Origin of the sequence: Labilibaculum euxinicum (genome assembly GCF_009795715.1) — a bacterium.
Taxonomy (GTDB): domain Bacteria; phylum Bacteroidota; class Bacteroidia; order Bacteroidales; family Marinifilaceae; genus Labilibaculum; species Labilibaculum euxinus.
The window spans coordinates 1-105,877 of the sequence record NZ_WTCR01000016.1 but is presented as its reverse complement, the minus strand read 5'-3'; the positions used below and the strand labels follow the sequence as shown (position 1 = coordinate 105,877).

The window sequence follows — 105,877 nt, the reverse complement described above, 5'->3', positions numbered from 1 at the left end:
GTGATCCCTCTGGGGTTCGAACCCAGGACCCCATCATTAAAAGTGATGTGCTCTACCAGCTGAGCTAAGGAATCATCCTTATTTTTTGAAGACTTTGGTTGTCTTTGTGATCCCTCTGGGGTTCGAACCCAGGACCCCATCATTAAAAGTGATGTGCTCTACCAGCTGAGCTAAGGAATCAGATAAACTTCGTTTTTTAAAGCGATGCAAATATAGAGTGATTAAATGGAAATCGCAAACTGAAAATGGCAGAAATATCTATATTTCCCAAGAGGAGGTGAGGTCGGTTAGCTTTATTGTATTGGTTCGTAATTTGATAGTGAAATGAAAAAAAAACGAAAAAAAACTTCAAAATTTTAAATTTACTTGAAATTGCTTATGATAATGGTCTTTTTTGAGGTTTAAAGATGTAGGTTTTTGTTTGGTTCATTTGAAGTAAATTCCGAATTTCTCAGTAATAAACTTGATTTTAGATCGTAAAAATTTCAATACATTAAAATATTTTTAAATTTGTAGTCGTTGAAAAAATGACAGGAATTACTTCCTGCTTCTTATAATCTGTTAATATATCTTTTTCATGAAACAAAAAATTGTTGTGATTACAGGAGCTTCTTCTGGAATAGGAAAGGCATTGGCTTTAGAATTTGCTTCCCGTGGATCTAAAATTGTTTTGGCCGCAAGAAATCTCGAAAAACTAAAAGAAGTGGAAGAAAGTATTCTGGCTTTGGGAAATGAGGTTTTAGCCGTTAAAACGGATGTAAGTGTTGAAGAAGATTGTAAAAATCTGATAACAGAGACTGTAAATCGATTTGGTGGAGTAGATGTACTGATAAATAATGCAGGAATCTCGATGAGAGCTCTTTTTACTGATTTGGATTTGTCGGTCATCAAAAATTTAATGGATGTTAATTTTTGGGGAACAGTGTATTGTACCAAATTTGCAATGCCATACATTGCCAAATCCAAAGGATCGGTTGTTGGAGTAATTTCAATTGCGGGCTATATTGGTTTGCCTGCCCGATCGGGATATTCGGCATCAAAATATGCTATTCGAGGATTTCTGGATACCTTACGGGTCGAAAATCTAAAAACCGGCGTTCATGTGTTGGTAGCCGCGCCTGGTTTCACAGCCTCAAATGTTCGGAATGTTGCCTTAACGGCTGATGGATCGATGCAGGGTGAAACCCCCCGTGACGAAAGTAAAATGATGAGTGCCGAGGAATGTGCACGCTTAATTGCCATTGCAGTAGTGAAACGAAAGCGTGAACTGATCATGACATTTATGGAAGGGAAATTAACCGTATGGCTTAAAAAATGGTTTCCTTCATTATTGGAAAAGCTAACCTATAATCATATGGCTAAAGAGCCTGATTCTCCTTTAAAATAGTACAGCGTTACAAATGGGTGTTTTGATGAGCATCCATTTGTTTTTGACCAGCCCCGTAACCTTTATAAATGCGGGCAGTATACTTTCACGATTGTGATAATTTAATTGCAATTCACGATTCACTACTACACTAAATGGATAAATCGCATTTTAATACGTTTATCTTCTCCAGTGCGGATAAGATTTACTATTACGTATATTGCTTATTGAGAAATCAGGAGGAGACTCGTGAGGTGGTAAGCTTAACAATTGAGGAATGTTGGAAGGAGCGAAAGAAATTTAGCCATACCGATATGATTTATGTGTTTAAGATTGCAAGAAAGTTGGCAAGACTTAAAGCTTCTGGTTTTGAGAAAAGAATGTCTTTAGGCTACACGAATAATTTATTAGCGGATACCAATCCGGTTTTAACTCATTTCTGTTCTCTAACTCAGGATTTATCACCCTTACAAGCCGAAGTAATGTGTTTGCGCTCTATGGTTCGGTTACGCATGGATGATATCTCTGTTGTTGTAGGTTTAGGAATAAATAATGTACAATCTATTCTGTCGGTGGTAAGAAAAGTTCTTAGAGCGAGAATAGATCTAAATGGTACCATGGCAGATTTCAAAAACAATGAAGTTTTATTTAAATACTATTCCGGCAAGTCAACATTAAAAGAAGAAGAACAGCTGCGACTGTATTTTTCGAGGATGGATTTGTCTGATGTAACGGATGCTGACAGAGAGCTTTTTCAGTTGTTCTTAAAAATGGGCAATAAACCTATGCCATCCAATTGTTCCGAGCAATTGCTTTTGGAAATAAAAGAAATACAGAAGAGGAATTGGCGAAGTTCTTTCTTTGGAATTTTTAAGTGAGAAATAAAAAGGACTTGTAACAATTACAAAGTAGAGGTGATGTCTGTTTCATCGAAAAATTCTCTTCGGGGAGGAATTGAATTCAAATCAAATAATTCGGCCCATTCCATTTTCACTCTAAAAAAAGTTAAATTCGGATTGTCAACCGATAAGTAAATTTCTTGAAGGGTTTTACTCTCTTCGAATATTTTCCGTTGCATTTCATCAGATACATCGAAGAATGCTTTGCCTGCCACACGAATGGAAACTCTATCGTGCCAGCTCACCATTTCAACTTTTGGGTTTTCTTTCAATTGCAGGTATACCTCTTTGTTTTTTGCGGTGGAAAAGAACAATTCCTGTTCATTCAATTGCATAATTCGAAAGATTCTTACCTTAGGACTTCCTTGATCATTAACTGTTGCTAAAGCAAGATCTTTGTGCTGGTTGAGTAATTTTATTAAATCTTTCATAAGTACTTAAATTTTACCGGGTTATTTTATTCCAAACGATCAGTAAGCGATTTAAAGCCTTTGCCTAAAACTTCATTGGTTTCCATTACCGAAACAAACGCTATTGGGTCAATAGAGTGGATGTAATCCTGCAGCATCGACAATTCTCTTCTGTTTACAACAATAAAAATTATCGATTTTTCTTTTAAATCAAGTGTTCTATTGCCTTTTATAATAGTCCCGTTAAGATTGAAATCATTGGTGATTTTGGCTCTGATTTCTTCATGTTTATCAGAAATAATAAATAATGCTTTTTCGTAAGTAGAACCCTGTAAGGTGATATCAGTAACTTTTCCAATAATAAAAAGTACGATCCATGAATATAATGGAATCTGCCAATCCATTTTAATGTATAAACAACTTAAAATAATCAGGGAATCAACATAAATAACTAGTTGGCCAAGGGGAAGTCCGGTATATTTTGCACCAATCATGGCGATAATATCTGTTCCGACAGAACTTGCTCTTGCTTTAATTATCAGGCCTAAACCAAAACCAATAAAGATTCCTCCAAAAATACAGGATAACAGCACATCATCTACCAACGGAATAAATCCCCACCAAGTGCTTACAATATCAATAAATAATGCACATAAAATGAATGATATAAAGGTTTTAACACCAAAACGGGGACCCAATAGTTTTATGCCAATAAAGCACAAAGGAATGTTTATGGCCAAACTAGCTAATCCAACGGGAATACCTCCACCGTATTTTCGAAACAAGTCATTCGAATAATCCATGAATTGATAGAGTATACCTGAGAAAAAGCCATCGTAATCAGCAGGATTTAATGTGCCAAAAATGCCATGGGGGAATAATCCAATAGTAAGTTTATTAATGACAATACCTAAACCATAGACCGTACCCGGTACAATCCCATGAGGAATGATAAAAAAAACAAATCCGGCAGCAACAACAAATGCACCGAAAATTAGAATGGTATAATTATAAAACCATTTACTTGAAAAGAGAGTATCTTTTTGTATAAAAGTCAAAACGATTATGATTTATGGAGTTGGAATTAGTCTTAATGCTTATTTGGATTTTTTACAAAATAATAGTTTTTATTGAGATTCATGGAGCTTCACAAGATATTTTTCTGTTAAAATAAATTGAATTGGTATTGTTTTGTTTGTAAAGAATTGATTGTTTTGCATCACGATCAAATACGGGAGACTATGAAGGCTAAAATTAGTAAGTTACTAATGCAATTGTTTGGGTGGAAATATATTGGAGATATACCGCAGGTTAAGAAGGCTGTTGTGATTGCGGTTCCGCACACTTCCAACTGGGATTTTGTTTGGGGAAAGCTTGCTTTTTTATCTTATAATATTCCTACAAAAGTATTAATGAAAAAAGAGATGTTTGTGTTTCCTCTTAAGTACATCTGGAAATCGTGGGGAGTAATTCCTGTTAATCGTTCAACAAAAGGCAACATGACTGATGAATTGGTTAAAGAATTTGCAAGTCGTGAGTCTTTGTATTTGTCAATTGCACCGGAAGGAAGCCGCAGCCTTCGTGCTGAGTGGAAAAAAGGTTTTTATTATATCGCGCTAAAGGCAAATGTTCCTATTTATCTGGCTGAAATTAACTACGAGGAAAAAACCTTAACTTGTGGTGAGGCTTTTTATCCTACGGGCGATGTAGAGAAGGATATGATTAAGATTAAAAGCAAGTATATCAATTGTAAGCCTAAATATCCGGCGAATTTCACAACAGGATTGTAACCAAAAGAATAAGATGTCCGATACGCTAAAAGTTAGTTTAGTTCAATTAGAATTGGTTTGGGGAAATGTTGATGAGAATCTGAGTAAAATTTCGAATCTGCTTTTACCTTTAAAAAATCAGACTGATTTAATTGTTCTGCCTGAGATGTTCTCGTCAGGCTTTATGATGGAAGATAAAAGTAAGATTGCACCAAAAGCCAAAATGACTCTTGATTGGATGAAAAATCAAGCCGGAGAGTTAAATTCGGTTCTTCTTGGAAGTATAATTGTAGAGGAAAACGGCGAATATTTTAACCGTTTGTACTGTGTTGATGACGGAAAAATTATTTGTTCGTACGATAAGCGTCATCTGTTTAGAATGGGAGAGGAGCATCACCATTTTTCAAGTGGCAGTGAGCGGGCTGTCTTCAATTTGGGAAAATGGAGAATATGTCCTTTAGTTTGTTATGATTTACGTTTTCCGGTATGGAGCCGTAATCAGAATGATTATGACATTTTGCTGTATGTTGCCAACTGGCCCGAAGCTCGCAGAGAGGTTTGGAATACGCTTTTAAAAGCACGGGCAATTGAAAATCAGTCGTTTGTTGTTGGAGTGAATCGAATAGGATCTGATGGTTTGGGACTTTCTTATGCCGGAGATTCAGCTCTTTTTAATGCAAAAGGTCAACTTGTTGGAAAATGTGCCGATTACACCGAAGAAATTGTTAGTCTGCAATTAAATTTAGATGAATTAAATGAATTCAGAAGTAAATTTCCGGTTCTTTTGGATGCAGATTCATTTCAAATAAGCTAAAATACACAAAATATGTGTCTGATTAAAAGTGAATTGCTGTTTTGTGGCAATAATGTACTTTCGGGCACTTGTAAAACTAAACTTATAGTTATATATTTATGACTAGAAACTATTCTAAAATAAAATCAATGAAAGAATTAACTCGGGCAGAAGAACAAGTGATGCAAATCCTATGGGATCTGGAAAATGCATTTGTGAAGGAAATTATAGAGAAAATACCAGAACCCAAACCTGCTTACAATACCATATCCACCATTACACGAATCCTTGAGAAGAAAGGATTTGTGAGTCATATTGCTTACGGCAAAAGTCATCAGTACTTTCCATTAATGGGAAAAAAGGAATATACCCGAAAATTTATGAAGGGTTTCGTTCGTAATTATTTTTCGAACTCTTATCGAGATATGGTTTCATTTTTCGCTAAGGAAGAGCAAGTGAGTTTATCGGAATTGGAAGAGGTGAAAAGAATGGTTGAAGAGCAAATAAAAAAGCAAAGTAGATAAGCTAATAGTAAATGATTACAGGCATAATCTTATATTTTTTGCAATCGGCAATATGCATGGCTTTTTTTTATGCCCTGTATTGGTTGTTTCTAAAAAGGGATACCTTTTTTAGAGTTAACCGTGTGTTCCTTTTGCTTACATTGCTTGCCTCAATATTAATTCCAACTTTAGAAATACCTTTTCAGCCCGAACCAAAGAGTACGATAGAAAATTCATTTCATGTATTAGATGCCGTGGTTTTAGCTTCGCAGCAGTATTTAAACAGCAATATGCTCGAAGAGGTTGTTGTTACGGCAACAGTAAAAAAAGCTCTTACATGGTACCAATACTTAGGTGTAGTGTATATTTTGGGAGTATTTCTTTTTTCGATCCGATTTTTTAAAAATTTATTTCAGTTATTTTCCTGGACAAAAAGCAGTAAGATTCTGCGTGAAAAAGGACTTCGGCTGGTGATCATGAATGATGATTATCCTCCTTTTTCTTTTTTAAATTCTGTTTTTATCAGTAAGGCTGATTATCAAAAGACCAATTTTACATCCATATTAGCTCACGAAAGGGTGCATGTCGATCAGCTTCATACCTTCGATTTACTGATGATTGAAATTCTCACAGTAATTTTTTGGATGAATCCTGTTGTCTGGTTTTATAAATCATCAATTCAGGAAGTTCATGAATATTTAGCCGATGATAAGGTTGTAAATGGAGCCGTGAATGCGAATGAGTACAAAATGCATATTGTGAATCAATTTGCTGGTGGTGATTTGTTCCGTTTGGCCAATAATTTTGGGCAGTCAACACTGAAAAAAAGAATCTCGATGTTGGGCAGAATAAAAACACCAAGAATTGCATTGGTAAAACTCTTGCTTATTATACCAATTTTTGTGGTTTTGTTATCAGCTTTTGCTTTCACAATTAAGGAGGAAGAAAAGTTAGATACTGAATTCTCATTTAAAGAGTTACTGCCGATGGACTTGAATATATTTTCTTCCTTACGAAGCGAGCCGGCAAATTTTTATTCTGAAACAAAATATGAATTCTCACCGCAATTAGTCACTCACAAAATTAATAAGCTGGAATATAAAGAAACAATCAACCCTGAGGAAATAAAGACCATAACTGACGAAATGCCCGTTTTTCCGGGGGGCGTAATCGCCCTTCAAAAATATTTGGCAAAACATGTTAAATATCCTAAGTTGGCTCAAACTAAGCAAATTGAAGGTCGTGTGTTTGTTTCTTTTGTGATTAATAAAGAAGGCAGAGTTGTTAATGCTGCTTTGGCAAGAAAAGTTAATCCCTTATTAGATCGTGAAGCTTTACGGGTTGTATCGTCTCTTCCTAAATGGAATCCGGGAAAGAAAGATGGAGAATTTGTGAATATTGCATATACTGTTCCTATTAATTTTCAATTAAAGGATTTAATTGATAAGCCTGTTGAGTCGCCGGATCCTTTGTATTCAAGAATTAAGAATTCATCCGACTATCATTTGGAAAATGTTCTTAAAACTAATATGAATAAGAGCAAAGAATATGTTGTAGTAGAGAAAATGCCGCAGTTTACTGAGGCAAATGGCAATTTGAGAAAATATATTGCAAGAAAAATTCAATATCCTGTTTTGGCTGCCGAACAGGGCTACGAAGGTCAGGTTTTTGTCCAGTTTGTTGTGAGAACTGATGGTAGTGTTGCTAAGGCGAAAGTAATAAAAGGAGCAAATATTGAATTAAATAAGGAAGCCTTACGTGTAATTAACAGCATGCCTAATTGGGTGCCCGGCGAGCAACACGGAAAAAAAGTTGAGGTTAAATATACAATTCCTATTCGTTTTTCTTTGAACTAATAAATTTTTTTACGTATATTAACTAAGAAATTAGTTACAAAACTAACTTCTTAGGAATAAAACCAAACCAATTTATATTGTCTAACCAAAAACCCTTTATTATGGAAGTTAAGAAAAACCCCCGCTATGATTTGGAAAAAAAACGAGGTTTATTTTTGCAAATCGGATTCTTTTTAAGTCTTATAATTGTATTAATGGCTTTTGAGTATAAAACCCCGGTTGGAAAAACGGCAGATTTAGATTTTGATGTTCTTGAAGAAATGGACGAAATTATTCCTATAACTGTGCAGGACAAACCTCAGCCCAAAGAAGTTCCTAAAATTAAAGAGATGATTTTAACTGAACTGACTTTAGTAGAAGATGATGATGATGTACCTGATCTTGAGATTAAAGATTCTGATATTAGTGAAGATGATTCCTATGTTATTACAGATGTAAAAGAGGATATCGAGGAAGATGTTGAAGATGTGCCATTTGTAAGGGTTGAGCAAATGCCAATATTTAATCCTAAAAAGAATAATACCTATGATGAGGGATTAAAAGATTTGTTTGTAACCATGCAGAAAATGACCAAATATCCTATCGTGGCTCAGGAAAATGGAATTGAAGGAAAGGTGTATGTTCGATTTGTTGTTACAAAAACAGGGAATATCGAACAGATTCAAGTAATGAGACCTGTTGATCCTTCACTGGATAAAGAAGCGATTCGTGTTGTACAAAGCCTTCCTAAATTTAAACCGGGAATGCAAAGAAACAAACCTGTAAGTGTTTGGTTTAGCGGGTACATTTCGTTTGTATTGCAATAGTTCCTTTTTTTTGAATCGTATAACTAACAATTTAGTTTACGAATACATAAAAAATCATTAAATGTCTCACCAAAAAACTCATGATTATGCAAGTGAAAAAGAACCCCCGATATAATTTAGAGAAGAAAAGAGTTCTGTTCTTACAATTTGGTTTTTTAATTAGTTTCTTATTTGTGCTAATGGCCTTCGAATACAAAGTGCCAATGAATGAACCGGAAGATTTTGTATTTGATTCGATTGATGATATGGAAGAATTGACAGCAGTAACTTTTCGTGAACCGGAGAAAAAAATGGAGCCGCCAAAAGTCAGGAAAATAGAATTAATTGACCTGCTGGTGATTGAAGAAGAGCCTGAAGAGGAATATATTCCTGAGGATTCGTTTGGAGATCCTAACGAGGAAATATTGAAACAACCAGCCTATGAAGAGGAAATATCAGAAGAAATGAGTCCTTTTGTAAGCGTAGAGGAGATGCCAATCTTTAATCCACAAAAAAATAAAACCTATGAAGAAGGGTGCAAAGATTTGTTTATCACCATGCAAAGAATGGTTAGGTATCCGATAGCAGCGCAGGAGTCTAATATTCATGGAAAAGTATTTGTGAAATTTGTTGTTACAAGTGAAGGGAACATATCAAATATCCAGGTGACTCGTAAAGTGGATCCTTTATTGGATGAAGAAGTTGTTCGTGTGGTACAGAATTTACCAAAATTTAAACCTGGCAAACAATTTAATAAAAAAGTACCGGTTTGGTTCTCAGGCTATATTAATTTTGTTTTGCAATAGGTTTTAATTATACATAAGTATTCGAAAGTTTGCAACTATTACAGCTTAAATCCGTATATTTAATTATAAAGCGTTCTTTGAACTCATCCTCTTATGAGGACTTAAGCTAAGCATTATTAGATGTTTTGATGATGTTTAGTTTATTGTCACTGCTGATACTGTACTTTAATATTTAAAATGTTTAGCTATGATTCCCAAAAAGAATCCAAATGCTGATTTGGAAAAACGAAAATCATTGTTTTTTGAAATTGGGTTGGTTATGGCCTTAGCATTAACTTTAATATCTTTTGAATGGCCTACAAGAGTAAGAGAGGTTGTTGAAATTAGAAATTTGGTTGATTTAAAATTGGATGAAGAAATCATTCCAATTACCAGACAGGAAGAAATTAAAGAAAAACCCAAATTACCACCAAAAATTCAATTAACAGATGTAATTACGGTTGTTGAAAACAATACCGAGTTAGAAAATGAAATTGAAATCGTTGAGGAAAACTTGAATCAGGAAACTGAATTTGAAATCGCTCCACAAGAAGTATTTGTTGAGGAAGAAGTTGACGACGAAGCGAAAATTTTCGTGATTGTAGAGGAAATGCCAATATTTAGGCCAGATATCTGCAAAAACAATGTTGAAGGTAATTTGGAATTGTACAGACACATCAATTCGAGTATCAGATACCCTGTTATTGCACAGGAAAACAATATTACAGGAAGAGTTTATGTTAGTTTTGTAGTGGGAAAAGATGGTGGTATTTCAAAAGTAGAATTGCTTAGGGGAATTGACCCTTCATTGGATCAGGAAGCTCTGCGTGTAATTCGAAATTTACCCAAATTTCAACCAGGTAAGCAAAGAGGAAAGCCGGTGAAAGTTTCTTATTCCGTTGTGATAAACTTTGTACTTCAGTAATAGATAACAAACAGACAAATAAAAGTAAAGCCTGCTGAATAGTTTAGCAGGCTTTATTAATTTTATAGTATCGCAGAATGAATTTCTTCAGCCTCTGCATGTTTTTTTAGTAGATCAATTGCTAAATCCATAGCTTCCGGCAGAGCTTTATCAGCTTGAAAACTAACAATGATCATGAGAAAGGTTTGACAATTTTCATCAATTTGGGTTCGTAAAGAATCGCTTGTAGGACTTCCAAATGCTCCCAGATCATCTCTAAAAACGGGCAGTTTATCTATATTTAAAGATCCTCGTCCGATTCCTTCGTAGGCTTCGTCAGCTTTTCCAATGCCAAAGCGAACGACACCTTCTATTTTGTCAGCATTGTATCCGCCAATTGAAAACCCACTTGTAATAGACACCAAATTTAATAAATCTACCACATTATTTATTTTGTACAATCCTTTCCCATTTACAATTCTTCGTAACAAAGATTCTGCTGACAAGCGATACCTGCTGGGGTCTTTTCCAACTGCCCGATATCCTTTTTTTGAACTATTAATACTTGGGATATCTACAATTCCTGAAATGGCTAGATTTTGTTTAATGTTTACTGTTTTTTCATTAATTACCTGCCATAGATCCGGACATTCTTCTTTCGTATTTACCCTGCATTGAATAATGCCCAGACGAAGAGATGGACAAATTTGTTTAAGTTCTTCTTCTATTTCTATTTTAGTCATATCAATTTTCATTCGCTAATCAGGATTTTCACTAATTGGCAATTTGAATGCAAAATACAGATTCTACTTATTTTATTGCAATTAATAACAGGAATAAATTTAATTTCAGAATCAGAAAAAATTTTATCATAAACTTTTTATCAGGAAAGATATTCGTTAACTTTAGATAATAACGACTGAAAAAATGACCTGTAAAACTGCTTTAATAACTGGTGCTGCAAAGCGAATTGGAAAATCTATTGCCATCCACATGGCAAAGAATGGTTTTAGTATTGCCATTCACTACAATTCGTCGAAAAATGATGCAATTTCGTTGCAAACAGATTTGGTGAATAAGTATCCGGAACAAAAATTCAAGATTTTTAAAAGTGATTTGAATTCTGCTCAAGACACAGATCGGTTAATTGATAAGGTTTTATTACATTTTGAGAAGATTGACGTTTTAATAAATAATGCATCTGTTTTCGATTCAGGAGTAATTCAAGAGACTTCGGTAAAATTGTTTCAGGATCAGATGAATGTGAATTTGTTAGCTCCTTTTATCCTGTCAAGGGATTATGCTATGAATAGTGAAAATGGATTGATTATAAATCTGTTGGATACTCGAATTGCAAGCTATTCAAATTTGTATGCGGCTTACAGTTTGTCGAAAGTTGGACTGGCTCATTTAACAAAAATGGCTGCACTTGAATTCGCTCCAAAAATTAGGGTGAATGGTATAGCTCCCGGAGCTACACTTCCTCCGGTGGATCAGGGAGAAGAATATTTACAGAGGCTTGCAGAAAAAACGCCAATGAAAATTTCCGGTGGAATTGAACCGATTTTGCAATCATTGGATTATATATTGGCAAATCAGAACCTAACTGGACAGATTTTGTACTGCGACGGAGGTGAACAACTCTTATAAATTAGATATATGGCAATTATTCGTGTGAAAAATTTGTTGATTAGAACCTATATTGGTTTTAATGAAGACGAATTGCGTAACAAACAAGATGTTGTGATTAATATGACAATTAAAGCTGATGTAGACAATGCTATTGCTAATGATGATGTTGAGAATTCATACAATTACAAAACAATAACCAAAAAGGTGATTGTGCTTGTGCAGGAAGGTAAATTTAAAATGTTGGAGAATTTGACCCGGCAAATATTGGATTTAATTTTGAAGAACCCCCAAGTGGAGTGGGCAAAAGTTGAGGTGGATAAACCTCATGCTTTGCGTTTTGCAGAATCTGTATCAATTGAATTAGAGGCTTACAGAGAAGGCGTTTCTTAAACGGAAGTTTCACTAAAGTAATATATAATGAACGATTGTATCGTAGGTATAGGATCGAATATTAATCCAACAGAAAACATTCGGAAGATGCTATGTCTTCTGTCGAAAGATCATTTGCTGAAAAAGCATTCCAAATGGATTAGAACTGCACCGATTGGAATTACCAATCAGCAGGATTTTATTAACGGAGCCGTGAGGTTAAGAACTCATCACTGCCGTGAGGAATTCAATTTATATTTGAAACAATTGGAGGATAAAATGGGAAGAGACAGAAGTCTTCCAAAATTTGGTCCCCGTATAATCGATTTAGATATTGTTGTATGGAATGATGAAATTGTGGATGAGGATTATCATTCAAGAGATTTTTTAAAGAAGTCGGTAGATGAACTATTACTTGGTTAATCTTTGTTTTAATTGTTCTGCCAATTCAATATCAGCCGCCGCCCAGTCAATTTTATCTAATTCTCCAGATTCAATCCATTTGTAATTTTGATGAACTTGAAGGATTAATTCACCCGACAGATGTTCTGCAAAGTAGCTCAGCAAATGAATTGGCTTGTTGCCATAATCAAATATGCTCTCTCCAAAATAGTCAAGAATTTTTGTTTCTATTCCAAATTCTTCAAACAATTCTCTCTTAAGGCATTGCTGAGGTGTTTCACCAGATTCAATTTTCCCGCCCGGGAATTCCCATTTGCCGGATAATTCGTCATCCTTACTTCGTTGGGCAATAAATACCTTCCCGTTTTTAATGATTATTGCAGCGGTAACTTTGATCGGTTCCATTAGTTATTGGAAGATGAAAGCGTTAATTCTTCGAGTAGATCGGATGCCAGGCGTACTAAATTTTTGCAGGACATGCTGTAGTTGAATTTTATATCGAAACAAGTCAGATATTCTGATTTTTCTTGAAAACGTCTGGTGAATTCAGCTAATAATTCAGGTTTGTCTTTCAGTAATTCCAAAGCAGCATGGTAAGCTCCGCAATTGCCGCCCTTTGCTTTTCCATTGCCATCTTTTGAGCTCTCATTTATTTCATCATTAGTAATTCTAAACTCCTCTTGGAAAGCTTTATAGATTGCCTGAGCGCAGTTGTAATAACCAGGTGGTTTGTGAAAATATTTTAAGGCTATATCGGCCTTTGTATCTTTATTGGAAAAGCTCATTGATTAATATAGTGCTTTGGTAACTGACAAATGTAGTTTTTTACGAATACAATAACCAAAGATTAAGATACTTCTTCAGCATGTGTCAAAAACATTTTTATTTTATATGATAATTTATATTCAGTCTAACACATTTTATATGATTATTTGTTTGTGTTTTGTATAAATTCGAGGCTTAAAAAATGTAGAGGTCAGTTAATTTATCTGTCTTTCATGTTATTTAATATTTTAAGCAAAACCCAGTAAAGTAATTAAATTATTATGGATCAATTTATGAAAAGAACTAGTGCGTTGTTTTTTGCAATATTATTTGTCGTAACAGCTTATTCTCAAAATAAACTATGGGATGTTGATTTGAAGGAAGCTTTATACGAAGTTGGGTGGATTAAGCAATCCAATGAAGGCTTTATTATTGCTTCAGGTGCTAAAGGATTACTAGCAATGAATAATGAAAATGGTGAAACTGTATGGCACAATAAAGAGTTTAAGGCTGTAGATAAGAATAGTTTTATGACAATTGATGGGTTGCCAATTATTTATTTTGAATATGCTCCAGTTGTAGGTAAAGTAAGAGGGATTTTAATGAACTCAAGTAATGGTGAGGTTTTGTTTGACACCAAGGATGATGGATATAGAATAAAGGATTTTACTCTTATTCCAGATCAAGGGATTATATTATTTGAATTGCTAAAGGATAATGAGCGAAACCTAATGAGTTTTAGTCTTAAAACCTGGAAAAAGGAATGGATTGCAGTTGTTGGTGAATCAAAAGGATTACTTAATAAATATTCAAAGGTAAGCTATATTGATCATGGACCATTTTTCACCAATGAAAATAATTTAGTGATTGGAATAAAAGATGAAATTTATGCTATTAACTTAAATAATGGTGAAATTACTTGGAAGTTTAAAGCCGATAAAAAAATTAATGCTTTGGTTTTTTCTGAGGCCAATAATAGTTTGTATGTTGGGGTTAAAAAATCAAATAAGTTGAAAGTTTTGAATCCAAATAGTGGTGAGGATATTACTCCAGGTAAATTAAAGTTGAAGGGAACACTTGTTGATGTAAGAGCTGATAAGGATGAAAATTTGATTCTTGTAGAAACAGAAGGATTCAATATTATCGATCTTAAAACAAATAATTTTAAATGGAAGAAAAGTTTTAAAATTGACTTTTTAGAGGAAGTTATTCCAACCGAGAAAGGATATATTGCTGTTGGTAAAAATGAAAAAGAAGGTTCTGTTGCTTTAGTAGACATGGAAGGTGATAAATTATGGCAAAGTAAAATTAAAGGATATTCATATTATGTAACTCCTACTGCAAACGGGGTATTATATATTTCGACAGAAAGATCGAATATTTTAGATTTTGAAAAAGGAAAAGATGTTTGGGATAGAGATGTTAAATTTAAAGCAATACCGGCTGTTACTTACGATAAGAAAGAGGATAAGGTAATTCTTTTTGAGAATAAAAAAGCTTATAAATTTGATCTGACTACCGGACAAATTGACCTTTTTGCAGAAGATGTAGTACTGGATAATGTGAAGAAGAAGACACCTCTGTTAGCTGAATATATTGAAAATGCTGGCTATTTGTTGAATACAGATCAGCATGTATCATTATTATCACCTTCAGGAAAAATTATTTATACTAAATATTTTGAACCAGCATCAGATTTGGGAGGTTTTAAGAACGCGGCACAACTTGGTTTGATGATTGCTGGTGTAGATTTTGATATTGAAGGTAGTTTAGATAATATAAAGATGCTGTCTTCTCTATCTAATGGTGCTTATAGAACTTCTTCTGATCAAACAGATGGAACTTCTGAAACAAATGTAGTTGGAGGCTTATATTTAGAAACAACAGATGGAAATATGGCTCCGGTAATTGAAATTACTAAAACGAGGTATTCTAATTCAAAATCAATAAAATCCCATAAGTTTATTGTTACTAAAGTTAAGGATGAGACTGAAGGAATTAAACATTTTATTGATAAGGTGAATAAAGTAACAGGTGAAGTTGATGTTCAAATTGAATTGATGGATAAAACGCCGGATTATGTGATTGATGAAGTTGAAAATGTAGTTCTTGTAAATGAAAATAATCATTTGATTAGTGCCTACAAATTTTAATTATTTTAATTGTCGAATTAAATAAAAAAAGGTTGTCGTATGGCAACCTTTTTTCAATTAAATATAGTTGTTCTTCTAAAAATCATTTGGTTATTTCAATGTAGTTCTCCTCGGGATCCAAAATTATACTTTCTTTTCTTGTTGACTAAATTTCATGTTTTACTGCATGGATATTTTAATTTTCTCTTTTAGTGATCTGATTTTCGAGTCGTTGCTTAGCGAAAAAGTATTGGAATCTTTTTCTGTAAATTCCAACAGCAATAACGATTTTTCGTAATAATTTAAGCCATTCACTTTATCACCTTTAGCAATATTCAATTCTGCCTCAGCAAAAAAGAGCTCCGATAATATCTTTAAATGACTATTTGTGTAATTGTGCTTTGTAAGCAAATCTTCGGTAAGTTTTTCTTTTGGGAGATTTCTAAAGAATGAGGCATCTTCTTTCAGAAAATCACGATAAGCATTCTCTAGTAATTTATGAGCTTGCGACAAGTCTCCTTTTTTAATTAAACCTAAAAGGAGAGCGATTAAATCAGCAATCATTTCAAGCATTCGCATAATAAAGTCTTTCTGGTACATAATTTTGATTTGGAGTGGTTTTTTGTTTCGTAATTGTAAAAATAATCAGAAAAAATTAAGAAGTATATCTAATTACCGGATTGTTTTTTGTTAATCAGTGGTGTTTTTGTAAATTCGAATTTTGCAATAGAATATACATGATTGTATTCAGCAATCTATATCAATTCATTAAAGTTTATTATTATGTCATATGTTGATCGTTGTCATGAATTAAAATTGGCCTTTGATGGAGGAGAGTCAGAGTTTGACGGGATGGAATTTAGAGAGTATCAATTTCATTCTTTAGCACACGATATTTTACCAGGTAAAACCAACTATTATTGTGAAAGTCATAAGTTGGATCTTATCGAGAACATGTTTGCCCAGAACGAAATTGGTGAAATACAGGATGATGTGCATATGAATGATGTTGTTGTTGAGGAAAATAAAAACTTCAGCTATAATATATTAAAACCAAAAGGGGATTGTAAAATAGAAAAACTAACATTTATCTTTCATGGCTTTAATGAAAAAACGTGGGATAAATATTTGCCATGGGGACAAGCTATTTGTGAGAAAACACAGAGTGCAGTTGTCTTTTTTCCGATCGCATTTCATATGCAGCGTGCACCAAAGCACTGGAGCGATAAAAAGGCAATGTTTGAATTGAGCAAAAAACGAAAAGCACAATTTCCAAATATTATTGGTTCCTCATTATCGAATGTAGCCATCAGCATGCGGCTTCATTCCATGCCACAAAGATTTATCTGGTCGGGTTTGCAAACTTATTACGATATCATTCAATTTATTGAAGAGTGTAAAAGCGGCAAGCATGAATTAATCGATAAGGATTTTAGTTTTGATATTTTTGCATACTCTATCGGAGGTTTTTTGGCTGAAATTCTGAAGTTAACAAACCACAAAAATTATTTTAGTGAAACAAAATTGTGTTTGTTTTGCAGTGGTGCTGTATTTAATCGTTTGTCTCCTGTTTCTAAATTTATTCTGGATAGTGAAGTTAATGTTACCTTGTATTCTTATTTGGTTGAGCATTTCAGCAGTTTTTTAAAGAAAGATAATCTTCTGCATCATTACATTGAAGAAGATCACATGGAAGGGAAGGTATTTCATACCATGTTGGAGTACAAGAATATGAGATATTTTAGAGAAGCTTTGTTTAAAAAAGCCGAAAATCAGATTTATGCGATTGCCTTAAAAGGAGATTCTGTTTTTCCGACTTACGAGATTGAAAATACCTTGAAAGGAGCCTCCAGAGATATTAATATTACTGTAGAAGAGCTTGATTTTCCATATTCATATTCACATGAAAATCCATTTCCAATGAATAAGGCAGAGTCTGTAAATATTGAAGAAAGCTTAGATCTTGTTTTTAGTAAAGTTTGTGATTTTTTGAATCAGGAATAAATCTGATTATCAAATTAAATTAATCCTTTTTTAATACAGGTTGAAATGAAAGAAAATCAGACAAATTCCAGTGCTCTTCTAATCATCGACATGCAAAAAGGCTCGTTTACACCCGCAACTCCTCGTTATGACACAAAGGGAGTTGTGAAGCGAATCAATCAATTGTCCGCTGGATTTCGTGAATATGGGAATCCTGTAGTATACATACAGCACAATGGTTCGAAACAGAATTGTTTTGTGCCTGGTACAGAAGAGTGGGAAATTCTGGATGATCTAAACATTGCTGAATCTGATTTGGTTCTATATAAAACGGCGAATGATTCTTTTTATGAATCCGACCTTGAAGAGAAATTGAAAGAACTAAACGTGAGCGAATTGGTGATTACGGGATGTGCAACTGATTTTTGTGTAGAATCCACAATTCAATCTGCATTGATTAAGGATTTTAATATTACCGTAGTTAAAGATGCGCATACAACGGCGGATCGGCTCCATTTATCTGCAGAGAAAGTAATTGAACATTACAATTGGGTTTGGAATGATCTGATTCCAACTAAAGGAAGGGTTGAAATTGTGGCAACCGCAGAGATCTTATTTAATACTTAGGAAATATGCGTTCTCAAGAGAGGATGGGTGATTTGTTAAGTACTGCACACAGAAGTCAAAATCATTTGTTTCTAATACATTCTATTGTAAAATATTAATACCTTTGTCGTGTCGTTAGGGGTGCTTGAGTATTTATTTGGGCTGAGACTTTACCCTTTTACCTGATCTGCATAATAGTAGCGTAGGGAAATGATTCGTCTGATTTTAACTTGCCTAAGTAATTAGATAGAACCGTTTCGTTATGTACGAGGCGGTTTTCTGTTTTTACAGCCTTTTGTTTTGCAGATAATTATTACTAATTATTTGACTAATTAAAAATAACAAATGAGTTCTAAATTTAATAAGTACGCATCAGATTATGATGCGTGGTTTCTCGAAAATGAAAATGTATTGTATTCTGAAGTAAAACTTGTTGCCCATTTTCTTGAAAATGCAGGAGATATATTCTCTGTTGGTTGTGGAAGTGGCTTGTTCGAAACAATTCTTGAAAAAGAATTCAATATTTCGATAAAAAATGGAATTGAACCTTCGGAAGGAATGGCTGATATCGCTAGGAAACGTGGACTTAATGTGGACATAAGCACTGCGGAGGAGATGGAGTTAGGTAAGGAAAACTACGATACAATTTTGTTTAATGGTACGCCAAGTTATATTAGCGATTTGCAAAAAGCATTTAATAAATCTTACGATGCTCTACGTCCAGATGGTAAAATTGTAGTTATTGATGTTCCTAAAGAAAGTTCTTATGGAGTTTTGTATAATCTGGCAAAAGCGTTAGGCACTTGGGAACACCCATTATTGGAAGGAGTTCATCCAAGAAACCCTTATCCTATTGAGTTTGTGAAAGCAGCTAATTGGAGAACTACTGCAGAAAAGGTGGATATGTTGAAGAAATCCAATTTTAATAATCTTCAATTTGCTCAGACATTAACCAAACACCCCTTAAATTCCAATCTGGTGGCTGAAGAACCAATTAACGGATTTGATTGTGGTGATTATGTAGCTATTTGTGCAATTAAAAACTAATCGGTTATGAAAATGGGTAATAAATTAATTGAAAATTTATCTGCTATCAGAGAGCAAGCTCCTTTGGTTCATAATATTACTAATTTTGTAGTGATGAATACGACTGCAAATGCTCTGCTCGCTATTGGTGCTTCTCCAGTAATGGCACATGCCTTGCACGAAGTGAAAGATATGGTAAATATTGCTTCAGCATTGGTAATTAATATGGGTACTTTATCGGAAGAATGGGTCGAATCCATGATTATTGCAGGTGAAAAAGCCCGGGAAAGAAAAATACCAGTTGTATTCGATCCTGTAGGTGCAGGTGCAACGCCTTATCGAACATCGAGTGCTTTGCGAATAATTGAAACGTGCAAGCCTAATATAATAAGGGGAAATGCTTCCGAAATAATGGCTTTAGTTGATCAAACAATGCTTACGAAAGGAGTTGATAGTTCTGTGGCTGCGGATGTTGCTTTAGAATCAGCTAAAATTTTGGCATCGGGAAACAATTGTGTTGTTGTTATAAGCGGTGAGATTGATATTATTACTGATGGAATAAAAGTTGAATCGGTTGGTTTTGGGAATCAATTGATGGCCAAAGTTACTGGAATGGGATGCACAGCTACAGCAGTTTTGGGTGCATTTGCTGCAACAAATCCCAATACATTTCAGGCGGCAGTATTTGGGATGATGGTGATGGGAATTACTGGTGAATTTGCTGCATCTAAGTCTAATGGACCGGGAAGTATGCAAATGCATTTTATTGATTGTCTGTACAGTTTATCTGAAAAAGAAATTGAAAAAGCAACTTGTACTTTACAATGAGAAAGGAAGATCTAAAATTGTATTTAGTTACTGACAGTGACCTTGCAAATGGGAAACCTCTTGCAGAGATTATTGAAGCTGCCATTAAAGGAGGCGTGAGTATGGTACAAATTCGCGAAAAGAATTCGACGACTAGAGAATTCTATGAGTTGATAATGTCGGTAAAACACATTTTAAAAGTTTACAATGTACCGTTAATTGTTAATGATAGGTTGGATATTGCCTTGGCTGTTGATGCGGATGGTTTACATATAGGACAGAGTGATTTGCCCTATAAGGAAGCTAGAAAAATTCTAGGATTTGATAAGATCATTGGATTATCAGTGGAGAGTATCAAACAGGCAAGAGAGGCAAATGATTTGGATGTAGATTATATTGGTTTATCGCCTGTCTTTTCGACACAAACAAAGAGCGATATTGCTAAACCACTTGGGCTTGATGGGATAAAGGAGATTGCTTCTTTTTCAAAACATCCATGCGTGGCTATTGGCGGGATCAATAAGAATAATTTGGGGAGTATTATAGAGGCAGGGGCTGATGGCGTTGCTCTTGTTTCTGCAATAATTTCGCAGGAATATCCTGAAAAAGCAGCAAGAGAATTAAAAAAGATTATTGATAGTATAATGAATGAACACATTGAGTAAATGGACTGGAGTACAAAAGCCTGGGAATCAATTGAGGAAATCTACACACAAATATTGAACTTATCCTTTATAAAGGAATTGACTAGTGGTACGCTTGAACGGGAAAAATTCAATTTTTATTTGGAGCAGGATTCTATTTATTTGGCTGAATTTGGGAAAGTGCTGGCAGGTATTGCCTGTAAATTAGATAAGTCGGAGCATAGAAAGGTTTTTTTGAGTTTTGCTCTTGATACGGTGGCTGTTGAACAGGCATTGCATCAGTTTTATTTGCAAAGCAGGAAGAAAGTCGTAGAAGCTTCACCTTCTTGTTTGTTGTATACCTGCTATATTCATAAACAATTGGCAGCAACTTCGATCGAGGAGGCTGTTGCTGCCATTTTGCCATGTTTTTGGATCTACAAAAAAGTTGGAGATTATATTTTGGAAAATCAGATACCTGGTGAGAATCAGTATCAAAATTGGATTGACACTTATGGAGGAGATGAATTTTCGGAAGCGGTTGAGTTGGCTATTGAGATTTGCAACGAATTGGCTAAAGGAACTACGATATGTAATCAAAATAAAATGATTGATGCTTTTGTAATAGCTTCGAAATTGGAATGGATGTTTTGGAAAAGTGCCTATGAAATGGAGGAGTGGCCTGTAAAATCAAATATAATTATGTATGAAAACATACAATAGAGTTTTAAGTATAGCCGGAAGTGATTCCGGAGGAGGAGCTGGAATTCAGGCTGATATTAAATCAATTTCGGCTTGCGGTTGTTATGCCGCAACGGCAATAACAGCAATTACAGTTCAAAATACCTTGGGCGTGAGTAATGTTCATGCTGTTCCAGATCAGGTTTTGCAGGAGCAAATTGAATCAGTTCTTTCAGATATTGGTGCTGATTCCATAAAAATTGGCATGTTGCATTCTTCAAATACAATTCTTGCTGTTTGCTGCGTTTTGGATCAATACAAGGGCATAAAGAATATTGTTTTGGATCCAGTAATGGTCGCAACATCGGGTGATGTTTTATTGTTGGATGAGGCGGTTGATACACTAAAAAGATTTTTGATTCCCAGAGTGAGAGTGATAACACCAAATGTTCCGGAAGCTGAAATTTTATTGGGCCGAAAGATTGAATCTCAATCGGAATTTATTCCTTGCGCTAAGGAATTAGCAAATTTATTTCAGGTTTCAGTTTTGCTAAAAGCGGGGCACTTAGACGGTGATGATTTAATTGATGTTTTTTACGATTTTGAAAATCAGGAGAGTATTTCGATGAAATCCAAACGGTTAAATACAAGAAATACTCATGGAACTGGGTGTTCAATGTCATCAGCTTGTGCTGCTTTTCTGGCTCGTGGTTTCGATTTGCAAATGGCGGTACAGTTGGCTAAAAATTACATTAACAATGCAATTATGGCAGGGGCTGATTATCGGATTGGTGAAGGGCATGGGCCTGTGAATCATTTTTACGAATACTGGAAGTAATGAAAACAAGAGGTCTTTTTACCCAGCAAGTTTGGGAACTGGTTCATCCTACATTTCAAGAAATAACCTCATGTCGATTTGTTTGTGAACTAGCAGATGGTTCACTGCCCAAAAGTTGCTTTGCACATTATTTAACTCAGGATGTATTGTATCTTATAAAAGATGCAGAAGCTTTAGGGAATTTAAGTAAGCGGGCGACTATGGCAGAGGATCAATTGTTTTTTGAAGAATTACGAAATGATGGTCTTCAAGTAGAGCTTTTGATAAGAGAAGAATACCTCGGGTATTACGAACTTCAGGAAGCAACAAGTCAATCCAAAGCTTTCGCTGATTATTCTGATTTTTTACTAAAGCATTCATTGGAATCGTCTTATGAAGTTGCATGTGCAGCTTTACTACCCTGTTTTTGGATTTATGGAGCAGTTTGTGATTTTATAATTGCAAGAATGACTCAAAATAATCCATATCAAAAGTTTATTTCAACTTACTCAGGTGATGAATATTATTCATATCTAAACACATTTATTGAAATAGTGGAGCAAAATTTTATGAATTCATGTTTTCAAGAAGATATGATCAATGTTTTTATTGAAGCAAGTGAGCATGAATTGCGTATTTTTGAAGAATCAATGCTACCTGCAAAATAGTATTGATGAATGGTCAGTTTTAATTTAAAATCTATTGATTGAATCATGAAAATCACAAATAAAACAGCACTTTTGCTAATCGATCTTCAGAAAGGATTTGAGGATATTGAGCATTGGGGTGGAGGAAGAAATAATCCGGAAGCAGAAGAAAATGCGGCTGAAATTTTGAAAGTCTGGCGTGAAAAAGACTTGCCTTTATTTCACATTAAACATTGTTCTACTATACCAAGTTCGCCTTTTGTTGAAGGTAATCCTGGAAATGATTTCTTGGAATTGACCAGACCAATTGAGAGTGAACCTGTGATTAAAAAGAATGTGAATTCGGCCTTTATTGGTACTGATTTAAAAGAACTGCTTGATGAAAAAGGCATAACCAAATTAGTGATTGTTGGTTTGACAACTGATCATTGCATTTCTACAAGCACACGAATGGCTGGTAACTTTGGTTACGAAACTTATTTAATTAGTGATGCCACTGCTGCTTTTGATAAAATAGGAGTAAATGGTGAGAAATTCTCCGCTCAGCTTATTCACGATACAGCATTGGCAAGTTTACACGGAGAATTTGCAACTGTTGTTGATACAGATGAGTTTTTAAATTATTTGAAATAGAGATCGTTTTTTATTAAACTAAGGCATCAAACAATATTTCAACCGGATGCAGGGCTTCACGTTCTGTTTCATCTTTTATCTGATGACGGCAGGAGGTGCCTGAAGCTGCTATTAGTGTTGTTTTAGGTGCTTTTCGTACCTCGGGAAGGAGCACTAATTCACCAACTTTTTTACTTAAATCGTAATGCTCTTTTTCGTAACCAAACGATCCGGCCATGCCACAACAGCCTGATTGTATTTCTGTTGTGCTGTAATTTTCGGGAAAGCTTAATATTTCTTTTATAGGCAAGGATGAAGCGAGAGCTTTTTGATAACAGTGCGTGTGAAATTTGATCTCTTTTTTTGCTGTGGTAAATTGTTCTTTTTTAATTCTGCCGTTTTTCATTTCCTGAAACAAATACTCTTCAATTGTAAAGGTGTTTTTCGATAGTCTTTTAGCATCTTCTATCATATCCGGAGTTACCAACTCAGGATACTCATCACGAAAAGTAAGTATTGCTGATGGTTCAATACCAATGAGCGGACATTCTTCTGTGATTAGATTTTTAAGCAGGTTCACGTTTTTTATTGCCAGGTATTTGGCTTTTTTCACCAATCCTTTCGATAAATAAGTTCTGCCGCTTTCAAAGTGTTTTGGAATAATAACCTGATAGTTCAGACGTTCAAGTAGTTGAATTGTTTTGATACCTATTGGAGTATCGTTATAGTTTGTAAATTCATCAGCAAATAGATACACCTTCTTATTATTTGATTCTTTTTTGGATGATGAATGCCATTTCCGAAGCGTTGTTTTGTGCAGCTTAGGAATGCTTCTTTCTTCAGCAAAACCCAAATTCTTTTTTACAATTTTGCCTATAATAGGATGTTGATTCACATAGTTGAACAGGCCAGGAGCGTAACTACCCAATTGATTTACTTTCGTGATGTTGGCAATTAGCTTACTTCTAAGTGGAATCGGATTTGAATCGTAATATTGTTGTAAAAATTCAGCTTTTAGCTTGGCCATATCCACACTCGACGGACATTCCGATTTGCAAGCCTTGCACGACAAGCATAAATCCAATATGTCGTATAATTCCTTGTGGTTGAATGGATTTATTTTGTTTGAATTGGTAATAAATTCACGAAATAAATTAGCGCGTGCTCTGGTGGTAAGCTTTTCATCCAGTGTGGCCTGATAGCTTGGACACATTCCCTTGCCGGTGATATGAGTGTTTCTGCAATCACCGGATCCGTTGCAACGTTCTGCAGCACGAACAATCCCCATGTCGTTGGAGAAATCGAAATAAGTTTGAATATCGCGCGTTTTCTGATTGGGTTCATAACGCAAATGGGTATTCATTTTTGGTGTATCTACAATCTTGCCGGGATTAAAGATGTTGTTGGGATCCCAACATTGTTTGATATCCCGTAAGAGCTGATAGTTTTGTTCTCCAATCATAATGGAAATAAACTCACCGCGAAGTCTGCCATCTCCATGTTCTCCACTTAAAGAACCATTGTACTTTTTAACCAGTTTGGCAGAATCCAAACCTATGGCATGAAATTTCTCCTGATCTTTAGCATTCTTTAAGTTTAAAACAGGACGCATGTGAATTTCTCCGGTTCCAATATGTGCATGAAATACGCATTGAATCTCATACTTTTTCATCAAATCCTTAAATTCGGCAATATAATCGTATAATATTTCAGGAGTAACCGAGGTATCTTCAATTAAGGAAACTGGTTTGGCATCACCTTTCATATTCGATAAAATTCCCAGAGCTGATTTGCGTAAATCCCAAACTCGCGACATGTTGTCTGCTCCTGAAACGATAGGGAAATGATAGCCCAGTTTTTTTTCTCTAAATTCAGCTTCCATTTCTCGGGCGATTTTCTCAATTTCGCTTTTTGATTCTCTGGCAAATTCAATAATTAAAAGTGCACCCGGATTTCCTTCCAAAAAGAATCGGTTTTTTGCTTGTGTAATATTTCCTTCAGTTAATTTTAGAATCTGATCATCCATTAATTCTACTGCACCCGGATGATATTTTAAGGCAATAAGATTGCCTTGAATTGCTTCTTCCAGATTTTCGAAATGAGCACAAATTAAAGCTTTCTCTTTAGGAGGAACCGGTACCAGACTTAATTTTATTTCTGTTGTGAGAGCCAATGTTCCTTCTGATCCAGCTAAAAGCTGACTGAAATTAAACGCATTTCCCTTTGAATTGAAAGGAGACGAGGATGCTAATATATCTATAGCATAACCGGTATTTCTTCTTTTTATTTTTGGATCAGGATATTCTTGTGCAATTGCTTCCTGATTTTCATCAGATGATAGTATACTTTTTATTTGCTGATACAATTTAGATTCCAAACCTTTATTTTCTTTGCATTTAAGTTCAAACTCTTCATTGCTTAAAGGAGAAAAAACAGCTTTGCTTCCATCGCTTAGCAGACAGGTTACTTCGATAGTGTGATCGCGCGTACTTCCATAAATAATAGAATGCGATCCGCAGGAATTATTTCCCAGCATTCCACCCAGCATGCAACGACTGCTGGTTGAGGTTTCCGGACCAAAGAACAAACCGTAATCTTTCAAATACATGTTTAGTTCATCAAGTATTACGCCAGGCTGAACGCGAACCCATGCTTCCTCTTTGTTGACTTCAATAATTTTAGTGAAGTGTTTCGATATATCAACCACAATTCCATCACCAACTACCTGTCCTGCCAAAGATGTTCCTGCAGCTCTTGGGACGAGTGCTAAATTTTCATTAGATGCAAACCGAATTAAGTGTTGTAAGTCATTTTCGGTCTTAGGATAACAAACTGCCAGAGGAAGAACCTTATAAGCAGAAGCATCTGTTGCATAAATAAGACGAGTAGTCATGTCACGAAAAAGTTCGCCATCCATTTTTATCTTAAGTTCCTCAAATAGTGTAGCTTGTTTCTCGTATTCCATAGTGTTGGTGTAATTGTAGTGTTAGATTCTTCAAAACTGAAATTACATTTTTATTTTAAAATGCCAGCTTATTGAGAATGAATATTTATTAAAAAAATTAATTAAAAACTTTAAAATATTTTTGATTTAGGAATCTAAAGTTTGCATTTTATTCATACTTTTGTAAAGTCGAGATTACAAAACTGATTAAAATACTGAACATCAATGGACTTATTGCAGAGAATTAAGGAAAATGCAGGTTTAAGTGGTAAAACAATTGTTTTACCTGAAGGAACAGAGGAGAGAACTTTACAAGCTACTGACATCCTGTTAAGTGAAAAAATCGCTAAAATCATTCTGATTGGAAACCCTGATGAAATTGCTTCTGAGGCGACTCGCTTAAATTTGAAAAATATCGGTGAGGCGATAATTGTTGATCCAAAAAAACATGACAAAATGGAGGCTTATGCTGAAATTTTAGTTGAGTTGAGAAAGAGTAAAGGAATGACAATGGAAAAAGCCATGGTTTTGGTTCAGGATCCATTGTATTTAGCAACCTTAATGATTAAAGCCGGAGATGCAGACGGCGAAGTTGCAGGTGCTTTAAATGCTACCGGTGATGTATTACGTCCGGCATTTCAGATTGTAAAAACAATGCCGGGTATTTCTGTGGTATCAGGTGCTTTTATAATGATTTTAAAAGATAAAACATTTGGTGATAATGGAATGATGGTATTTGCAGATTGTGCAGTTCATCCTAATCCTACAGCAAGTGAATTGGCTGAAATTGCCGTAGCAACTGCAAAAACCACAAAAGCAATTGCTAAAATGGAACCTCGTGTAGCCATGTTAAGCTTCTCTACTATGGGATCTGGTAAACACGAAATGGTTGATAAAGTAGTTGAAGCAACTCGCTTGGCAAAAGAAATGGCACCGGAATTTCAAATTGATGGAGAATTGCAGGCTGATGCGGCTATTGTAGAAGCAATCGGCACTCAGAAAGCTCCTAACAGCGCAGTTGCCGGAAGAGCCAATGTTTTGGTTTTCCCTACTCTGGAAGTTGGAAATATTGCTTACAAATTGGTTCAGCGTTTGGCAGGAGCAGAGGCTGTAGGCCCTATTCTACAAGGAATGGCAGCTCCAATTAACGACTTGTCAAGAGGTTGTTCTGTCAGCGATATAGTAAATCTGGTTGCTATAACAGCGAATCAGGCTGCAGGATTATAATAAATCAAATATCAAACAAAATATAAAACAAAATTCTGATGAACGTTCTAGTTTTTAATTGTGGTAGTTCTTCCTTAAAATATCAGTTATTGAGTATGGGTGAAGAAGCCACTTTGTTGGCTAAAGGTCTTGTAGAGAGAATACATCTTAAAGAAGGCATTATTTCTCACAAACCAGAGGGGAAGAAGAAGTTCGAGTCTGTTCAGGATATTCCAAATCATGGAGTAGCAATCGACCTTGTACTAAAAGCATTGGTTCACCCTGAACATGGTGTTATCTCAAGTATTAAAGAAATAGATGCTGCTGGTCATCGTGTAGCTCATGGTGGTGAGTATTTTAAAGATAGTGCGCTTATTGATGCGAAGGCAAAAGAATTAATAGCGTCGTGTTGTGAATTGGCACCACTCCATAATCCAGCTAATTTAGAAGGAATTCTTTCTATGGAAAAATTACTTCCCGGTATTCCTCAGGTTGCTGTTTTTGATACATCCTTCCACCAAACACTTCCTCCAAAGGCATTCATGTATGGATTGCCATATGATTGTTACGAAACTCTTCGTGTACGTAAATATGGTTTTCACGGAACCAGTCATAAATTTGTAGCTAACAAAGCATGTGAAATCTTGGGATGGAACATTGAGGATAAGAAAATTGTTAGCTGTCATTTGGGTAACGGAGCATCTGTTTGTGCAATTGATGGTGGAAAATCTATTGAAACTTCGATGGGATTTACTCCAAATGAAGGTTTGTTAATGGGTACCCGTACAGGTAATCTTGATTTGGGTGCACTTCTTTATATTGCAGAAAAGAAAAATTTGTCGATTGATGAAACAAACAAATTGATAAATAAGCAAAGTGGATTGGCTGGAATTTCAGGTATTTCTTCGGATATGAGAGATTTGGAACTTGCTGCCGAAGGAGGAAATAAAAGAGCTCAGTTGGCTTTGGATATGTTTGCTTATCGGGTGAAGCGTTTTGTAGGTTCATATACTGCATCAATGGGAGGTGTTGATTTGGTAATCTTTACTGGAGGAATTGGAGAAAATGATTGTATTTCCCGTGCGAAAATTGCCGGAGATTTTGCTTATCTGGGTCTTGATTTTGATTTAGAAAAGAATGATGGTTTGCGTGGTAAAGATGCAATTATCTCTAAAGAAGGATCTAAGGTGAAAGCCATGGTTATTACAACAAACGAAGAATTGGTTATCGCTTCAGATACTCAGCGTATTGTAAGTGCATTGAATTAATTCGGTGAATAATAATATAGTAAAGCTCTGTCGAAAGACAGGGCTTTTTTTTATTTGCAAAACAGGCAGGCGTAAAATTATCATCCATATATCAGACAAAAACATAAATAGGTTATATTTTTTTTGAAACAAAAGATCATAATTATCGTTAAGATACTAGTATTCATTTGCTAAATATTATTTATACAGCTCAAACTGAATTCTATGATTAGAATATTTACTTTATCAGTTCAATTTTTTCTTATTTTATTGTTGATCTCAAATTCATTTTCTTCAGAAGGGCAGAGAACGAATTTTAGATTTTATCAATACAATAAGGAGAATAAACTCAATGAAGAATTGGTTAAATCCTCCCGGCAGGATTCTTTGGGTGTATACTATTTTGCCACCGATGATGGAGTATTATTCCTGCATAATGATAATTTTGTACCACTCATTTTACCGGAAGGGAAATCAAACTATTTTAAAGAATTGTTTAAACGGAAGAGTGGTGAACTTTTGGCTGTTTCCGATGATGCTGTTTATAAAATTAAAGGATCATTTGAAAAAGCAGAGCTGAAATTGTTTATTGAGTGCAATACCGATCCATCTAAACCCAAATACCCAAAGCATTTGTTTGAGGATCAAAAAAATGATTTATGGATTACGGATTATAATCATATTTACAGATATAAGGGAGATACTGTTGAAAAATTCAGGATGGATGAAAAAAACCTGACCTCTTCTTATATCAGATCTTTTCAGTTTCTGGAATGCGACAATGGAAATTTGATTGTAGTTTCTCAAAAGGGATGGTTTTATAATTTTGATTCTCAAAACAATACATTTACCGAATCAGATTTTAATCTGAATCTAATAATTCATTCTTCTTTTAAAATCGGAGCCAATGAATTTTTACTGGGCACCTCTGAAGGTATTATTAAGATTTTATTTGATTCACAGGCCAAAGTAATTAGGGAAGATGTGATTACAGAAAATATTATGGCATCTTGTTTCGCAAGGATTTCTGATAATAAAATATTAATTGGAACATGGTTTCAAGGTCTGGCAGAGCTTGATATCGCTGATAAGTATTCTGTATCCAATGTTGGTGGCTTCCCTTATTTTACGGTTAATGATATCTTTTTGGATGATTTTGGAAAGTATTGGGCATCCACAAATTCCGGAGCAGTACTTATGGAAAAGAAATTCTTTTCATATCAATTTCAATCGTCGAATTCGGAATATATTGCATCTATTGATCTATCTGATGATGGGAATGTAAATTTTGCCGGTACAATGAGCCTTTTCAAGGTGAATGATAAAAAAGACATTGAAAGGTTGCCAGTCAATTTTGAGGGATCGCTTCATGTTTTTAAGAGTTTGGGAGATTTAAAACTAATAGGCACTGAGCAAGGTCGGTTATATGTTTTTAAAGGCGAAGATTTACTTTTGGATATAGCCGTTTCAAATCAGGCAGTTACCAGTATTCAGATTCCTTCGGAACAAATTGCCTGGGTAGTTGCCAACAAAGAATTATTTGAGGTTAATTTATCGACAGGTAAGGTGAAGAGTTATCTTGATTCATTTCGGGGGAAGCGCATAGTACAGGATATCTGTTTAGATTCAAAGAAGAATCTTTATATAGGCGGGGAGTTTAAGCACTCTTATTTGTTTAAATATGATCTTGCCAAAGATGAGATTATTAATATCAGCAAACCAATTTCATTTGCAATAGGTGAAGATTTTTGGGTGATAGATCTTGAGATGAATAAGGATACGTTGTATATGGGCACTTCGGAGGGTTTGTTAAAATACACCGAAAATCTTGTTGAGAGAGTTGACTTAGGAGAAATGTCAAATAGTGAAGTTAATTCTGTTGCAATTGACAAACAAAATTCAATATGGCTGACAACAAGTAAAGGAGTAGTTCGTAAGCAAAAAGCAGATATTTCCTTGTTTACACAGGAGCAGGGCTTGCCTTCAAAAACATTTATAAACCGAAGTTTACTGGTTGATTCGAAAAATTATTTATGGGTAGGAACTTCTAATGGTATTGCTTTTGCATCCGTATCAGGTTCTATTCTGCCAACTCCTATGCCATTAGTATATTCAGCAGATAACGAAGGGAAGCTTATTCTTCAAAATAATTCTGTTTCGATGAGGGCTAACTCCATGTTGCTATTGGATGTTGCAGCCAGTATTTATCCACAAAAACAAAATAAATTTCAATATTGCACAATTAATGCCTCTCAAAAGAATCTTGATTGGAAAGAGTTATCGGCAAAAAATCAAATTTTACTATCAGACCTAAAATCAGGAGACTATAAAATTTGTATACGCGGAAAGCATGAAGGAAATTATACATGGAGCGAACATCGTATTATTCCGCTTGTAGTAAAACAGGTTTGGTATTTAAGCTGGTATACTATTCTCACAGAAATTTTAATCGTATCATTTCTGATATATTTAACGAATGAATACAGTAAAAGAAGAACAAAAATGAATTTGTTAGCACTTGAGAAGATTGTCTCTGACAGAACAATTCAGCTGCAAAATGCAAATGAGAGTTTATCGACTGCGAATATTGCAAAAGATAAATTTCTATCGATAATTGCTCACGATCTAAGGAATCCATTTAATGCCATTCGCGGGTTTTCAAGGATTCTGATTAAGGATTCTGATAGTTTGACGGAAGAAGAAAAAAATGAGCTGATCGAGACCATATACAGAAGTTCTGATGATACATTTAAGCTTTTGGAAAGTTTATTGGAATGGGCCAATGTTCAGAAGGGAAATTTTAAATTAAATGTGGAAGAGTTTGATTTGAAATCTCTTTTAGAGAAGAACCTGAGTATTCATAAGAGTTTGGGATTGTTAAAAGGGCTTGAGGTAAAAGGTGAATTTGATCCAGTAAATGTGAAAGCAGACAAAGCGATGATAGATACTGTGATTCGGAATCTAATGTCGAATGCAATTAAATTTTCATTTTCTGGTCAAACAATTACATTAAGTTTGAATCGGACAAATGGTTTTGTTGTGATTAAGGTTTCTGATCAGGGAATTGGAATGACGGAAAAGCAATTGGAACAACTCTTTAAAATTGATACAGTGTTTACCAGCGAAGGTACTGCAAATGAATCGGGTACTGGATTTGGACTAATGCTTTGCAAAGAATTTGTAGAATTGAATGGAGGTGAAATTTGGGCGGAAAGTGTAAAAGATAAAGGGACAAGTTTCTTTTTCTCAATTCCCAAAATAAAATAACTGAAATCCAAGAAATTCTTTCATGTGTTCCAATAAAATTTCAATCTGCAATAATAATACCTCTAAAAGATAATATTTGTAGGTTTTAGCGTCTGTTTTTAATGCAATTCGTAATTATTTCCTATTTTTGCCTTACAACTTAAACAATAAGGATTTAATTTCCTGAAACACATTCACTAAAAAGATATTAAAAATGATTACACGTTTAGATCAAATCATTGATGTTCTTAAAAACCGCGAAAAGAAGCGTTTGGTAGCTGCTTATGCAAACGATTCTCATACTATTGGAGCTGTAAATGATGCAGTACAGCATGGTATTATCGATGCGACATTGGTTGGCGACAGGGAAACTATTGAGAAAACTTGTGCGGAACACAATTTTGACATCGCTAGGTTTACTGTTATTCACGAACCGGATGAATTGAAAGCAGCTCAAAAAGCAGTGGAGTTGATCAATAACGGAGAAGGTGATATGATTATGAAAGGCCTTGTTAGTACAGATAAGTACATGAAGGCAATTTTAAATAAAGAAACCGGACTAATGCCTCCGAAAGCAGTTTTAAGTCATGTTACTGTTATGGAGAATCCGAATTACTACAAATTAATGGTAGTAAGTGATGTGGCTGTTATTCCTCAGCCCGATTTAGATCAGAAGATTGCCATCACCAACTATGTTATAACCGTTGCACGTGCTTTGGGTATCGAGAAACCTAAGGTTGCCTTAATAGCAGCTTCGGAACAGGTTTTGCCAAAAATGCAGGCATGTGTCGATGCAGCCATCATTTCGAAAATGGCCGATCGCGGTCAAATTAAAAATGCTTATGTTGACGGCCCTTTGGCAATTGATGTTGCTATTGATAAAGAATCTGCAGAGATTAAGAAATTGGATTCGATGGTTGCCGGTGATGCCGATTGTATGGTGTTTCCAAACATTGAAGCGGGTAATGTATTTTACAAGGTGAACACCAAATTGGCAAATGCTGAGCTGGGAGCAATGGTTGTTGGTGCTAAATGCCCGGCAATTCTTTCTTCCCGCGGCGATAGCGTCAAAACCAAATTGTATTCTATCGCTTTGGCGGCTTTGGTGGCTTCAAAATAAGTTACAGGTGTCAGGTAGCAAGAGCTGTGTCTTGTCTTGATTCCTGATGTTTTTCTCACATTTTAATCTCAGATCTTAAAAATATGTCCCCAATACGTTCTCTCGATCAAATGGTCGAATACCTTCGCGAAAGCGGAAAGAAAAAGAAAATTGCTGTTGCATATGCACAGGATCCAAATACCATTGGCGCAATTGCCAAGGCCATAGCAGAAGGGTTTGTAGAGGCTGTTATGATTGGCGATGAAGCTGAAATAAGAAATAAAGCTAAAGAGGAAGGAATTAATCCCGATGTATTCACGATTGTTCATATTCCCAACGATGTTGCCGCAACAGCTGAGGCCGTTCGCATGGCACGTGTCGATGAGGTAGATGTTGTGATGAAAGGTTTGGTAGGTACTGATAAATTTTTGAAGGCAGTCTTAAACAAAGAGCATGGTTTGTTGCCGCCAAAAGCAGTAATGAGCTACGTTTGTGCATTGGAATTACCTAAGTACGACAAACTTTTGTTTGTTTCGGATACAGCAGTATTGCCTTTTCCTGATCTGAACCAGAAAATTGCTATGGTGAACTATTCGGTAAAAATGGCCCGGAAGTTTGGGATTGAAAAACCAAAAGTGGCCTTGATATCGGCAACAGAGAAACCAAATACAGCATTTCCGTCAAGTATTGATGATACCATTATTTGCAAAATGGCTGATCGGGGTCAGATAAAAGATTGCATAGTTGATGGACCATTGGATGTGTTTTTGGCTTGCGATCCTGCTTCTGTAGAGATCAAAGGAATTCCAACACCAATTAAGGGCGAGGCTGATTGTCTGGTGTTTCCATCATTGGAAGCCTGCAACTCTTTTTACAAAGGATTAATGCTGTTTGCCGGTGGTGAGTTGGCTGGTTTAATTCAGGGAACAACAAAACCGGTTGTGGTGATGTCGCGAAGTGAGAGCGAAAAATCAAAATTCTATTGTATTGCACTGTCTGTTTTAATGGCGGATTAATACAATTGGTAATGATCAATAAATAATTGAAGAGGCGCGATGTATCGTGTCTCTTTTTTTGCGTAAAGAATTTTAACCACAAAGAAAACCGAAGGCATTCACAAAGTGGCACAAAGGCTAAAATAATTATACCACAGAGGTACAGAGAAAAAGGGTTGTATTGCTTGTGTTATTTAATAATTATTAATTTGCAACATCAAATTCACAAAAGAGATCCTATCCTAAGACTGTGTTGGACTCCGTGTCTCTGTGGTGTAAAATAATCGGTGAAGCGTAAGAATTTTAACCACAAAGAAAACCGAAGGCATTCACCAAGTGGCACAACGGAAAAAATAATTATACCGCAGAGGCGCAGAGAAAAAGGGTTGTATTGCTTGTGTTATTTGATAATTATTAATTCATAATTCAATTCCTATCTTTGTTAAATGACAAAAGAAAAACCATACTGTCTGATGCCCTGGATACATTATCATGTAGGAAATGCCGGGCGTGTAAAAGCCTGTTGTGTTGCCAATATTCCTTACGGAGATTGCAATACCCAGTCTTTTTCAGAAATATGGAATGGCGATGCCATAAACGAATTGAGAGCCAGATTTGAAAAAGGAGAAAAAGATTCCCGCTGTGCTGTTTGTTACCGTTTAGAGGAAGCTGGAGGGAAGAGCATCCGTCAGGAAACGCACGAAAAGTTTGGTGCCGATTTTCATGAGAAGGAAATAAATTTGCCATTTACTTTTGACATCCGTTTTTCGAATGCCTGTAATTTTGCCTGCCGCACCTGCTGGCATGGCGCCAGCTCAGGATGGTTTCCCGAAGCCAAACAAATGAAACGTAATTTAGGTGAGAAAGCTTTACTGCAGAATATTCAGGACTTTGATGCGTTTATTGCAGAAACAGGTGAAGCTTTGCTGCAGGCCAAAGAAATTTACTTTGCAGGTGGCGAGCCTTTGGTTACCAAAGAACATTACCTTTTGCTCGATTGGCTAGTGAAAAATAAAGCCACACAAATCCATTTGCGCTACAACACCAACTTTTCCGTTTTACAAATGGGAGAGTACAGTGTATTGGATTACTGGAAACAATTTTCGAAAGTAGAAATATTGGCCAGCATTGATGCACATGGCAAATTGGGGGAATACATCCGAAAAGGATTCAATTGGGAGCGGTTTTTGGCGAACAGAGAGCAAATTCGTACTTACAAAAACATTCGTTTCTTAATTGCCCCGACCATTTCGGTTTTTTCCATTTTGAATTTGCCTGCTTTGTACCAAATTTGCCTGCTCGAGCAGATTATAGAACCCGATGGCCTCTACATTAACATGCTCGACCGCCCCTTGCATTACAACACTAAAGCACTGCCTGAAAGCAGCAAACAAAAGGTGGTTGCAGCCTTTCATCAATTTTACCAATGGGCAGCCAAAAAGCAGATTCCCCAATCGGTTACCAATCAATTTAAAGAATGCGAAGCCTATATGCTAAGCGATGATTTCTCGAAACAATGGAAAAACTTCCAAAAAGAAACTAAAATTTTTGATGAGATGAGAAATGAAAGTGTAGATAAGGTTTTGACATTTTAATTACTTCACTGGAGGTAATTCACCCCTCTGTCTTCGGCATCTCCCCTTAAAAAGGGAGAATCGGTTCGCTTAGTCATTTTGTCAATAGTAGTATCTTCCCATTGTAAGGGGAAGGGGTGTTTTCATGTGAAATCTGATGTTTCAATTTAATTTTTACTATGCACACGATTTTTATACATCCATAATTTATTCTTCCTCATGCTTACCAATAGTGATTGGTGTGCCTTTAATTCCCGCGTAAAAAACAATGATCTCGGCTGGTACAGTGCCCTCGTTTTTCCCGTAATGCCATTGGTTTACTAATTCAACAATGGATTCACCAGCTTTAAGGTGAAGCGTGTCCTTGGTTTCACTAATTACAGTTAATTCACCTTTTAATAAAACGCCTGCATTAATTTCAGGATGTTTATGCAGCTCCAGTTTTGTTTTGGGAGGGATAGTTATTTTCAAAATAGTTACTTCTGCATTGCCATCAGGATATTTTGGAAGGGGAGTGCCATTCCAGCTCTCAGATGTTTTGCTTAAAGTAATAACTTCGGTCTTGCTTGTTTCACTGGTATTGCAAGCAAACAGCAGTAGACTTGAGAAAGAAAACAGGATCAGTAATTTTTTCATTTTAAAATAGTTTATTGATTCAAAATTGTTTGTAAAGGCTTCGATTCATGATCCACAAGGGAGGTCTGACGACTTTGCTAAATTTGTTGTTCAATTTCAGTGAGTTGACTTCTCAAACTGCCTCCCGAACCGGGTATGATTTGAAGAATGTTCATTTTTCTTATTTTTATGGAACACACAAGATAGCAAAATCAGTTAAAAGTACTTCAAACAGAAAGTGCCTTAAGTCGAAATCAATGACAACTTAAGGCACTTTTTAATTTTAATTGTTAGAGGCTGTAAGGTCTTTTTGCTTTTTCCTTGAAACTTGTTTCTTGTAGCTTTAGTTCTACTTGTCAAACTGCTTGGCCTCTTCCCAAATTTCATCCATTTCTTCCAGATTCATGTCTTTTAGGTTTCGTCCTAATTTCATGGTTTTACTTTCCAGATAATTGAATCGTCTGGTGAATTTTTGGTTGGTGCGTTCCAGTGCATTTTCAGGATTTACACCATACAAACGTGCCGCATTAATCAAGGAGAAGAACATATCGCCAAATTCGGCTTCCATTTTGTTCTGATCGCCATTGATAATTTCTTCCTGCAATTCCATCATTTCTTCTTTCACCTTCTCCCAAACCTGCTCTTTTTCGTCCCAGTCGAAGCCTACACCTCGTACCTTATCCTGAATTCGGTTGGCTTTTACCAAAGCTGGCAGACTTTGCGGAACACCTTCCAAAACCGATTTGTTACCGTCTTTTTCCTTTAGTTTCAGTAGTTCCCAGTTTTCTTCTACCTCTCTGGCATTGGCAACTTTGGTATCGCTAAAAATGTGAGGATGACGATAGATGAGTTTTTCGCTGATGCCATCACAAACATCAGCAATGTCGAAATCGTTGGTTTCAGAACCTATTTTGGCATAGAACACAATGTGGAGCAGAATATCGCCCAATTCTTTCTTTATTTCCTGATTTTCACCCTTTAAAATGGCATCGGCCAGCTCGTAGGTTTCTTCAATGGTCAGCGTTCTCAGACTCTCAAAGGTCTGCTTTTTATCCCACGGACAGCTTTTGCGAAGCTGATCCATGATATTTAATAAGCGCTCAAAGGCTTTTAGTTTTCGATCCATTTGTTCTGCATTTTATATTCGAAGATCAAATCTACAAAAGTATTTGGGAGTTTTGGGATTTATTTGGATTGTAAATAAATGTTGGGGAGAGTAAAAATCAGCTAAACGAATCATTTGGTAGTTGGCGACTTAATAATCACGCGTTGTACCAATTTAAATTCAAAAGCAACTTTAAATAAAATGGAATTAGTTTTTGTTAGGTCAAGGCAAATTACTCACAGATGTTGTAGTTTAGCCCCGAAAAAGACTGGAGTAAAATTTCAGATTTAAAACAGTTAAATTTAGGGTATGAAAAGACGTTGGACATTAGAAGAAAAACTAGCCATTTTAAGCGAGGCAAAAACTGGTAATGTAGTAGAAGTTTGTAGAAGGCATAATGTTAGTACTGGAGCTTTCTATAATTGGAAAAAGAAGTTCGATACCAAAGGCGAAGCCGGCTTAAGAGTTAAATATGATAACAGCAGTCCAGAAATGAAGAAAGCTGAGGAAGAGATTCGGATTCTACGCAAGCTTTTAGCAGACCGGGAAATTGAATTGGAAATTCAGAAAGAACTTCTAAAAAAAAAGTTTGGAACAGACGATCCAAGAAAGATTTAGTAGATTATTTTCGCACAAAGTATTCTGTTAACATCAACGCTCTGCTAAGGTACGTAGGCCTCTCAGAGAGTAGCTGCTATTATAAAGAAAAGCCAAATGGTAGAAAAGGTCCTTTGCCTTCCAAGCAAACAAAACATAGTAGTGATGGCCTGGTTGCGGAAAAGATTGTCGTTGAATCGATAAAGGACATATTGAAGCATGAATTTATAGATTGCGGTTATCGAATAATGACTAAATATCTTCAACGCAAAGGTTATGATATCAATCACAAGAAAGTATACCGAATAATGAGTAATACTGGTCTTTTAAAGCCTAATTCAAGAATTAAAAGAAGTGGTGGCGGGCGTAAATTCGTTAAATTCCGAAAGGTATATACAAGCCATCCTATGGAGTGTCTTGAAATGGATATTAAAATGATTTGGATTCCCAATATGGGAAAGAACGCTTATCTTTTATCGGTAATTGATGTTCATACTAGAAAAATATTAGGTTATACTTTTGCATTCAATGTAAAGCAAAAAGAGGTGATTGAATTATTATCAACAATTATCGATGAATATCCAACTCCAGAATCTCTGATAATCAGATCTGATAATGGAAGTCAGTTTATTGCTCGTAATGTGAGAGATTACATTCATTTGGTCGGGTTTGAACAAGAATTTACTCACGTGGCAACACCTGAAGAAAATGCGCATATTGAAGCTTATCACGGTACTTTAAAGAGAGATATCTTTGACAGAGTCGATTATCGTACTTTCGGTGAAATACAGCAGATTATCAAAAGATATGTGCCATTCTATAATAGTGAAAGATTACATGGTTTACTTGGGAGAATTACTCCAATTGAAAAGTGGAAGCAGGATCAGCATTTAATTAAAAAGCTCGGGAAAATAGCTTAGTATTATTAAATTTTGACAGAGCCTGAATCGCTCTATAAAATGAAAATTAAAAAATAGAATAAAACTCTAGGATATCAGGGGTCAAAACATGTTGTAATTTTGAGACAACTGAAAACTTATCAATTCAACAATCTTAAAATTTTTGGAAGTTTAATGTTTGTTAGGGTGAAGTAGGTTTGTTCTTGTCTTAATTTTCTCCCTACGTTCATTGGTATGAGAGATTCTTTCCATCAGTGATTACCTGTGAATAAGTCTGTTTAATTATCAATGATTTATGTAATTGGATCCTGAATTTTAAACTAGTAAGTCACCATAAACAGGTAATGTAAATTTAAACTCACAACCTTCATCTGTTTTGTTTTCCAACCAAATCTGCCCACCCTGCATTTCTACAAACTCCTTGCAGATTAATAAACCCAAACCAACACCTTTTTCATCTGCTGTTCCTGGTTTGGAAATAACTTGTTCAATGTTGAAAATATTGCTTTTTTCAGATTCGCTTAATCCGATACCTGTATCTGAAATTGTTATTTCAATATAATTATTGTCTTGCAAATAGGAATAAATATTAATTTCACCTCCTTCATTTGAGTATTTAATTGCATTCGAGATAAGATTTCTAAAGATTGTTTCGACCATGTTTTTATCTGCGTAAGCAAAAATATTTTGAGAATGGAAACACCTTAGAGTAATATCTTTGATTTGGATAGAAATTTTTAATTGTTCGATAACTTCCTTAGTTATTAGATCTAAATTACAAAAACCAGGATTGCACGAAATATGATTTGTTTGTGAAAGTGCCCAGTTTAGTAGGTTATCAAGTAGTATGTAAGCCTTTTTTGATTGAGAAGATATTTGTTTAATTTGATGTTTAATTTTATCAATATTATAAGTGCTGATATTCTCGATTAAAAGATCTGCAAAACCAATAATGCTGTTAAATGGATTACGTAAATCATGAGCAATAATGGAATACATCAAATCTTTCATTCCTATTGCTTTCTCCAATTCAATTGTTCGTTCTTTTATTTTGTTTTCTAATTCTTCATTATAGTCAGTGAGATAATTAAAAAGATCATTTTTAAATACTAAGCCTATAAATGTGTCATTTTTACTAACAGGTAATACATCCGAGTTGTCAAACTTCATACTCGATAGAACTTTCTCAATAGATTGTTCGGAATCAATAAGTGTTTTAACGGTAAGGCAATCAATTGCCAGTGTTCTAGGTTTTTGTATAATGTCTATAGGTGTTAAAACACCATAAAATTTCTCCTCATCCTGAACAACTATTGCATTGTTTTTAAGCAATAGATTTTTAATTTCATTGATTCCAGAATAGGGATTAGTGGTAATAAATTTTTTTCGTATTAAATGTTCAACTTTCATATAAGTTCATCTTCGATAGTAGTATAAGTAATTGTTACTTTAAAATCAACTTTAATTATTTCAGAAGGAGACACAAATGGAAAAACGTTTTTAATCAATATTGCAAGAATCTTATCTTTAGACATTTTTGTTAAAATTCTATTGTTAACAAAAACGCAATCGATGTTTTCATGGTCTGTTTCAACAATCTCAAATCCATTTGGAATTAAAAGTTCAAATGACTTTGAGATTCCATTTTTACCATGAGGTGAATTTATTCCAAGAACCAAAATATCCTCAAAGGGTGGAAGTTTAATTTCTTCGAAACTTAATCGTACTGAATATTTTATCGGTGATTCCATTATTTATTAGTTTTTTTGTCCGTTATTAGTTACATGTACTAAGATAAATAATAATATTTAAAATTGAACCAAATTGTTTTCTAGTCTGATTGGCAAATAAGGTGAAAAATGTGATTCTTTTAATTTTTTGTAAAATTACGGCTAAAGTTGGGCTAATGCAACCCATCGCCCCATTTTTATCTTCATTAAAAAGTGCGAATCTCTTTTAAGTTAAAAGTGCTGAGTAAAGGTTCTGCCGCTATGTTATTGCACTTGGTGTTGGTTATTTGATTACAGCCATGTTTTCTTCAAAAATTGCACTAAGGGTTTTTCGTAATCCGATAAACTGAGGGGGTCTGAAAGTTTAATTTCTATTCATTTAAATTCGCAAAAACAGACAAATAACTTAATTTGGAATGTTGCAAAGAGGGAGTTGTCATTTTTAGTTTTAGGAACTTCAGATTAACGTGGGTAGGCTTGCGTTAACTATTTAATAAATTTCTTTCTTGTTTTTTCAATGACGATTGAGCTAATCCAATAAATATCACTTTTTTTATTTAAGTCATTATATCTGCTAAAAAATACGAATTTTTCATCTGGAGACAATGATGGGCAAGTTTCACTAAATTCAGTTGTATTAATTAATCCTTCTAATTTTCGTGGTTTTCCCCATACGTTTTCGTTATTCTTAAATGCAACATAGATATCTCCCCGAAAATTAAAAAGAATAAAACTTTCATCTTTAGAAACTGATGGATGCATACCAAATGGAATGCCGGCATTTTCTGTTACCTTATATTGATTGTTTTCAAGCTTAGATTTGTAAATTTTAAAATTGGATAGATTTGAGTAATACATTGTATTATTATTTGTAAACGTAGCCCAAAATACCCGTGTGTTATTAACAGGTGAATCTAATAATATTGGTAGAGACCACTTGGAATTTTCTTTTAAGGAAACCCAAAGCCGCGTTGTATCATTAACATCTGAAGCAAAATATAATTTTTGCCCGTCAGGGGTGTAGAATGCTTCTTGTTCATTACTGTTATTGCCTCTTAGGTTGGCTGTTTTTGGAGTTGACCAGCTGTCATCATCAAGTTTTCGGGTAAGCATTAATCCATCCCCTGGTTTTGTTGCAGTAAAAAATATTTCATTGTAATCCGGCGAAATAGCCAGACCATATTCATATCTGTCTGCAATGGAAATTAGTTCTTTGGCAAAAATTTTTGGAATAGTATCTGGAGGATTATCAAATATTTTCAAATTTACCTCATTATTTTGGGCGTAAGCAGCAAGAGTATTTATAATGACAAAAAGGATAAAAGTGACTTTGTTCTTCATGATTTCTTTAATTTATTGTATTCAATCTATTTTGTGAACGAAAGGTCTGGCTGCGAAAAGTAAGAAATTCCACTAGTCCCGATTCATTATCAGCGGTCGTTTCCGAAATGTGGAGATAAGGATAATTTTAATTTGTGTCTTTCACGTAAGGTCACTGGTAAGCAATGTTATTCTGAAATTTAACCTAAAATTACTTTTGCATAATTCCGCTTGCAGGTTCTAAAACTTCAGTATTCAATTGGCTTGAAATATCGCTTGCCGCTTCACCAATAAAGCGTCCTTCTCCTGATAAAAGTTCAATATTTTCGTTGGGCAAAACGGCCAACAGTTTGTAAACAATATTGGTTTCGTTTCGGGTGATGGAGAGAACAGCCATTCCTGTGGTTTGGCGTACCCGGATAATTTGAAGGTGGTGAATTTGGGCGATACTTTCCCATTTCCCTGTTTTGTATGCAAACAGACCGATGTATTTTTTGATCCGTTTCTTTTTATTATCAATTAAAATGCCTGTGCGGATAAATAGTAAGGGGATAGACAAAAGAATAGCCACAATACCTGCAAATTCAGACATAATTATAGCCAGTATGCCTATCAGCAATAAAATAACACCCAGCATAAAGAAATTGGGAGGCAGTTTTCCTGTTGTGTATTTTAAAATCATAGCCTAAGGGTTAATTGTACCGAAAAGGTAATTAATCTATTTTGATATAGACATAAGAAAATGCAAATTCTTCATATTTTTGATCATGTGAATTTGGTATTGTGCTCGGTTATAGGACAAGTAATATTTATTAGCGGATGTAATTTAGACAGAAAATGTAATTAACCGATCTTTAATACAAACATCAGAAAATCCAAATTCTTTTCGAATCCATTCAAATGTTTGTTTCTGATAGATAAACACATGAGTGGGATCGTTTTTGTAGTACCAATTCGCAAAATCGATGTTTTCGTTGTAAAGATGGGTCATGCAGTACAACTTTCCCTGGGGTTTCAGCATTTTTTTCAGAAAGCTAAATTCCTTGTGCGGATTATAGAAATGTTCAATCACCTCGCAGGAGGCGATGTAATCGTATTTTTCTTGCAGCAATTTTGGGTAGTTGTGAAAGTAAGGATCGTAGGGAGCAATGGAAAAACCATGATCAGTCAGTACTTTGGAAATTACAGGACCTGTGCCTGCACCAAAATCCAGACCTTTATGATTTGCAGTAAAATCCCGGCGAACGGAATTGGTAATGGGGGAGACGAACTTCTGATATCCTTTGTCATCAATGTCGTTATTGTGCTGCTGATAGTGCTTTTTTTCAACATCTTGACCAGGTCTTGAGTTTGCATCGGCAAATATCCCAAAGCAAGTGTTGCATTGATAATGAATGCGATTCTCTGTTTTATAAAAAAGTTTCGCATTGCTGTTACAAAGAGGACATTGATACTGCATGTTAATGAACTTAGGATTAGTTCTGTGTTTAGTGTTTCCGTACGCATTTCAGATAAAGACCTTCCACTTTTTCGCGGGCCCATGGTGTTTTTCTCAGAAATTTCAGACTCGATTTAATGGAAGGATCGCTGGTAAAGCAGTTTATTTTAATCATGCTTCCCAATTCTTCCCAGCCATAATAGGCCACCAAAAATTCCAATATATCAGATAGTTTAACGCCGTGCAAGGGATTATTTACCTGCTCTCTGTTGGTTGTACTATTTTCGTTTGATTCCATATTAACTATTAGCTAATTACTAATTGTGAATTAATAATTTATAATTATTCTTTACTTTTTCACCCCTAAATCCCCTGAAGGGGACTATTTCCCAAACTGTTGTTTTTAAGCCCCTTTAGGGGGTTGGGGTGGGGAATTACTTTTATAAAATCAGCAAAGAATGTTCCCGTAATTGATTCATCGGTTTCGAATACCAAAACAATTCAAAATCTTCAAAATGATTTTCAAAGTCGGCTTTTAAAGCCGCCAAACTAAGTGTGTTTTCTTCCTTTACGGATATTTTTTTCAGTACATCAAGCAACCAATCTCCTTTTTCTTTTTCGAGCGATATTTCAAAACTTTCTGTTTTTTCATGAAAACACATTTTGGATAGTTTCCAACTTCGGCCTTTTTTCGATTTCGTAATGGTCACTATTTCCGGTACGCCTCCCAGCCATATTGGTTTTGCTGAATCTTTTGGAGTGATGTATTCGACAGCTTCCAGACAATTTTGAATAAAATCCTGTCTGATACTGGTTTTCGGAATTCTAAAACCGGATGGTACATCGTCGAACCAATCCTGCAAAGGAATTTCAAAGCCCAGTCCGTGCATGTAATTGTAGAGCGATTTTTTTAATCCGTAGCTAAACAGATCGTGATCGATTCCCGTTTTGTCGGTAAATTGAATGTCGTTATTGGCGAACGAAATAGCTTTGTACTCGGGCGTAATGCCGTAAGCTGATGGATTTAGCCCAACAGGACTGTGAGCTGTAAGTGCAAACTGATGCCAAAAGGCCGATTGCACAATCCCCAATTCGAATATTTGCCGAACCACTTCCAGACTGTCGATGGTTTCCTGCACTGTTTGCGATGGAAATCCATACATCAAATAGGCATGAACCATAATTCCCGTTTCGGTGAAATTATTGGTAACCTGAGCTACCTGTTTTAGAGTGACTCCTTTATTGATCAATTTTAACAATCGATCGGAGGCAACTTCCAGTCCGCCCGAAACGGCAATGCAACCCGAAGCTTTCAGCAGCAAACAAAGATCTTTTGTAAAGCTTTTTTCAAACCGGACATTGGTCCACCAGGTAATGTTAAGTTTGCGTTTAATGATCTCGATGGCAAGAGCCTTCATCAATGCCGGAGGTGCTGCTTCATCAACAAAATGAAAGCCTTTTTCTCCGGTTTGTGCCACAATTTTCTCAATTCTGTCGGCCAGCACTTTGGCCGCAATGGGTTCGAAAGATTTGATGTAATTTAACGAACCATCGCAAAAGGTACATTTGCCCCAGTAACAACCGTGAGCCATGGTTAATTTGTTCCATCGTCCATCGCTCCACAAACTGTGCATAGGGTTGGCAATCTCAATTACCGAAATGTATTTATCGAGCAAAAGATCGGAGTAGTCGGGTGTGCCCAATTCATGCTGTTTGTAATCCTGAATGGGAGAAGAATTGTTGTATTTTACTTTGCCGTTTATCCGTTCAAAAGTTCGTTTTAATGCTGGTGTTTCGTTAACCGGATTCAGTACATGATTCGCCAGAAGTTCCAAAGGCAGTTCACCGTCGTCCAATGTAATATAGTCAACGAAATCGAAGACTCTGGGGTCGGTCAGACTTCTTAATTCGGTATTTGGAAATCCGCCGCCCATTACAATTTTAATGGCAGGATACTCTTTTTTAATGAACTGAGCACAACGAAAGGCACTGTATAAATTTCCGGGGAAAGGAACCGAAAAGCAAACCAATTTAGGATTTTGGATGTTTACTTGCTTAGCCAGTATTTTAATGCTTAACTCATCGATATAGCTTAACTCTTCCTGCAAATGCCCCTGCAATTGGTCGAAGGTAGATGCGCTTCGGCCCAATCGTTCGGCATATCGGCTAAAGCCAAAATTCTCATCGATGCATTCGGTAATAAAATCCGACAAATCTTCCAGAAAAAGAGTCGCCAAATGCTTGGCTTTGTCTTGCATTCCCATCAAACCAAAAGCCCATTCCAGATCTTCCACCTGATTGAAGCGCGAGGCTTGCGGTAGAAAATTCTCAGTGCAAATTTGTCGTGCCAGAGTCTGATTTTTCCCTTGCAGAAAAGAAACCACATCGTTTATTGCCAATAAATAATGTTCTCGAAGGGCGTAGATTCTTGATGCATTTTCCGAAATAATCTGTTCTTTCTGAAAAGCGATTTCGAAAATTTCCGATAAACCTTCTTTGGAAAAAATCTCCAGAATTACTTCAATACCCAAATCCATTTGAAAGGAAGATCGGTTTTTCTCATTTAAAAATCCCTTTAAATAGGCTGTTGCCGGATAAGGGGTGTTTAATTGAGTAAAAGGTGGAGTTACCAGAAAAAGGTCTTTCACGTGAATGCGTTTTATAAATTCGTTGTTGGTATACTTGTTTTCTATAACAAGCTTTTATTTATTATTCTTAAGATCAAGATCTTCACTCTTGATAAGGTTCAGTCTTATTTTCATTTTTTTCTGAATCACTTTAAAGTGGTGTTCATCCTCTTCAGAAACAAAAGAAATAGCTTCTCCCGGCGATTCTGCACGACCAGTTCTACCAATTCGGTGAATGTAATCTTTAGGAGATCGAGGCAAATCGTAATTTACCACGTAAGGCAAAAATTCAATATCAATACCTCGGGTCAATAAATCGGTAGCAACCAAAACCCGAAGCTTCCCGGTTTTAAACTTGCGCAGATTTTCAGTTCTTGCTCCCTGACTTTTCTTGCTGTGAGTGCTGGTAGCCTGAATGCCATTTTTGCTTAGTTTGTAGGCAACAGCATCAGCACGGTGTGCCGATGATACAAAAACAAGAACCTGTTCTAAATTGTTTTTCTTAATGATATACCGAAGCAACGGTCCTTTTTTTTCTTCGCTAACCGAGTAGGCTATCTGATCGATTAAATCAAGCGTATTTTCTTCAGCCTCTATTTTTATAATTACTGGTTCATTCAAAAGAACCTGATTTACGTTGTTTACATCATCGCTTAAAGTGGCCGAGAACAAAAGATTTTGACGTTTTTTAGGCAATAAAGCAAATATGCGGTTCATCTCATCTTTAAAACCCAGATTCAGCATTTTATCAGCTTCGTCCAGTACCAAGGCTTCAATTTCCGTTAAGTGTACTGCATTCGAATCTACCAATTCCAATAAACGACCGGGAGTAGCAACCAAAACGTCTACATTGTTCATCGCCTTCATCTGCGGATTGATAGAAACACCACCGTGAACGGCCAGGCATTTAATCGGATCGGCGAGGGCAGATGAAAACTGTTGAAAAACTTCCAAAACCTGCATGGACAATTCGCGGGTAGGCACCAATACCAATGTCTTGATGTATCTGTTCTTAGAAATACTTCCTCCCTGAAGGTTGGTTAATATGGGCAAGACATAGCTGGCTGTTTTTCCCGATCCTGTTTTGGCAATACCCAACACATCCTTTTTCTTAAGAATGGCAGGAATAACCTCTGTTTGAATTGGATAGGATTCGGTGTAGTTTTGATCGGCCAGAGCTTTTAGCAAAGATGAAGATAGTCCTAAAGATGCAAACGACATATATTTTTGTTCTGATTATTGGTACGGATTTATTTCCGTCGACAAAGATAAGGGAAATAAAGCTCAACTAGCTATAAATGGAGAAAGCAACAGTACAATTAAAGGAAGGAAGTTGCTTTGGAGTGAGGCGTGTTGGGAAAATTAACCACAAAGTACACAAAGGGATATCACGAAGCACACAATGTTAATTTACAAAAAGCGCAAAGAATTTATTTTTTTTTCTCTGTGCTCTCTGTGCTCTCTGTGCTCTCTGTGCTCTCTGTGGTTAACTCTTATCCTTATTTTTTCAGTGGAGCTTGTTTGTAAAGCCCATTCTACAGCTTTTTCAGCAAGAATTGTGGTTGTGTCAAATGGATGCGAAAAGCCTGACCCGACAGGGAGATGGAATGCGGGAAAGGATAAGGAGGGATACGTCACATTAATTTAATTGTATAAGCTCCATGCCTCGGGCTTGGCGGTAAACCATTTTTTTACCTTTTTCCAGTTGCCCTGAAAAAAAAATGAGTTTCGGTGATTGGTTTATTTAACACGGATAATTTTCTCTTGAGATTGTCAATTACAATCTCAAGAGAGAGAGCTAAAATAGCACTAGATATTTTAATCTAATTTATGGTTTCCAGCGAGGAGGGACGCAAACACCATCAGTACAATATTCATCACTTGCGCAGTCCCTATCAAAGCCACAAATTTCATGAAATGTGTGTAAATCTTGAACATTTTAAAACCGTCAAGATTTCGGTTTTATTCAAAATTTTCAATTTAAGAAGAGAAAGTTTTAATTAGATTGCCGGAATAAGTCTGCAAACTCCAAAAGGATCACATCCATATCCATCAGGGCAACTTAAATCATCAATGCATTTTGAGCGTCCACCTTTAACAGCTTGTTGTTCAATTTTGTTAAGAGTTTTAGCTCCCAGTAATTCTTTTAATCTGTTCATAATCTAAATACTAATGAATGATCATATTTCCCCAGAGATACAAATTCCTCCACTGCAGATGAAACCTTCCCAACAGTCTTTGTATGTTTTACATTCTTTGATGTATCCACCTTTAACAGTTTGTTGTTCTTTTTTGCTAAGAATTTTAGCGCCGTTTAATTTTTGTAAATCTTTCATGGTATAAAAAAATAAAATGTGTGTATATCTTGAACATTTTAAAACCGTCAAGACTTCAGTTTTATAATTATTTTTAGTCTGTTATGAGTTCTGTTTGCGTCGAAACTTCGAACTCGTTAAGATCTTCAAGAAAATATTGCAATTCTTCAAAATCATACTCTTTTGGATAGGATTTGCCATTAAGAAGAATTTCAGGTGTAAAGGGAATATTGTTGTTTGTACACCATTTCTTTTCTTCCATTAAAATTTGAGAATAGTATTCGTTTTCTGATTCTCCCCATTTATTTAGCCAAGTGGCAGAATCTCTGCTGGAATAGGCTTCATTCATTGCTGTTAGACATATCTTTTCCCCGTTTATATGGTAGATCTCAACTAGTTTTGATGCAATTTTATTATCAATGGCTTTGGTATTTTGAGATACATTGAAACGAACAATGATTTTTACTTCTGTTTCTTGATCTAGTACTATGTGAATTAGTTTGTGAGCATTTTTGCAAAAGCCACATAAGGGGTTTGTGATTATAACGATTTCCAATTCAGAATTTTTAGTGCCAAATACTATTTCATTGCTGTTTGTAATTGTGGTGTTTATTGCTTGCGATCTGGAAAGCAGATTGTTGAATATTTCGAAGTTTCTTTTGAATTTATTGAATTGTACTTTTAATTTAAAATATTCTGGTTTTAGTCTTATTTTGGGAGCAATGAATAGCCAAAGAGCTGTGGTAAGGTATGCCGCAAATGCAAAGAGTAAGTAAGAATTTGGTTCTGATATTATCTCAGAGATTGAATTGATATTTGCAGTTGCCAAAGCCGATTGTATCCATAAAACCAAAATAACACCAAGGCAAAGGAGACACCATTTTTTTACAATTTGGAACTGATAGTAGATGGAATAGATTGTAAATGGCAGCGCTGTAAGGCTTATTACAAATAGTGGAGTGAAATTGTTCTTACTCATCACAAAAAGCAAGGAAGATAATACTGAGGTTAGAAAATATATAATACCAAGATCACTTAATTTAACAAAGCCAAAAAGATTGGATCCTTTCGATTGCATAACATCATCGCAACTTACTTTATCACTAACACCAGTACAAATTTTATTTAAAACCTGAGAAGAAGTTCCTATTTCATGTTGAAGAATAAAGATACATATCATTAGTCCAATCATGGAAAAAGCAAAATGAAATGATTCATATGGGTTTTGACTTAAGAATAAAAAGCAAATAATTAGTACGACTGGAATACTTACAAGTAATACTTTTGAGAAAATAGAAGTGATATCTGTTTTTATATTTTCATCTGTTTCGATCACTAAGACAATTCCGGTCCATAAATCAATAAAGCTGTCAATGGGTACAAGCTCCGATTTTTTTCCCTCACGTGTAATTTGAATAGCATCCGCTTTCTTGCTGATTAATGCAAAATTATCACTTCCGTTGTTTTCGATATGAGCTATGAAGTAATCGGGCAAAAGAGCAATGTTTTCTTCTGTTTTAGGAATTTCTATTGCAAGATTTGGGATGTTAAAATGATCCAAAACTCCGGTCAAAGAATGTAAACTTGGATACGAAGGGTGACCAAATAATTGAAGCTTTAATTCTTCATTATTAACTTTTATGCTATTTTTTGTGAGTAGTTCTTTTAATAGGAAAAATAAGTTTTCGTCCATTTGAATTAAGAATAATGATTCAATTTAATTGGGTTACAGATTATATAATTTTGCTTTTGGAGAGTTGTGTATTCATCCTAAATTATTTCATGTTTTTATCATTTTCGAGTTGCAGATTTACACTACATTAAGCGTAAAAGAAACTGTATTTTTTTTACGCTTAATGAGAAGTAATATTAAAAAACATAATGCAATACTTTTGTTTGTTAGTATAATTTGAGATTTATCTTCTAATTTATTGAAATATTTTTTAAATAAATAATTATGGGATATTTAAATTTAATCATATTGTTTCTTTAATGTAAGTAAATGATCTATTAAAATATATTATTGGTGGTTTAAAATAATTTATTTGTTGGCAAATTATCTTTGTTATATGGGGTTAGTGAATGTTTAATTTTTGTATTATGTGAATATTTTAATTTGTTTAATCTATTATGTAGTTTTTAATTTGATTGGATTGTAGTTGAAGTTTAAAGGTGCATTCAAGCCCATTTAGGCTGAAGATAATCTATAAGGAAAGGTTCGCTTTTTGAAGGCCCAAAGAGATGATGACAGCTAATTTCAAGAATTGAAAACGTGTGTAAAGGATTGAAGAGGTTACCCGCAGCAAATTAAGGATAGTTAGGTAGTCGGGGAGTGGTTGTGGAAAGCCTGACCCGATGTATGTGTAAGAGTAAAGGGAGACGTCCCAATTATTTAGATAAGCTCCATGCCTCAGGTTTGGCAGCGAACCATTTTTTTACCTTTTTCCAGTTGCCCTGAAAAAAATCAGAGTTTCGGTAATGGTTTAAATCGTCCTCCGAACACCAGTGACTTACCGTGAAAAATACCGATGGATTTGATACATCCTGTAAAATTTCAAGATGAGAACAACCTGGAAAGGCTATAATTTCATCTTTTTCACCCGATGTAAGATTTTTAAAATCATCAATGTTTTGTGGAAGTATTTCCAGCTTTACAAATCTAATAATCATGAAGTTTGATTCTAATATCGGAGTTAATATCCAGTTGCAGCAACTCGGCTAAATTGCCTTTGTTTATCGCTATTTCCAGTAAGCCTGATGAGTTGAAGAGCGCCAGAAAATCACCTTCGGAAGTTTCGTGATAGTTCTGATTGATTTTGGAAATCCGGTAATGATTGCTTTGCACCAAAATTTCGAATTCTCTTTCCTGACGCACCGATTCAAACAATTCTTTTGAAATATTTGTGGTTACATTCCCATACGAATCAATATAAATAATCTGTCCGGTAATTGTTCCTTTCTGAATTAATGCGCGGATGGGAACCAATCGGTACAATTCTTTTTGGGTAGATCCCAGTTCTGTGAGATTGTTGTATTTAATAATGTGAGAAGCCGCTTTGGCGAATACATTCAGTTCCGGAAAAGTATGAAAGTGATCTTCCTTTTCAATATTTTCAATGCGTACAATTTCTTCAGGATCGCCTTTCATTATCAAACTGAAAATACCATTGTCGGCACCAATAAAATAATGATCCTGATACTTTACAACGATGTGCGGATGTTCCGGTGTTTCTTCTGATTTAACACCAATAATATGAATGCTTCCTTTTGGAAAATGGACAAAGGCATTTTTTATAATAAAAGATGTTTGAGATATATTGTAGTTGCCAACATTGTGACTTAAATCTACCAATTGTGCTCCAGGACAGATCGATAGGAGGCGCCCTTTAAGTGCCCCCAGATAGTAATCGCGGTGCTGCCAATCGGTAGTTAAACTTATTATTGCCATAAATGGATCTAAATTTAAAGAGAAAGAAGATTTATTTAAACGAAAATATATTCAGATTTCTCTTTGGTACAGCTAAACAAATCAGAATTAATAATTAATTTGTAGGCTCAAAAGTAATGAATATTGAACGGAATATATGATTGAAAAGAGCATATCTTTAGGGGTAATTGATCCTCTTGAATTTTATGGAATTAATAATTCAAAATTGGTAGTCTTAAAGGAGATGTTTCCAAAATTGAAGATTGTTGGAAGAGGGAATGAAATATTTGCCAGCGGCGAAGAAAAGATTCTTGATTTGTTTGAAATGAAAGTGAATCTTTTGATTCAGCACTACAATCAATACAATGTTCTTACATTGGCCAATATAAAACGGATTGTATTGGAAAACACACCGGATATACAGAATCCTGATGATCCTAAAAGCGTTATTCTCTTTGGTAATAATGGGAAAATTATTCGTGCCCGCACAGCTAACCAAAAAAAGTTGGTCGAAAAATCAGCAAAAAACGATATGATTTTTGCAGTTGGTCCTGCCGGATCGGGTAAAACCTATACGGCAATTGCCCTGGCTGTTAAAGCTCTGCGTAATTCTGAGGTGAGAAAGATTATTTTGAGTCGGCCAGCAGTTGAGGCAGGAGAGAATCTTGGTTTCCTTCCCGGAGATTTAAAAGAAAAAATTGATCCTTATTTGCAACCGCTTTATGATGCCCTGCTGGATATGATTCCGCCTCGTAAACTAGCCGATTATCTCGAAGCTGAAATCATTCAGATTGCACCTTTGGCCTACATGCGCGGAAGAACCTTAAACGAAGCATTTGTAATTTTAGATGAGGCGCAAAACACCACAACAAAGCAGTTGAAAATGTTTTTAACCCGCATGGGAACCAGTGGTAAGTTTATGATTACAGGTGATATCACGCAAATTGATTTGCCCAGAAAGCAACAATCAGGATTGATTCAGGCCTTTCGGATTTTAAAGGATATAAAAGGAATTGCAATGGTTGAATTCGATAAGTCAGATATAATTCGTCACCGGCTGGTGAAAGAAATTGTGACAGCCTACGAAATTGAAGAAGACAGGCAAGAAAAAAAGAGAGAAAGCAAAGATCAGTAAAAGAGTTACCGGTAAACAGTTTTGTAAAAAGTATGGTGAAGATGCATATAAATAGCTGTTACTGCTTTTCTACTTTTTTACTTTTATCTATCTTCGCACTAAATTAAAAGCTGAATTTTACATTATTGTTATTTTGGTAGCAGAATGCAGCGAATATCAGCTGATGCCTGGCAGTTTACGGCTAATGGCTTATAGTTTAAACCATTTTTATAAATTATTAGAATTTTTGGAGCAATGAAAGAAGCAATTGTTAAAACAGATTTTAATTTCCCGAATCAAAAGAATCTTTACGTAGGTAAGGTAAGAGACGTTTATAATATTAACGATGAGTATCTTGCTATGGTTGTTTCTGATCGTATTTCAGCTTTTGATGTTGTATTACCTGAAGGTATTCCTTTTAAGGGACAGGTATTGAATCAAATTGCTACCCGCTTTTTAGATGCAACATCCGATATCGTTCCAAACTGGAAAATTGCAACTCCTGATCCAATGGTAACAATTGGTCATTTGGCTGAACCGTTTATGGTTGAGATGGTAATTAGAGGATATTTAACCGGTCATGCATGGAGAGAGTACAAAGCTGGTAAACGTGTACTTTGTGGTGAGCCGATGCCTGAAGGAATGAAGGAAAATCAGAAATTCGAAAAACCGATCATTACGCCTACAACTAAGGCTATGGAAGGTCATGATGAAGATATTTCCAAAGAAGAAATTTTAAAACAAGGCATCGTATCTAAAGAAGATTACGAAATGCTTGAAAAATATACTCAGGCTTTATTTGCCCGAGGAACTGAGATTGCTGCCGAAAAAGGTTTGATTTTGGTTGATACAAAATATGAGTTTGGTAAAAAAGATGGTGTAATCTACCTGATTGATGAGATTCATACTCCCGATTCATCCCGTTACTTTTATTCGGAAGGATATGCTGAGCGTTTGGCTAAGAATGTGCAGCAGAAACAATTATCGAAAGAGTTTGTTCGCGAATGGTTAATGGAGAATGGTTTTCAAGGTAAAGACGGACAAAAGGTTCCTGAAATGACTGAAGAAAAAGTAAATCAGATTTCGGAGCGTTACATCGAGTTGTACGAGCAAATTATTGGAGAAAAATTTGTTAAAGCAGATGCCAAAGCTGTTAATGCCCGAATCGAAAAAAACATTTCAGATTGCCTGAAAACTTTGAAATAGGCTTGAGACATTTGAAAATACAGTACAAAACAAAACCGAAATCTGTAATGGATTTCGGTTTTGTTTTTAGATCATTTGTTTGGTGATCTTTAGAATCATCCTCCAACTCGTTTAACCTGATAACCTTCTGCTTTTAAAAGATCCATAATTTTATCGCGGTGATCGCCTTGAATTAAGATTTCTCCATCTTTAGCAGAACCTCCGCCACCACATTTACTCTTTAATAGTTTGCCTAATTCTTTTAGGTCATCAGAAGTACCCACGAAACCTTCAATTAAAGTAACAACTTTACCTTTTCTCTGTTTTTTGTCCAGCAAAACTCTAAGTTTTTGTTTGTTCGGAGCTAAGGTTTCTTCTACCGATTCATCGTCGTATTCGTAATTGTAATCGGGGTTCGTTGAGTAAACGATATTTTTTTTGCTTTTTGCCATTTTATTTAATTGTATGTTAGTAATTAGTACACAGTAACCAGTCAAAAATGGGTATTTCACCAGAAGATACCAGTTATTTATTACTATCAGTACAAAGATATTTAAATTTTAGCTTTGTAAGTAAATCGATCGTAGAAATAGATAATTGAACCCAGAAATGGAATGAAAACAACAAGCAGAACCCAGAATAGCTTGTTAATTCCTAATAAATCTCTCAGAAAAATATCTACTACAGCAACAACTGGGAGTAGTATTCCAATTAATTTAGTGAGTAGCCAGATGTCGAAAATGATTGATAGTATCATGTAATTTTATTTAATTTTTTGTTTGGTTCCAATTATAAAATATAGAATTGTACCGATAAATGGGAATAGCAGAACTACTAAGACCCAAATTAATTTATTGGAATTGGTGAATTCATTTTTTACGATGTCGATTAAAGCTATTAAGGGCAATAAAATAACAAATACTAAAATAATAAGCATGAAAATTGAAATGCCAAAATTAGGAGTAACTAGTTCCATATATTAATTATAATCAAGTGAATAATATTGTATGAAGATATTAATATTATGAATTTGAAGCACAATTTACACATTTCTTGCTTTCAGGCATAATCATGATTCTTCCGATGGGAATAGTTATTCCACATTTTATGCATTTCCCAAAATCATCCGAATCAATATTCTTGAGAGATTCTTTTAATGCTGAAAACTGAACTTCTTTTTTACGCAAAGCAGCCTCATTCACACTCTTGTTGTTTATTGCATCCATTCTACTAACTCTGCCAATGGCACAATCCGGCGAAACAGGTTGGGTTAAATCCTTTAGCATTACAATATCCTTTTCCAGCTGTTCTATTTTTTCTTTTATCTGATTTTCAATATCTATTTTCTCGTTCTGGATCATATTTGGTTAATTTTTCATGCTTATCAAAGATAACAGAAAATCTGAGGCTTACTTATTTGCAGTTACTATAGGAGGAAACGCCGACAGGTCTTCGACACTGTCGGGTTTTTCGGCTAAATATTTAGTCATTAAATAAGCTCCCCTTCGCCTTTAGGAGAAGGGGTTGGGGGATGAGGTGATCTCTCACCAGTAATTAAAAACAAGAAATAAATTATTGTGTCTTTTTGTGCCATCCTTCGTGTTTTTTTTAATGCCACCTCACCCTAACCCTCTCCTTGAGGAGAGGGAATTCCAAGCTTGATTATGGCTGGACTCCCCTTCACCTTTAGGAGAAGGGGCTGGGGGATGAGGTTAAAAAAAGAATGGTTAATTAGAATTTTTTGAATTTAAACAACCTGTTGGCGTGCCTTCACCCAACAGCGTTTACTTATTTCAGTTACTATAAATGTAAACGCCAACAGGTCTTCGACGCTGTCCGGTTTCTCGGATAAATACTAGTCATACCCTGACATTTACAACTTGCCTATAGTCAGAGCATGACGGAATTTTAATTTGAGGGTCTCACTTTTTTGTTCCCGAGCATCGGGATCAATCGCTGTCATTACGAAGGAGTCCAAGCGATTGAAGTAATCTCAAAATAATTGAGCTCCCACTAATTAACATTCTCCTATTTTGTTAAATTTACAATCCCAACTCTAATACAGATACAATGGAACTCCTATACGTTTGGATTGAAGATTACAAAAATATAAATAAACAAGGCTTTAACTTTTCGCCTAAGCATTGGTTCGAATATGATGAAAAGACTAACAGCTTAAAGCATGAAGATAAAAACCCAAACTATCCTAAAGATTTTTTCGGAGATAACATTAGTAATCTAACTGCTATTGTTGGGAAGAATGGTAGTGGAAAGAGTAATTTAATAGAAGCCATATTCAATGTGTTCGTCGAAGGAAAGCAGGGACATTTAATAGTTTTTCAACAAGGCAATCAATTAAAATCTAATAAGAACATTACTTGCAATACCCCAATTGCCCACTCTGAACTCTTTTTAAAACTAGCAACAACTCCATTGTACTATACTGGTATATTACAATACAATGAAATTTCAAACATTATAGAAAACATATCAACTTTACAGAAACTAAATGATGTAAACATCTGGACTGATAATAATGGTAAATCTAATTCTATAATTGAATTTAAACATTATTTTAACGAATATTTATTTAAAGAAGTCACAGATCAAATCGAATTTTTCACTAAGAATCCTAATATTATCAACTCCTATTTAGGTGATGATTTATTTATACCCAATAAACTCAGAATCAAACTTAAAAGATTACAACCAAATTATTCACCAAAGGAAAAAGACTCTCTCGAATTCTCTTCCTCCATTTATGAAAAGGTGAAATTTGGGTTTTATATCTCTATCCTAGAAAGTCTTTGTGAAAACAATACTCTAAACCAAAGCGCAAAAGCCTATAAAGAAATAGTAAACAGCTACAATAAAGATTTAGGTTTTTTTGAATCTTTTAATCAATTCATCGAAAAATTTGAAGATAAATCAACAGAAGAAAAGGAAGCTATAAAAATAAGAAAACAGTCTATTTCAGACTCAAGAAATGCTTTGGAAAAAATTGAAAATCTATTATCTCCTCATAATTTAAATATCTACGGAGCATCTGCTGACGAAATTGTTTACGAGAGATATTATCTAGATAATTTTATTGTGGAATTAGATCATCTCAACAAACAGTATGGGACAATTGAGTTTATAAGTAAATTAAAATCGTGTATGGGAACCTTAAGCCATTTGCTATCCTTCCAATGGGATGGATTAAGCTATGGTGAAAATGAAGTTTTGAAAATGGGAAGCAGAATATATACTGCTCTGCTAAAAGAACCAAAAAAGAATCATTGTTTATTAACTATAGATGAAGGAGAACTTGGTTTTCATGCAGAATGGCAAAGAAAATATTTACCACTCGTTCTAAATTTACTTACCAATCTATTTCCAGATATCTCATTTCAGGTAATCCTCACTTCCCATTCCCCCTTCCTTGTGTCAGATCTCCCCAAAGAAAATATCATCTTTTTGGATAAAGAAAAAGAAACGGGACTCTGTAGAGTTTGCAAGCCAGAAGATATGACACATACTTTCGGGGCTAACATCCACTCTTTATACCGCAACTCTTTCTTTTTAGAGAATGGTTTAATGGGTGAGTTTGCAAAGGGAAAAATTGACAAGGTGATTAGAAACCTAAGTAATGACATTATCAACGATAAGGACAAGATGAGTTCTGAAGATATTCAGTTTGTAATTCAACAAATTGGTGAACCACTTATCAAGAACAAGTTATTAGAAATGTATAATCAGCATTTCAATTTTAGTTTGGAAGATAGAATCGTAAAATTGGAAAAGGAATTGGAAGAACTAAAAGCACATAAGTCATGATTCCAATAAATATTCCTAATCCGGAGATTGTTGATTTGCATTACAAAGGCATTTGTAAATTATTTGATCCTGCTCAAATCAATACTATTAACGGATGGTTAGCTAATTACAATTTAAATTTTGAAAAGTTAATAAAAGCAGAACCTTATGAATTAAGGCAGATCAAAAAACGAATTAAATCAGGTCAGTCGGCCAGGTGGCCGCAACCACAAATGCCTGAACTGATAAAAGATACATATTCAAGATTCAGTAAATTTTCGATAAATCAATATTGTGGAGCACAATTAATAAGGAACTTAAAAATTACAGTTTGTCCATATTGTAACCGCACATTTATTAATAATTTTGAGAAGGATGGCAAAATAAAAAGAAGTAGTCAAATAGATCATTTCTTTCCAAAAGGAATGAGTAAATATCCTTATTTAGCTCTCTCATTTTATAATTTAATACCCTCATGTTATTCATGTAATCATGCAAAAGGAGTACGAATAATAAGCATATCACCTTACGAACTCAAATCATCTGATGATGCGCTTCGATTCAAAGTAAAATTCCCAAAAGAAAATGGTGGCTACAATCTAGATAATGTCAACTTACACTTGGAGGTTGTAGAAAGCTTCAAGAAAAATTCAGATGAATTTGGTCTAGAGGATCTTTATGACAACCACAATGATATTGCAAGAGAGATTTGGCTAAAAGGGAAAGCTTATTCTGATTCCAGAATCAAAGATCTTCTATCATCTTTTCCTGACCTATTTGATTCCGAAAAAGAGATTTCACAAATCATTATGGGGAATTATCTAGATGAAGAAGACCTCGGCAAACGCCCACTCTCCAAACTAACCCGGGATATTGCCCGTGATGTTGGCTTCATAAAATAGAAATAAACTGATTCATCTATTGTTGAGATTGCCACGAGCTCGTACCTCACTCTCGCAATGACAGGTGTATTGGTTTCCATTACAAGCAGCACCCCACCAGTTCGCCACTTGACCATCTCCGTTCGGCATGGATAGTTTATCGTTCGCCACTTGACCCTTTCAGTTCGCAAATTTAGTATCTCCGTTCGCATAGCGAGGTGCTCCGTTCGGTGTGGATACCCTTCCGTTCGGTAACGGAACAACTCAAGTTGCGAACGGAAAAAGTGAAACAACGCACGGATGAGGCCAGGTAGCGAACTGAAGGGGAGGGCTGTAAACGGAATCAATCAAACAGCGAACTAAACAGCTAAAGAGACAATCGGCACAAAGAATTTGAGATCAGGGCACAAAAAAAAGAGAAGTGATGAGCTTCTCTTTTCTTGATTGTACTATCAGGTTTTATTCCTGAGCTTGTTCAGCCAGCTTTTTTCTGTAAGCACTGCTCTTATCTCTGCTGTATTTGCTCGAATAAGATTTTGCGTGATCGGGATCTTTACGAAATACAAAACGACCGTACTTACGAATTTCATCCACCACTTGCTTGGTTAATGTAAAAGCTTGATCGCGAATCACTTTAATTTCATCATCCACATACATATGACCGTTAACGGCTCCAAGCAGACCACTCATTCTGTCAGCGTCTTCGGCGGCCTTATCAATTAAGGTTATATCATAATAAATAGCCTCAAGCGGCGCTAAATTTGCTTTTCCTAATACCGAAAGGTTCGCCATATCCTGAATAGCATCAGCATGAGAGTCACCTTGTTTAATTACCGCCAATTTTTTTAATAAAGCCTCGTTGTTACGGTAAGCAAAATCCATATTCTCGATTAAATCGGTACGGAATTCAAGAAAAGCTGGCCATTCAGCCTTCCAGGCTTCCTTGTTTTCTTCGCGTATGGTGTTTAGCTCTGCCCAGTTACTTTCAGCAGTTCGCAAAGCACCCGTGTAAGGCAATAATTTTGCCAGCAGTTCGGCAGTCATGCCTACAGCAGTTAGTTGCGGCAAATCGGCACTTGCACGTGTATGCAGTTTTTCACATTCATGCAAATAAATCCCCACCGGCATATCGCATTGTTTAATCTGTTCTTTAGGAACAGCTTTTATCTCTGGTAAGAGATCTAATAAGTCTTTTTGATCTGACATACGTCTAGATTTTAAAGTGTTTATAAATCCTACATCACAAATCTCTCTTCACGTTTATCTTTATTAATTTTCTACATCCTAATCAATGTAAAATGATCATTTATTAGCCATCAACTAATGAATAAGTGTTGAAGTTATGTAAAAAATATAATTATTTGTTAAATAAATAATATTTATTCATTTTCTGGTTTACTGCATCGGGCTTTGTCTCAGTATCCGAAAATATGTTCACCTAGGTGTCCCGGGTATTTTTTATTTTTTAAGGAAATACATTGAAAATGTCTATCTAACATGTGATTAGGTGAAAATTTGCAATATGGGTAGATTCTTAAATTAACGAATCGAAAAGGAAATTATTAGTAATGATATGAACATCGAACAAGTGAACATATTACCTATTTATATTGAATCTAAAGTGTTTTGCCAAGCTAATTTATATGTATTTGGCTAGGCTGGAATCCTAGTTCTTTATACTTTTGAATTATAAATATGTGCTGTAGTACCAGAATGGAATCGATTGCGAATCAGATTGTTTGAGTTGTGGTATTCCAGTTATTTAGCATTTTATTCAGTCATTTATTTAATGAAAAGTAATGAACAAGATAGTTGAAAAAGAGAATTTTTCAGAAAAAGTAGTGAAAATTGTGGTTGAGGCACCTTTAATTGCTAAGGCCCGCAAACCAGGTAATTTTGTAATTGTACGAGTAGGAGAAAAAGGGGAACGTATCCCTTTAACCATTGCTGGTGCTGATGTTTCCAGAGGAACCATTACCATTATCGTTCAAAAAATGGGTGTGTCGTCTACCAAGTTGTGTAATCTTGAAGTTGGTGATTATGTAACCGATTTGGTTGGCCCGCTGGGAAAACCAACTGAAATTCACAATGTTGGCACGGTGCTTTGCTGCGGTGGCGGTGTTGGCGTTGCACCACTGCTTCCAATTGTTGAAGGATATAAGAAAGCTGGTAATCGTGTTGTTACAGTTATTGCTGCAAGATCGAAAGATCTGTTGATTCTGGAGGAAGAAATGCGCAAACATTCTGATGAACTTATCGTTATGACTGATGATGGTTCATATGGAAGAAAAGGTTTGGTTACTGAAGGTATGGAAGAGGTTATTAAGCGTGAAAAAGTGGATGAGTGTATCACCATTGGTCCTGCTGTAATGATGAAATTCTGTTCCTTGCTGACCAAGAAATATGAAATTCCTACTATGGCGAGTTTGAATAGTATTATGGTTGACGGAACCGGTATGTGCGGAGCATGCAGAGTTACCGTTGATGGTAAAACTAAATTTACTTGCGTAGATGGACCTGAGTTTGATGCGCATAAAATTGATTTTGACGAAATGATGTCGAGATTAGGCGGTTACAAGGAAGAAGAAAATGACAAAATGGATCATTTTCAAAATTAATCAACTAAAGACAAAACAGGACAATGGAAAGGTCTGAAGAATATATAAAAAACGAACGTAAACAAGAGTGGAGAGTCGAACTCCAAAAACTGACAAAAGCCAAAGATCGTATGGCGATTGAAAGGGTGGAGATGACAGAAATGGCTCCTGAAGAGCGAATTAAATCTCAGCGCGTTGAGGTGAATGTAGGTCTGACTAAAGAGCAGGCAATGTTAGAGGCAACACGTTGTATGGATTGCGTAAATCCAACTTGTATGGAAGGATGCCCTGTTAGTATCAATATTCCCAAATTTATTAAAAATATTGAGCGCGGGAATATTTTGGAAGCCGCCTCGGTTTTAAAAGAAACCAGTGCGTTACCAGCAGTTTGTGGTCGCGTTTGCCCGCAGGAAGTTCAATGTGAACAGAGATGCTTTTATGTTGAAAAATTGAATCTTCCTTCTGTGGCAATTGGTCATTTGGAGCGTTTTGCGGCAGATTTTGAAAGAGAATCAGGCGTGATTTCGGTTCCGAAAATAGCTGAGGCAAATGGTATTAAAGTAGCTGTGATTGGTTCCGGACCATCAGGTTTGTCTTTTGCCGGCGATATGGCTAAATTGGGTTACGATGTAACTGTTTTCGAAGCACTTCACGAAATTGGTGGTGTTTTAAAATATGGTATTCCTGAATTCCGTTTGCCAAATGCTGTTGTTGATGTAGAAATTGAGAATTTACGCAAAATGGGTGTTAAATTCATCACCAACTATATTGTAGGCCAAACTGCAAGTTTAGATGATTTAAGAGAAGAAGGATATAAAGCATTTTATGTAGGTAGCGGTGCTGGCTTGCCTCGTTTCATGAATATTCCTGGTGAAAATTCGAACGGAATTATGTCATCAAATGAGTATTTAACCCGTGTAAATTTGATGGGAGCTGATTCGGAAGAATCGGATACGCCAATATTGCGTGGTAAAAATGTTGTGGTTGTTGGCGGTGGTAATACTGCTATGGATTCGGTTCGTACTGCAAAACGATTAGGTGCTGAAAGAGCAATTATTGTTTACCGTCGTTCTGAAGAAGAAATGCCTGCCCGTGTTGAGGAAGTTCATCATGCAAAACAGGAGGGAATCGAATTTCTTACCTTAACGAACCCAATTGAATACATTGCTGACGAAAATAGTCGTGTGAAGCAAATCAAGGTTCAGAAAATGGAATTAGGCGAACCTGATGCATCGGGTAGAAGAAGACCAATTCCAATGGAAGGTTCTGAATATACGATTGATGCAACAGTAGTTGTGGTTGCCGTAGGAGTTTCTCCAAATCCATTGATTCCAAATTCGGTGGAAGGCTTGGAGGTTTCGAAATGGGGAACGATTGAAGTTGTTAAAGATAAAATGCAATCATCAATTCCTGAAGTATTTGCAGGTGGAGATATTGTTCGCGGTGGTGCTACTGTTATTCTTGCAATGGGAGATGGCAGAAAAGCGGCTAAAAACATGAATATCTATTTGCAGGAAAAATATTTATCCAATAAAGTGGAACACTAAAAATTAGAAAACATGAAAGAGTTTAATTCACTTGAAGATATTTTAGATTTTGCCATTAATGAAGAACAAATGGCTGCTGATTTTTATACCGAACTTGCTGGTAAAATGAAACATCAGGAGATGAAGGATACTTTTGAGCAATATGCTTTGGAAGAACTTGGTCATCGAGCTAAATTGGAGGCAATTAAGAGTGGAAAAAAATATCAGGTTTCGGAGGCTAAAATTGCCGATTTAAAAATTGCGGATTATTTACTGGATGTAGATGTTGATAAATCGAATATTACTTATCAGGAAGCTTTGATTCTTGCCATGAAAAAGGAGAAAATCGCTTTTAGATTGTATAATGATCTTGCTTCAGCAGCCACAGATGAACCGTCGAAAAAATTATTCCTTATGCTTGCTCAGGAAGAAGCAAAACACAAACTTCGTTTTGAAGTGGAATACGATAATAATATTCTAACAGAAAATTAGAATTAGAAAACTTAATAAGGAAGAGCTGCAGCATTGAGTTGCAGCTTTTTTTATTTGAAGAGAATACTTCGAAGCTATGCCTTGGGGACAATAATTGCTTCCTATTTGGGGATGACCCAACAACATTTAATTACCATACGGGCGAATGGATGATTTTAAGATAGATGAAAAATTAATTGGCTGTTCTTCTCTATTTTTGAATTCCAAAAACAAATGAAATGAAAACTGAAATGCAAAAATGTTTGGATGGTGAAGTCTTTAACACATCCAACGAGGAAAATCAAAGTCTGATACACAAGGCGCGGAAATTAACCAAAAGCTATAATTCGACAGAAAGTACCGATGCCGATAACCGAAAGAATATTTTGTGCGAATTGTTTGGGGAGCTAGGTGATAATGTAAATATTGATACGCCATTTTACTGCGATTACGGCAAGCATATTTTTGTTGGCAGCAACGTAATTATCAATATCAACTGCACATTTGTTGATTGTAATAAAATTGAAATTGGAAACAATGTGTTGATTGCCTCCAATGTGCAGATATATACGGCAACTCATTCAACAGATGTAAACGAGCGTCTGGTAACCGATTGGAATCCCGGTTCAGAACTTCCATTCTTTAGAACCTATGCACTGCCCGTAAAAATTGAGGACAATGTATGGATCGGCGGAGGCGTGATTATCTTACCAGGAGTAACAATCGGAAAAAATTCGGTGATAGGAGCAGGAAGTGTTGTGACCAAATCGATTCCCGAAAATTGTGTGGCGGTTGGAAATCCATGTAAAGTAATCCGAAAAATAAATGAGCAAAACAGATCGCATGGAGAAGATTAAAGCTGTAATTTTTGACCTCGACGGAACCATTGGCGATACTTTGCCATTGTGTATTAAAGCTTTCAAAAAATCAATAGAACCGCTTATTGGCAGATCAATTTCTGATGAAGAAATAATTGCAACCTTCGGTCCTTCGGAGGAAGGAACGATAATGGCATTGGCTCCCAACAATTACGAGGAAGGCATTTCGCGTTACTTGAGTTATTATGAGCAACTGCACGAAATGTGTCCAACACCTTTTAATGGAATAGCAAACCTGTTGGCCAATTTAAAAGATAGAAAAATAAGGCTTGCCATGGTTACCGGCAAAGGAAAACACAGTACAATTATTTCATTACAGAAATTTGGTATTGCTCATTTATTTGAAACAATTGAAACCGGTCATTCATTTGGGCCGCGAAAGCCGCAAGGAATCACTGCTGTTTTAAATTACTTTAAGGATGTAAACAAGAATGAAGTAATTTATGTTGGCGATGCTCCAAGTGATATTGTTGTTTGTAAAAATGCCGGCATTCCAATTGCAGCTGCAGCATGGGCACTTTCAGCCGAACCGGAGAAACTTGCAGAGCTGAATCCGGAAGAATTATTTTATAGTACCGGTGATTTTACTGATTGGATAAATTCCAGGATTTAAATTTGATCATCGCTGGTAAATTCCTGTTTTTTTGTGTGAGTTGCAGGTAGTAAAGCATAGGGGTAATTGCTGTTTTTCCTAAATTAAAGGCTGTTGAGTGCTTCAAACCAGAGCTTAATATTTGTTGTGAATCGTAAATTAATTTGTTTTAAGGATGTTTCTACTTCACTATGGCAGACTCCAACGACTTTGAAAATGTAAAAAGCTGATCGATCTAAAATAGAAAGCCAAATAAGAAGCTTCCATCATCATTTACAGGAATATAGTTGTTGTATTGATCGGTTAATATTGTAACGATCTAAGTTTTTGCGTAACTTATAGTATATCGTCGGCCCTCCGGTAATTATTAGAAAAAACAAACACAAAACGAGTTGAAACAATGCATCCAAAAGAAGACATATTTTACGAAGCAAGAAAGTTTAATACCATTGAATTGTGGAAAAATGTGACGGGGGAACAGTGGTATGATGCCGACTGGCAGATAAAAAATACAATACGCAGTGTTGAGCAGCTGAAAAGGGTAATCAAATTAAACTCTCTTCAGGAAAGTGAAATTAGAAGAACCTTAACGGTATTAAATAAAGAAGGAAAAGAAGCTTTGCGGATTACACCTTACTATGCTTCACTGATGCAGGCCGATCCGTTTAACCCGAAGATGCTGCCGGGCGAAAAATCGAAAAAACGGCTCGATCCTGTTTTTTGGCAGTCCGTGCCTACTCCTGCCAATTTATTATTTCCCGATACCGGACTCGAAGGAGCTATGGATGAGAAATCGCGCAGTTACGGTGCCGCTTATCAACGGTATCCAAACAGATTAGCCCTTTTTGTTGCCGCAAATACAAGTTGTGCTTCGTATTGTGTGCATTGCCAAAGAGCAAAATCCTTAAATAGTTGTGCTAATGTGAGTCATACCGAAATAAATAAGGGTTTGTTTTATATAGGATATAATAAAAACATAGACGAGGTACTTGTAACCGGTGGCGATGCACTGATGATAAGCAGAGGCAGATTGCAGTATGTATTGGAAGAATTAAGCAGGATACCGCATATTCGTGCGATAAGAATAGCTACCAGAGTTCCTGTTGTGATGCCCATGGGAATAACCGATGAATTGTTGGAATTAATTAAGTTTTCAGCAAACAAATTTAATCATGGCCCCGATAAGTATGTATATTTCATGACTCATATCAATCATTATCATGAAATAACAAAGGATTTGGCAATTGCAGCAAAGAAAATCCGTAATCATGGATTTACAATCCGAAATCAAACTGTTTTATTGAACCATGTAAACGACTATTATAAAACACTGGCTCTAACTTTTACTCGAATGTTTTGGATTGGCATTCATCCCTATTATTTGTTGCAATGCCACAAAGAAAAAGGAATTGTTCATTTCATTACCCCAATTCAAATTGGTAAAATATACATGAAACATCTGCAAGGATGGATATCTGGTATTACTATGCCAAAATATGCAGGTAATATTGAAGGCGGGGGCGGAAAGGTGATATTAATGCCTTCCGGCCATGATACTTTTCATAAAGAGTTCGATATTGACGATAAAATCTCGGAAAGTTACGCCATGGTGCATACATGGGATGGGAAAGAACTCTCAAAATACGAAGCTCTTGGCAGAACAACATATGAGGAGTTTGAGAATGGGGTTCGAATTATGGACGATTTTATTGGAAAAAAGGGCGTGTTTGTTCCCAAACTAATAGTTGTAGATAACAATGGGAGGCATATTGAAACAACAAACAGAACGAAATTACCTAAATTTGAAAAAATAAAAAAATCGAAACTGTTGGAATATGATGTAAGAGACAAGAGTATGCCCCTAACTAATCCGGTAGTTATATCGGATGAAATTGATAAACAGTTTAAAAAATCGAACTATTGCAAAAAGCGTTTTGACTGAGAATATGAAAAGAACTGTAACTAATAAATAATTTGTAAATTATAAAATATGGATAAAGTATATAAAATGTGTCAGAGTTGTGGAATGCCCATGAAAAAAGACCCACAGGCTGGCGGCACCAATGCCGATGGAAGTAAAAATTTGAAATACTGCAGCTACTGTTACGCGAACGGAGAGTTTCTTTATATCGGAACGCTTCACGACTTTCAGAATTTCTGCAAACAAAAGATGATGGAAGGCGGACATTCGAAGTTTATTTCCTGGTTGTTTACCCGAGGTATGGGACGTTTGGAAAGATGGAAGAAGTAGTGAGATTTGTTAGAATATTGTTTTTTAGTAAAGTTTGGACGCAACTAAATTGCATATAATTCATCTTATTTTGAATAAAGAATACTTCTTAGCACGGTATTTGTTTACTAAAACCTTGTAAAAAATAACATTCATACAAAAAATTATAAGCGCATGAAACGTCCACGTATAAAGCTTTCTGCACACAGGGAGATGATTATGTGGTAAGTTCCATCTGACAAAAACTTAAAATTATAAACAGATGAAAAGAAATGTAATACTACTATTGGCTGTTTTCCTTAGCTGGAGTGCAATGGCACAAGCTCAGAAAAACTTTATCGATCAAAACTACATTGAAGTAAAAGGATTGGCAGAATTAGAGGTCGTTCCCGATGAAATTTATTTAAACATTCATTTGGATGAGGAGGACACCAAGAACAAGGAAAGCATTGAAGTATTGGAAAAGCAAATGTTTGTGGCTTTAAAAAAGGCCGGTATCAATTTGGAGGAGCAGCTTTCGGTATCTGATTTTGCCAGTAATTTGCAGAATCACTTTTTCCAACGTGCTGATATGAAGAAATCGAAAGATTTTGAGCTGTTGGTACACGATTCTAAAACACTCGGAAAGGTGTTTGTTGAGTTGGATAAAATCAAGATATCAAATATCAGTATTTTGAGAGTGGATCATTCCGAAATTGAGAAATATCGCAAGCAGGTTAAAATAAATGCTGTTATAGCAGGTAAAGAAAAAGCTGTAGCTCTGGCCGAGGCAATCGGACAAAAAGTGGGGAAAGCCATTTACATCAATGAAGTTTCTTCGCCCTATGGCCGACAAATGGTAAATACAATGATGCGGGTGAAAAGTGAAAACTTTGAATCGGCTATGGGTGTTCCTGATCTTGATTTTCAGAAAATTAAATTGGAATATTCCGTGATGATCAGCTTTGCTTTGGAATAGAATTAACCGGAAAGAAACAGTAAGATCCCTATGAATACAGGGATCTTTTTTTATGTTTCAGAAAAGGCATTTGCCGTGTAGGAAAAATGTGGCAATCACAAATACACACAAGGGAAAAGAAACAGACGCTTTGTGATACTTTGTGCAGTGTTTCGAGTTCTTTGTGGTTAATATTTTCATTTCAGTTATCGATTGGATTGTGAAATTTATAGTGGCAATTCATCAATTTTTCCCGCAACACTTTATCTATAAATGTTTTTTTTGTTCTTTTGTGGAGAAATACAAAATCGAAAAATAAATGATTAAGATCCTGTCTTATATTCTCAGCTTTATATTTTACATTCTTTTCTTGTTGTTGTTGGTAATTTTTCATCCAATACAGGTAATTTGTCACAAGTTGTTTGGCTATCAGGCTCACAAGAGTTCGGTTGATGTTTTAAACTTTTTTTTAATGCGCGTGGTTGTGTTTTTAGGCGTTCGTATTACATCATTGCCAAAAGTTAATTTACCAACCGACCGGCCGTTAATCATTGTTTCAAATCATCAGGGAGTATACGACATACCGCCAATTGTCTGGATTTTCAGAAAACACCATCCAAAGTTCATTTCAAAAAAGGAATTGGCTAAAAACATTCCGAGTGTGTCTTATAATCTTCGCCATTCGGGAGCCGCCTTAATCGATAGAAAGAACAGAGCTCAGGCAATACCTGAAATTTATAAGTTGGGTCAGTTAATCGCAGAAAACAATTATGCAGCCAGTATTTTTCCCGAGGGAACCAGAAGTAAAACAGGAGTGATGAAACCTTTTAAAGCTGGTGGAATAGAAGCTTTACTTCAGGCCGCACCAAATGCGTTAGTTGTTCCTTTTGTGGTTGATGGAAATTATAAAATTGAAGAAAAAGGAATGTTCCCCTTGTGTTTGGGAGCTAAGGTTAGATATAAGGTTTTAGACCCTATTGAGCCTGCAGCTTACACTGCAATTGAACTAACCAAAATGGTTGAAGCTTTAATTAAGAAAGAATTGAATCAATAAATACTAAGGAAAAGCTCAATGATGAACCAAAACAACAAAACAGCATTGGTAGTGGAAGGTGGTGCAATGCGCGGTATTTTTGCTGCGGGTGTTTTGGATCAGTTTATAGAGATGGAATTCTATCCTTTTCACTCTGTATTGGGTGTTTCCGCCGGAGCAGTTAATGCGGCCACATATCTTTCCAGGCAGAGAAAGAGAAATTTTAAGATGTTTACAGATTATTCTTTACGACCTGAATACATCAGTTGGAAGAAGTTTTTGGCAGGTGGACATTTAATGGATCTAGATTGGTCATGGGATATCACTACCCGCGAACTGCCTATTGATCTGGATGTGATGTTTGCCAACAATCCTGATTTTGAAATTGGAGTTACCATGAATTCAGATGGTCGTTCGGTTTTTATCAAGCCTGATGCAGAAAACCTTAGTCATGTGATGAAGGCCAGCTGTACAGTTCCTCTTTTTTACCGCAATTTTTTGAAAATAGACGGCCAAATAGTTTCAGATGGAGGCGTTTCTGCACCCATTCCAATTCAAAGAGCAGTGGAAAAGGGAGCTGTTAAAATTATGGTAATTCGTTCCCGTCCAAATTCTTTTCGGATGAAAAAAGGAATGGAATCGAAATTGGGACGTTTGCTCTTTCGAAAACATCCGGGTTTGGTGAAAGCATTGTTGAATCGTCCGGACAATTACAATTCATCAATCGATTTTATTCAAAATCCACCGCAAAACCTTCAGATTTTAGATATTTGTCCCCCCGAAAGTTTCAAAACAAAGCGATTCACTCAAGATTATGCCACACTGGTAACAGATTACGAACTGGGACGGGAAATGGGGCGAATTGCAATTGAAAAATGGAATCTTCTGTAATTTGATCCTCTGATCGGAAAAATAATTTTCTTTTTAAACCTTTTGCCTTTTTTATTGTCTATAGAGAGGAATGATAGTCCGGCGAATAGGCTTTTTGATCGCCCAAATGTTAACGAAAATCTAAAAATAAAATTTCGTGGATGTTTTTGGCTTTTGAATGGTAAGTTTGTCTGGACAATTTATAAAACTCATAATTCAATTTAAATGAATCGATTAATTCTTCTGATCTGCTTAAGCTTTATAGTAATATCAGCTAAGGCAGAGGAACCGGTTTTAAAACCGGAAATGAAAGGCGGAGTAATAAAAGGTATTGTGATGGACAATGCTATGGATATTCCTGTTGAATACGCAACGGTTTCTGTTTACAATATGGCCGACTCAAGCCTTATTGACGGAACCATTACAGATGAAAAAGGGGCTTTCGAGCTTGCAAAGATGAAGCCTGGAAAATACTTCGTTGAAATTACTTTTATTGGTTATAACAAAGCCATCGTTCGAAATATTCCTATCAATAGAAACAGAAACCTGGCTGATTTAAAGATTGTGAACTTACGACAGGCAAGCGAAGCATTAAACGAAGTTGTTGTAACTTCTGAACGCGCTCCCGTGCAGTATCAAATCGATAAAAAGGTAATTCCTGTTAGCCGGCAAATTACTGCTGCCAGCGGAACGGCTGTTGATGTTTTGGAGAATGTTCCATCTGTTAGTGTGGATATTGAAGGGAATGTAAGCCTTCGGGGCAATTCAAATTTTACTGTTTTGGTGGATGGAAAACCTTCTATTTTGGATGCATCGGATATTTTGCAGCAAATGCCCGCAAGTGTAATCGAGAATATCGAAATTATTACCAACCCTTCAGCGAAATACGATCCGGAAGGAACGGCTGGAATTATCAATATTATCACAAAAAAGAATACAGAGAAGGGATTGAATGGAGTGGCTAACTTATCAATGGGTAGTCAGGAAAACAGAAGCGGTGATATTTTAATTAATTACCGCAAGAAGAAATGGAATTGGAATTTAGGATTGGATTACAGCAACCGTCAGTTCGAAGGGACAACTAAAACCGAAAACAGAACCATTTATGAGGGTGTTACAAGTTCTGTGTTATCGGATGGTGAAGCTAAAATGAAGCGTTTGGGTTATGGCATTCGTACTGGTTTCGATTTTGATATAGATTCTAAAAATCAAATTTCGTTTGGCTTCCGGTACGGAAACAGAGACATGGAACGGGGGTCTGTTTTGGATTATCAGGAGTTTAACAGTACTGATCCGGAAAGAATTTTATACGATAGTGAAGATCTTTGGGAGAAAGAAATGACTTTCGTGAATTCAAACTTTTCGTACACCAGAAAATTTAGTGGTAAAGGTCATCAGTTGGCTTCTCAGGTGACTTATTCGCATCGCGGAAGTGGTGATGAGCAGTCAACCAACGAATTGTTTGATGCTAATGGCAATCAAACATCCGGGAAAATTGCAACTGAGGATGGGCCTGGAACCAGATGGGAAATCCGTTCCGATTATACTTTGCCACTGGGAAAGGATGCAAAGTTTGAACTCGGATACCAAGGTCAGATTCGCTCCAGTGAGGCAGATACGAAGCAAGAGGATTATAATGTTGTAAGCAAACAATATGAGCCTCAGCCATTATACAGTCATGATGTAACTTACGATCAGCAGGTGCATGGTTTGTATACAACTTATGCTTCAAAAATTGGAAAGTTTGGCTACCAACTGGGCTTCCGATCTGAATATACAAATCGGGAAATCGATTTTAAAGATGAATCTGAGATTTTCACCATTAAACGGTGGGATTTCTTTCCAACCATTCATACACAAATGGATTTGGGATCAGACAATCAGCTAATGGCAAGTTATACCAGACGAATTCAACGTCCGAGAGGCTATTGGTTGGAGCCTTTTGTTACCTGGACAGATGCCTACAATGTGCGACAAGGAAATCCTGATTTAAACCCGGAATATATTGACTCTTACGAGTTGGCTTATTCGAAACGTTTTGGAGATCAGTCGGTGACTTTTGAAACTTATTATAAAGTCACTCACAATAAAATAGAAAGTGTTAGATATCCTTGGGAAGAGCAGGGGAACGTAATGAAGAGTACTTCTGTTAATGTAGGTAATGATTATTCTTTAGGTATGGAAGCAACCATAAATTTATCTTTTGGCAAATGGTTTAAGAACGATTTAATAGGGAATTTCTATCACTACAAAGAAGAAGGTGATTTTACGCTAACCAATTCATCCGATGAGGATATTTATAAGGATTTCTCAACGAAAAGTTACAATTGGAGTCTTAGGAATAATTCAACCATTATTTTTGATCCGAAAACACGGGTTCAGTTTACTGCGAACTATCAATCAGAAACGAACTGGGCTCAAGGGAAACGCAAGGGGTTCTTTACAACATCAGCAGCTTTAAAACGCGATTTCATGAAACGCAGGCTGTCTGCTACTTTTCAGGTTCGCGATATTTTTGGAACAGCAAAACATGAAACCTTATACGAAGGGGATAATTTTTACAACTTTAGCCGGTTTAGTCATAAATCGCCGACTTTCAATTTGAAATTAAGTTTTAAAATTAACAACTATAAAATGAAGCGTGAAAGAGGATCAGAAGGCGGGGTTGATGTAGAAGAATTTGAAATGTAAACGAGCAATGAAATATAGAAGAAACTCACGGAATTATTTTCGTGAGTTTCTTTATGGGAAACATTTGATTGTTAATTAACTGACTGTTATTTGATAAGAGCTGAGATTACTATGAAGGATCCTGTAATGATGTTGATCCCAATCACTATTTTCCGGAATTTTTCAGGCTCAATTTTCCCGGAAAACTTAGCTCCAAAATGCGATCCGAAAAATAAAATGGGCAGGCAGAAAAGAGCAAGATTTACAGATTCCATTTCAATCATGCCTTTCATTAAAAAGGCTGCTGTTGTGAAAAAGGCTGAGAAAGTACTGAACCAGGCAAATACACCCCGGAACCTTTCTTTTGAATAGCCTTTACGATTCATTGCAATAACCAATGGAGGACCACCTACAGATATGGCGCTGCCCAAAAGACCGCTTATGAAACCAGCAAAAACAATTGGCAAATTTAAAAAGCGTTTGGCCAATTTCACCTTGCCTAACATTTGTATCGAAAATAGGATAATTAGAATTCCGGTTATGAGTCGTAAAGTATCGCTGCTAACATATTCAAGAGCATAAATACCTAAAGGAATTCCTCCTAAACTAGCAATAAACATGGGAATAAAATAGTATGCCCTTATTTTTTCCTGAAGTTTAAACAGGATCACCAGACTGGTAATTAAATTGAATAAACTCATGGCAGGAACCAATACCTGCATGGGGAAAATAAAAGAAAGAAATGGGATTGCCAGTAATGCAAATCCAAAACCAGTCATCCCTTTTATAAATGCTGCTGAAAGGATAACGATAGTGCAAAGAATGATCTGAATTATGGTAATGTCATGCATTAGAAAACCAATTAATAATTTGTAGTTGAATGATACAAAGTTAGTGGATTCAACAATATGTTGAGCGTTAAATATGCTTAAAATTCCTTTCTGAGAAATGTTATAAAGCTTCCTTGAGGAAAGGGAATAAAGAATGAATTTGTATGGCTACATTAGTCATAAACAGCTTTACCGAAATGGCCAGTAAAATAATTCCAAAAACTTTACGCAAAATATGAATTCCACCTTCGCCAATAATGCGCTCAACAAGATTGGTTGATCGCAGTACGATGTAAACAAATATCATATTTAATACAATGGCAGCAATTAGGTTTTCCATTGCATATTCGGCACGCAATGCAAGAACAGTTGTAAATGAACCTGCTCCGGCAACCAAAGGAAAGGCAATAGGAACAATTGAAACACCACTGGGACCATCATACTTAATAATCTCGATTCCCAAAGCCATTTCTACACCCATAATAAATAGAATAAATGAACCTGCAATTGCAAAGCTTGAAATATCAACACCAAAAAGGCCAAGAAGTTTTTCTCCTAAAAAAGAAAAGGCTATTAGAACACCAAGTGCAACAAGAGTTGCTTTTAGGGCTTCAATTTTACCTCCTTTTTTCTGTAAATCTACAATGATTGGAATGGATCCAATAATATCTATTACTGCGAAAAGAACCATTGAAGAGGTGATGATTTGAATAAAATTGAAATTCATGACAATAAAATTTTGGACTTGTAAGTGTAGCTATTGATTCTCGGATAAACTTACAAATTTTTTAATCGAATGAGTAAGTCCAGGCTTTCTAACTTCTTACTTTAGCAAGCTGTTGTTGTGAAAAATAATTGTAAAATTGACGTGCATGTTTAAAATAAAACAGAAAAACAATAATGATGTTAAAATTTTAAACTTTCGCGAAGATATATCTTTTTTTGAATTTGCCTCTAAACTTAGCTGAAATATTTTAAGGAGGAAGAGGAGGGGTATTAGTAGTTTATGCAAAAAAAGACTTACCTCAGGTAAGTCTTTTTTACAATTATATGTTCTGTTATTTCTTCTTGATCTCCTCCGATGGTATGAAATTTAGAGAGATGCTGTTGACGCAATGCCGGGTATTTTTTTTTGTGAATCCCTCTCCAGTGAATACATGACCAAGGTGTCCATTGCAATTAGCACAAACAATTTCTGTACGTCTTCCATCTGCATCAGGAATGTGTTTCACTGCACCATCAATCTCATCATCAAAGCTGGGCCATCCACAATTTGATTCGAACTTACTGTCCGATCGATAAAGTTCAGCATTGCATTGCTTGCAGGTATAAACACCTTTTGCTTTATTGTGTAAATACTTTCCGGTTCCCGGATATTCGGTTCCTTTATCAATAATTACTCTTTTTTCATCTGCGCTAAGCGCGTTGTATTTATCTTTTGTCATTGCTTTTTGTGCTAATAGATTGTTACTAACAAAAAGGATAAGTCCAAGTAAAATGATATATCTTTTCATAATTCGCCTCCTTATTTTTAATGATTCTAAAGTTAATTGAAAAATGATTCAGTTCAAAATTTACTGTACTTATTCAGCGAATTTGCTTCTTTAATTGCCTGAACAATAAGTTCCGGATTCGACCATGGAATAAAATGATTCAAATCTTCAAGCAATTTATGATCTGCATTTTTATGAAATTTAAGATAGTAGGCTTGTGTTTGGTAAGGCACTAAAACATCCTTTTTGCCTTGTATATAGCTTGTGGGGATATTAATTTCGTGTAATCTTCCTTCGTTTAGGCTTAAATCATTTTCCAAAGCCATCATTTCCAGATTGCTGTTTTTCAATTCGAGAGGTAACATTTTATTTGTTAAACCACCTGATATCATAATATTGTACCATTTCGCTTTCTGGAATTCCGGTGATAAACATGGTGCAACGTATATGGCGTGACTTATTTTGGTTTGAAAATCAAGAATTGTTTGTTCCAATACGGCTCCACCATAAGAATGTCCTACTATTATAAATTTTTCATTTGATTTTCCATAATGGTTAAGAACAGCAGCAGCAACTTTTGCCTGATTGCTAAGGTGTTTTTGTGCAGGAACAGTGGTTTTCCCATAACCAGGTCGATCATAGGAAATTATACAATATTCTTTTTGAAGTGTTTTATCTGCAAAAATATACTTGAAATCGAACCAATATCCGGGAGAACCGTGAATTAATAAAACTTTAGGTTTTGATAAATCACCAATATAGATAGTATGAATTTCATTTCCTTTATAAGGAATCATTTCACTATGAGGAAAAATATTTTGAGCATGAAATTCATTTATTATTTTCTGATCATCGAATTCAGCTTTGAATTTTTGAAAGATTACAAACCCGATAGTAACCAGTAATAAAATTGCAAATCCGGAAACATACAACAGCTTTTTAATCCTTCTCCTCATCTTCCTTATTCTTTAAATTCTACAGAAGTGTAATAAAATACTTTTTAGTCTGAATTGCAAGAGTAGAAATGTTATAAATTCTTAATTTATAAGGTGATATTTTAATAAGAGGTGGGCGAAATTTAGTATGGATTCAATATTAACTTCATGAAATATCATGAACAAGAAAATAAGAATAAAAAGGATTAGCTCCTTTAAGTCAGGTGCTTTCTTATTAATTGAATGAGAATATCCTTTTTTACAGGTTTTGCAATGTAATCGTCACAGCCGTTTTCCAATGATTTTTTTTTATCGCCAAGCAGAGCGAATGCGGTTTGCGCTATAATCGGAAGGTTGGGTCTGATTTTTTTAATCTTTTTAGTCGCCTCATATCCATCCATTAATGGCATTTTAATATCCATAAGCACTAAATCAATCTTATCGTTTTTTATGCAAATATCAACAGCCTCAAGGCCATTATTAGCAACCAACACGTTACAGTTGATCTGATTTAGTAATTCTTCAAAATATATTCTGTTGAATTCTTCATCTTCAACAACCAGGATGAGTTTATTTTGTTCCTTATTCATATAGATAATTATTTATTATATCAAATGTAAAGTATCTTTTCGAACTATCTAAATCAATTTTAATTTTAGGAAAAAAGAAAAGAATAAATTTTGTGTTCATATTTTAGTTCTGTTTCTAAATTTGTTGATAATTAATCTGTTGTGCCTTATAAGTATTGGTTTTAAATTAAAATTCTTTTAGTCGTTTATTTTTGTTACTAAAAATTGAATAGCATCAATTTACCTAATTAAAATCCAATTATGAATTATTTCATCATTAATAATTTTTCCAAATACTGTATTTAGAGGTGGAGTCAGAACCATTAAATACGCGAGGATGCTTTATACATGTAAAATTATGCCGTAGAATTACTGAAACAGATTAAATCCAGCATAGGTTCAGGAACTAATACTTCCTTCTTTTTACCAATTCGATGGAATTTTTTGTCTGAATATGGAAATCGTTAAAATCTTCAAAGTGATTAAAATAGCAAAAATTAAATGTTTTTTTGTTTCTTTTAATTCCTATCCTTCTGCGGTTACAATCATTTAGGATGAATTGTGACAAAATATTGTAGGATGTCCTTAGAAAAGCAGACCAATTGTTACAAAGAATGAATTTTATTTTGCCGGGTTATAAAATATACTGCAATAGGCTGCTTTTGTAAGATTCATAAAATCAATATTTTGGATGGTAAAGAATGGATGCGTCATCTATTTCTAATAAATAGAAATTAGGAATTTGGAAAGTTTTCTATATCTTCGGTTTAGGAAACATAAATCTTTAAAACATTACTTATCATGACAGACGGAAGCGAATTAACCTGCGTATTTATTGGATCGATTATTGACGTGCAGTATTATAAGGAAAGATTGGAGGAAGCTGGAATTGCTTCTTTATTGAAAGATGATTTTAGTTCAGGTACCATTGTTGGAATAGGCGGTGTGCCCGATTCTGTTGAATTATTGGTTGCAGATGAGGATGCTGAAAAGGCAAGGATGTGTATTGAAGAATTGCAAAAAGAATAATTATTACATGCAAAACGTGAAAACATGATGAAAAAAATATCATTATTAGCTGTTGCTGTGTTGTTATCTGGGTGGTTAACTGCTCAGGAGAAGGCAGCTATGGTAACAGATCGTCCCGACCAGACTGAATCCGCTTCTATTGTATCTTTGAAGGGATTTCAAATAGAATCCGGGTTTTCGTTTGAAAGATATAATTCAGAAATCAACAACACAACGTACAATTCAACATTGGTTCGATATGGTCTTTTAGAGAAAATAGAGCTTCGTTTAGGACTTGCTTATTTGGGAAAGAATGTTTCATTAGATGGTGGTAGTTTTGATGAAAGTGGTTTTGCTCCAATAGTTGTTGGTGCAAAATTTCAATTGCAGGAGGAAAGCGAAGGGTTGCCAAAACTAGCCATTATGACCACTTTTACGCTTCCAAAAACAGGAGCAAGCATTTATGAAAATAAATACTTAGGTGCTGATTTTCGTGTTAACGGAGAATATTCACTGAATGAAGCAATGTCGTTGGGTGGTAATTTAGGGGTAGCATGGAGTGGTGCTGAGGGAGGCAATACTGCCGTAGGAATTTATACTGCTGTAATTGGGATGAGTTTATCGGAAAAATTAGGAGCTTTCGCAGAATTATATGGTTTTCTTCCTAAAGAAGGAAAAAATGACCATCGTTGGGATGCCGGAATGACTTACTCTGTAAATGAGGATTTACAACTCGATTTTGCAACTGGGATTGGATTAAGTAAGGTTTCTCCGGATTTTTTTATTAGTTTAGGATTATCAATTAGAATGCCTTAATAAAGGCATTGCATACATCAATTCAGAAAAAAGCTTGTTCAGAATCACTGAGCAAGCTTTTTTTCTATTCAAGAGGGCTTGAAATTTATCGCTTGAATAAATTTGTTTCTGTTGTATTTTAGAAATGATAATTTTTGGGATATCTTTTATTTTTAGAACGTATTTAATAAATGGAAAATATGAAAAATTATAACAGTAGTATGCTCATTGTGATTGCTTTACTTTTTACTTTCAGCTCTTGTCATTTATCTGCAGAATATGAAGAAAACCAAAAATTACTAATGGAAACCGATGTGGCTTTTTCTGATTATTGTTTGGAGAATGGTATGAACAAAGCCTTTTTTAAATATGCGTCGGAGGAGGCAGTTATGCTTAAGGATAATAATTATCCGCTTGTAGGAAAAGAAAATATTAAGAAACAATTTTCAGGAGATGATACTCAAATTACATTTACCTGGAGCCCATTGGATGCTGATGTTTCAAAATCGGGAGAATTGGGTTACACCTACGGAACTTATTCTTATCAGACTGTTGATTCCCTGTATCAGGGAACCTATGTCTCAGTTTGGAAAAAAGATGAAAATGGTGATTGGAAATACGTACTTGATTCTGGAAATCAGGGCTTGGGAAAATAGGATCAGGGTTTTGCCGATTTAATTTTATTTCTTGTATTTCTGATTATAGATGTTGTGTAAAGAGCTAATGCAATCCAGATTAAACCAAAGGCAATAAGTTGTTCGTGTCTAAATGGTTCGTTATAGATTAGTACGCCAATTAACAACATTAGGGTAGGCGCGATGTATTGCATAAATCCTAAAGCTGATAGCGGAATTCGTTGTGCTCCTTTTGCAAACCAATATAAAGGCAGAGTGGTAACAATTCCCGTTAGCATTAAATAGCCTGAGGTTGATATACTGCCGGTAAATAAAGCTCCGTTTCCAATCCACATTTTATATAGGATATATCCCAATGCAAATGGTGCCAGAATTAGCGTTTCAACAGCCAGAGCAGATATCGCTTCAATTCCAGCAGTCTTTTTTGTAAGACCATATAAACCAAAAGAACAGGCTAAAACAATTGAGATCCAAGGGAATTTTCCGTAATCAATTGTTAGGTAAATAACTGCAGTCGATGCTATTAGTACCGCAATGTATTTTAGCTTATCCAATTTTTCGTTAAGAACAATCATTCCAAGTATTACGTTTACAATAGGATTGATGTAATAGCCCAGACTAGCCTCAACAATTTGTTTTGCATTTACGGCATAAATGAATAATCCCCAATTTAAGCCGATAAGCAGAGATGATATGATTAAACTCTTGCGCGTTTTCTTTTGCCGTAATAAATTCCATACATTTTTTTTCCGGGTCAGTAGCAAAAGGATTATTAGAAATACAAACGACCAAAAAATACGATGAGCTAAAATTTCTATCGCAGAAACATTGGAAAGTAATTTCCAGAATATAGGCAGTATTCCCCAGGTTAAAAAGGCTTGAAGGGCATATACATATCCCATTGTGGCATTCTTTGTATCTTCCATAGATATGTGTATGGTGGTTTTGGTTGGGCAAATGTAATTAAAATCGAAATTGTTTGCTTGCCAGATATCGAATTTAAAAGACGTAAAGAATGATGTAAGGAGAATTTATCTTTTGGAATAATAAATAATCTGAATAAATTGTAAGAGCAGGTAAAAGAGTATTTAAGAATGGTATTTTATAGAGATTCAACCATTTTTCCTGATGCTTTTCAGGCGTTCCATATTCAGAATTTGTATGTTTTTCCCATTTAATGATATTACACCATCACTATTTAAATTGGCAAGTATCCGGGAAACACTTTCTCTTGAATTACCGGTTAAGTCACCAAATTCCTGTCGGGAGAGAGGTAGTGAAAAATTTGGCTCGTCAAAAATATCTTCAGCAAAAAAGCAAAGAGCTTCGGCAATTCTTCCCTGGCTTTGCTTTTGCACTTGATTTACACAATGATCAAAATGCCCTAATTCATTCTTGCATAATTCGGTGATTATTTCGTAGGCAAAATCGCTGTTTGATGCAATAAAATCTTTAAAAGAGTCTAAACTAATAAAGCAAACTCTTGTTTCCATTAATGCTGTGGCAGAATAATGATTCACCTTATCTCCTAGGGTTGTAGGGATTCCAAGATAAATAGGTCCTTTAATAATCTTTAAAATTTGTTCTCTCTCAGGACCGGTAATATGTATTTTCACCAATCCACTTTTTACAAAGATAATATTTGAAGAAAGAGCATTTTGTCTGAAAATAACGTCACCTTTTTGGAATTGTACATCTACGCAGCTTTCCTCAAGCATTTTTAGTTCTTTATCGTTTAAAAAATTTGAAGCAGACGACCTGTTGCTGCAAAATTTACATGATTTTTCATTCATAAATTATTCTTATCAGGATTAAAGAAATAATTATTTATTAATTGTTCTGATTTTGAGTCAAATATGTGTATTAAATATGTTTTTACTATGTTATAGTAATAAAACCAGATGTAAATATATAAATATTTCTATAATGTGATATGAATCACACTAAAATATATTTCACATCACGCCTTAAAAACCAGAAGGCATTTTTCCTCTATATATATTTGCAATCAACACGTATTGAAAATCAAATGACAAATTAAAAATTGATTGTCAGAACTGTTCTTCTTGGTGGGGCAATTGTTTTGGATATGTGTGATTTGATAATTGGTGTGCAGAAAAAGTCAAGACCAAACATTTGCTCAAAACTCAGATATAAGTTTATTAATATAATTCAAAACTAAAATGCAACAAGTAACAGAAATTCAGGCTGTTGATTTTCAAAAACAAATTGACACCCTTACTGCAAAGGTTTCCATGCTGGAAGGTATGAATCAAGATCAATTATCAATCGCGGTTGTATCAGGTGATTTTGATAAAATTTTGGCTGCTATGGTTATTTCTCTCGGAGCTGCTGCAATGGATACAGAAGTGAAATTATTCTTTTCATTTTGGGCCCTTGCCGCTTTACGTGATCCTAAAAAAACAGTTTCGGGAAAGAATTTTATTTCTAAAATGTTTGGCGTTATGCTTCCTAAAGGAAAGGAGAAATTGAAATTATCGAATATGAATATGTGCGGAATGGGACCACGAATGATCAAATCGATTATGAAAAAGCATGGTGTTCTTTCTTTGGAAGAAATGTTTAAACAAGCTGGTGACTTTGGTATTGAAATTACTATTTGCGAGATGTCGATGGATTTGATGGGAATAAAAAAAGAAGAATTGATTGATTATCCAAATATGCGTTTTGCAGGTGCTGTAACATTTGCCGGAGATATGGGTGAGAGCACATCACAGTTATTTATATAAAGAGAATTTTTTTAATTATTAAAATTTAAGATCATGACACAAGAAGAATTATTGGAAATAAAAGCAGATACATCTGTAGATGCACGTGGAACTTCATGTCCCGGACCACTATTAGCAGCTAAAAAAGCAATTGGAACTATTGATAAAGGTCAAATTATGGAGATTCTTTCTGCCGATGAAGGTACAAGAAATGATATTCCAAAATGGTGTAACAAAAAAGGGTTCGAATGTTTAGGAACACTGGAAGAATCAGGATTTTATAAAATTTATCTAAAAAAATAAGGATGGGAGCGGAAAAAGTAAATAAAAGCCCGAAGATTTTGGTTTTTTCAACAGAAAAAATCTCTGATCCGGCCATTGATATGGCGGGCTTATTGAAATTACATTATCCGCCTACTGTCTATACCATCACAGTTCCTTGCTCAAGTGGAATCAAATCAAAGTGGATTTTACATGCCCTTGAGCAAGGGTTTGATGGTGTATTTATAGCTGCTGATGGAACCGACTGTCCATATGGTGAATCTTGTGTCGATAAAACCGGTCAGCTTGTAGGTGCAACTCAAGAACTTTTAAAGCAAAAAGGAATGGATCCAGCTCGTCTTAAAATGGCGGCCATATGTTCTGTGTGCAGTGAGCCATTCGTAAAACATGTAAAGAGTTTTACTAATTATTTAATGAATTCTTCAAATTAAGCAGAATGTCGGAAAAGAAAATATTAGAATATGATGTTCTTGTTGTAGGCGGTGGTATTTCTGGCGGAGAAGCGGCTCTGAATCTCGCAAATCTTAATTATAAGGTTTTGGTGGTTGAGAAAGACTTATCTCTGGGAGGAAAGATGATTGCACTTAGCAAGGTATTCCCAACTCTGGATTGTGCGGCTTGTATCACTACTCCTAAAGTATCTGAAATATCCAGACATCCCAATATTACGATCATGTTTAGTGCTGAGGCTAAGAAGATTGATAAGATTGGAGAACATAATTTTGAGGCTCATGTGCATCAAAAACCAAGATACGTAAATATCGAGGACTGTACAGCATGTCAATTGTGTGAGAAAGCATGTCCGGTTAGTGTAATAGACGAATATCAACAAGGTTTGGTGGGGCGTAAAGCTGCCTTTATTCCATTTAGTATTGCGAGTCCTCGTGCTGCAGCTATCGATATCATAAATTGCACTTTGTGCGGAGCATGTGAAAGAGTGTGCCCGACAGGATGTATTGATTTTACACAAACAGACAATGACTTTATTGTTAAAACCAAAGCTGTAGTTGTGGCTACCGGTTTTAACTTGTTTGATCCTCTTAAAATTCCACGTTACGGTTACGGAAAATATAAAAATGTAATTACTTCCATGCAAATGGAAAGACAACTCGCTCCAACCAGACCCTTTAATACCATTCTGAGACCTGGAGATGGAAAAATGCCGGATAATATCGCATATGTACTGTGTACAGGTTCACGCGATAAATCGGTAGGTAACCCAATTTGTTCCCAGGTATGTTGTATGTATTCCATAAAGCAAGGTCAATTGTTAATGGGATCGCTGCCAATGGCTGATGTGACCATTTATTACTTGCATATCAGAGCATTTGGAAAAGGTTTTAATGAGTTTTACGATCAGTCCAAAGACATGGGAGTAGAATTTATTAAAGGTAAAATTGGTAATATCACTGAGAAGGAAAACGGAAACTTAATTCTAAGATACGAAGATATTGAAGAAGGTAAGGTGAAGGAAGCAGAACACGATATGGTTGTACTTTCAGTAGGTGTGATGTCTAATTCTGAAATTTCTGATTCTTTCCAAGGTGAATCGTTACGATTAGATGATTATGGATTTATCAATCAAAATGATATTCTGGCCAGTCCAGCTGAAACCAGCATTGATGGCGTATTTGTTGCGGGTACAGCTACGGGTCCAATGGATATTCCTGATTCAATATTGTCAGCAGGTGCTGCTTCTGCAGAAACTACAAGCTATTTAAGGAGGGCATCGTTATGAAACGTCCATGCCAAGGATATTTTGACATACAGGAGGATGATTATTCCAGCATGGAAAGTTCCATATGGCAATTAACAAAGCAAATTATAATCATATGAAAAAGAAAATAGGTGTTTACGTATGTCATTGCGGAGGGAATATTTCAGATTACGTTGACGTGGAAAAGGTTCGGGCCGAGATTGAGAAGGATGAAAGCGTATTTTTATCGAAAACAACTATGTTTGCCTGTGCAGATTCCAACCAGAAGGATATGGTTACAGATATTGCAGAAAAGCAATTGGATGGTGCCGTTGTTGCTTCTTGTTCTCCCACATTACATTTACTTACATTTAGCGCTGTTGCTGAAAGAGCCGGGTTGAATAAATACAATTACATTCATGCAAATATCAGAGAACAAGCTTCCTGGGCTCATTCTGATGATAAAGTTGGGGCAACCGAAAAAGCAATTCAGATTGTAAAAGCGGCTGTTGCAAAAGTGAAGAGGTCGAATGCCCTTGAACCATTTAGGGTAGCTGCGACTAATGCTGTAGCTGTTGTTGGTGCCGGTATTGCAGGGCTTCGTTCAGCAATCCAATTAGCCGAATCAGGAGCTCAGGTATATTTAATAGAACGTGAATTTTTTGTAGGGGGTAGAGTTGCTCAATGGGATGATTTGTTTGTGTCAAAAGAAACCGGTAAGGAGTTAATTACCCGTCTTTATGACAAAGCAATGAATCACAAAAATATTACATTGTTTACAGGAGCTGAAATTATTGAGAATAGCGGGAGTGTTGGAAATATCTCATTGAAGGTGAAAATTGCTCCTCGTCATATGAAATTGGATTGCAACGAGGGTAATTTAGGGAAAGCCATTGAAGTTTGTCCTGTAGTTGTTCCCGATAAATTTAACTTTAATATTACTACACGTAAGGCTATCTATCACAATTTTCCCGGTGAATATCCTCAACTTCCGGTAATCGACATAGAGAATTGTACCCGCTGTGGAGAGTGTGAAAAAGTTTGCGAAAATGTTGATTTTAGTCAGAAGGATGAATTTCTAAATATTAAAGTTGGTTCTGTACTTCTTGCAACAGGTTTTGATCCATACGAGCCAAAAAATGACGAATTTGGTTATAAAACGATTGATAATGTTGTTACTCTTCCTCAATTTAAACGTTTGGTTCATTATTGCGATGATAAGCTTGTTTATAAAGGAAAAGAGGTTAAGAATGTCGCCTATATCTATTGTGTAGGCAGTCGTCAGGTTGACGGGGATAATAAATATTGCTCAAGGTATTGCTGCACAGCTACCATACATGCAGCAATCACTGCTAAAAAGAAATACAAAGATCTGTATAATTTCCATTTTAACAGAGGAATTAGAACCTATGGGAAACAGGAAGTTTTATACGATGAATCTTCTCGTTTGGGGGATATTTATTTGCAGTCATTTGAAGATCATCCACCGGTTGTGTCTAAGGAAGGTGACAAGACTATTGTTACTATTAACGATATTTTAACTGCCGATAAAACTTTGGAAGTGGAAGCTGATTTGGTGGTTTTGGTAACTGGTATGGTACCCCGCCAGGACAATTCAATTGGCAGTCTTCTGAAAATTCCCAGGGGAAGAGATAATTTCTTTAATGAAATTCACATGAAGCTGCGACCAGTTGAAACAGTAATTGATGGTGTAACCATTGCTGGTGCTTCTCAAGGGCCAAAGAATATTATGGAATCAATGAATTCATCTTTGGCTGCTGCAACCAAGTCTTTTTCATTAATTGCTTCGGGAGAACTTTCTCTATCACCTACTATTGCCAAAATTGATGTGGATAACTGCGGGTGGTGTGGTAAATGTGATGATGCATGTCCATTTAGTGCTTTAACAAAAACAGATGTTAATGGTAAGCTGGTTGCAGCTGTAAATGAATCTGTTTGTAAAGGGTGTGGAATGTGTATGCCTGTTTGTCCGTCCAATGCAATTGAATTGATTGGATATACTGACAATCAAATTGAAAGTATGATTGACGCTTTAGTATCAACCGATTAAAACTATTAATATGGAAGTTGAAAAAGGTAAAACCGCAAAATATCGGAAAGAAAAGAACCCTGTAGCCAAAGAGGTTATGGAGAACCTTAAATATTTTACAAAAACAAAAAAAATACTGATGGATGCTTTGAAAGAAGGGGATAAAACCGTTCCTCAACTATCCAAAGCACTAAATATACCTGGAGATGAGGTGTTGTATCAGTTGATGAGCTTGATGAAATACGGTTTTGTTGAAACAGGCGACCTTGATGATATGGACGAATATTTTTATTACAAAATAAAAGACAATGGCAAGGATAAATCCTAAATTCACAACTGAGTTGCAAAGCTATGGCGCTTTTGATACAAACGCATGTTATAATTGCGGGAATTGTACAGCTGTTTGCTCTTTGTCAGACGAAGACAACTCGTTTCCACGGAAAATGGTAAGATATAGTGTACTTGGTTTGGAAAATGAAATTCAAACTTCATTGGAACCTTGGTTGTGCTATTATTGTGGTGATTGCAGTGCAACGTGCCCACGTGAAGCAGAGCCAGGTGAATTAATGATGTCACTTCGCAGATACCTGACTTCAAAATATGATTGGACAGGGCTTTCAGGGATGCTGTATAAATCTCTAAGTACATCTGTTATTGCATTTGTTTTGTTGGCAGTAGGAGTAATTTGGTTTGCATCAAGTCTTAATTTTGAACCTGAATTATTATTGCATTACGGTCATTATTTTGAGATGTCGGCAATTGGTAGTGTTTTTCTACTGATTTTACTTCCGAATCTTATTCGTATGTGGAATATGGTAATCCGAAAACCAAAGGTGAATGTGTCATTCTCTGCTTATTTAAAATCATATAGCGAACTGATTGTTCATATGTTTACCCAAAAAAGAACATTGGGTTGTGATGATAGTCAAACCCGTTGGTTTCAGCACTTAATCCTTGTAATTGGTTATTTATCATTGCTTTTCACAACAGTGTTTTTGGATTGGTTTGCAACCGACAGCAGTTTCATTCTGGTTTTGGGTTATCTCGAAAGTGCAGTTATTTTTTCAGTAACATTTATTTTCATGATTGGACGCCTGAGCAAAAAAACGCAGGTGAGTAAAAATTCACATCCAAGCGACTGGTTTTTTGTAATCTGGCTATTTCTAATGGGATTGAGCGCTTTTGTTGTCCGTTTATTTATCGATTTAGATATTTTGGAGACTAATATTTGGATGTATTTAATTCATTTAACAGTTCTTGTACAGTGGGCCATTATTATAGTGCCATTTGGGAAGTGGACACATTTTTTATATCGTTCGTTTGCTATGTATTTTGAGAAATTAAAAAGCCTTTCGATATCTTAATTAAAATTGTTTTAACAGGGCAATATAATTAATGACTGTTGGCTAAGTAAAGTGTCCTTGGATCTGCTTTTCATTCACTTTACTTTTTAAATGACGGGAATTAATTTAAAAGTCTTGCTAAAGAATTTCAAGTTCGAAAGAATATTGCGGCCTCAAATTAGTTTTCTGATTTGAGGCCATTTTTTTGTTGGTATTTGTTTTATTTATCTTTACGAAAGGTTAAATCAAGAAATAAAAATATTTAATCATGAGAAGAAAACTTGATCAACATTTACTGGATTCAATGAGTAAGAATCTGGGAAATTGGCATGGACCATTTTATTGCAACCGAAAAGATCCACGATTAATTGTTCCAAAATACAATCCGATGTTGGGGTGGACTTTTAATTTTGCAAATCCATATGCGTATCTGATTGTGATTGCAATTGTGTTAATTATTGTAGGTTCTCAACTATTTTAGTTGTTCTACATCCATATAAATATCCTTACTCAAAAAGGTTATTCATAATTTTGGTAAATCAATTTTCTCCATGGAATTTGTTTTATATTTAGTTTTCTTAATTGGACACTTGATGATACGATTCCGGCGCTTTCTTATTTTTATCATATTTATATTTGCTACCACAGTCACGTTTGCCCTGTCGGGAGGAAAAACTGTTTCTGAACTTTTCTCGGAGGTAGAAATTACGAAAAGGGTAAAATTGCTGGGAGATAGATGCTGGAGTTTACGGGAAATTAATTCTGATTCTGCCATTATTCTTGGGCAGCAGGCTTTGCAATTAGCTATTCAATATGATATAAAAAAAGAATTGCCAAGACTCTATGGGTTTATTGGAGTCGTTCAATTGCACTACTTATACAAAACGAAAGAATCAATTCCATACTTACATCGGGCTTTGGAGTATAGTCTGCAGCAAAAAGACTCAGTGCAGCTGGCTTATTCGTATAACAATTTAGGGGATTTATATTTTTTAACTGGAAATATACCGTTGGCCTTAAAATTTTCCGAATATTCATTGCAGATATTCAATATTCTTAATCATTCTGCGGGAAAATCATATGCCTACGTGAATATGGGTCTGGTACATCGTGAGAAGAAAGATTTTGATTTGGCATTGGAATATTTTGAAAAGGCAAAATTATTGTGGAAGGAGTTAGGAAATGAATTGGGGATGGGGTCGGTTACCTTGGAAATTGCACGGACTTACGAAGCAAAAGGAGATCTTGATGTTGCAATGAAATATTATCAGCAGTCTTATCAAAAAAGTTTGGGTTCAAATAATGTAAGATATGTTGCGTTTTGTCTGTCTGGAATGGCTAATATATTCTATCTGAAAAAGGAGTACGATAAAGCATTTGAATATTATCAGAAAGCATTAAAATTAAATCAGGAGCGCAGGCATAATTTTGGTTTGGTTGATGATTATATTGGTTTAGCTTTCATTTATGCTCATAAAAAGGAGCGGAATAAAGCAGAAATTGCTCTTCATAAGGCATTAGATATAGCCAATAAATTAGGATTAAATACCAAAATCTTAAAAACACATAAAGCATTTGCTGAGCTTTATCAAATTGTTGATGATCAATCAAAAGCGATTGAGAGTTATAATCATTTTTCATTAACATATGATTCCATTCTTTCTATTCAGCAGTTTGAGATTGTTGAAGAGATGCAAAATAGATTTATGATTCGGCAAGCTTTATCAGAAACAGAGCAGGAATTGGAATCCCGAAAATTTCAAGAATCATATTTAGTAATCATTATCATTCTGATGTTGATAATTGCTGTTGTTCTTTATTGGCGCTATCAGTCACAGCGGAAATTGAACCTTCAGTTGGCCGAAATTAATCAGACAAAGGATAAATTATTCTCAGTAATTTCTCATGACTTGAAAAATCCTTTTAATTCTTTAATTGGATTTAGTGAATTATTGGTGGAAGAGAGCAGAGAAGGTGATTATCAAAATACGGAGATGTTTGCCGATTATATTCATCAATCATCAGTGGAAGGAATGAAGTTGTTAACCAATCTATTGGATTGGTCGAGATCACAAACAGGGGCTATTTCGTATTGCCCAACACCAATATCATTTGATCGCCTGTTTGATGAGTTAAACAGTTTTTTTGAATCAAAACTACAACAGTATAAGATAAAGATTGAATTCCATAATTTAATTGAAGAAGAGGTTATGGCCGATCCTGATATTCTCCGAACAATTTTAAATAATTTAATTTCAAACGCCATTAAATACACAAATGAAGGAGGTTTGATTAGATTGGATGCGGCCAGAACAAAATCTCATGTTAACATTAAAGTAAAAGACAATGGCACTGGGATGTCGCAGGAAATTATGGATGGATTGTTTGATAATTTAAAAACAACAAATAGTACTCAAGGTCTGCACAAAGAACAGGGTACAGGTTTGGGCTTAAGTATTTGTTCCGAATTAATTCGAATTCACAAGGGAACAATTAAAGTCAAAAGCGAATTGGGAAAGGGAAGTACTTTCGAAATAGAGTTTCCTGGTTAAAAGAAAGAATCATTCATGATTAAATATTTCTTTCTTATCTCCCGATTCTATTTTTTACTATATTTCTATGTTTTGTGGCTGACTCGCAAGCCAATTGTACCAATAGCAGATAAAGAGAGAAACTGACGAGGCTTCATTGATACAGGTTAAGGTTTGGAGCCTTAAATGTATTAAAAAAAGAATTATTTCAGGATTTATGAAGTGGAATTATTTTAGTGTTGCAGTGAGGTACAACGTGTGTCAAGATACTTATTTACAAGTGTCTGGGTGGGATTCTATCTGTTTGATGTAAATACAATCGATTAAGCTATTTGGTGAAAATTGAATACCAATGTTGTTTTTTTTATAACTTGCATATGTAGTTTGTATTAATTCAACCTTAATATTGAGCTGCAACGGACAAATAAAACCATGATGAAACAGTATAAAAGTTTAACTTTTCCTGCGCTTTTTTCGGAAACTGCAGCGAAATTCGGCAACTGTAATGCAATGGCCCTTGTTGGGCAAACTCCCTTTACTTATAACGAGGTTTATGCAAATATTCAAGCCTTACTTGCATTTTTTGAGAAGTTGGGAATTAAACCGGGAGATAAAATTGCTCTGTTGAGCACGAACATGCCTAATTGGGGAATGGCCTACTATGCAACAACTTTTATGGGTGCAGTTGTTGTTCCAATGTTACCTGATTTTAGTCAGTTTGAGATTGAAAATATTTTAAGCCATTCTGAAGCAAAAGCTGTTTTTGTTTCGACAGGTTTGCGTTCTAAAATTAAAAACCTTAAAATTGAAACCTTACAATCGATTATTGCAATTGAAGATTTCAATTTAATTCATACAAATGAATCTTCACCGAAATTTGATCTTTCTGAAAAACCAAAGCAGGATTATCAGGTTTGTGAGGATGATATGGCTGCAATTATTTATACGTCTGGAACAACAGGCAACTCTAAGGGTGTTATGTTGTCTCATAAAAATATCTGCTCCAATGCTATTCTGTCAAAAACAATCCATCCTATAGATGAAACGGATCGTTTTCTTTCAATTTTACCTTTGTCGCACACCTATGAAAATACTTTGGGATATGTGATTCCGATGATTGCCGGTTCCTGTATCTATTATTTAGGAAAAGCTCCCGTGCCTTCATTATTATTGTCAGCATTTAAAGAAGTACGGCCAACCATCATGTTTTCGGTTCCATTGATTATCGAGAAGATTTACAGGAGTAAAATTTTACCGTCGATTAATGGGAAAGCCGTTACCAAATATTTATATAAAATTCCGTTTTTCCGCAAGAAGCTGAATGCAATTGCCGGAAAAAAATTAATGGAAACCTTTGGTGGTAAATTAACCTTTTTTGGTATTGGCGGAGCTAAATTGAATTCTAAGGTTGAACTATTTTTGCGTGAAGCAAAATTTCCCTATGCAATTGGTTATGGATTAACAGAAACAGCACCATTAATTGCAGGATGTGGTCCGGCAATTACTAAATTTCAATCTACAGGGCCTGCTTTAGTCGGAGTTGAGCTGAAAATCAATAATCCAGATCCTGTTACTCAAATTGGAGAAGTATGGGCAAAGGGTGATAATGTGATGATGGGTTACTATAAAGAGCCCGAAAAAACCAAGGAGGTTTTAACCGAAGATGGTTGGTTTAAAACCGGCGACTTAGCAAAAATGGATAAAGACAATTATTTATATATCGAAGGTCGATTGAAAAATATGATTGTTGGATCAAGTGGAGAAAACATTTATCCGGAAGAAATAGAATCGGTAATCAATAACTTTAAACATGTAATAGAGTCTGTAGTTATTGAACAGAAAGGAAAATTGGTTGCAATGGTTCATTTTAATTATGAGGAATTGGAACAACAATATCAACATCTTAAAAAAGAGGTGGGAAATTATGTCGATGACACTGTTGATGAGTTAATGCAGGAATTACAGGTTTATGTGAATTCACGTGTAAATAAATTTTCGCAGGTTCAGTTAGTGATCGCCCAAATTGATCCATTTCAAAAAACGGCAACGCATAAAATAAAGCGGTTTCTATACCATTAGAAACAAAAAAGACTAAACTTCACCCCAAATGTTATACCTAACATTTGGGGTGTTTTTTTATAACCTGAAAATTTCTTGTTCTTTATGTTTTTAGACAGAAATAAGATCTTACTGTGTTTATTATTTGCATGATAATCAGTGTTTAGTAGTGGGTGGTTTGCTTTGGTTTTTACATTCATAAAATAGATTGTTAGTATCTTGAATTAATATTGATACATTTGTTTCGCGATTTGGCAATATCATATCCCTTGATCTGATATTAAAGAGGGAATCCGGTTTGAGTCCGGAACTGTACCCGCAGCTGTAATCTCTATACCAAACTCTGTTGCATGATGTCACTGTATCTTATGGAAGATATGGGAAGGCGCAACAAGAGGGAGAAAGTCAGAAAACCTGCCTAAAAGCAATTTTGTTTAATCGACACTTTCGGGACTAAAAGTAAGATTATGAAGAAAATTACTAAATCTATGCCTGCGGGGCATATTATGCTTGGTTCATTATTTCGGAACCAAATTTTCAAATTCAGATCAGTTACAGATGACTCTCTGTTCATCTCGTTTGTTGCTAAAGCAAACAGGTTGATGATCATATTAATTAAAGAAGCAAAGGCTGAAAAACGTCATTTGCAAAATTTTAATTTTTGGAGTCAATTTCTATTCCCAATTAATACAATTTAATAATTCAGCTTGTTTTTCACAACAGGTTAGAATTGATGTGCTCATAATTAAAGGCAAACATAGGTTTGAATCCTTTAAAATCAATATAATATGATACGCGAAAGAGGTAAAGTAAGCATTGTTGGAGCTGGGCCAGGTGATCCGGAATTAATTACACTGAAGGCAATCAGAGCCATTGAAAATGCAGAAGTTGTTTTATACGATTATTTGGTAAACAAGGAATTGCTAGGATATTGCAAACCTGATTGTCAGATTGTTTACGTTGGTAAAAAGAACAAACAACACACCTATCCTCAGGAGGAAATTAATAAAATGCTGATTGAGTTTGGCTTATCGGGAAAAAAAATAGCTCGTTTAAAAGGTGGTGACCCATTCGTTTTCGGACGGGGAGCTGAAGAAATACTTGGTTTGCAAGAGCATGACATTGAATTTGAGGTGATCCCGGGAATTACAGCTGGGGTTGCGGTTCCCGGAGCCGCAGGTATTCCTGTCACATTAAGAAATGTGGCTTCTTCAGTAGCTTTTTTCACAGGACATCAGTGCGAAAATCACAAAACAGAAATTCAGTGGGATAAGATTGCGGCGGGAATTGATACTCTGGTTTTCTATATGGGGGTGGCTCAGGCTCCACGAATTGTTCGTAATCTGATGGCAAATGGCAGGAAACCGGAAACACCTGTTGCAATGATTCGTTGGGGAACTTTGCCGGAACAGGAAGTAATGAAAGGAACTTTAGAAAATATTGTGGCAAAGATGGAACAGCACGATTTTAAGCCACCGGCAATTTTTATTGTTGGGGAGGTAGTTGCTTATTCAGAACAATTATCACCATTGATTAATCAAATGGCCAAAACAGAAATTTGATAGCTATGAACAGAAAAGGAATTTTATTATGTGGGCATGGAACCCGCAAAGAAAGGGGAGCGAAAGCATTTCAAGAGTTTGCGGAGCGATTTGCATCTCAAACTACGCATTATGAGGTTGAATTTGGATTTTTGGAGCTTTCGGAGCCGGATTTTGAAACAGGAGTAAAACGATTGGTTGAAAAAGGTGTGACAGAGATTATTGCTGTTCCAGTATTTCTTTTTACCGGAGTACATATGCAAAGAGATATTCCTTACGCTCTAAACAGCTTTCAGGAAAAATATAAGGTGAAAATTCAGTTGGCCAATTACATCGGAACATGCAATGAAATGGTTGAGTATGGAGTGCAGCTAATAAATGAAACTCTTGAAGCTAAGGATTGGAAGAGCGACGAGACTGTATTCCTTGGATTAGGTATTGGAGCTTCCAAAGCTGAGGCTAATGGAGATTTGGCGAAAATGACCCGATTAATTCAGGAAAAATACAAGTATCCATTTGCCATTAATGCTTACACAAGCAGCATGACTTATCCGGCATTGCCTGTGGTATTGGATTGGTTGAAGGTTTTGCCGTTCAAAAATATTATGATGTTACCATTTGTATTCTTTCCAGGAGTTTATATGGATAAAGCATACGAGATAATGGAACATTTTGCAAAAGAAAACCCGGATAAGAACATCGAAATTGCACCTCTGTTAGGTGATGCAAATGGATTGTTTGAGGTATTAAATGCAAGATTACAGGAAGTGTTGGATGGAAAAGTTGATCTAATAATGAGTACTGATTTAACTGGAGTAAAACCACATCATCATCACGGACACGATCACGGGCATTGTCACGGACAAAGTCATGATCAAGGACATCATCATTAATTCTAATACGAGATAAAAGATATGAGCGGAAAAGTGTTTGGAGTGGCCTTAGGCCCTGGAGATCCTGAGTTAATTACGGTGAAAGCTTTGAACTGTTTGAAGAAATCAGAGAAGATTTACTATCCGGCAACGCAATCATCAAAAGGGAATCAGGATAGTTTTTCATTGGTGATTTTGAAACAACTGGGTGTAGAAGAGAACAAGTTTGTTCCGATTACAGTGCCGATGAGCAAGGATCGATCGGCGGCAGAAAAAGCATATGCAGATTTGTTTCTGAAAGTGCAGAAGGATGTTGGAGAGGGCAAACAGGTAGTAGTGGTGAGCGAAGGAGATATTTCATTTTTCAGTACTTTTTCCTATTTACTTGAAGATTTCAGGAAGAATAGTGTCGATTTTGAGATGATTCCGGGAGTTCCGGCTTTTATTTTGGGAGGATCAGCAGGAAAACTGGCATTGGCAACTCAGAACGATAAATTATTAATAGCTCCAGACATAGAGGATGAAGAGGAACTGAAATATCTGCTGGAGCAGAACCAAACTGTCGTTTTGATGAAGTTATCAATGGTTCGTGATTGGATTAAAGTATTCATTCAAAATAGTGATCTGAAGTTCTTTTACGGTGAATATTTAGGAACTCAAAAGCAGTTTACCTGCACCGATATGGAAAGTCTGAAGGACAGGAAAATTCCATACTTCGCCATTTTAATTTTTTACGGAAATAAATAATATATCATGCCAAATAGATTAGGAAAAATAACCGTTGCAGGCCTTGGACCAGGAAGTCCGGATCTGTTTTTAAATCCGGCAATAGATGCAATAAGAGAAGCCGATGTGGTGATCGGATACAAATATTATTTTCAGTTCATAGAATCATTCCTGAAAAAAGGAACAGAATGCATGGATACGGGAATGCGTCAGGAAGTGCAGCGCGCCGAAAAGGCATTTGAATTGGCTGAAACAGGGAAAGATGTTGTTGTGATCAGCTCTGGCGATGCCGGCATTTACGGAATGGCATCGCTTGTTTTTGAGATGGCTGAGAAAACACAATCGAAAGTAGAGCTAAAAGTTATACCCGGGATTTCTGCTTTTCAGGCTGCGGCTGCAAAATTGGGTGCACCGTTAAGTCACGATTTAGTCATTCTTTCCTTGTCGGATTTACTCACCAGTTATGCTTTGATCGAGAAGAGAATAAAGGCAGCTGCGATGGGCGATTTCGTAACTGCAATTTACAATCCGAAAAGCAATAAAAGATATTGGCAATTGTATCGCTTACGGGAACTGTTTTTGGAGGAACGAGAAGAAACAACACCAGTTGCCATTGTGCGCCAGGTGGCTCGTGCCGAGGAACAAATTACTTTGACAAACCTACGCGATTTTGATCCTGAAATGGTAGACATGTTTTCGCTGGTGATTGTTGGGAATTCACAAAGCTATATTTCAGGTGATCGGTTTATTACACCACGTGGATACTACAGTAAAGAAGAACAGGAGGGAAGACCGGGTCCTTTGATTATGCAGGAAAGCTTTCGAACAATTGCTGCAGAATTGAAAGAAATGGATTTACCCTTGGAAACGAAATGGATTCTTTTGCATTGCATTCATACTTCGGCAGACTTTGAATTGGCTGAGATTTTGAAAGTACAGAATAATGCAGCTCCAAAATTGAATGAATACCTCCAAAAAGGAGGTGTAATCATTACTGATGTTACTATGGTTCAGTCGGGAATTCGCAAAAAAGCCTGCGATAGAATGGGCGTTGAGATCAAATGTTATTTGCACGATTCCCGCACCATGGAATTGTCCGTAAAACATGGTATCACCCGCACTCAGGCGGGAATTCGTTTGGCAGTAGAGGAGCATCCGGATGCATTGTATGTGTTTGGAAATGCGCCAACAGCATTGATTGAATTAACTGATTTAATGAGAAGTAAAAGCATTCAGCCAGCCGGGATCATAGCTGCTCCGGTTGGATTTGTAAATGTAAAAGAATCAAAACACAGAGTGAAGAGTTTTACAGATTTACCCGCTGTTATTATTGAAGGACGAAAAGGTGGTTCAACATTGGCTGCAACTATTGTGAATGCCATTTTAAGCTTGGAAGATGCTTACGATTTAAAACCCGGAAGAGATGTTTAATTTTTACATCATTGGAATACCCGACCGAATGGAAGTAAGTCTATCTGATGAGGTGAAGGAGGTGCTGCAAAATCATCACTATTTCTCGGGAGGAAAGCGCCACAGAAATTTGGTTGCTTCTTATTTGCCTGAAAATGCCAAATGGATTGATGTTGTTATTCCATTGGAGGGAACCTTTCTGGTTTACGAGCAGATAGATGAACCCATTGTTGTGATTGCATCCGGAGATCCATTATTTTTTGGTATCGGTAACACGATCAAGTGTCGTTTCCCGGACACAAAAATAAAGGTTTACCCTTATTTCAACAGTTTACAGTTGCTGGCACATGAGTTTCAATTGGCATATGGCGAAATGACAATTTGCACCCTGACCGGAAGAAATTGGGTGAATTTGGATCAGGAGTTGATTCGCGGTAAAAAATGCATTGGTGTTCTTACCGATAAGAGAAAAACACCGGCCACAATTGCGGCAAGAATGCTGGATGCCGGTTTCGACAATTACAAGATGATTGTAGGTTCAAAACTGGGAGGAGAAGAACAATATTGTACAGAAATTTCATTACATGAGGTTGTTGATAAGGACTTTGCTCATCCAAATTGTTTGATTCTAATTCAGGAGAGGGAGATCAAACGGACATTGGGCATTCACGAGGCTGATTTTCACATTCTGGAAGGCAGGCCAAAGATGATAACCAAGCGAAGCATCCGATTGAATTCCATTTCATTTTTGGAATTGGATGATGCAAAACACCTTTGGGATGTAGGATATTGCACGGGTTCGGTTTCTATTGAAGCCAAGCAGTTTGCCCCGCATTTGCAGGTGACTGCTTTTGAACGCAGAGAAGAATCGAAAGAGCTTTTGAAGCTGAATCAACGAAAATTTTGCGTGCCTGGAATAGATGGCATTCACGATGATTTTTTCAATATTGATTTGTCTGCAATTCAAAGTCCGGATCGGATCTTTATTGGCGGGCACGGAGGTAAATTAAACGAAATGATGAATCGGTTGTGTGCTGTTTTGCACGATGATGGGATCATTGTTTTTAATGCGGTTAGCGAAGTAACAAAGCAGGATTTTCTGAGGGCAGCAAAAGAACTTCAAATGGAGATTACCGATCAGATGATTATACAGCAGGATGATCACAACCCGATTGTAATATTTCAGGCTAAAAAAAGGAATTAACCACAAAAGAAAACGAAGTAACACAAAGGAAAATAATTAAGAAAAGCTATTGGCGACAGGCTAATAGCTAAAAGAAAAAAATACATGAGCAATACATTCATCATTATCAATAACAGTTTTGCTATAGCAACTGCCGAACGCATTACTGCAAAAATGGAAGGAAGTACGATTGTTTCTGTTGCCGGATATCCGGGCAGCAATAAAATTTCTTCTTTACCGGATTTTCTTTCAGAATCTTTTCAGGTTGCCGATTTGCTGATTTTTATTGGAGCTATGGGCATTTGCGTAAGAAGTATTGCTCCTTTTATCCAGAATAAAGCGATAGATCCGGCAGTAATCAATATGGATTTGCACGGAAAATATGTGCAGTCGGTTTTGTCGGGACACAAAGGCGGTGCGAATGAGTACGCTCAGCAAATTGCTGAAATCACCAATGGAACGGCGATAATTACAACAGCTAGTGATACATTGGAGGTATGGCCATTGGATATCTTTGGCAAAAAATATAACTGGACGAATGAATATCAGAATGTTTCTGAGAACGATTTGATTGCTGCCTTTGTAAATCAGAAGAAAACAGCATTACTTTTAGAGGTGAAAAACGGGGGGACGCAAAGCTTGCAGGATTCCTGTCCTGATTTTGTGGAGGTTTTCTATCAATTTGATCAGATTAAACAAGAAGATTTTGATTTGCTGATAGCTGTGACTCCCGCTTTGTACGAAACAAATATTCCAAGTTTGTTTTTCCGCCCTAAATGCATCGTGGTTGGTACCGGTGCACAAAAAGGAATTGGAGTAGAAGCTTTTGAAAATGAATTAAGATCCCGGTTTGAGGCGAACCGCTTGGCTTTTGCATCCTTAAAAAGCATTCACAGTATCACAGTAAAGGCCAACGAAGAGGCTTATAAACAATTCAGCGAGACAACTAATTTATCCTTCATTACTTATTCTTCCGAAGAATTAAATGAGAAGGAAGGTGAAGTTTCCTATTCTGAGGCAGCGCATCGTGAAGTGGGAGCTGTAAATGTATCCGAGGCATCGGCGCTAATTGCGAGTGGTGCGAAAGCCTTGATCCAAACCAAAAGCAAGCATGTTGATGCAAATGGAAAGCATTTTACTTTGGCTCTGGCAATGGATGCAAAACAGGAGCGGAAAGGGGAGATTTTTATTGTTGGTGCGGGGCCGGGAGCACCCGATTTAATATCTGTTCGTGGCAAAAGTCTTTTGAAAAGAGCTGATTTGATTTTATATGCCGGAAGTTTGGTACCAAGGGAATTAACCGATTACGGAAAAGCTTCCTGTGTGATTCGAAACTCTGCAGATTTAACTCTCGAAGAGCAGTTTGATGTGATGAAGGAACATTACGACGGAGGAGGATTGGTTGTGCGTTTGCATACTGGTGATCCTTGCATTTATGGTGCTATTCAGGAGCAGATGAATTTCTTCGATCAGCACGAAATGGATTATGAAATTGTTCCGGGTATTTCCTCCTTTCAGGCTGCCGCTGCACGTTTAAAATCTCAATTTACAATTCCAGAAAAGGTTCAATCAATTATTCTGACCCGCGGAGAAGGCCGGACACCGATGCCGCCAAGAGAACAATTGTCCGAGTTCGCAAAATTCCAAAGCACGATCTGTCTGTTTTTAAGTGTGACTTTGGTGGATAAACTGCAGGCTGATTTACTGGTAGGATATCCGGAAAACACACCGGTGGCTATCTGTCACAAACTAACCTGGAAAGAGGAGAAGATTTGGAGAGGTGAGTTGAAAGATCTGGTAAAAATTGTGAAGGAAAACAAACTATCCTTAACGGTGATGATTGTGGTTGGTGAAGCCATTGGAAACCGCAAAAACAGATCATTATTATACGATCCTAAATTTACACACGGCTGCAGAAAGGGAATTGATAATTAATAAGCAGCATCAATTCAGATTACGATATGGGAATTATTTGCCCTGAAAGGGCGGAAGAAGTTAACACAGGGCAACGTCCTGTGTTAAAAAGGCAAATTATAAGTTTAGCCCTGAAAGGGCGAAAGAGAGAAAATAAATTGCAATGAAAATATTATTATTCGGGGGAACAACAGAGGGGAAAGCAACATCAAATTGGTTGGATGATTTGGAAATTTCACATTTCTATTCAACAAAAACGAGTTCTGGAAATTATGAATCCAGATTCGGACAGAGAATTTGTGGTGCGATGAATGTGGAAGAGATTTGTACCTTTTGTTTGGAAAATGAAATTGATTTACTGATAGATGCAGCACATCCTTTTGCAGAAGTCTTGCATCATAGTATTGCGGATGCAGCAAATCAATCGGGTTTGCCTGTTGTTAGAGTGGAGCGCGATGCAGTACTCCGAATTGACAGCAAATGGATACGATATCACCACAGTCTTGTATCCGTCTTAACGGATTTACAGTCACAAAAGTATGCAAAAATACTTTCCATGGTTGGCGTAAAAGCCTTACCGGTGATTCATAAAATCGTGCCAAATGCTAATATATGGTATCGGATTCTTGATTTTCCTTCTTCACTGGAAATTGCCCAAAAGGCAGGTGTTGAAGCCGAAAAATTGATTGTTTCGGATGCATTTGATGGAATGGAATCCATTGAAAATTTATTGGTTGATGAGGGAATTGAAGCCATGATTACGAAAGAGAGTGGCTACTCGGGTTTGTTGGATCAGAAAATGAATTTGGCGGTAAAACATCAAATTCCATTGTACGTGATTGCCCGACCCGACTTACCCAACTACGATGAGACGATAAGTAATCGGGAAAGGCTGCAGAAATATTTGAAGAATCGGTTTGGATTGGAGCGAAAAGAATTGGCTCATGGTTTTACTTCGGGGACTTGTGCTGCAATAGCTGCGAAAGCAGCCTTAAAATTACTCTTAGGAGAAGAATTGCAGCTAAAAGAGCGCATTGCTTTGCCCGATGGTGGAATTTGTGAAATGCAATTGCATCAGAACAGATTCATGGAAGATTTTGCTTTGTGCTCGGTGGTGAAAAACTCCGGCGACGATCCGGATATTACCGACGGAATGGAAATTGGCGCCTGCCTGAGGTGGAATGATGCGAATTGCATTCGTTTTGTGAAAGGGGAAGGTGTGGGAACGGTTACTTTAAATGGTTTGGGAATTCCCTTGGGCGAACCGGCAGTAAATCCTGTTCCCCGAAAGATGATTGCATTCGAATTGGAACAAATTCTGGAAGAGTATGATATTAATAGAGGTATTGATGTTTCGGTATTTGTGCCCGTAGGTAAAAAACTGGGAGCGAAGACTTTTAATCCCAAGCTGGGAATTGTTGATGGTATTTCCATCATCGGAACTACCGGAAGAATTAAGCCTTATTCTTTGGAAGCCTATGTGCAGACCATTCAAAAACAGTTGAACTTGGCTGTGCTGAACGGGAACAAACACATTGTGGTAAATTCCGGAGGAAGAAGCGAACGATATCTGAAAGAGAAGTTTCCTGATTTGGGCGATTTGGCTTTCCTGCAATATGGGAATTTTATTGGCGAAATGCTGCAAACAATGAATGCTTCGGGTGCCGAAAAAGTAAGCATGGGAATCATGACTGGCAAAGCAGTGAAACTGGCTGCCGGACATCTGGATACACACAGCAGTAAGGTTGTTTTAGATCATGATTTTTTGATGGGATTGGCAAGAGATTGCAGTTATTCCGAAGAGATTATTCAACAAATTGGAGAAATTAAAATGGCGCGGGAACTGGAAGAATTAGTTCCATTTATGGGAGATGAACCATTTTTTAAAGCTGTAAAATTTAAATGTGAAAAGGTTTGTAAGCAAGTTATTACAGACTGCAGTTTCGAGCTTCTTTTAATCAGCAATAATGGAGTTATTATTTAGAGTTATGAATTTCAAAAAAAATGATTAAAACAGGAATAGGCAGGAAACAGTATTTAAGATTCTGTAGTAACTACTATATACTAAATAAAATATGAGAAAAAAACTATTTGTACTACTTGCGTTTTTACTTCCTTTTCAGGGATTTAGCATGCATATAATGGAAGGCTATCTGCCGGCAGGCTGGTCTGTTTTTTGGACCGTGGTTTATTTGCCATTTTTTGTTTGGGGTGTAAAGGTGATTCAGAAAATAGTAATAAAACATCCTGAGCTAAAAATGCTTTTGGCATTGGCGGCAGCTTTTGCTTTTGTATTGTCGGCATTAAAATTGCCATCGGTTACCGGCAGCAGTTCGCATCCTACCGGTGTTGGTTTGGGCGCATTGTTGTTTGGCCCGATTGTAATGAGTGTGTTGGGTGTTTTGGTTCTTATTTTTCAGGTGTTGCTGTTGGCGCATGGCGGCATTACCACTTTGGGGGCTAATGCATTTTCGATGGCATTGGCCGGTCCGGTGGTAACATTTGGTATTTATAAATTGTGCGCCAAATTGAAATGCAACCGCTCTGTTTCCATTTTTTTAGCTGCATGTCTGGGTGATTTAACTACCTATACAGTTACGGCCTTACAGTTAGCCCTGGCCCATCCCGATACGCATACCGGTGTAGCCGGAGCTTTTGTGAAATTTGCATCTATTTTTAGCTTAACGCAAATTCCAATTGCTGTTGTTGAAGGATTAATCACTGTTTTGGTGATGAATATTCTGATTAAAAATGTACCGGATTGGGAAGGAATAAAACTGAATCTTCAAGCTCCTAAATTGTAAGCATATGTTGAAATTTGTTCTTAAAAATCAAAATAAATTCCTGTTTTTGGCAATAATTGCCATTCTAATTGGTGTTTTTGTTTACGTTGGTGATTCTGAATTTGGAGGTGCCGACGGACATGCCGAAGAATATATTACAGAAGCCAATCCTGATTACAAACCGTGGTTTTCGAATATTTGGGAGCCTCCAGGAGCCGAAATTGAAAGTTTACTATTTGCGCTGCAGGCAGCTTTTGGAGCTGGGGTTGTTTGTTATGTGTTAGGATATTATAGAGGGAAGAAGGCAGTTAAAAGGCTCAGTTAACAATTGGAAATTAATAATTATTGTTAGTGCAAGGAATTGCCAATAGGCGAAGGGATGGATTTTTACTAATTTTTAATTCAAATAAGTGTTTATAAGCGAACAATACATACTAAGAAAACCGATATTCGGATTGTACAGCATGGAAAAGTTTATTCTTTTTATGGTGCTTCTTAATTGTGCTTTGCTTTCCGGGAATTTGTATATGCATTTGTTTCTGATATCATTGATTTCAATTGGCTTTTTAACTCATGGAATTGACCTGATAAAACTGCTTCGTTTAATTGCGTTGCCTTCTGGATTTATTGTGTTGGGAAGTATTTCAATCGCTTTTTCTCTGCATGCCGATCCCGAAAACAGTTTGTTTTGCTTCGATAGCATGGGATTGTGTATTGGTTTGGAAACAGCAGGATTGCACAAGGCTTTGGATTTGTTTTTTAAGGCAATGGCGGCTGTAATGGCTCTAAATTACCTAATTCTTTCCTGTTCCCTGTCAGAACTTAACGATATAGGACGAAAATTGAAAATCCCTTTGATTTTGCGCGAACTATTTGTCTTAACCTATCGTTATATTTCATTGCTTTTTACTTTTACAGGTCAGGTTCACATTGCGCAGCGAAATCGTCTGGGTTATGCCAGGCGAAAACAATCCATTTTATCGGTGGGGATGTTGTTTTCCTCTGTTTTTATCAAAAGTCTTCTGTTTTCGAATCGGAGTCTGGAAGCGCTTCAGTCAAGAGGTTATCACGGCGAATTTTATTTTCGGCAGCAAAAGGAAGCCTTGAGATTAAAACAGGTTTTATCGATGTTGGTATTTGGAATCCTGTTACTTTTTCTTGATAATTATTCAAACTTGTTCGATCTGATTTCTCACATCTAAAATCTCATATCTTAACGAAATGATTCAACTTCAAAACATAGAATACACATATCCCGAAGGCACAAAAGGACTGGAAGCTGTTTCTTTGCAGATTGAGCAGGGAAGCAGGGTGGCTTTTCTGGGAGAGAACGGTGCCGGAAAATCAAGTTTGTTTTTGGTTTTGAATGGAATTCACAAACCTCAGAAAGGAAAGTATGTTCTGGATGGAAAACAATTTGGCTTTTCGACCAAAGAAAGAAAGCAAATGGCACACAAAGTAGGTTATGTGTTTCAGGATCCGGAAGTGCAGTTGTTTGCCGCAAGTGTGTACGAAGATGTGGCATTTGGTCCCTTTAATTTGGACTTGGATAGAAAGGATATTGAAATCAGGGTAGAAAAGTATCTAAATTTGCTGCGTATTCAGGAATTGAAAGACAAAGCCCCGCATCAGCTGAGTTACGGACAGAAAAAGCAGGTTGCTGTGGCAGGAGTTTTAGCTATGGAGCCTGAAATTATTTTGTTTGATGAGCCTTTTGCCTGGCTCGATAACCGGCACAAGCAAATTATGAATGAGATTATTGATGATTTGAACAAACAAGCTAAAACGGTACTGATTTCCACACATAATCCGGATTTTGCTTACGAATGGGCCGATCAGGTAATTCTGATGAAAGAAGGGAGAATCATTGCTGCCGGGTCACCTGAAAAAATAATGAGCAATAGAGTCTTGATGCAGGAAATTGGCATGGAATTGCCTTTGGTGGTGCAGTTCGCAAAAAAAGTGGGAATGAATAACCATTCCCGATCGATTCAATCTCTATTGAAGGAAATTTAATTAATTCTTCTCCATCAACTGCTTGTAAATATTGATCAGATGATCTGTTTTTGTGTAGATATTGAACTCCTTTTCAACAGCTTTTCGACCTGTAACCGAAAGCTCCTGTATCTTATTTTCATTGTTCAATATTTTTTTTAAAGTCACGGCCAGCTCTTCTGCAGTATTGTTTTCGTAGATGATCCCACCCTTTGATTTATTAACAATCTCGGCAAATGCACCCAGATTGGGTTGCACAACCGGTACGCCCGAAGCCATACTTTCCAATAAATACAAGCCAAAGGCTTCACCATTCCGCACAGGAACCGAAATTAGTTTCACTTTTTTGAAGAACTTGTGCCTTCCTTCCCCGTTAAAATCTTCGTGAAATTCAACCTGTTCCAAAAGTCTTTCTTCTTTCAATTTTTGCCGGACTTGTTTTAGTAAAGGTTTGTCGTCACCGGTTGATCCGCCGGTTACGATCAATTTCACATCTTGGCAGGCAGTATCTTTTTTCAGTTCGATAAAGGCATCAACGATAATATCGAAACCATTTCCTTCGCACATTCGGGAAATGTAACCGATGTTTCGGTCTTTTGTATGGGGAGTTGCATAGGTATATTCATTCGGATCAACACCCAAATGGTTGATAAATACTTTCTCTTTGGGAATGTTCATTTTTTCCAGAGAAACTTCCGCGTAAAAATTACTCACAGCAATAAATGCATCCAAATATTCAGCTTTGGTACTCATCAGCGCCCAAATTTTATCTCTAAATGAGTCTTTCATGGCATCAACCCACACATCTTCATCCTGCAGCGAGCAAACCAGTATGGCATTCGGAAATTCCTTTTTTAATTTAGGAGCCAGTCCTAAAAGCAGCGCATTCGACAAATGAATTACATCGGGGGTAAGATATTCTGCCATCCAGCTTACCATGCGGTTGAGCTCCTCTTTCTGCTTTCCTTCTTCTCCCATCAACATCGAAACAGTCATTTCTTCCAGACCTTTTGCATTGGTTGATCCGGCCATAGAAGCTGCCAGTTTTAACATGGGGCCAGAGTTCAATAAGCGATCCACCCAGGCGGGTGCATGTCTGAAAACAGGATACAATTGCTTTAGATAAATGCTGATGGCTCCATAAAAAACGGGAATATCATTCAAATCATGCTCATCGGAAAATAAGGGGAGATACATGGGTATTTTGGTTACCTCATGTCCCTGCTTTTTCATGGCAAGATGAAATTTATCGTCGCGCAAACAATTGCCGCAGTAAAAACTGCCACCCGAACCGGGTATGATTTGAAGAATGTTCATTTTTCTGATTTTTATGGAACACACAAGATAGCAAAATCAGTTAAAAGTAGTTCAAACAGAAAGTGCCTTAAGTCGAAATCAATGACAACTTAAGGCACTTTTTAATTTTAATTGTTAGAGGCTGTAAGGTCTTTTTGCTTTTTCCTTGAAACTTGTCCCTTGTAGCTTTAGTTCTACTTGTCAAACTGCTTGGCCTCTTCCCAAATTTCATCCATTTCTTCCAGATTCATGTCTTTTAGGTTTCGTCCTAATTTCATGGTTTTACTTTCCAGATAATTGAATCGTCGGGTGAATTTCTGGTTGGTGCGTTCCAGTGCATTTTCAGGATTTACACCATACAAACGTGCCGCATTAATCAAGGAGAAGAACATATCGCCAAATTCGGCTTCCATTTTGTTCTGATCGCCATTGATAATTTCTTCCTGCAATTCCATCATTTCTTCTTTCACCTTCTCCCAAACCTGCTCTTTTTCGTCCCAGTCGAATCCTACACCTCGTACCTTATCCTGAATTCGGTTGGCTTTTACCAAAGCTGGCAGACTTTGCGGAACACCTTCCAAAACCGATTTGTTACCGTCTTTTTCCTTTAGTTTCAGTAGTTCCCAGTTTTCTTCTACCTCTCTGGCATTGGCAACTTTGGTATCGCTAAAAATGTGAGGATGACGATAGATGAGTTTTTCGCTGATGCCATCACAAACATCAGCAATGTCGAAATCGTTGGTTTCAGAACCTATTTTGGCATAGAACACAATGTGGAGCAGAATATCGCCCAATTCTTTCTTTATTTCCTGATTTTCACCCTTTAAAATGGCATCGGCCAGCTCGTAGGTTTCTTCAATGGTCA

At 36.0% G+C, this 105,877-nt stretch carries 106 protein-coding genes, 2 tRNA genes and 2 riboswitches; of the genes, 70 read left to right on the top strand and 38 right to left on the bottom strand.

Going from position 1 to position 105,877, the window contains the following annotated elements; all coding sequences use genetic code 11:
* Position 1: 1 nt before the first annotated feature.
* A tRNA-Lys gene (locus GQR60_RS18125) sits at positions 2–74 on the bottom strand.
* 33 nt (positions 75–107) lie between these two features.
* Positions 108–180: transfer RNA gene (locus GQR60_RS18120), tRNA-Lys, on the bottom strand.
* A 397-nt stretch (positions 181–577) separates the two neighbouring features.
* Between GQR60_RS18120 and GQR60_RS18115 the strand changes: the two genes are divergently transcribed.
* Both GQR60_RS18115 and GQR60_RS18110 read left to right on the top strand, forming a co-directional pair.
* Positions 578–1,387: an SDR family oxidoreductase gene (locus GQR60_RS18115; RefSeq protein WP_124994291.1), complete on the top strand. Its 810-nt coding sequence runs from the start codon at positions 578–580 to the stop codon at positions 1,385–1,387.
* Between the two features lie 134 nt (positions 1,388–1,521).
* Positions 1,522–2,244 carry an RNA polymerase sigma factor gene (locus GQR60_RS18110; protein WP_124994290.1) on the top strand — a complete coding sequence of 241 codons (723 nt, stop codon included), beginning with the start codon at positions 1,522–1,524 and terminating at the stop codon, positions 2,242–2,244.
* A 23-nt stretch (positions 2,245–2,267) separates the two neighbouring features.
* On the opposite strand, the gene GQR60_RS18105 is transcribed toward GQR60_RS18110, so the two are convergent.
* Together GQR60_RS18105 and GQR60_RS18100 are read right to left on the bottom strand one after the other, a co-directional pair.
* Positions 2,268–2,696, bottom strand: a complete 429-nt coding sequence (locus GQR60_RS18105; protein ID WP_124994289.1) for a pyridoxamine 5'-phosphate oxidase family protein — start codon at positions 2,694–2,696, stop codon at positions 2,268–2,270.
* 26 nt (positions 2,697–2,722) lie between these two features.
* On the bottom strand, positions 2,723–3,733 hold the full coding sequence (locus tag GQR60_RS18100; protein ID WP_124994288.1) for a YitT family protein: 1,011 nt from the start codon (positions 3,731–3,733) through the stop codon (positions 2,723–2,725).
* Between the two features lie 183 nt (positions 3,734–3,916).
* Here GQR60_RS18100 and GQR60_RS18095 point away from each other — a divergent pair, with 183 nt between their 5' ends.
* The 7 genes from GQR60_RS18095 (at position 3,917) to GQR60_RS18065 (ending at position 10,091) form a co-directional block, all read left to right on the top strand.
* On the top strand, positions 3,917–4,465 hold the full coding sequence (locus tag GQR60_RS18095; RefSeq protein WP_124994287.1) for a 1-acyl-sn-glycerol-3-phosphate acyltransferase: 549 nt from the start codon (positions 3,917–3,919) through the stop codon (positions 4,463–4,465).
* A gap of 13 nt (positions 4,466–4,478) precedes the next feature.
* Positions 4,479–5,258, top strand: coding sequence for an amidohydrolase (locus GQR60_RS18090; protein ID WP_124994286.1), 780 nt, complete (start codon positions 4,479–4,481; stop codon positions 5,256–5,258).
* 128 nt (positions 5,259–5,386) lie between these two features.
* On the top strand, positions 5,387–5,761 hold the full coding sequence (locus GQR60_RS18085; protein ID WP_101262091.1) for a BlaI/MecI/CopY family transcriptional regulator: 375 nt from the start codon (positions 5,387–5,389) through the stop codon (positions 5,759–5,761).
* A 56-nt stretch (positions 5,762–5,817) separates the two neighbouring features.
* On the top strand, positions 5,818–7,596 hold the full coding sequence (locus tag GQR60_RS18080; RefSeq protein WP_160463520.1) for a M56 family metallopeptidase: 1,779 nt from the start codon (positions 5,818–5,820) through the stop codon (positions 7,594–7,596).
* Between the two features lie 101 nt (positions 7,597–7,697).
* Positions 7,698–8,402, top strand: coding sequence for an energy transducer TonB (locus tag GQR60_RS18075; RefSeq protein ID WP_124994284.1), 705 nt, complete (start codon positions 7,698–7,700; stop codon positions 8,400–8,402).
* Positions 8,403–8,488: 86 nt separating this feature from the next.
* Positions 8,489–9,187 (top strand): energy transducer TonB, encoded by a 699-nt coding sequence (locus GQR60_RS18070; protein ID WP_160463519.1) that lies wholly within the window; start codon positions 8,489–8,491, stop codon positions 9,185–9,187.
* A gap of 187 nt (positions 9,188–9,374) precedes the next feature.
* On the top strand, positions 9,375–10,091 hold the full coding sequence (locus GQR60_RS18065; RefSeq protein WP_124994282.1) for an energy transducer TonB: 717 nt from the start codon (positions 9,375–9,377) through the stop codon (positions 10,089–10,091).
* Positions 10,092–10,153: 62 nt separating this feature from the next.
* On the opposite strand, the gene GQR60_RS18060 is transcribed toward GQR60_RS18065, so the two are convergent.
* Positions 10,154–10,813, bottom strand: a complete 660-nt coding sequence (locus GQR60_RS18060) for a B3/B4 domain-containing protein (RefSeq protein ID WP_225441453.1) — start codon at positions 10,811–10,813, stop codon at positions 10,154–10,156.
* A 184-nt stretch (positions 10,814–10,997) separates the two neighbouring features.
* Between GQR60_RS18060 and GQR60_RS18055 the strand changes: the two genes are divergently transcribed.
* From GQR60_RS18055 to folK, 3 genes are read left to right on the top strand one after another with little or no spacing between them, the layout of a single operon-like run.
* Positions 10,998–11,720, top strand: a complete 723-nt coding sequence (locus tag GQR60_RS18055; protein WP_124994281.1) for an SDR family NAD(P)-dependent oxidoreductase — start codon at positions 10,998–11,000, stop codon at positions 11,718–11,720.
* A gap of 9 nt (positions 11,721–11,729) precedes the next feature.
* Entirely contained in the window at positions 11,730–12,092 is a 363-nt protein-coding gene (gene folX / locus GQR60_RS18050; RefSeq protein WP_124994280.1) for a dihydroneopterin triphosphate 2'-epimerase, read from the top strand.
* Positions 12,093–12,119: 27 nt separating this feature from the next.
* On the top strand, positions 12,120–12,494 hold the full coding sequence (folK, locus tag GQR60_RS18045; RefSeq protein WP_191991647.1) for a 2-amino-4-hydroxy-6-hydroxymethyldihydropteridine diphosphokinase: 375 nt from the start codon (positions 12,120–12,122) through the stop codon (positions 12,492–12,494).
* On the opposite strand, the gene mutT is transcribed toward folK, so the two are convergent.
* Entirely contained in the window at positions 12,483–12,878 is a 396-nt protein-coding gene (mutT, locus tag GQR60_RS18040; RefSeq protein WP_124994278.1) for an 8-oxo-dGTP diphosphatase MutT, read from the bottom strand. The genes folK and mutT overlap by 12 nt on opposite strands.
* Positions 12,878–13,258 (bottom strand): C-GCAxxG-C-C family (seleno)protein, encoded by a 381-nt coding sequence (locus GQR60_RS18035; RefSeq protein WP_124994277.1) that lies wholly within the window; start codon positions 13,256–13,258, stop codon positions 12,878–12,880. The genes mutT and GQR60_RS18035 overlap by 1 nt, the downstream gene beginning before the upstream one ends.
* 273 nt (positions 13,259–13,531) lie before the next feature.
* Here GQR60_RS18035 and GQR60_RS18030 point away from each other — a divergent pair, with 273 nt between their 5' ends.
* Positions 13,532–15,391: a PQQ-binding-like beta-propeller repeat protein gene (locus GQR60_RS18030; RefSeq protein ID WP_124994276.1), complete on the top strand. Its 1,860-nt coding sequence runs from the start codon at positions 13,532–13,534 to the stop codon at positions 15,389–15,391.
* A gap of 159 nt (positions 15,392–15,550) precedes the next feature.
* Here the strand turns inward: GQR60_RS18030 and GQR60_RS18025 are convergent, their stop codons facing one another.
* Positions 15,551–15,970 (bottom strand): hypothetical protein, encoded by a 420-nt coding sequence (locus tag GQR60_RS18025; protein ID WP_124994275.1) that lies wholly within the window; start codon positions 15,968–15,970, stop codon positions 15,551–15,553.
* Between the two features lie 183 nt (positions 15,971–16,153).
* Here GQR60_RS18025 and GQR60_RS18020 point away from each other — a divergent pair, with 183 nt between their 5' ends.
* The 9 genes from GQR60_RS18020 (at position 16,154) to GQR60_RS17980 (ending at position 23,193) form a co-directional block, all read left to right on the top strand.
* Positions 16,154–17,374, top strand: coding sequence for a DUF6051 family protein (locus tag GQR60_RS18020; protein ID WP_124994274.1), 1,221 nt, complete (start codon positions 16,154–16,156; stop codon positions 17,372–17,374).
* Positions 17,375–17,419: 45 nt separating this feature from the next.
* A complete protein-coding gene (locus tag GQR60_RS18015) occupies positions 17,420–17,980 on the top strand; it encodes a cysteine hydrolase family protein (protein WP_124994273.1) in 561 nt (186 codons plus the stop codon).
* A 106-nt stretch (positions 17,981–18,086) separates the two neighbouring features.
* Positions 18,087–18,185: riboswitch (TPP riboswitch) on the top strand.
* 119 nt (positions 18,186–18,304) lie between these two features.
* Positions 18,305–19,006, top strand: a complete 702-nt coding sequence (locus GQR60_RS18010) for a class I SAM-dependent DNA methyltransferase (protein ID WP_124994272.1) — start codon at positions 18,305–18,307, stop codon at positions 19,004–19,006.
* A 12-nt stretch (positions 19,007–19,018) separates the two neighbouring features.
* Complete coding sequence (gene thiM / locus GQR60_RS18005) at positions 19,019–19,813, top strand: hydroxyethylthiazole kinase (protein ID WP_225441452.1); 795 nt, start codon at positions 19,019–19,021, stop codon at positions 19,811–19,813.
* Complete coding sequence (gene thiE, locus GQR60_RS18000) at positions 19,810–20,457, top strand: thiamine phosphate synthase (RefSeq protein WP_124994270.1); 648 nt, start codon at positions 19,810–19,812, stop codon at positions 20,455–20,457. Before thiM ends, thiE begins: the two co-directional genes overlap by 4 nt.
* Entirely contained in the window at positions 20,458–21,138 is a 681-nt protein-coding gene (tenA, locus tag GQR60_RS17995; protein ID WP_124994269.1) for a thiaminase II, read from the top strand.
* Positions 21,122–21,934: a bifunctional hydroxymethylpyrimidine kinase/phosphomethylpyrimidine kinase gene (gene thiD / locus GQR60_RS17990; protein WP_124994268.1), complete on the top strand. Its 813-nt coding sequence runs from the start codon at positions 21,122–21,124 to the stop codon at positions 21,932–21,934. Before tenA ends, thiD begins: the two co-directional genes overlap by 17 nt.
* Entirely contained in the window at positions 21,934–22,581 is a 648-nt protein-coding gene (locus GQR60_RS17985) for a TenA family protein (protein ID WP_124994267.1), read from the top strand. Before thiD ends, GQR60_RS17985 begins: the two co-directional genes overlap by 1 nt.
* A gap of 45 nt (positions 22,582–22,626) precedes the next feature.
* Positions 22,627–23,193 carry a cysteine hydrolase family protein gene (locus tag GQR60_RS17980; RefSeq protein WP_124994266.1) on the top strand — a complete coding sequence of 189 codons (567 nt, stop codon included), beginning with the start codon at positions 22,627–22,629 and terminating at the stop codon, positions 23,191–23,193.
* Between the two features lie 13 nt (positions 23,194–23,206).
* On the opposite strand, the gene GQR60_RS17975 is transcribed toward GQR60_RS17980, so the two are convergent.
* Positions 23,207–26,137, bottom strand: a complete 2,931-nt coding sequence (locus GQR60_RS17975) for an FAD-binding and (Fe-S)-binding domain-containing protein (RefSeq protein WP_124994265.1) — start codon at positions 26,135–26,137, stop codon at positions 23,207–23,209.
* A 204-nt stretch (positions 26,138–26,341) separates the two neighbouring features.
* Here GQR60_RS17975 and pta point away from each other — a divergent pair, with 204 nt between their 5' ends.
* From pta to GQR60_RS17945, 6 genes are all read left to right on the top strand, one after another.
* The gene (pta, locus tag GQR60_RS17970; protein ID WP_124994264.1) at positions 26,342–27,343 is read left to right on the top strand and encodes a phosphate acetyltransferase; all 1,002 of its coding nucleotides are present in this window, start codon (positions 26,342–26,344) and stop codon (positions 27,341–27,343) included.
* A gap of 38 nt (positions 27,344–27,381) precedes the next feature.
* Positions 27,382–28,590: an acetate/propionate family kinase gene (locus GQR60_RS17965; protein ID WP_124994263.1), complete on the top strand. Its 1,209-nt coding sequence runs from the start codon at positions 27,382–27,384 to the stop codon at positions 28,588–28,590.
* Between the two features lie 204 nt (positions 28,591–28,794).
* Positions 28,795–31,836: a sensor histidine kinase gene (locus GQR60_RS17960; protein ID WP_124994262.1), complete on the top strand. Its 3,042-nt coding sequence runs from the start codon at positions 28,795–28,797 to the stop codon at positions 31,834–31,836.
* Between the two features lie 193 nt (positions 31,837–32,029).
* The gene (locus tag GQR60_RS17955) at positions 32,030–32,935 is read left to right on the top strand and encodes a bifunctional enoyl-CoA hydratase/phosphate acetyltransferase (RefSeq protein ID WP_124994261.1); all 906 of its coding nucleotides are present in this window, start codon (positions 32,030–32,032) and stop codon (positions 32,933–32,935) included.
* An 83-nt stretch (positions 32,936–33,018) separates the two neighbouring features.
* Entirely contained in the window at positions 33,019–33,930 is a 912-nt protein-coding gene (locus GQR60_RS17950) for a phosphate acyltransferase (protein WP_124994260.1), read from the top strand.
* 425 nt (positions 33,931–34,355) lie between these two features.
* On the top strand, positions 34,356–35,504 hold the full coding sequence (locus GQR60_RS17945; RefSeq protein ID WP_124994259.1) for a twitch domain-containing radical SAM protein: 1,149 nt from the start codon (positions 34,356–34,358) through the stop codon (positions 35,502–35,504).
* A 186-nt stretch (positions 35,505–35,690) separates the two neighbouring features.
* Here the strand turns inward: GQR60_RS17945 and GQR60_RS17940 are convergent, their stop codons facing one another.
* Entirely contained in the window at positions 35,691–36,119 is a 429-nt protein-coding gene (locus GQR60_RS17940) for a cupin domain-containing protein (RefSeq protein WP_124994258.1), read from the bottom strand.
* 328 nt (positions 36,120–36,447) lie between these two features.
* Positions 36,448–37,224, bottom strand: a complete 777-nt coding sequence (gene mazG / locus GQR60_RS17935; RefSeq protein ID WP_124994257.1) for a nucleoside triphosphate pyrophosphohydrolase — start codon at positions 37,222–37,224, stop codon at positions 36,448–36,450.
* A gap of 288 nt (positions 37,225–37,512) precedes the next feature.
* Here mazG (GQR60_RS17935) and GQR60_RS17930 point away from each other — a divergent pair, with 288 nt between their 5' ends.
* Positions 37,513–37,821, top strand: coding sequence for a transposase (locus GQR60_RS17930; protein WP_124994256.1), 309 nt, complete (start codon positions 37,513–37,515; stop codon positions 37,819–37,821).
* Positions 37,758–38,720, top strand: coding sequence for an IS3 family transposase (locus GQR60_RS17925; protein ID WP_306598984.1), 963 nt, complete (start codon positions 37,758–37,760; stop codon positions 38,718–38,720). Before GQR60_RS17930 ends, GQR60_RS17925 begins: the two co-directional genes overlap by 64 nt.
* 294 nt (positions 38,721–39,014) lie before the next feature.
* Here GQR60_RS17925 and GQR60_RS17920 read toward each other — a convergent pair whose 3' ends face one another.
* The 13 genes from GQR60_RS17920 to GQR60_RS17860 all read right to left on the bottom strand — a co-directional run bounded on the left by GQR60_RS17920 (position 39,015) and on the right by GQR60_RS17860 (position 51,577).
* Entirely contained in the window at positions 39,015–40,109 is a 1,095-nt protein-coding gene (locus GQR60_RS17920; protein WP_124994254.1) for an ATP-binding protein, read from the bottom strand.
* The gene (locus GQR60_RS17915) at positions 40,106–40,450 is read right to left on the bottom strand and encodes a hypothetical protein (RefSeq protein ID WP_191991646.1); all 345 of its coding nucleotides are present in this window, start codon (positions 40,448–40,450) and stop codon (positions 40,106–40,108) included. Before GQR60_RS17915 ends, GQR60_RS17920 begins: the two co-directional genes overlap by 4 nt.
* Positions 40,451–40,915: 465 nt before the next feature.
* Complete coding sequence (locus GQR60_RS17910) at positions 40,916–41,770, bottom strand: TolB family protein (RefSeq protein WP_124994253.1); 855 nt, start codon at positions 41,768–41,770, stop codon at positions 40,916–40,918.
* 190 nt (positions 41,771–41,960) lie between these two features.
* Positions 41,961–42,431, bottom strand: coding sequence for a hypothetical protein (locus GQR60_RS17905; RefSeq protein WP_124994252.1), 471 nt, complete (start codon positions 42,429–42,431; stop codon positions 41,961–41,963).
* 144 nt (positions 42,432–42,575) lie between these two features.
* Positions 42,576–43,208 (bottom strand): class I SAM-dependent methyltransferase, encoded by a 633-nt coding sequence (locus tag GQR60_RS17900; RefSeq protein ID WP_124994251.1) that lies wholly within the window; start codon positions 43,206–43,208, stop codon positions 42,576–42,578.
* A 28-nt stretch (positions 43,209–43,236) separates the two neighbouring features.
* Positions 43,237–43,485 carry a VF530 family protein gene (locus GQR60_RS17895; protein ID WP_124994250.1) on the bottom strand — a complete coding sequence of 83 codons (249 nt, stop codon included), beginning with the start codon at positions 43,483–43,485 and terminating at the stop codon, positions 43,237–43,239.
* Between the two features lie 142 nt (positions 43,486–43,627).
* A complete protein-coding gene (locus GQR60_RS17890; RefSeq protein WP_124994249.1) occupies positions 43,628–45,835 on the bottom strand; it encodes a B12-binding domain-containing radical SAM protein in 2,208 nt (735 codons plus the stop codon).
* A 54-nt stretch (positions 45,836–45,889) separates the two neighbouring features.
* On the bottom strand, positions 45,890–47,035 hold the full coding sequence (locus GQR60_RS17885) for a DEAD/DEAH box helicase (protein WP_124994248.1): 1,146 nt from the start codon (positions 47,033–47,035) through the stop codon (positions 45,890–45,892).
* 779 nt (positions 47,036–47,814) lie between these two features.
* The gene (locus GQR60_RS17880) at positions 47,815–47,973 is read right to left on the bottom strand and encodes a hypothetical protein (protein WP_154675813.1); all 159 of its coding nucleotides are present in this window, start codon (positions 47,971–47,973) and stop codon (positions 47,815–47,817) included.
* Between the two features lie 21 nt (positions 47,974–47,994).
* Complete coding sequence (locus tag GQR60_RS17875) at positions 47,995–48,150, bottom strand: hypothetical protein (protein WP_154675812.1); 156 nt, start codon at positions 48,148–48,150, stop codon at positions 47,995–47,997.
* A 73-nt stretch (positions 48,151–48,223) separates the two neighbouring features.
* On the bottom strand, positions 48,224–49,822 hold the full coding sequence (locus GQR60_RS17870) for a vitamin K epoxide reductase family protein (RefSeq protein ID WP_124994247.1): 1,599 nt from the start codon (positions 49,820–49,822) through the stop codon (positions 48,224–48,226).
* Between the two features lie 695 nt (positions 49,823–50,517).
* Positions 50,518–50,799 (bottom strand): putative quinol monooxygenase, encoded by a 282-nt coding sequence (locus GQR60_RS17865; protein WP_124994246.1) that lies wholly within the window; start codon positions 50,797–50,799, stop codon positions 50,518–50,520.
* Entirely contained in the window at positions 50,789–51,577 is a 789-nt protein-coding gene (locus GQR60_RS17860; protein WP_124994245.1) for an SAM hydrolase/SAM-dependent halogenase family protein, read from the bottom strand. The genes GQR60_RS17865 and GQR60_RS17860 overlap by 11 nt, the downstream gene beginning before the upstream one ends.
* Positions 51,578–51,713: 136 nt before the next feature.
* On the opposite strand from GQR60_RS17860, the gene GQR60_RS17855 reads away from it, so the two are divergent.
* Both GQR60_RS17855 and GQR60_RS17850 read left to right on the top strand, forming a co-directional pair.
* Positions 51,714–52,691, top strand: a complete 978-nt coding sequence (locus GQR60_RS17855) for a PhoH family protein (RefSeq protein WP_124994244.1) — start codon at positions 51,714–51,716, stop codon at positions 52,689–52,691.
* A gap of 234 nt (positions 52,692–52,925) precedes the next feature.
* On the top strand, positions 52,926–53,876 hold the full coding sequence (locus tag GQR60_RS17850) for a phosphoribosylaminoimidazolesuccinocarboxamide synthase (protein WP_124994243.1): 951 nt from the start codon (positions 52,926–52,928) through the stop codon (positions 53,874–53,876).
* Between the two features lie 95 nt (positions 53,877–53,971).
* Here GQR60_RS17850 and GQR60_RS17845 read toward each other — a convergent pair whose 3' ends face one another.
* The 4 genes from GQR60_RS17845 to GQR60_RS17830 form a co-directional block, all read right to left on the bottom strand.
* Entirely contained in the window at positions 53,972–54,307 is a 336-nt protein-coding gene (locus tag GQR60_RS17845; RefSeq protein ID WP_124994242.1) for a translation initiation factor, read from the bottom strand.
* A gap of 101 nt (positions 54,308–54,408) precedes the next feature.
* The gene (locus GQR60_RS17840) at positions 54,409–54,612 is read right to left on the bottom strand and encodes a PLDc N-terminal domain-containing protein (protein ID WP_124994241.1); all 204 of its coding nucleotides are present in this window, start codon (positions 54,610–54,612) and stop codon (positions 54,409–54,411) included.
* A gap of 6 nt (positions 54,613–54,618) precedes the next feature.
* A complete protein-coding gene (locus GQR60_RS20455; RefSeq protein ID WP_225441454.1) occupies positions 54,619–54,792 on the bottom strand; it encodes a PLDc N-terminal domain-containing protein in 174 nt (57 codons plus the stop codon).
* An 85-nt stretch (positions 54,793–54,877) separates the two neighbouring features.
* Complete coding sequence (locus GQR60_RS17830) at positions 54,878–55,216, bottom strand: TraR/DksA family transcriptional regulator (RefSeq protein ID WP_124994239.1); 339 nt, start codon at positions 55,214–55,216, stop codon at positions 54,878–54,880.
* Between the two features lie 709 nt (positions 55,217–55,925).
* Between GQR60_RS17830 and GQR60_RS17825 the strand changes: the two genes are divergently transcribed.
* Both GQR60_RS17825 and GQR60_RS17820 read left to right on the top strand, forming a co-directional pair.
* On the top strand, positions 55,926–57,674 hold the full coding sequence (locus GQR60_RS17825) for an AAA family ATPase (RefSeq protein WP_124994238.1): 1,749 nt from the start codon (positions 55,926–55,928) through the stop codon (positions 57,672–57,674).
* A complete protein-coding gene (locus GQR60_RS17820; protein WP_124994237.1) occupies positions 57,671–58,555 on the top strand; it encodes an HNH endonuclease in 885 nt (294 codons plus the stop codon). The genes GQR60_RS17825 and GQR60_RS17820 overlap by 4 nt, the downstream gene beginning before the upstream one ends.
* Positions 58,556–58,993: 438 nt before the next feature.
* Here GQR60_RS17820 and GQR60_RS17815 read toward each other — a convergent pair whose 3' ends face one another.
* Positions 58,994–59,740, bottom strand: coding sequence for a hypothetical protein (locus tag GQR60_RS17815; RefSeq protein WP_124994236.1), 747 nt, complete (start codon positions 59,738–59,740; stop codon positions 58,994–58,996).
* A 593-nt stretch (positions 59,741–60,333) separates the two neighbouring features.
* Between GQR60_RS17815 and GQR60_RS17810 the strand changes: the two genes are divergently transcribed.
* The 11 genes from GQR60_RS17810 (at position 60,334) to GQR60_RS17760 (ending at position 72,359) form a co-directional block, all read left to right on the top strand.
* A complete protein-coding gene (locus GQR60_RS17810) occupies positions 60,334–61,152 on the top strand; it encodes a sulfide/dihydroorotate dehydrogenase-like FAD/NAD-binding protein (RefSeq protein ID WP_124994235.1) in 819 nt (272 codons plus the stop codon).
* 23 nt (positions 61,153–61,175) lie between these two features.
* On the top strand, positions 61,176–62,678 hold the full coding sequence (gltA, locus tag GQR60_RS17805) for an NADPH-dependent glutamate synthase (RefSeq protein ID WP_124994234.1): 1,503 nt from the start codon (positions 61,176–61,178) through the stop codon (positions 62,676–62,678).
* A gap of 12 nt (positions 62,679–62,690) precedes the next feature.
* The gene (locus GQR60_RS17800) at positions 62,691–63,149 is read left to right on the top strand and encodes a ferritin-like domain-containing protein (RefSeq protein WP_124994233.1); all 459 of its coding nucleotides are present in this window, start codon (positions 62,691–62,693) and stop codon (positions 63,147–63,149) included.
* 218 nt (positions 63,150–63,367) lie between these two features.
* Positions 63,368–63,985, top strand: coding sequence for a sugar O-acetyltransferase (locus GQR60_RS17795; protein WP_124994232.1), 618 nt, complete (start codon positions 63,368–63,370; stop codon positions 63,983–63,985).
* Entirely contained in the window at positions 63,972–64,619 is a 648-nt protein-coding gene (locus GQR60_RS17790; protein WP_124994231.1) for an HAD family hydrolase, read from the top strand. Before GQR60_RS17795 ends, GQR60_RS17790 begins: the two co-directional genes overlap by 14 nt.
* 379 nt (positions 64,620–64,998) lie before the next feature.
* On the top strand, positions 64,999–66,540 hold the full coding sequence (locus GQR60_RS17785; protein ID WP_124994230.1) for a KamA family radical SAM protein: 1,542 nt from the start codon (positions 64,999–65,001) through the stop codon (positions 66,538–66,540).
* Between the two features lie 48 nt (positions 66,541–66,588).
* A complete protein-coding gene (locus tag GQR60_RS17780; protein ID WP_124994229.1) occupies positions 66,589–66,849 on the top strand; it encodes a zinc ribbon domain-containing protein in 261 nt (86 codons plus the stop codon).
* A gap of 241 nt (positions 66,850–67,090) precedes the next feature.
* Positions 67,091–67,786, top strand: a complete 696-nt coding sequence (locus GQR60_RS17775; RefSeq protein WP_101308631.1) for an SIMPL domain-containing protein — start codon at positions 67,091–67,093, stop codon at positions 67,784–67,786.
* A 298-nt stretch (positions 67,787–68,084) separates the two neighbouring features.
* A complete protein-coding gene (locus GQR60_RS17770) occupies positions 68,085–68,819 on the top strand; it encodes a lysophospholipid acyltransferase family protein (RefSeq protein WP_124994228.1) in 735 nt (244 codons plus the stop codon).
* Between the two features lie 21 nt (positions 68,820–68,840).
* Entirely contained in the window at positions 68,841–69,689 is an 849-nt protein-coding gene (locus tag GQR60_RS17765; RefSeq protein ID WP_160463517.1) for a patatin-like phospholipase family protein, read from the top strand.
* A 204-nt stretch (positions 69,690–69,893) separates the two neighbouring features.
* Positions 69,894–72,359, top strand: coding sequence for an outer membrane beta-barrel family protein (locus GQR60_RS17760; protein ID WP_124994226.1), 2,466 nt, complete (start codon positions 69,894–69,896; stop codon positions 72,357–72,359).
* 86 nt (positions 72,360–72,445) lie between these two features.
* Here GQR60_RS17760 and GQR60_RS17755 read toward each other — a convergent pair whose 3' ends face one another.
* The 5 genes from GQR60_RS17755 to GQR60_RS17735 form a co-directional block, all read right to left on the bottom strand.
* Positions 72,446–73,189: a sulfite exporter TauE/SafE family protein gene (locus tag GQR60_RS17755; protein WP_124994225.1), complete on the bottom strand. Its 744-nt coding sequence runs from the start codon at positions 73,187–73,189 to the stop codon at positions 72,446–72,448.
* Positions 73,190–73,289: 100 nt separating this feature from the next.
* Complete coding sequence (locus GQR60_RS17750) at positions 73,290–73,895, bottom strand: MarC family protein (RefSeq protein WP_124994224.1); 606 nt, start codon at positions 73,893–73,895, stop codon at positions 73,290–73,292.
* 331 nt (positions 73,896–74,226) lie between these two features.
* The gene (locus tag GQR60_RS17745; protein WP_124994223.1) at positions 74,227–74,682 is read right to left on the bottom strand and encodes a methionine-R-sulfoxide reductase; all 456 of its coding nucleotides are present in this window, start codon (positions 74,680–74,682) and stop codon (positions 74,227–74,229) included.
* Positions 74,683–74,735: 53 nt separating this feature from the next.
* On the bottom strand, positions 74,736–75,617 hold the full coding sequence (locus tag GQR60_RS17740) for an alpha/beta fold hydrolase (RefSeq protein WP_124994222.1): 882 nt from the start codon (positions 75,615–75,617) through the stop codon (positions 74,736–74,738).
* Between the two features lie 194 nt (positions 75,618–75,811).
* Positions 75,812–76,186 carry a response regulator gene (locus GQR60_RS17735; RefSeq protein WP_124994221.1) on the bottom strand — a complete coding sequence of 125 codons (375 nt, stop codon included), beginning with the start codon at positions 76,184–76,186 and terminating at the stop codon, positions 75,812–75,814.
* Between the two features lie 780 nt (positions 76,187–76,966).
* Between GQR60_RS17735 and GQR60_RS17730 the strand changes: the two genes are divergently transcribed.
* The 3 genes from GQR60_RS17730 (at position 76,967) to GQR60_RS17720 (ending at position 78,624) form a co-directional block, all read left to right on the top strand.
* Entirely contained in the window at positions 76,967–77,194 is a 228-nt protein-coding gene (locus GQR60_RS17730; RefSeq protein ID WP_101308622.1) for a putative signal transducing protein, read from the top strand.
* Positions 77,195–77,218: 24 nt separating this feature from the next.
* Complete coding sequence (locus GQR60_RS17725; protein WP_124994220.1) at positions 77,219–77,989, top strand: transporter; 771 nt, start codon at positions 77,219–77,221, stop codon at positions 77,987–77,989.
* 179 nt (positions 77,990–78,168) lie between these two features.
* Positions 78,169–78,624, top strand: coding sequence for a YybH family protein (locus tag GQR60_RS17720; RefSeq protein WP_160463516.1), 456 nt, complete (start codon positions 78,169–78,171; stop codon positions 78,622–78,624).
* A gap of 2 nt (positions 78,625–78,626) precedes the next feature.
* On the opposite strand, the gene rarD is transcribed toward GQR60_RS17720, so the two are convergent.
* On the bottom strand, positions 78,627–79,529 hold the full coding sequence (rarD, locus tag GQR60_RS17715) for an EamA family transporter RarD (protein ID WP_124994218.1): 903 nt from the start codon (positions 79,527–79,529) through the stop codon (positions 78,627–78,629).
* A 186-nt stretch (positions 79,530–79,715) separates the two neighbouring features.
* Positions 79,716–80,396, bottom strand: a complete 681-nt coding sequence (locus GQR60_RS17710; protein WP_124994217.1) for a Crp/Fnr family transcriptional regulator — start codon at positions 80,394–80,396, stop codon at positions 79,716–79,718.
* Between the two features lie 390 nt (positions 80,397–80,786).
* Between GQR60_RS17710 and GQR60_RS17705 the strand changes: the two genes are divergently transcribed.
* From GQR60_RS17705 to GQR60_RS17605, 22 genes are all read left to right on the top strand, one after another.
* On the top strand, positions 80,787–81,353 hold the full coding sequence (locus GQR60_RS17705; RefSeq protein WP_197092789.1) for a DsrE/DsrF/DrsH-like family protein: 567 nt from the start codon (positions 80,787–80,789) through the stop codon (positions 81,351–81,353).
* A gap of 33 nt (positions 81,354–81,386) precedes the next feature.
* A complete protein-coding gene (locus GQR60_RS17700) occupies positions 81,387–81,635 on the top strand; it encodes a sulfurtransferase TusA family protein (protein ID WP_124994216.1) in 249 nt (82 codons plus the stop codon).
* 2 nt (positions 81,636–81,637) lie between these two features.
* Positions 81,638–82,045, top strand: coding sequence for a hydrogenase iron-sulfur subunit (locus GQR60_RS17695; RefSeq protein ID WP_124994215.1), 408 nt, complete (start codon positions 81,638–81,640; stop codon positions 82,043–82,045).
* Positions 82,046–82,050: 5 nt separating this feature from the next.
* Positions 82,051–83,352 carry a CoB--CoM heterodisulfide reductase iron-sulfur subunit A family protein gene (locus GQR60_RS17690; protein WP_124994214.1) on the top strand — a complete coding sequence of 434 codons (1,302 nt, stop codon included), beginning with the start codon at positions 82,051–82,053 and terminating at the stop codon, positions 83,350–83,352.
* A 94-nt stretch (positions 83,353–83,446) separates the two neighbouring features.
* A complete protein-coding gene (locus GQR60_RS17685) occupies positions 83,447–85,381 on the top strand; it encodes a CoB--CoM heterodisulfide reductase iron-sulfur subunit A family protein (protein ID WP_160463515.1) in 1,935 nt (644 codons plus the stop codon).
* Positions 85,382–85,391: 10 nt separating this feature from the next.
* Positions 85,392–85,688 (top strand): helix-turn-helix domain-containing protein, encoded by a 297-nt coding sequence (locus tag GQR60_RS17680; RefSeq protein ID WP_124994212.1) that lies wholly within the window; start codon positions 85,392–85,394, stop codon positions 85,686–85,688.
* Positions 85,669–86,724, top strand: coding sequence for a 4Fe-4S dicluster domain-containing protein (locus tag GQR60_RS17675; RefSeq protein WP_124994211.1), 1,056 nt, complete (start codon positions 85,669–85,671; stop codon positions 86,722–86,724). The genes GQR60_RS17680 and GQR60_RS17675 overlap by 20 nt, the downstream gene beginning before the upstream one ends.
* Positions 86,725–86,971: 247 nt before the next feature.
* On the top strand, positions 86,972–87,184 hold the full coding sequence (locus GQR60_RS20000) for a DUF5808 domain-containing protein (RefSeq protein ID WP_124994210.1): 213 nt from the start codon (positions 86,972–86,974) through the stop codon (positions 87,182–87,184).
* Between the two features lie 112 nt (positions 87,185–87,296).
* On the top strand, positions 87,297–89,255 hold the full coding sequence (locus GQR60_RS17670) for a tetratricopeptide repeat-containing sensor histidine kinase (protein ID WP_160463514.1): 1,959 nt from the start codon (positions 87,297–87,299) through the stop codon (positions 89,253–89,255).
* 414 nt (positions 89,256–89,669) lie between these two features.
* Positions 89,670–91,313: an AMP-binding protein gene (locus GQR60_RS17665; protein WP_191991645.1), complete on the top strand. Its 1,644-nt coding sequence runs from the start codon at positions 89,670–89,672 to the stop codon at positions 91,311–91,313.
* Positions 91,314–91,527: 214 nt separating this feature from the next.
* Positions 91,528–91,728: riboswitch (cobalamin riboswitch) on the top strand.
* A gap of 31 nt (positions 91,729–91,759) precedes the next feature.
* Positions 91,760–91,990: a hypothetical protein gene (locus GQR60_RS17660; RefSeq protein ID WP_124994207.1), complete on the top strand. Its 231-nt coding sequence runs from the start codon at positions 91,760–91,762 to the stop codon at positions 91,988–91,990.
* Between the two features lie 90 nt (positions 91,991–92,080).
* Complete coding sequence (gene cobA, locus GQR60_RS17655) at positions 92,081–92,854, top strand: uroporphyrinogen-III C-methyltransferase (protein ID WP_124994206.1); 774 nt, start codon at positions 92,081–92,083, stop codon at positions 92,852–92,854.
* A gap of 5 nt (positions 92,855–92,859) precedes the next feature.
* A complete protein-coding gene (locus GQR60_RS17650) occupies positions 92,860–93,726 on the top strand; it encodes a sirohydrochlorin chelatase (RefSeq protein WP_124994205.1) in 867 nt (288 codons plus the stop codon).
* A gap of 21 nt (positions 93,727–93,747) precedes the next feature.
* Positions 93,748–94,452: a precorrin-2 C(20)-methyltransferase gene (gene cobI / locus GQR60_RS17645; protein WP_124994204.1), complete on the top strand. Its 705-nt coding sequence runs from the start codon at positions 93,748–93,750 to the stop codon at positions 94,450–94,452.
* A 6-nt stretch (positions 94,453–94,458) separates the two neighbouring features.
* Positions 94,459–95,862, top strand: a complete 1,404-nt coding sequence (gene cobJ, locus GQR60_RS17640; RefSeq protein ID WP_124994203.1) for a precorrin-3B C(17)-methyltransferase — start codon at positions 94,459–94,461, stop codon at positions 95,860–95,862.
* Positions 95,855–97,045, top strand: coding sequence for a precorrin-6y C5,15-methyltransferase (decarboxylating) subunit CbiE (gene cbiE, locus GQR60_RS17635; RefSeq protein WP_124994202.1), 1,191 nt, complete (start codon positions 95,855–95,857; stop codon positions 97,043–97,045). Before cobJ ends, cbiE begins: the two co-directional genes overlap by 8 nt.
* Positions 97,046–97,129: 84 nt before the next feature.
* Positions 97,130–98,959, top strand: a complete 1,830-nt coding sequence (gene cobM, locus GQR60_RS17630; RefSeq protein ID WP_124994201.1) for a precorrin-4 C(11)-methyltransferase — start codon at positions 97,130–97,132, stop codon at positions 98,957–98,959.
* Positions 98,960–99,101: 142 nt separating this feature from the next.
* Entirely contained in the window at positions 99,102–100,922 is a 1,821-nt protein-coding gene (cbiD, locus tag GQR60_RS17625; protein ID WP_124994200.1) for a cobalt-precorrin-5B (C(1))-methyltransferase CbiD, read from the top strand.
* 91 nt (positions 100,923–101,013) lie between these two features.
* Positions 101,014–101,742, top strand: a complete 729-nt coding sequence (locus GQR60_RS17620) for an energy-coupling factor ABC transporter permease (protein WP_124994199.1) — start codon at positions 101,014–101,016, stop codon at positions 101,740–101,742.
* Between the two features lie 4 nt (positions 101,743–101,746).
* Positions 101,747–102,046: an energy-coupling factor ABC transporter substrate-binding protein gene (locus tag GQR60_RS17615; RefSeq protein WP_124994198.1), complete on the top strand. Its 300-nt coding sequence runs from the start codon at positions 101,747–101,749 to the stop codon at positions 102,044–102,046.
* Positions 102,047–102,185: 139 nt separating this feature from the next.
* Positions 102,186–102,923, top strand: coding sequence for a cobalt ECF transporter T component CbiQ (gene cbiQ, locus GQR60_RS17610; RefSeq protein ID WP_124994197.1), 738 nt, complete (start codon positions 102,186–102,188; stop codon positions 102,921–102,923).
* Between the two features lie 19 nt (positions 102,924–102,942).
* Complete coding sequence (locus tag GQR60_RS17605) at positions 102,943–103,737, top strand: energy-coupling factor ABC transporter ATP-binding protein (protein ID WP_124994196.1); 795 nt, start codon at positions 102,943–102,945, stop codon at positions 103,735–103,737.
* Here GQR60_RS17605 and GQR60_RS17600 read toward each other — a convergent pair whose 3' ends face one another.
* The gene (locus tag GQR60_RS17600) at positions 103,738–105,033 is read right to left on the bottom strand and encodes a glycosyltransferase family 4 protein (RefSeq protein ID WP_124994195.1); all 1,296 of its coding nucleotides are present in this window, start codon (positions 105,031–105,033) and stop codon (positions 103,738–103,740) included. It abuts the gene before it with no gap.
* A 173-nt stretch (positions 105,034–105,206) separates the two neighbouring features.
* Positions 105,207–105,877: nucleoside triphosphate pyrophosphohydrolase (gene mazG, locus GQR60_RS17595; RefSeq protein WP_124994194.1), on the bottom strand; the 671-nt coding region annotated here is incomplete at its 5' end.

Coding starts and splice junctions, on each gene's coding strand:
- GQR60_RS18115 (WP_124994291.1), top strand. CDS start 578: ATGAAACAAAAAATTGTTGTGATTACAGGAGCTTCTTCTGGAATAGGA.
- GQR60_RS18110 (WP_124994290.1), top strand. CDS start 1,522: ATGGATAAATCGCATTTTAATACGTTTATCTTCTCCAGTGCGGATAAG.
- GQR60_RS18105 (WP_124994289.1), bottom strand. CDS start 2,696: ATGAAAGATTTAATAAAATTACTCAACCAGCACAAAGATCTTGCTTTA.
- GQR60_RS18095 (WP_124994287.1), top strand. CDS start 3,917: ATGAAGGCTAAAATTAGTAAGTTACTAATGCAATTGTTTGGGTGGAAA.
- GQR60_RS18090 (WP_124994286.1), top strand. CDS start 4,479: ATGTCCGATACGCTAAAAGTTAGTTTAGTTCAATTAGAATTGGTTTGG.
- GQR60_RS18085 (WP_101262091.1), top strand. CDS start 5,387: ATGAAAGAATTAACTCGGGCAGAAGAACAAGTGATGCAAATCCTATGG.
- GQR60_RS18080 (WP_160463520.1), top strand. CDS start 5,818: ATGGCTTTTTTTTATGCCCTGTATTGGTTGTTTCTAAAAAGGGATACC.
- GQR60_RS18075 (WP_124994284.1), top strand. CDS start 7,698: ATGGAAGTTAAGAAAAACCCCCGCTATGATTTGGAAAAAAAACGAGGT.
- GQR60_RS18070 (WP_160463519.1), top strand. CDS start 8,489: ATGCAAGTGAAAAAGAACCCCCGATATAATTTAGAGAAGAAAAGAGTT.
- GQR60_RS18065 (WP_124994282.1), top strand. CDS start 9,375: ATGATTCCCAAAAAGAATCCAAATGCTGATTTGGAAAAACGAAAATCA.
- GQR60_RS18060 (WP_225441453.1), bottom strand. CDS start 10,813: ATGACTAAAATAGAAATAGAAGAAGAACTTAAACAAATTTGTCCATCT.
- GQR60_RS18055 (WP_124994281.1), top strand. CDS start 10,998: ATGACCTGTAAAACTGCTTTAATAACTGGTGCTGCAAAGCGAATTGGA.
- folX (WP_124994280.1), top strand. CDS start 11,730: ATGGCAATTATTCGTGTGAAAAATTTGTTGATTAGAACCTATATTGGT.
- folK (WP_191991647.1), top strand. CDS start 12,120: ATGAACGATTGTATCGTAGGTATAGGATCGAATATTAATCCAACAGAA.
- mutT (WP_124994278.1), bottom strand. CDS start 12,878: ATGGAACCGATCAAAGTTACCGCTGCAATAATCATTAAAAACGGGAAG.
- GQR60_RS18035 (WP_124994277.1), bottom strand. CDS start 13,258: ATGAGCTTTTCCAATAAAGATACAAAGGCCGATATAGCCTTAAAATAT.
- GQR60_RS18030 (WP_124994276.1), top strand. CDS start 13,532: ATGAAAAGAACTAGTGCGTTGTTTTTTGCAATATTATTTGTCGTAACA.
- GQR60_RS18025 (WP_124994275.1), bottom strand. CDS start 15,970: ATGTACCAGAAAGACTTTATTATGCGAATGCTTGAAATGATTGCTGAT.
- GQR60_RS18020 (WP_124994274.1), top strand. CDS start 16,154: ATGTCATATGTTGATCGTTGTCATGAATTAAAATTGGCCTTTGATGGA.
- GQR60_RS18015 (WP_124994273.1), top strand. CDS start 17,420: ATGAAAGAAAATCAGACAAATTCCAGTGCTCTTCTAATCATCGACATG.
- GQR60_RS18010 (WP_124994272.1), top strand. CDS start 18,305: ATGAGTTCTAAATTTAATAAGTACGCATCAGATTATGATGCGTGGTTT.
- thiM (WP_225441452.1), top strand. CDS start 19,019: ATGGGTAATAAATTAATTGAAAATTTATCTGCTATCAGAGAGCAAGCT.
- thiE (WP_124994270.1), top strand. CDS start 19,810: ATGAGAAAGGAAGATCTAAAATTGTATTTAGTTACTGACAGTGACCTT.
- tenA (WP_124994269.1), top strand. CDS start 20,458: ATGGACTGGAGTACAAAAGCCTGGGAATCAATTGAGGAAATCTACACA.
- thiD (WP_124994268.1), top strand. CDS start 21,122: ATGAAAACATACAATAGAGTTTTAAGTATAGCCGGAAGTGATTCCGGA.
- GQR60_RS17985 (WP_124994267.1), top strand. CDS start 21,934: ATGAAAACAAGAGGTCTTTTTACCCAGCAAGTTTGGGAACTGGTTCAT.
- GQR60_RS17980 (WP_124994266.1), top strand. CDS start 22,627: ATGAAAATCACAAATAAAACAGCACTTTTGCTAATCGATCTTCAGAAA.
- GQR60_RS17975 (WP_124994265.1), bottom strand. CDS start 26,137: ATGGAATACGAGAAACAAGCTACACTATTTGAGGAACTTAAGATAAAA.
- pta (WP_124994264.1), top strand. CDS start 26,342: ATGGACTTATTGCAGAGAATTAAGGAAAATGCAGGTTTAAGTGGTAAA.
- GQR60_RS17965 (WP_124994263.1), top strand. CDS start 27,382: ATGAACGTTCTAGTTTTTAATTGTGGTAGTTCTTCCTTAAAATATCAG.
- GQR60_RS17960 (WP_124994262.1), top strand. CDS start 28,795: ATGATTAGAATATTTACTTTATCAGTTCAATTTTTTCTTATTTTATTG.
- GQR60_RS17955 (WP_124994261.1), top strand. CDS start 32,030: ATGATTACACGTTTAGATCAAATCATTGATGTTCTTAAAAACCGCGAA.
- GQR60_RS17950 (WP_124994260.1), top strand. CDS start 33,019: ATGTCCCCAATACGTTCTCTCGATCAAATGGTCGAATACCTTCGCGAA.
- GQR60_RS17945 (WP_124994259.1), top strand. CDS start 34,356: ATGACAAAAGAAAAACCATACTGTCTGATGCCCTGGATACATTATCAT.
- GQR60_RS17940 (WP_124994258.1), bottom strand. CDS start 36,119: ATGAAAAAATTACTGATCCTGTTTTCTTTCTCAAGTCTACTGCTGTTT.
- mazG (WP_124994257.1), bottom strand. CDS start 37,224: ATGGATCGAAAACTAAAAGCCTTTGAGCGCTTATTAAATATCATGGAT.
- GQR60_RS17930 (WP_124994256.1), top strand. CDS start 37,513: ATGAAAAGACGTTGGACATTAGAAGAAAAACTAGCCATTTTAAGCGAG.
- GQR60_RS17920 (WP_124994254.1), bottom strand. CDS start 40,109: ATGAAAGTTGAACATTTAATACGAAAAAAATTTATTACCACTAATCCC.
- GQR60_RS17915 (WP_191991646.1), bottom strand. CDS start 40,450: ATGGAATCACCGATAAAATATTCAGTACGATTAAGTTTCGAAGAAATT.
- GQR60_RS17910 (WP_124994253.1), bottom strand. CDS start 41,770: ATGAAGAACAAAGTCACTTTTATCCTTTTTGTCATTATAAATACTCTT.
- GQR60_RS17905 (WP_124994252.1), bottom strand. CDS start 42,431: ATGATTTTAAAATACACAACAGGAAAACTGCCTCCCAATTTCTTTATG.
- GQR60_RS17900 (WP_124994251.1), bottom strand. CDS start 43,208: ATGCAGTATCAATGTCCTCTTTGTAACAGCAATGCGAAACTTTTTTAT.
- GQR60_RS17895 (WP_124994250.1), bottom strand. CDS start 43,485: ATGGAATCAAACGAAAATAGTACAACCAACAGAGAGCAGGTAAATAAT.
- GQR60_RS17885 (WP_124994248.1), bottom strand. CDS start 47,035: ATGTCGTTTGCATCTTTAGGACTATCTTCATCTTTGCTAAAAGCTCTG.
- GQR60_RS17880 (WP_154675813.1), bottom strand. CDS start 47,973: ATGAACAGATTAAAAGAATTACTGGGAGCTAAAACTCTTAACAAAATT.
- GQR60_RS17875 (WP_154675812.1), bottom strand. CDS start 48,150: ATGAAAGATTTACAAAAATTAAACGGCGCTAAAATTCTTAGCAAAAAA.
- GQR60_RS17870 (WP_124994247.1), bottom strand. CDS start 49,822: ATGGACGAAAACTTATTTTTCCTATTAAAAGAACTACTCACAAAAAAT.
- GQR60_RS17865 (WP_124994246.1), bottom strand. CDS start 50,799: ATGATTATTAGATTTGTAAAGCTGGAAATACTTCCACAAAACATTGAT.
- GQR60_RS17860 (WP_124994245.1), bottom strand. CDS start 51,577: ATGGCAATAATAAGTTTAACTACCGATTGGCAGCACCGCGATTACTAT.
- GQR60_RS17855 (WP_124994244.1), top strand. CDS start 51,714: ATGATTGAAAAGAGCATATCTTTAGGGGTAATTGATCCTCTTGAATTT.
- GQR60_RS17850 (WP_124994243.1), top strand. CDS start 52,926: ATGAAAGAAGCAATTGTTAAAACAGATTTTAATTTCCCGAATCAAAAG.
- GQR60_RS17845 (WP_124994242.1), bottom strand. CDS start 54,307: ATGGCAAAAAGCAAAAAAAATATCGTTTACTCAACGAACCCCGATTAC.
- GQR60_RS17840 (WP_124994241.1), bottom strand. CDS start 54,612: ATGATACTATCAATCATTTTCGACATCTGGCTACTCACTAAATTAATT.
- GQR60_RS20455 (WP_225441454.1), bottom strand. CDS start 54,792: ATGCTTATTATTTTAGTATTTGTTATTTTATTGCCCTTAATAGCTTTA.
- GQR60_RS17830 (WP_124994239.1), bottom strand. CDS start 55,216: ATGATCCAGAACGAGAAAATAGATATTGAAAATCAGATAAAAGAAAAA.
- GQR60_RS17825 (WP_124994238.1), top strand. CDS start 55,926: ATGGAACTCCTATACGTTTGGATTGAAGATTACAAAAATATAAATAAA.
- GQR60_RS17820 (WP_124994237.1), top strand. CDS start 57,671: ATGATTCCAATAAATATTCCTAATCCGGAGATTGTTGATTTGCATTAC.
- GQR60_RS17815 (WP_124994236.1), bottom strand. CDS start 59,740: ATGTCAGATCAAAAAGACTTATTAGATCTCTTACCAGAGATAAAAGCT.
- GQR60_RS17810 (WP_124994235.1), top strand. CDS start 60,334: ATGAACAAGATAGTTGAAAAAGAGAATTTTTCAGAAAAAGTAGTGAAA.
- gltA (WP_124994234.1), top strand. CDS start 61,176: ATGGAAAGGTCTGAAGAATATATAAAAAACGAACGTAAACAAGAGTGG.
- GQR60_RS17800 (WP_124994233.1), top strand. CDS start 62,691: ATGAAAGAGTTTAATTCACTTGAAGATATTTTAGATTTTGCCATTAAT.
- GQR60_RS17795 (WP_124994232.1), top strand. CDS start 63,368: ATGAAAACTGAAATGCAAAAATGTTTGGATGGTGAAGTCTTTAACACA.
- GQR60_RS17790 (WP_124994231.1), top strand. CDS start 63,972: ATGGAGAAGATTAAAGCTGTAATTTTTGACCTCGACGGAACCATTGGC.
- GQR60_RS17785 (WP_124994230.1), top strand. CDS start 64,999: ATGCATCCAAAAGAAGACATATTTTACGAAGCAAGAAAGTTTAATACC.
- GQR60_RS17780 (WP_124994229.1), top strand. CDS start 66,589: ATGGATAAAGTATATAAAATGTGTCAGAGTTGTGGAATGCCCATGAAA.
- GQR60_RS17775 (WP_101308631.1), top strand. CDS start 67,091: ATGAAAAGAAATGTAATACTACTATTGGCTGTTTTCCTTAGCTGGAGT.
- GQR60_RS17770 (WP_124994228.1), top strand. CDS start 68,085: ATGATTAAGATCCTGTCTTATATTCTCAGCTTTATATTTTACATTCTT.
- GQR60_RS17765 (WP_160463517.1), top strand. CDS start 68,841: ATGAACCAAAACAACAAAACAGCATTGGTAGTGGAAGGTGGTGCAATG.
- GQR60_RS17760 (WP_124994226.1), top strand. CDS start 69,894: ATGAATCGATTAATTCTTCTGATCTGCTTAAGCTTTATAGTAATATCA.
- GQR60_RS17755 (WP_124994225.1), bottom strand. CDS start 73,189: ATGCATGACATTACCATAATTCAGATCATTCTTTGCACTATCGTTATC.
- GQR60_RS17750 (WP_124994224.1), bottom strand. CDS start 73,895: ATGAATTTCAATTTTATTCAAATCATCACCTCTTCAATGGTTCTTTTC.
- GQR60_RS17745 (WP_124994223.1), bottom strand. CDS start 74,682: ATGAAAAGATATATCATTTTACTTGGACTTATCCTTTTTGTTAGTAAC.
- GQR60_RS17740 (WP_124994222.1), bottom strand. CDS start 75,617: ATGAGGAGAAGGATTAAAAAGCTGTTGTATGTTTCCGGATTTGCAATT.
- GQR60_RS17735 (WP_124994221.1), bottom strand. CDS start 76,186: ATGAATAAGGAACAAAATAAACTCATCCTGGTTGTTGAAGATGAAGAA.
- GQR60_RS17730 (WP_101308622.1), top strand. CDS start 76,967: ATGACAGACGGAAGCGAATTAACCTGCGTATTTATTGGATCGATTATT.
- GQR60_RS17725 (WP_124994220.1), top strand. CDS start 77,219: ATGATGAAAAAAATATCATTATTAGCTGTTGCTGTGTTGTTATCTGGG.
- GQR60_RS17720 (WP_160463516.1), top strand. CDS start 78,169: ATGAAAAATTATAACAGTAGTATGCTCATTGTGATTGCTTTACTTTTT.
- rarD (WP_124994218.1), bottom strand. CDS start 79,529: ATGGAAGATACAAAGAATGCCACAATGGGATATGTATATGCCCTTCAA.
- GQR60_RS17710 (WP_124994217.1), bottom strand. CDS start 80,396: ATGAATGAAAAATCATGTAAATTTTGCAGCAACAGGTCGTCTGCTTCA.
- GQR60_RS17705 (WP_197092789.1), top strand. CDS start 80,787: ATGCAACAAGTAACAGAAATTCAGGCTGTTGATTTTCAAAAACAAATT.
- GQR60_RS17700 (WP_124994216.1), top strand. CDS start 81,387: ATGACACAAGAAGAATTATTGGAAATAAAAGCAGATACATCTGTAGAT.
- GQR60_RS17695 (WP_124994215.1), top strand. CDS start 81,638: ATGGGAGCGGAAAAAGTAAATAAAAGCCCGAAGATTTTGGTTTTTTCA.
- GQR60_RS17690 (WP_124994214.1), top strand. CDS start 82,051: ATGTCGGAAAAGAAAATATTAGAATATGATGTTCTTGTTGTAGGCGGT.
- GQR60_RS17685 (WP_160463515.1), top strand. CDS start 83,447: ATGAAAAAGAAAATAGGTGTTTACGTATGTCATTGCGGAGGGAATATT.
- GQR60_RS17680 (WP_124994212.1), top strand. CDS start 85,392: ATGGAAGTTGAAAAAGGTAAAACCGCAAAATATCGGAAAGAAAAGAAC.
- GQR60_RS17675 (WP_124994211.1), top strand. CDS start 85,669: ATGGCAAGGATAAATCCTAAATTCACAACTGAGTTGCAAAGCTATGGC.
- GQR60_RS20000 (WP_124994210.1), top strand. CDS start 86,972: ATGAGAAGAAAACTTGATCAACATTTACTGGATTCAATGAGTAAGAAT.
- GQR60_RS17670 (WP_160463514.1), top strand. CDS start 87,297: ATGATACGATTCCGGCGCTTTCTTATTTTTATCATATTTATATTTGCT.
- GQR60_RS17665 (WP_191991645.1), top strand. CDS start 89,670: ATGAAACAGTATAAAAGTTTAACTTTTCCTGCGCTTTTTTCGGAAACT.
- GQR60_RS17660 (WP_124994207.1), top strand. CDS start 91,760: ATGAAGAAAATTACTAAATCTATGCCTGCGGGGCATATTATGCTTGGT.
- cobA (WP_124994206.1), top strand. CDS start 92,081: ATGATACGCGAAAGAGGTAAAGTAAGCATTGTTGGAGCTGGGCCAGGT.
- GQR60_RS17650 (WP_124994205.1), top strand. CDS start 92,860: ATGAACAGAAAAGGAATTTTATTATGTGGGCATGGAACCCGCAAAGAA.
- cobI (WP_124994204.1), top strand. CDS start 93,748: ATGAGCGGAAAAGTGTTTGGAGTGGCCTTAGGCCCTGGAGATCCTGAG.
- cobJ (WP_124994203.1), top strand. CDS start 94,459: ATGCCAAATAGATTAGGAAAAATAACCGTTGCAGGCCTTGGACCAGGA.
- cbiE (WP_124994202.1), top strand. CDS start 95,855: ATGTTTAATTTTTACATCATTGGAATACCCGACCGAATGGAAGTAAGT.
- cobM (WP_124994201.1), top strand. CDS start 97,130: ATGAGCAATACATTCATCATTATCAATAACAGTTTTGCTATAGCAACT.
- cbiD (WP_124994200.1), top strand. CDS start 99,102: ATGAAAATATTATTATTCGGGGGAACAACAGAGGGGAAAGCAACATCA.
- GQR60_RS17620 (WP_124994199.1), top strand. CDS start 101,014: ATGAGAAAAAAACTATTTGTACTACTTGCGTTTTTACTTCCTTTTCAG.
- GQR60_RS17615 (WP_124994198.1), top strand. CDS start 101,747: ATGTTGAAATTTGTTCTTAAAAATCAAAATAAATTCCTGTTTTTGGCA.
- cbiQ (WP_124994197.1), top strand. CDS start 102,186: ATGGAAAAGTTTATTCTTTTTATGGTGCTTCTTAATTGTGCTTTGCTT.
- GQR60_RS17605 (WP_124994196.1), top strand. CDS start 102,943: ATGATTCAACTTCAAAACATAGAATACACATATCCCGAAGGCACAAAA.
- GQR60_RS17600 (WP_124994195.1), bottom strand. CDS start 105,033: ATGAACATTCTTCAAATCATACCCGGTTCGGGTGGCAGTTTTTACTGC.